Here is a 110,914-nt window from a genome sequence, read left to right on the forward strand (position 1 = left end):
TGGACCCGGTGGAGTTCGCCCTCGATGAGATTCCGCATCTCACCGTCACCCCACCCGACGCGCACCGGCTGCGCTGCGGCCAGAGCGTGATCCTGCGCGGGCGCGATGCGCCCATCGTCGAGGGGCATGCCGCCGTGTTCTGCCAGAGCGGCCTCATCGCCATCGGCGATGTGGAGGCGGGTGAAATCTACCCGCATCGGGTGTTCAACTGGGCGCGGCGTCCGCGCCCCCGGGCCCTCGACACCGAGCGCTGAGACCGCTCCCGCGCCGGGGCCAACATTCCGCTGGCCCCGAAAGGGAATTCGGCTATAGTCCCGGCGCGAAAGCGGCGCCCGATGCCATTCGGGCGCCGGTTTTCGCATTTGCATTCGACCGTGCTGGACGACATCCCGGCCCGGCCGACTGGCGCTCCTCCCCGCCCTGGCGGTGCGACGGCGCGCCTTTTCCACTCCGTTTGAAAGGACACTGCGATGTCGATCACGGCCGAGCGCAAGCAGGAGCTCATCAAGGATTTCGGGACCAAGGACGGCGACACCGGTTCGCCCGAGGTGCAGGTGGCGATCCTCACGACCCGCATCGTGAACCTCACCGAGCACTTCAAGTCCCACCACAAGGACAACCACTCGCGTCGCGGGCTTCTGAAGCTCGTCTCGCAGCGTCGTAGCCTTCTCGACTATCTGAAGAAGAAGGACGAGGGCCGCTACAAGTCCCTGATCGAACGTCTCGGCCTGCGCCGCTGATGTTACGCCGGATCCGCGCGGGTCTTCCGTTCGGGTCCGGTCCCCTCCCGCCGGTTTCGGCGGGCCCATGTGCGGCTGCGTCCGCAGATGGTCTTATGAACCCCCTGGCCCGGCCCTTTTCTGCGCCGGTGCCGCGCATGCCCCCGTGGCGTGCCATCGCAGCAGGCATGGGGCCGGCTGCGGGTCCGCGAAGCAAGGGACGAACCATGGCAGGATCGCCGGACGCAACCGTCGGAGCCCCTTCCCCGGAAGGTGCGCTTCGCGCGGCGCGTCCGGCCGTCTTGCTCATGGCTCGCCTCGTTCGCCAATAGAGAAAGACGACGCATGTTCGACATTCACAGCGAAACGCTGGATTGGGGCGGAACCACCCTCACCCTGGAGACGGGCAAGATGGCCCGCCAGGCCGATGGCTCGGTGCTCGCCACCTACGGCGACACCAAGGTGCTCGCCACCGTGGTTTCCGCCAAGGAGCCGAAGCCCGGCCAGGACTTCTTCCCCCTGACCGTGAACTACCAGGAAAAGTCCTACGCCGCCGGCCGCATTCCCGGTGGCTATTTCAAGCGTGAGGGCCGCCCCTCCGAGAAGGAGACCCTGGTCTCCCGCCTCATCGACCGGCCGATCCGCCCCCTGTTCCCCGATGGGTACAAGTGCGACACCCAGGTGATCATCACCGTGCTCGCCCACGACCTGGAGAACGACCCCGACGTGGTCTCCCTGGTGGCCGCCTCCGCCGCCCTCACCCTCTCCGGCATCCCCTTCATGGGCCCGGTGGGCGCCGCCCGCGTCGGCTTCATCGACAATGAATACGTGCTCAACCCCACCGTGGACGAAGTCAAGGAAAGCGACCTCGACCTGGTGGTGGCCGGCACCTCCGACGCCGTGCTGATGGTGGAATCGGAAGCGAAAGAGCTGCCCGAGGAGATCATGCTGGGCGCCGTGATGTTCGGCCACCGGCACTTCCAGCCGGTGATCGAGGCCATCATCAAGCTGGCCGAGAAGGCCGCCAAGGAGCCCCGCACCTTCCAGCCCGCCGACGTCTCCGCCGTCGAGGCCAAGGTGAAGGAAATCGCCGAGGCCGACCTGCGCGCCGCCTACAAGATCAAGCAGAAGCAGGCCCGCTATGAGGCGGTCGGCGCTGCCAAGTCCAAGGTGAAGAAGTATTACGAGGAGCTGGCGCTGGGCGGCACCGCGGTGCCCAACGGCCAGGTGGTGGCCGAGGTGATCAAACACCTCGAAGCCCAGATCGTGCGCTGGAACATCCTCGACGACGGCATCCGCATCGACGGCCGTGACGTGCGCACCGTGCGCCCCATCGTCTCGGAAGTCGGCATCCTGCCGCGCGCCCACGGCTCCGCTCTGTTCACCCGCGGCGAGACCCAGGCCCTGGTGGTCGCCACTTTGGGCACCGGCGAGGACGAGCAGTTCATCGACAGCCTGGAAGGCACCTACAAGGAGCACTTCCTGCTGCACTACAACTTCCCGCCCTTCTCCGTGGGCGAGACCGGCCGCATGGGCTCCCCCGGCCGCCGCGAGATCGGCCACGGCAAGCTCGCCTGGCGCGCCATCCACCCGATGCTGCCCGCCAAGCACGAGTTCCCCTACACCCTGCGCGTGGTCTCCGAGATCCTGGAGTCCAACGGCTCCTCCTCCATGGCCACCGTCTGCGGCTCCTCGCTGGCGCTGATGGATGCGGGCGTGCCGCTGCGGCGCCCGGTGGCGGGCATCGCCATGGGCCTCATCCTGGAAGGTGAGAAGTTCGCCGTGCTGTCCGACATCCTCGGCGACGAGGATCACCTCGGCGACATGGACTTCAAGGTGGCCGGCACCGAGCAGGGCGTGACCTCGCTCCAGATGGACATCAAGATCGCCGGCATCACCGAGGAGATCATGAAGGTCGCCCTGGCCCAGGCCAAGGACGGTCGCACCCACATCCTCGGTGAGATGTCCAAGGCCCTCACCAGCGCCCGCGCCGAGCTGGGCGAGCATGCCCCGCGCATCGAGGTCATGAAGATCCCGGTGGACAAGATCCGCGAAGTGATCGGCTCCGGCGGCAAGGTGATCCGCGAGATCGTCGAGAAGACCGGCGCCAAGGTCAATATCGAGGACGACGGCACCATCAAGATCGCCTCGTCTTCGGGCGACAGCATCAAGGCCGCCATCAACTGGATCAAGTCCATCGCTTCCGAGCCGGAAGTGGGCCAGATCTATGACGGCACTGTCGTGAAGGTGGTGGACTTCGGCGCCTTCGTGAACTTCTTCGGTTCCAAGGACGGCCTGGTGCATGTCTCCCAGATGGCCAAGGAGCGGGTGAACAAGCCCTCCGACGTCGTCAAGGAAGGCGACAAGGTCAAGGTCAAGCTCATGGGCTTCGACGAGCGCGGCAAGACCCGCCTGTCCATGAAGGTGGTGGACCAGGTGACCGGCGAGGACCTCGAGGCCAAGGAAAAGGCCGAGCGGGACGCCGCCAAGGCCGCCAAGGATGAGAACGGCGAGGCCGGTTCGGCGGAGTGATCCGCCGGCGCCTTGCGCTCCAGAACGCGAAAGGGCGGCCCTCAAGGCCGCCCTTTTTCTTTGCCCGAAGACCGCCGCGCGGTGCTCTAGGCCTCAGATCAGCGGCGCCGCGATGGGTCGCGGGAACCCTGCCTGCCAAGGCCGTCGTGCTTGTCCTTGCCGTCGCGCGCCGGCGGTCTTCCCCTCGGTCTTCTGCCCCTGCCTACCCAGCGCGCAAATCCCTTCTCCCGCTTGCGGAGGAGGGTGAGGGAGGGGGCAAACCGGCCAGGGTGTGCCCCCTCCCGGAAGTCCAACGCAGAGCGGCTTTCACAGCTGAGGCGCCGTCAGTTCGCGGACGCTTCCGTCTCGGCGGAGCCACAGTCGGGCCTGCGCCTTCCCCCCTCCCCGGCCCTCTCCCGCGAACGGGAGAGGGAGCACCGGGGCGCGAGCGGATAAGCGCCCCGTCTCAGTGAGCTCTGCTCCTCAGTGGAGCCCGCGCGGGACCGCCCGCCGCTCAGAACAGCTTCATGCCGGGGGGCAAAGCGAGGCCGCCGGTGAGGGCCTGCATCTTCTCCTGCATCACCCGCTCGGCCTTGCCGCGGGCATCGGCCAGGGCGGCGACAATGAGATCTTCTACGATCTCCGCCTCATCGGGCTTCAGCAGCGAGGGGTCGATATGGATGGCCTTGCACTCGCCCTTGGCGGTGACGCGCACGGTGACGAGGCCGCCGCCGGAGGCGCCATCCACCTCCACATTCTCCAGTTCCGCCTGCATCTGCTGCATGCGCTCCTGCAGCTCCTTGGCCTGCTTCATCATGCCCAACAGGTCGCGCATCGCCTCACTCTCCTTCACTCAATATTCGATCTCATCATCCGGCCCGGGGCCGGAATAGGCGTCGTCCTCGGCGGGAGGCAGCGCCTCGCTGGCCTCATCCTCGCGGGTGCGCACATCCACCACCTCGGCGCCGGGGAAGCGCGCCAGCACCGCCGCCACCAGGGGATGGGCCTTGATGCCCTCCTCCCGCTCGGCGCGGCGGGCGTCCTTCTCCTCGGCCAGCGTCGGGCCGCCCAGCTCCTGGGAGAGGGAGACCAGCCAGCGCCGGCCGGTCCATTCGGACAGCTTCTTGGCGATGTTCTGCACCACCGTGGCGCTGCCACCGGGGGCAAGGGCGAGCTCGATATGGCCGTCCTCGAACTTCACCGGCCGCACCTGGGTTTCCACCGCCAGCTTCAACAGCAGATCGCGCTTCTCACTGGCGAGGGCCGCCACATCGGCGAGGCTGGCGAGCTGTGGGCCCGCCTCCACCGCCGGCGCCCGGACGGGCGTCGGCGCCGGCTGCGGCGCGGCGGTCGCCGCCGCCAAAGCGAGCCGCGGGGCAGAAGCGGTCACGGGGGCGGGCATGCCAGCGGTGATGGGCGCGCCCATCGCCGCCGCCATGGCCATGGCACCGCCGGCCCCGCCGGAACCGCCGCCGGGGCCGGCGCCCGGGCTGGAAACCGGCTGGTCCTTCAGCCGGCGCAGCGCTTCATCGGGGGTGGGCAGATCGGCGGCATAGGCGAGGCGCACCAGCACCATTTCCGCCGCCTGGGCGGGCTTGGGGGCCTGCTGCACCTCGCTGATGCCCTTCTGCAGCATCTGCCAGGCGCGGGCCAGCACCCGCATGGACAAGCCGCGAGCCATCTCCACCCCGCGCACCCGCTCGGCCTCCACCAGCGCCGCGTCATTGGCGGTGTCGGGGACGATCTTCAGGCGGGTGACGAGATGGGTGAAATCGGCGAGATCGGTGAGGATCACCGCCGGATCGGCGCCGGAATCATATTGGTCGCGGAATTCGGCGAGGGCCTTTGGCATCTCGCCGCGCATCAGCGCCTCGAACAGATCGATGACGCGGCCCTTATCGGCAAGGCCGAGAAGGCGCCGCACCTCTTCCGCCGAAACTTGCCCGCCGCCATGGGCGATGGCCTGGTCCAGCAGCGAGAGGCTGTCGCGCACCGAGCCTTCCGCCGCCCGGGCGACGATGGAAAGAGCCTCCGGCTCGATGGCCACCCCCTCCTTGGCGCAGATGCCGGAGAGGTGGGCGGCGAGCACGCCGGCATCCACCCGCCGCAGGTCGAAGCGCTGGCAGCGGGAGAGCACGGTGACCGGCACCTTGCGGATCTCGGTGGTGGCGAAGATGAATTTCACATGTTCCGGCGGCTCCTCCAGCGTCTTCAACAGGCCGTTGAAGGCGGCGGTGGAGAGCATGTGCACTTCGTCGATGATGTAGACCTTGTAGCGGGCCATCACCGGGCGATAGCGGGCACTCTCGATGATCTCGCGGATGTCGTTGATGGAGGTGTTGGACGCGGCGTCCATCTCCATCACGTCCACATGGCGGGATTCGATGATGTCGCGGCAGTGCTTGCCCGGCACCGAAAGATCGAGGGTGGGCCCGCCGGGCGCGCCATCCATGGGTTCGTAATTGAGCGCCCGGGCGAGGATGCGGGCGGTGGTGGTCTTGCCCACGCCGCGCACGCCGGTGAGGATATAGGCCTGGGCGATGCGGCCGGAGGCGAACGCATTCTTCAGGGTACGGACCATGGCCTCCTGGCCGATCAGGTCCGTGAAATTCTGCGGCCGGTATTTGCGCGCCAGCACCCGATAGGCGCCGGGGCTGGCGGGGGCGGGAGCGGTCGTCACGGGAACCGGCGCAGGCGGCGTGCCGAGATCGAGGCCGGCGCCCAGATCGTCCTGGGCCTCGCCGTGCGCCTCATCGCTGCGCTGATCCTCGCTCATGACGCGGCCTTCGAGAAGAGAAAGACGGGGGACATGCCCCATACATAGCATCGCGGGCGCGCGCGTCGATGGCCCGCGCCCGGAAATGCACGGCCGCACCCCGCCTGTGGAAGGCGACTGCGGCCGCGCGTGACGATTCCTCCGCGCCTATTTCGGGGCGGGCACCTGCTGCGGCAGCGGCGGCTTGCCGGCCGGCGACGCACCCGCCTGGGGCTTGGCCGCGTCGGGCTTGGCGGCACCCGTTTTCGCGTCGGTGGGGACACGGATGCAGACGTAGCGGCGGTAGCCTTCGGCGAAGGCTTCCTTGTTCTTGGCGTCGAGGCGGGCGGGGATGTTCTTCGCAATGGCGGCCTTGCAGGCCTCCTCGGTAGGGTAGCTGGTCTCGCGGTTCACAGCCACTTCCGGCTTCACCAGCGCGCTCAGGACGAGGACGACGACAACCCACATGATGGCGCTCCTTCCAATGGGCGCCCCTCCCCTACCCCGCGATCCAAGCGGGATTGCGACAACGCGCACCCACCCATGCCCCATCCCCCGCAATTTCGGTGGGCCGCCGGGAGCATGGTTCCGCCTCTAGCCCCTCCCCCGTCGCCCGCATCAGCTTCCCCACACCGTCGCCCTCCGGCTTGACCGGAGGGCCCACCGCACCGCTAGGCGCCACTGGCGGAGGCAGACGCGCACCCGCCGGCGCCGCCCGGAAACCGGGCGCGCGAGGCAAGCGCGATGATGTGCGAGGGTGGGAGGCTGGACGAAGACCCGAGACCGGGCTCGTTGGGGCTGCTTCCTTCCGGACCTGACCCGGTTGGCGAGTGGCTCGTCCACCGCCAACCTCCCGAGCGCTATATGGCAGGGGTGCCGGCGCGATGCAAGGGGCGCACGCACAGGATCCCCCGGGCATCACGCGCCGCCGCAAAGGCTTGGCGCGCGCGCTTCAACAGCGCTTCTCCAGGCCGTCGCGGTTTCCGGCGCCGACGGCGGGCCTTGAAACCAGGCGGTGCGGTCCACCACAGGACAGAGGCGCCGCCGAGGGGAGTGGCTCGGCCCCTTGGGGTGCGATAGACATCGGCGGCCGGGCCGCCGCGGCCTCTGGCGGGGCGCGGGTGTCTTCAGGGAGAATGGAACCATGGCGCAGGGCGGGCAGGACAAGCCGAGGTCGGTCCTGGTGATCCTGGGGCGACGACTGGTACTAGGCATGGTGTTTCTTCTGCCCGCGGTGCTGGTGCTCATCGTGCTGGGACACGCCATCAAGCTGGTGGGGGCGCTCGCCAAGCCCGTCTCCCATCTGGTGCCGGTGGAAGATTATGTGGGGGTGAGCGGCGAGAGCCTCATCGGCCTTCTGCTCATTCTCCTCATCGCCTTCGGCGCGGGCTATGCCGCCAGCACGCGCCACGGCCGGCGAGTGACACGCTTCTGGGAGAATTCCCTGCTGGGCGGCGTGCCGCAATACCAGCTGGTGAAGAGCATGGCCGATGGCCTGACCCAGGTGGAAAGCATGGCCGGCGTCACCCCGGCCTTGATCAGCCGCGACGGCGCCTGGCAGCTCGGCTACCAGCTGGAGGAGATTCCCGACGGCTGGGCCGCCGTCTTCATCCCCCGCGCCCCAACCCCCATGTCCGGCGACCTCTTCTATGTCCCGAAAGACCGCGTGGTCCCCCTCAACATCCCCATGGCGCAGGCCATGATGGTGGTGAAGCGCATGGGATTGGGATCAGGGGACGCGCTGCGGAAGGCGGGGCTGGTGTTTCCTGAGGGGTGAACGTGCGATGCGGGGCGCCGGTCCAATTCTGCGCCTCCCATCCCAACCGCCGTCATGCTCCGGCTTGACCGGAGCATCCACCCCCTGGCGAAACGGCCGGCTCCCGGTGCACTGTGGACGCGACCACGGCGGAGCTTGTGCATGGAGCGGCGTTATTTCGTTTATCTCCTCGCCAGCAAGCCCCGCGACACACTCTATGTAGGCGTGACCAATGATCTGACGCGCCGCGTGTTCGAGCACCGGCTCGGCACCGGAACGGGCTTCACCAGCCGCTACCATGTCCACCGCCTCGTCTGGTTCGAGATCCACGACACGGCCCTCGCCGCCATCCAGCGGGAAAAGCGGCTGAAGGCGTGGCTGCGGCAGTGGAAGATCGATCTGGTGGAAAAGAGCAATCCCGAGTGGCGCGACCTCTTCGACGAGATCGCGCTCGGCTGAGGAATAGGCCCTCCGGTCAAGCCGGGGGGCGACGGTGGGGTGGCCGTCAACCAGGGCAACCTTCCGGCACCGGCGCCGAGCGCATTCCCGAAGATGCCCCCTTCAAAAACCACCGTCATGCTCCGGCTTGACCGGAGCATCCATGGCCGCACCCTTTGTCGGCACAAGCCGTGAGGTGGGCCCTCCGGTCAAGCCGGAGGGCGACGGCGCGGAGGAGGGCAGCCGCGGCAATATCCCGATGCCAGCGCAGCCCGTCCGTCGGCGCATAACGCGCTAACCCTCCGCCCAACCACCGTCATGCTCCGGCTTGACCGGAGCATCCATCGGCAGGGGCAGGCGCGTCGGTATGGAAGAGGGTTGTGAAGCGGGACGAAGACCCGAGGCACGGCGCGTTGAGGCTGCTTCCTTCTGGACCTGACCCCGTTGGCGAGTGGCTCGTCCACCGCCAACCTCCCACGCGCGATATGGCAAGGGGAGGGGTGGGATGCAAGGGGGTAAGGCGATCGCCAAATTCGCCCCATCCTTGGAAGAGGGAATCCTACTTCCACTTAGCGAGAAGTTTTCTTACTTGATCCGGCACTCCCCACGAATCGTATATCTGGCTATTTTTCTTTAATGCATCAGAAATAATTGCATTAAAAGAATCATCCCAAACCTCAAGCCTTTCGAGAAGAGCAATTCGCGTCTTAGCGTCCGAAAAACTTCCGCTGTTTGCGAACATATTCACCAAAATGTAGGCGATTTTGTCCTGCAGTTTTTTATGACGTAAAGCATGTTCAAATATTTCCTTCCCGATACTAGATTCTGCCTTTCCCTGCCCGTTGAAGGCCTGAAAGCGACTAACGAATCCATGAGGATCGGCGCCGCATTTGATAGAAAACACCGGAATACCGCGACCGAGCGCGTAGCCAATCTCCTGATCGCACCAAGAGCTATCCTTGAATCCGGGATGAATTAAGGCGATAAGTAAATCGCATGTAGATAGCGCCGCTTCAATTTCAATCTGCCATTCGAGAGTTGGATGTATATCGTTGTGCGCAACAAAACATCCCATTCCCCATCGACTGAGTGCATTTTTCAATTTTGACGCCTGCTCTCGATGGGCAGTCAAGTGCGATATAAAAACCTTTAATTTTCCATCTTCCCAGAAATGACTATTAAAATCCTCGTCCTTTTGTCCGTTTCCTTCCTTTGTTATAATTCCGAAATGTTCAGCAAGTTCAGATAGGTCAGAATCATTTGAATCTTCAATCATTTTGACGACATAAGCATCTTTTCCGCCATTCCATTGATCGCTAGTCGGCAGATAAAATTGCTTCAAAACCAAATCAATCTCAGTCCAAGTTTCGGGCTCGAGTCGTTTTGAAATATCCCTGATAAATTTTATTCTCTGAGATTTTGACAATTTCATCTTGTCGGCCCTCCCGCTTCGTCCGAAAAATTGGAATGGGGAAACGGGGTCACGCCATTCCCTTCGCTTCACCATTATCTAGCTCGAATCGCCGAAATCGTAATATCGACTACCATTCCCGATAACCCCCTTTCCACCGCCCCCCTCAAACCGCTCACCCCCCATCCACCCCGCCGCCGCACCATTCAGCCCAACCCCCTGAAATCCCTCACGCTCCCCCTCTGGCACACGCCTTGCTGAAACGGTTCCAATCCCCCGGCCTCGACGCCGGAGGGGAGGACAAGGTCAGCCAAGGGGGAACGCCTGATGGCCCTCGAGACGTTTTATGAAGTCATGCGGCGGCAGGGGATTACCCGCCGGTCGTTCCTGAAATATTGCTCGCTCACGGCGGCGGCGCTGGGCCTGGGGCCGGAGTTTGCGCCCAAGATCGCTCATGCCATGGAAACCAAGCCGCGCACCCCGGTGCTGTGGCTGCATGGGCTGGAATGCACCTGCTGCTCGGAGAGCTTCATCCGCTCGGCCCATCCGCTGGCCAAGGATGTGGTGCTCTCCATGATCTCCCTCGACTATGACGACACGCTGATGGCCTCCGCCGGCCACCAGGCGGAAGCGATCCTCGATGAGGTGATGACCAAGTATAAGGGCAATTACATCCTCGCGGTGGAAGGCAACCCGCCGCTGAACGAGGATGGCATGTATTGCATCATCGGCGGCAAGCCGTTCGTGGACCAGTTGAAGAAGGTGGCCACCGACGCCAAGGCCATCATCTCCTGGGGCTCGTGCGCCTCTTATGGCTGCGTGCAGGCGGCCCGGCCCAACCCCACCCGCGCCACGCCCGTGCATGAAGTGATCTTCGACAAGCCCATCATCAAGGTGCCGGGCTGCCCGCCCATCGCCGAGGTGATGACCGGCGTCATCACCTATATGCTCACCTTCGACCAGCTCCCCGCCCTTGATCGCCAGGGCCGGCCGCTGATGTTCTATTCCCAGCGGATCCACGACAAATGCTATCGGCGCCCCCATTTCGACGCCGGGCAATATGTGGAGAGCTTCGACGACGAAGGCGCGCGCAAGGGCTATTGCCTCTACAAGGTGGGCTGCAAGGGCCCCACCACCTACAACGCCTGCTCCACCGTGCGCTGGAACGATGGCGTCTCCTTCCCCATCCAGGCCGGCCACGGCTGCATCGGCTGCTCGGAAGACGGCTTCTGGGACAAGGGCTCGTGGTATGCGCGCCTGGCCGACCTGAAGGGCTCCGGCTTCGGCATCGAGAGCAATGCGGACAAGGTGGGCCTCGCGGCCGCCGCCGTGGTGGGCGGGGGCGTGGCGGTGCATGCCGCCATCAGCGCCCTGAAGCGCGCCCAGACCAAGCACGACGCAGGCAATGGCGCCGATAAGGGAGGCGACAAGTGACCATTCAGACGCCGAACGGCTTCACCCTCGACACGTCCGGCAAGCGCATCGTCGTCGATCCCGTCACCCGCATCGAAGGGCATATGCGCTGCGAGGTGAATGTCGATGATCAGAACATCATCCGCAACGCGGTTTCCACCGGCACCATGTGGCGCGGGCTGGAAGTCATCCTGAAAGGCCGCGACCCGCGCGATGCCTGGGCTTTCGTGGAGCGCATCTGCGGCGTGTGCACCGGCTGCCACGCCCTCACCTCCGTGCGGGCGGTGGAAGATGCGCTGAACATCACCATCCCCAACAACGCCTATCTCATCCGCGAGATCATGGCCAAGGTGCTGCAGTGGCACGACCACGTGGTGCACTTCTATCACCTGCACGCCCTCGACTGGGTGAACCCGGTAAACGCGCTGAAAGCCGACCCCAAGGCGACCAGCGTGCTGCAGCAGTCCATCTCGGCCCATTCCAAGTCCTCGCCGGGCTATTTCCGCGATGTGCAGAACCGGCTGAAGAAGTTCGTGGAATCGGGGCAGCTCGGCATCTTCAAGAACGGATACTGGGGCAACCCGGCCTATCTGCTGCCGCCGGAAGCGGATCTGCTGGCCGTCACCCATTATCTCGAGGCGCTCGATTTCCAGAAGGAAATCGTGAAGGTGCACACCATCTTTGGCGGCAAGAATCCGCACCCCAATTATCTGGTGGGTGGCGTGCCGTGCGCCATCAACATGAACGGGGATCTGGCCGCCGGCGCCCCGCTCAACATGGAGCGTTTGAACTTCGTGCAGCTGAAGCTGCAGGAAGCCTTTGAATTTTCCAAGAACGTCTATGTGCCGGATGTCATCGCCATCGCCTCTTTCTACAAGGGCTGGCTCTATGGCGGCGGCCTTTCCGGCCAGAACGTGATGGATTACGGCGACTATGCCGCCATCCAGGGCCAGAAGAAGACCGATCGCCTGCCCGGCGGCGTCATCCTCAACGGCAATTGGGAGGAAATCCATCCCATCGACCCGCGCGATCCCGAGCAGGTGCAGGAGTTCGTGGCCCACTCCTGGTACACCTATGGCGACAAGGACAAGAACAAGGGCCTGCACCCGTGGGACGGCATCACCGACCCGCAATATGTGCTCGGCCCCAATGCCAAGGGCACCCGCACCAATATCGAGGCGGTGGACGAGAACGCCAAATATTCCTGGATCAAGGCGCCGCGCTGGCGGGGCAATGCGGTGGAGGTGGGCCCACTGGCCCGCTACATCCTCGCTTATGCCCATGGCGTGCCGTTCGTGAAGGGGCAGGTGGACGAGGCGCTGGGCGCCTTCAACACCTTGGCCGGCACCCAGCTCACCGCCAAGCAGGCGCTGCCCACCACCATCGGCCGCACGCTGGCCCGGGCGCTGGAGGCGCATTATTGCGCCCATATGATGCTGGACGATTTCAACGCCCTCATCGCCAATATCAAGGCGGGCGATACCGCCACCGCCAATATGGAGAAGTGGGACCCCGCCACCTGGCCCAAGGAGGCCAAGGGGGTGGGCACGGTGGCGGCGCCGCGCGGCGGCCTCGGGCATTGGATCAAGATCAAGGACGGGCGGATCGAGAACTACCAGTGCGTGGTGCCCACCACCTGGAACGGCGGCCCGCGTGATCCCAAGGGCAATATCGGCGCGTTCGAGGCCTCCCTCATGAACACGCCCATGGCGCGCCCGGAAGAGCCGGTGGAGATTCTGCGGACCCTCCACTCCTTCGATCCCTGCCTCGCCTGTTCGACCCATGTGATGTCGGACGACGGCGAGGAGCTGGCCCGCGTCAGCGTGCGCTGAGGAGGTGAGCCATGACCGATGCATCGATCCCCGGCACCGCCCCCCCGGCGGACCGCGCCCCGGCCGCGACCACGGCCGCGGTGAAGGGTGGAAAGTCCCTGACCACCGTCTATGTCTATGAGGCGCCGGTGCGCCTGTGGCACTGGGTGAATGCCCTGTGCATCGTGGTGTTGTGCGTCACCGGCTATTTCATCGGTTCGCCCTTCCCCACTTTGTCGGGGGAGGCGAGCGCCCATTACCTCATGGGCACCATCCGCTTCATCCACTTCTCGGCGGGCTATATCCTCGCCGTGGCCTTCATCGGCCGGGTGGCGTGGGCGTTCGTGGGCAATACATATTCCCGCGAGCTGTTCACCCTGCCGCTCTGGAAGAAGAGCTTCTGGAAAGGCCTGTTCACCGAGATCCAGTGGTATGCCTTCCTGAAGCCCCGGCCACTGAAGTTCGTGGGCCACAATCCCCTGGCGCAGACCTTCCTGTTCCTGGTGATGGTGCTGGGGCTCATCTTCATGATCGTTACCGGCTTTGCCCTCTATTCGGAAGGCACCGGCCTCGGCTCCTGGCAGAACAACCTGTTCGGCTGGGTCATCCCGCTGCTCGGCGGCTCCATGCAGGTGCACACCCTGCATCACCTCGGCATGTGGGTGATCATCCTGTTCATTATCATCCACGTCTATTCGGTGATCCGCGAGGACATCATGAGCCGTCAGTCCATGGTCTCGGCCATCACCAACGGCTACCGCACCTTCCGCGACGACGATCCGGACTGAGGCGTCCGGCCTGCAACCTGAAAGGGCGCGGCCAAGGCCGCGCCCTTTTGCATTGCTGAACCGCGTGAGCGGAGCCGGTCCATGCCCGCTCCGGCAAAAATTGGATTTCAGATTTCCAAATTTGCAGAATATCGGACATTATCCTTCCATTTTAAGCTGCAGCCATGCCGGAAGGTATGCAATGCCGGCAAGACCGATCAAGGCGTTAGCAGGCCCCGGCCCACCCTGGCACGGTCTTTGAATTGGTCCACTTCCATTCAGGCGGCAGCAGACCGCCGTGGGAGGATCAGGCCGAACGGAGGCGTCGCATGGCCGACGAATGTATACCCGCGCGCATTTTGGTGCTCGGCATCGGCAACATCCTGTGGGCCGATGAAGGCTTCGGCGTGCGCGTGCTCGAGGCCCTCGACCGCGACCACGTCTTTCCCGATACCGTCACCCTGCTCGATGGCGGCACCCAGGGCCTTTATCTCCTGCCCTATCTGGAAGAGGCGGACGGCGTCGTCATCGTCGATGCGGTGGATTACGGCCTTCCCCCCGGCACCCTGCACATCCTGGCCGATGAGGCGGTGCCCGCCGTGCTCGCCACCCGCAAGGTGAGCCTGCACCAGACCGGCTTCCAGGAGATCCTCGGCCTTCTGGCGCTGCGCGGCCACACCCCCGGGCACATGGTGCTGGTGGGCGTGCAGCCGGAAATTCTCGACGATTACGGCGGCGGCCTCACCGCCACCGTCGCCGCCCAGGTGGCGCCGGCTGCGGCCAGGGTGCTGGAGGTGCTGGCCACCGATTTCGGCATCACCCCGCAGCCCCGCCCCCGGCGCGATGACGGCTTCATCGCCGCCCCCATCGCCCGCGATTCTTACGAAACCGGCCGGCCCAGCGCCGAGGAGGCCTGCCGCATCGGCGACCCCCGCATTCTCGCCCGCAGCTGAAAGCCTTCCCCCATGTGTCTCGGCCTGCCCATGCGCATCATCGCTTCCGACGGCGCCTTCGCCTCCTGCCTCGCCGAGGACCGCAGCGAGCGGGTGGACCTGTGCCTGGTGCCGGAGGCCCGGGTGGGCGACCACGTGCTGGTGTTCCAGGGCACCGCCCGCCGCTTGCTGGAGGCGGAGGAAGCCCGCCTCATCACCGAGGCGCTGGCGGGCGTCGCCGCCATCATGGCCGGCGAGGCCGATGCCGACCGGATCGACCGCGCCTTCGCCGATCTCGCCGATCGCGAGCCCGAGCTGCCGCCCCACCTCGCCGCCGCCTATGCCGCCGGCCGAAAGGAAGCCTGATGTCGCAGGACGCCCTCCACCCCTTGGTGCGCCGCCTCCTCACCGAGCGCGCCTATGCCTATGTCGAAGCCGCCGAGGATGCCGCCGCCCTCGATGCCCGCGACCATCTTCTGTTGCTGCCCGCCCATGGCAAGGCGCACCTGGAGAGCCCCGACATCGCCGTGGTGCTGCCCGAGCTGGTGAAGGCCCTGGGCGGCGAGGCGCAGATCGGCGGCGCGGTGGCCGGCCCCAAGGCGGAAGCCGCCTTCCGCGAGGCGCTCAACCTCGCCTTGCCGGCCATCGTGGTGCTGCGCGCCGGCGTGCCGTTGGGCGCCATCTCCCGCATGCGGGACTGGGATGAATATCTCGACCGCCTCGGCGCCCTGATGGACGCCCCCTCCACCGCCACCCACTGAGGCTTTCCCCATGGCTTCCAGCCCCTTCGCCACCCAAGCCCCCATGGGCTTTGGCCCCGGCAGCCAGCCCACCGCCGAGGAGGAAGGCCTCGCCTATCTGCCCATGCCCTCGGGCATGCGCATTTTCGAGGCCCACCTGCCGGAGGTGGAGGACAAGGCCCGCTTTGCCCCCGCCCTCGAGGTGGTGGCCGAGATCCTCGATGCCCTGAAGGCCTGGACGCCGGGGGGCAGCCTCACCATCCCGCTCAGCCATCTCGATGCCGACAATCTCGCTTTGGTGGACGAGACCCTGGGCGAGGGCGAAGTGGCGGTGAAGGTGGCCGGCGCCGATGGCCGGGCCATGGAGATCCAGGAAGCCACTTTTGCCGGCGTGTGGCGCCTGCGCGGCGCCGCCGGGGCCGACCGGGTGGAGGTGGGTGCCTTCCCGCGCGGCGCCATCCTGCGCGCCCACGACCCGAACTGGGCCATCGACACCGCCACCCTATCCGAGGGTGGGCCGGGCATCTTCAACGCCCCCACCCTGCTGGTGGAGATCGAGCACCGCACCCGCAGCCTCACGCCCGGGGCGCCGCCCCATGTCATCAACCTCTCCCTGCTGCCGCACACGCCGGAAGACCTCGCCATGCTGGATGCCCGGCTGGGCCAGGGCGCGACGGTGGTGCTCTCCCGCGGCTACGGCAATTGCCGCATCGATGCGGCGGCGCTGAAAGGCGTGTGGCGGGTGCGTTTCTACAATTCCACCGACATGCTCATTCTCGACACCATCGAACTGTGCGAGGTGCCGGAGGTGGCGTGCGCGGCGGCGGAGGACATCGCCGATTCCGCCGAGCGGCTCGCCGACGTGCTCGTGGCCATTTCGTGAGGCGGCCATGAACATCTCCGCCTTCCCCCATGGCCGGTTCGAGGGCTCCTACCTCGGCGATCGTGCCCGCCTCGCCCCCACCGCCCGGCTCGAATGCAAGGTGTGCTGGCACGTCTATGACCCGGCCGAGGGTTGCGACACCTGGCAGGTGCCCCCCGGCACCGCCTTCAATGATCTACCGGACGACTGGCGCTGCCCGGTGTGCGACGGCGCCCGCGACCAGTTCATGGTGCTCGATGGCGGCGTCGCCGGCGCCACCGCCGTGGTCGATGCCCCCTCCCCCGAGGACGCGGCGCTGGACGAAACCCTGCGCACCCTCCCCGGCAGGCTGGAAGCGGTGTTCCAGGAAATCAACGCCTCCCGCATGAAGGGGGTGCCCTTCGTCAACGGGGCGCTCTCGGTGAAGGCGGTGGGTTTCCGCATTCTCGAGGGGCGCGTGGTGGGCGTGCTGGTGACCCCGTGGTTCATGAACATCATCGCGCTGCCGAAGCCCGGCGAGGACTGGACGGGCCTGCCCACCGGCACCCGGGCGCTGATGGATTTTCCCTCCGGCACCTATGAATTCCTCTCCGCCGAACGGCCGGAGACGGGGCCCTACCGGGCCTGCTCGCTGTTCTCTCCCATGTTCGATTTCTCCTCCATGCTGCAGGCGGTGGAGACGGCGGACGCCATCATCCCCGCCTTGCTCGATCCCGCCAATCGCGAGGAGGGCAGCCGCGCCGGTGAGATCCGCCAGCGCGCCGAGGACGCGGCCGCCCGGCAGGCGGAAGAAGAAGCGGCGCAGCGCGCCGCCCTGGCGGCGGCAGAGGCGCCCGCACGCGAGACGCCCTCCGCCCTGTCGCGCCGCGCCCTCATCTTCGGCCCCGGCCTCGCGAGCCAGGATGCGCCCAAGGATGCGGCCAAGGATGCGGCCGGCCAGGAGGCCACGGCGCAGGAGGCCGGGCGCGAGACATCGGAACGCCAGCCCGGCGGGCACCCGGCCGCCGAACACCCGGTGGCGGCGGGTCAGGCCGCTGCGGACCCCATGGCGGCGGGCGGACCGGCGCGGACCGGCGCGACCAGCGACCGGATGGTGTCGGCGGATGACGCCCTTGCGGACGCAGGGACAGCCCGGCCATGACCGCCCCCCGCGCCAGCCTCCAGCGCCTCACCATCACCCGCGCGCCAAAGGGCGACGGCTGGCGGTTCGTGCGCGCCGAGGGGCCGGATCCGGCGCGGGTTCTGGAAGGGCGCGCGGTCGCGGAGGCCGCCCGCCTGGCGCCGCGCATCTTCAATCTGTGCGGCGCGGCCCACGGCTTCGCCGCCGCCCGGGCGCTGGGCCTGCTGGCGGAAGCCGATGCGGACGCCATGATGCGGGAGAGCCGGCGCGACCACGCCCTCGCCATTCTCCACACCTGGCCGAGCCTCTGCGGCGGCGCGCCGGACCGCGCCGCCCTCGCCACCCTCGCCCAGCCCGGTGGGGCAGCGACGGGTGGGGCACCTGCGGGTGGGGGACCTGCGCTAGCCGGTGCGCTTGTGGGCGAACGGCGCGCGACGGAGGATTTCACCGCCCAATCGGTCGCCGCGCTGAACCGCTGGCTGGCGGCGGGCCCCACCGCCACCGCCCGCATCCTCGCCCGCCTGCGCCGGCTCGATCCCGCCTGTGGCCGCGCCGGCCTGCCCGAGCTCGGCCGGGTGGATCTGGAGCGGGCATTGCTTGGCGACCTCCAGCCGCCGCCGCACGCACGCGGCGCAACGCCGCCGGAGCCGGCACCCTTCCCCCTGCGCGAAACCGGCGCCCTCGGCCGGGTGGGCGCCACGCCCCTCTTCGCTGAACTGCTGGCCGCCGAAGGGCCGAGCCTGTTCGTGCGCCTGCTGGCGCGGCTCGCCGATCTTCTCTCGCTGGGCGCGGTCATGCCGGGCATCAGCGATGCGCCCCTCGTGCCCTTCGGCGCGACACGGGCGGACCGGTCCGCCGGCCAGTCGACCCTTAGCCTCGGCCATGCGGAAGCCGCCCGAGGCCTGCTCGGGCATGGGGCGCAGGTGGTGGCGGGCCGGGTGGCGGACTATCGCATCCTCTCCCCCAGCACCTGGAACCTCGCCCCCGGCGGGCTCTTGGAGCAGGCCTTCGCGCGCCTTGCGCCGGGGCCGGACACCGCCTTCGTGGCGGGCTTCCTGATCAGCGCCATCAATCCGTGCGTGCCCGTCACCCTCGATTTGCAAGGAGCCCTCGCCGATGCATGAGATGGCCCTGTGCGAAAGCCTGCGCTCCGCCATGGAAGACGCGGCCCGCACCCAGAATTTCTCCAAGGTCACCCGGGTGCGCCTCGCCGTGGGCCGCTTCGCCGGGGTGGAGGTGGAGGCGCTGCGCTTCGGCTTCGACGTGGTGATGCAGGGTTCGCTCGCCGAAGGCGCCGAACTGGTGGTGCTGGACGAGCCCGGCACCGCCTGGTGCTTCGACTGCGGCGATACGGTGCCCCTGGCGCACCGGCTCGATCCCTGCCCCCGCTGCGGCGGCGAACGGCTGGTGCCCAATGGCGGCACCGAAATGACCATCAAAGACCTGGAGGTGATGTGATGTGCACGGTGTGCGGCTGCGCCGGTGACGGCGCCACCATTTCCGAGGCCCACGGTCACGACCACGGGCATGATCACGCCCATCATCATGACCATGACCATGGTCACGCGCACGCTCATGCACATGACCATGGCGGCGCCGTGCATACCCATGCGGACGGCACCACTCACAGCCATGCCCATTCGCAAGACGCCCACCCGAAAGACGCCCACCCGAAAGACACCGCGCCGCAAGACACCGCGCCACAGGAGCGCGCCGGCACCCTCGATTACGGCCAGGGCCCGGCCCGCGCCCATGCCCCGGGCCTCAGCCAGGCCCGCATGGTGGAGATCGAGACCAATATCCTCGCCAAGAACGACGGCTATGCCGGCACCAACCGCGCCCGGCTTGATGCCGCCGGCATCCTGGCGCTGAATCTCCTCTCCGGCCCCGGCGCCGGCAAGACCACGCTTCTGGTGGAAACCCTCAAAGCCCTGGCCGGCCGGCTGCCCGCCGCCGTCATCGAGGGCGACCAGCAGACCGACAATGACGCCGCCCGCATCCGCGCCGTGGGCGTGCCGGCGGTTCAGATCAACACCGGCAAGGGCTGCCACCTGGACGCCCACATGGTGGGCCACGCCCTCGAAAAGCTGCCCCTTCCGCAAGGCGGCGTGCTGTTCATCGAGAATGTGGGCAACCTCGTGTGCCCCGCCGCCTTCGATCTCGGCGAGAGCGCCCGAATCACCCTCATCTCGGTGGCGGAAGGCGACGACAAACCGCTGAAATATCCCGACATCTTCCAGGGCGCCGAGCTCGTGCTCATCACCAAGGCGGACCTCGCGCCTTATGTGGATGCGGACATGGCGGCGCTGGAGCGCAACATCGCCCGGGTGAACCCCAAGGCGGAGATCCTGCGCGTCTCCGCCCGCGGTGAGGTGGGCCTCGCCCGCTGGCTCGCCTGGCTGGAGCGACGGCGCGCCAGTCGGCTCGAGGCCCTCGCCATCGCCGCCGAGGCCAAGGCCCGCACCCTGCGCGCCGCCGCCGGCCTCCTCGCCGCGCGGGAGGCCCACTCATGACCCGCCGCCCCGCCCTTCTCGTGGTGGATGACGAGCCGCGCTCGGTGGAGGTGATCGCCCGCGTGCTCGACGAGGAATTCGACGTCTTCACCGCCGGCAGCGCCGACGAGGCCCGGCGCATCCTGGAGAACGAGTGGATCCAGGTGATCTTCTGCGACCAGCGCATGCCCGGCACCTCCGGCGTCGCGCTGCTCACCGAGGTGCGCGAGCGCTGGCCGGACATCCTGCGCATCATCGTCACCGGCTATAGCGAGCCCGAGGACATGATCGGCGCCATCAATGCCGCCGGCATCTACCAGTTCATCCCCAAGCCCTGGCATCCCGACCAGTTGCTGCTCGCCGCCCGCAACGCCGCCCATCTGTTCGATCTGCAACGCGAGCACGAGCGGCTGAGCCTCGAAATGAAGCTCACCGCCACCACCGCCGAGGCGCGCCTCGCCGCCCAGCGGGAACGGGTGGCGCAGATCTTCCATTTCGACACGCTGATCCGCGCCCCCGGCAGCCCGCTCTCCGACACCTGTACCCGCGGCGCCAAGGTCGCCACCTTCGACGTGCCGGTGCTGATCCATGGGGAGACCGGCACCGGCAAGGAACTCCTGGCCCGCGCCATCCATTATTCGAGCCTGCGCTCGGACCGCCCCTTCTTCGCCGTGAACTGCGGGGCCATCCCCGACGAGCTGCTGGAATCCGAATTGTTCGGCCACAAGAAAGGCTCGTTCACCGGCGCCCACGTCACCCGCATCGGCCTGCTCGATCAGGCGGATGGCGGCACCATTCTGTTGGACGAGATCGGCGACATCTCCCCCGCCTTCCAGGTGAAGCTGCTGCGCTTTTTGCAGGAAGGCGAGATCCGCCCGGTGGGCTCCAACGAGGCCAAGCGCGTCAATGTGCGGGTGCTCGCCGCCACCCATCGCGACCTCGTCGGCGAGGTGGCCAAGGGCCGCTTCCGCGAGGATCTCTATTACCGCCTCTCCGCCATGGTGCTGACCCTGCCGGCGCTGCGCGAGCGGCGCGCCGACATCCCGGTGCTGGCGCAGAGCATCCTCGATGCCCTCGCCGCCCAGCACGGCAAGCGCGCCAAGGGCTTCAGCGCCGAGGCGCTCGCCTGCATGCAGGCCTATGACTGGCCCGGCAACGTGCGCGAACTGCAGAACGAGATCACCCGCATGCTGGTGCTGGCCGAGCGCGAGACCCTGGGCGCCGACCTGCTCTCGCCCCATCTGGTACGGGCAGCGGCCATCACCACCGCCCGCGCCGAGCCGGAGGTGATCACCTTGGCCGAGTCCGGCCCGCTGAAAGACCGCATCGAGCGCATGGAAGCCTCCATCCTCACCGAAACCCTGGTGCGCTGCCGCTGGAACAAGAGCCGCGCGGCGGAGGAGCTGGGCCTGTCGCGGGTGGGGCTCCGGGCCAAACTCGACCGCTACGGCATCGCCCGCGACCGCACCTTCGCCCAGCCCCATTGAAGACGAACGGAGAACCGCCATGTGTCTCGGCATTCCTGGGCGCATCGTCGCCGTCGCCGATGAGGAGGCCATGCTGTGCGTGGTGGATGTCTCCGGCGTGCGCCGCACTGTGGACGTGGTGTGCGTGGCCGCACCCGGCGCGCCCCTCGCAGATCTCGTGGGGGCCTGGGTGCTGGTGCATGTGGGCTTCGCCATGAGCGTCATCGACGAGGAAGAAGCCGCCGCCACCCTCAAGGTGCTGACCGAGATCGGCGAGGCGGCGGCGGAAATGGAGGCGCTCACCGCCGGCGCTATCGCCCCCCTCGCCTCCCAGCCGGCCGGACAGGAGTGAGCCCATGCGCTTCGTCGATGAATTCCGCGATCCCGCTCTGGCCAGGGCGCTGGTGAAGGAGATCGAGGCCATCTCCGCCCGGCTGGAACGCGGCCGCGACAGGCCGTTCGCCATCATGGAAGTGTGCGGCGGGCACACCCACGCCATCTTCCGCTATGGCCTCGAAGGGCTTTTGCCGGATCTGGTGGAATTCGTGCATGGCCCCGGCTGCCCGGTGTGCGTGCTGCCCATGGGCCGGGTGGATGATTGCGTCGCCATCGCCGAGCGCGAAGAGGTGATCTTCGCCACCTTCGGCGATGCCATGCGGGTGCCGGGCTCGAAGAAGAGCCTGCTGCAGGCCAAGGCCGAGGGCGCCGACGTGCGCATGGTCTATTCGCCCCTCGACGCCCTCACTTTGGCCAAGCGCAACCCGGAGCGCGAGGTGGTGTTCTTCGGCCTTGGCTTCGAGACCACCATGCCCTCCACCGCGCTCACCGTGCTGCGCGCCGCGCGCGAGGGGGTGGAGAACTTCTCTTTGTTCTGCAACCACATCACCATCATCCCCACCCTGCGGGCGCTGCTGGAGCAGGAGGATTTCGGCATCGATGGCTTCATCGGCCCGGGCCATGTCTCCATGGTCATCGGCACCGAGCCGTACCACTTCATCGCCGACGAATTCAGGAAGCCCCTGGTGGTGGCGGGCTTCGAGCCCATCGACCTGTTGCAGTCGCTGCTCATGGTGCTGCGGCAGATCGAGGCGGGGGACGCCCGGATCGAGAACCAATATGCCCGGGTGGTGCCGCCCCATGGCAACCCCGCCGCCCTGAAGGCGGTGACGGAGGCCTATGAGCCGCGCCCCACCTTCGAGTGGCGCGGCCTCGGCTCCATCGCCGGCTCCGGGGTGCGGCTGCGCGAGGCCTTCGCCCGCTTCGATGCCGAACGCCGCTTCGCGGTGCCCGACGTGAAGGTGGCGGACCCCGCCCAATGCCGCTGCGGCGCCGTGCTCACCGGGGCGGAAAAGCCCTGGGCCTGCCCCGAATTCGGCAAAGGCTGCACGCCGGAAACGCCGCTCGGCGCGCTCATGGTGTCGTCGGAAGGATCGTGCGCCGCCTATTACCAATACGGCGGCCTGAGGGGAGAAGCCGCATGAACGCCCCCGCAACGCCCACCCGCCGCCGCGCGCTCACCCAGAGCACCATCACCCTCGCCCATGGGGGCGGCGGCAGCGCCATGCGCGACCTCATCGACGACGTGTTCCTCTCGACCTTCTCGGGCGCCGGCCACCCGGCTCCCGAGGACCAGGCGCGGTTCGATCTCGCCGCCCTCGCCGCCAAGGGCGACCGGCTCGCCTTCACCACCGACAGCTTCGTGGTGGACCCCCTGTTCTTCCCCGGCGGCGACATCGGCACCCTGGCCGTGTGCGGCACGGTGAACGACCTTGCCGTGGGCGGGGCGGTGCCGGTGGCGCTCTCCTGCGCCGTCATCATCGAGGAGGGGCTCAAGGTGGAGGAACTGCGCCGGGTGGTGGCCTCCATGGCCGAGACCGCCCGCGCCGCCGGCGTCGCCATCGCCACCGGCGACACCAAGGTGGTGGCCCGCGGCGCCTGCGACAAGCTGTTCATCACCACCACCGGCATCGGCGTGGTGCGCGCCGGGCTCGATGTGGGCATCACCAAGGCGCGCCCGGGCGATGTGGTGCTGGTGAACGGCCTGCTGGGCGACCACGGTGCCGCCATCCTCAACGCCCGGGGCGATCTGGCGCTGGAGACGGAAATCACCAGCGATTGCGCCCCCCTCCACGACCTCATCGCCACGTTGATCACCGCCACCCCGGGCATCCGCATGATGCGCGATGCCACCCGTGGCGGCGTCGCGGCGGTGGTGAACGAGCTGGCGGAAGCGAGCGCCGTGGGCGTGCGGCTGGACGAGCTCGCCTTGCCCATGCGGCCGGAGGTGCAGGGCTTCTGCGAGATCCTGGGGCTCGACCCGCTCTATCTCGCCAACGAAGGCAAGATCGTCGCGGTGGTGCCAGCGGACGAGGCGGAGGCGGCCCTCGCCGCTTTGCGCGCCCACCCCCTCGGGCGCGATGCGGCAGCCATCGGCACCATCACCAGCGGCCGGCCCGGCCGGGTGACCATGGCGACCCGCTTCGGCGGCGAACGCATCGTCGACATGCTGGTGGGCGACCAATTGCCCCGCATCTGCTGAGGGCCGCCCACGCACCTGCCGCAAGGTCGACCGGTCCCGCAGCGCACAACAAAAACCGCTTGTGAAGCGGCGGCCGGACTGCGTAGCATCCCCCGTCTTCACCCAGGGGCTTGGCTGGGCCAGCCTCTTAGCTCGATCGACATTCAAGCACGACGGGCCATCGTTGGGCGTTCCCTCTCCCGCTTGCGGGGGAGGATGAGGGAGGGGGCCAGGACGGCGTCCTGCATCGCAGAAACTGGCATTTGAAAACTTGGCATTTGAGAACTTGGCATTTGAAACTTTTTTCACTTTCGAGGCACGGCCCTTCGCCTCGCAATTCGGTTCACGTGACTGGCGATTGCCCCCTCCCCGGCCCTCCCCCGCAAGCGGGAGAGGGAGGGGCACCAAGAGGAACACGTTGCTGGTGGGAGGTGAACGGTGGCGGGGGAATGAGCCGCGCTACGTGCCGGCGGGTCTTCGCCGACCCTGCCGTGCTCACGCGGCCCATGCCTGAAGGTGAGGACGCGACGGGCCTGCGATCCCCGCTGATCCCGCGCAGGCCGGATGAAACAGAATGAGGGCCACGGCGTTCAGCCTCTGACATCAGCCCCGCTTTGCAGGAGAACCCTCGTGCTCGACACCCATGCCGAACGCGACCGCATCGAAGACGGCGTGCGCGCCGCTCTGCCACGCTGGGGGCTCGATCCCGATGCGGAGATGCGCCTCATCACCGTGTCCGACAACGCCACCTACAGGGTGCAGGACGGGCGCGACGGCGATGTGGTGCTGCGAGTGCACCGGTCCGGCGCCCGCTGCCGGGCCGAGATCAAGTCGGAACTGGCCTGGATCGAGGCGCTGCGCGCCGATGATGTCATCACCACGCCGCGCCCCATCCCCCTCGCCGAGGGCGGCTTCATCGCCGATGTGGCGGGGGTGGGCGCCAGCCACCATGTGGTGGCCTTCGAGTTCATGCCCGGCCGCGAGCCCTCGCCCGATGAGGATCTGGTGGCGTGGTTCCGCCACCTCGGCACCCTTCACGCCCGGCTGCATGCCCATGCCCGCCGCTGGAAGCGCCCCGAAGGCTTCGCCCGCAAGGTGTGGAATTTCGAGAGCACGCTGGGCGCCAAGCCGTTGTGGGGGGATTTCCGCAACGCCCTCGGTCTCGACGACCAGGGCCGGGTACTGCTGGAGCGCACCGCGCGGATGCTGAAGGACAAGCTGCGACCGCTGGAACAGCCGGACGGCTTCGGCCTGGTGCATGCCGACCTGCGGCTCGCCAATCTGCTGGTGGACGGCGACCGGCTCGCCCTCATCGATTTCGATGACTGCGGCTTCTCCTGGTTCCTCTATGATTTCGCCGCCGCCATCTCCTTCCTGGAGCACGAACCCTATGTGCCGGCCCTGAAGGCCGCCTGGATGGAGGGCTATCGCGCCGAGCGGCCGCTGCCGGGTGATGTCTCCGCCCAGCTCGACGTCTTCGTGATGCTGCGCCGCATCCTGCTCACCGCCTGGGCCGCCTCCCACGGCGAACGCCCCGCCGCCCAGGCCCTCGGCCCCGCCTTCACCGATGGCACGGTGGCCCTCGCCGAAGCCTTCCTCTCCCGCCACGGCTGAGGCGCCCCTCGGGCAGCGCTTCATCACCGGCAAACGCGGGGGCCGTTTCCCGTGGCCTCGCCCCGGCATCCACCGGCCCGCCGTGACAGCGCCGCAACCCTGGGCTAGAGCACTCGCCCGTTCATTGAATCGGGGGCATGCTCCAGCGCTGCGCAGGGGCGCCTTTTGCCCGCGAACCGGTCTCCGCTTCGCGCGACAGGGCGCCTGAGCCTCCAGTTGCTCCGGACCATCCCCCGAAACCCGCGTTAAGGATCCCCCATGGCCGCCACGCCGTCTGCCACCAAGGCTGCTGAAACCGAAGCCATCGCCCGCATCATCGCCGGCGAGATCAGCGCGCGGCCGGCCCAGGTGAGCGCGGCGGTGGGGCTGCTGGACGAAGGCGCCACGGTGCCCTTCATCGCCCGCTACCGAAAGGAAGTCACCGGCGGCCTCGACGACACCCAATTGCGCACCCTGGAAGAGCGCCTGTCCTATCTGCGCGAGCTGGAGGCCCGCCGCGCCACCGTGCTCGCCTCCATCGAGGGCCAGGGCAAGCTCACCGATGACCTGCGCGGCAAGCTCCTCTCCGTCACCACCAAGGCGGAGCTGGAAGACCTCTATCTGCCCTATAAGCCCAAGCGGCGCACCAAGGCGGAAATCGCCCGCGAAAAAGGCCTCGGCCCGCTGGCGGAAACCCTTTTGGCCGATCGCAGAAGCGTGCCGGCGGAGCTGGCCACCCGCTTCCTCAACGATCAGGTGGCGGACGTGAAGGCCGCCCTCGACGGCGCTCGCGACATCCTGGTGGAGACGTTCGCGGAAAATGCCGATCTGGTGGGCCGCCTGCGCACCTATATGAAGAGCCAGGCCGTGCTCAAGGCCAAGGTGGCCGAGGGCAAGGAGGAGGCCGGCGCCAAGTTCCGCGACTATTTCGACCATGCGGAAAAATGGGCCACCGCCCCCAGCCACCGGGTGCTGGCCATGCTGCGCGGCCGCAACGAGGATATGCTGACCCTCGACCTCGTCGTGGACGAGGACGCCACCGCCCCCATCAAGCCGGTGGAGCGGCTGGTGGCCGAGGCTTACGAGATCCCCCTCGCCAATGGCGGCCCCGCCGATGCCTTCCTCCTGGACGTGGCGCGCTGGGCCTGGCGGGTGAAGCTCTCGCTGCACCTCACCATCGACCTCATGGGCGAGCTGAGGGAGAAGGCGGAGGAAGAGGCCATCCACGTCTTCGCCCGCAATCTCAAGGACCTGCTGCTCGCCGCCCCGGCCGGCTCGCGGGCCACCATGGGCCTCGACCCCGGCATCCGCACCGGCGTGAAGGTGGCGGTGGTGGATGGCACCGGCAAGGTGCTCGCCACCTCCACCGTCTATCCGTTCCAGCCCCGCAACGATGTGCAGGGAGCCATGGCGGAGCTGGCCAGCCTCATCCGCCGCCATCGGGTGGAGCTGATCGCCATCGGCAACGGCACGGCGAGCCGCGAGACCGACAAGCTCGCCGCCGATCTCCTCTCCGCTTTGCCGCCGGATGCCGCCGGCAAGAAGCCCATCAAGGTGGTGGTGAGCGAGGCCGGCGCCTCGGTCTATTCCGCCTCCGCCACCGCCGCGGCCGAAATGCCCGATCTCGATGTGTCCCTGCGCGGCGCCGTCTCCATCGCCCGCCGGCTGCAGGACCCGCTGGCGGAGCTGGTGAAGATCGAGCCAAAGTCCATCGGCGTCGGCCAGTATCAGCACGATGTGGATCAGGCCCGCCTCGCCAAGGCCCTGGATGCGGTGGTGGAAGACGCGGTGAACGCCGTGGGCGTCGACCTCAACACCGCCTCCGCCTCGCTGCTCGCCCGGGTGTCGGGGCTCGGCACGTCGCTGGCGGAGGCCATCGTCGCCCACCGCGATACGGTGGGGGCGTTCAAGACCCGCAAGGAACTGCTGAAGGTCTCCCGGCTCGGCCCGCGCACCTTCGAGCTCGCCGCCGGCTTCCTGCGCATTCCCGATGGCACCGAGCCGTTGGACGCCTCGGCGGTGCATCCGGAAGCCTATGAGGTGGCGAAGAAGATCGTTGCCGCCTGCGGCCGCGACGTGCGCGCGCTGATGGGCGATACGGCGGCGCTGAAAGCCCTCGATCCGCGCACCTTCGTGGACGAGCGCTTCGGCCTGCCCACGGTGCGTGACATCCTCTCCGAATTGGAGAAGCCCGGCCGCGATCCGCGCCCCGCCTTCAAGACCGCCACCTTCGCCGAGGGGGTGCACGAGATGAGCGATCTCAAGCCCGGCATGGTGCTGGAAGGCACGGTGACCAATGTGGCCGCGTTCGGCGCCTTCGTCGACATCGGCGTGCACCAGGATGGGCTGGTTCACGTCTCCGCCCTGGCCGACCGGTTCGTGAAGGACCCCCATGAGGTGGTCAAGGCCGGTGATGTGGTGAAGGTGCGGGTGGTGGATGTGGATGTGAAGAGGAAGCGCATCGCCCTCTCCATGCGCAAGGACGATGCCGGCGGCCGGCCCGCAGGCGGCACCCCCGACCGCGCCAACGCCCCGCGCGACGGCAAGCGCGGCCCGCCCCCGCAGGGCAAGCGCGGCAACGACAAGCCAGACCAGGGCGCATTCGGCGCGGCCCTGGCCGAGGCGCTGCGGCGCAAGGGGGGCTGACCTGCAAGGGCGGCTGACCTGCAAGGGGGGTTGACCTGAGAGCCTGTTTGGGAAATCGGCGGACATGCTCTAGCTTGAAGCGAAACAGGCGCCAGCACGGGGAGGGACGGCAGCGGTGAGGAGGCGGCCTTCGCATCTGCGCGCCTTTGCTGCTCTCCTTGCAGCCTATGGCCTCGTGCTGCAGGCGCTGCTGCTGGGCCTGGTGCTCGGCGTCTCGGCGGCGACCGCATCCAGTTCTTCGCCCGGTTGGCTGGTGCTGTGCACCCCCTCGGGCACGACGCCGACCCCGGAAGGCGGCGGGCCGAAGACGGGCGCCCCCACCTGCTGCGTCGCCGGCGCCTGCGGCCTCGCCTTCGGCCTGCCTGGCGGCACCGCCAGCCCCCTCGACATTCCGCTGCGCTTCGCACAAGCCGCGGTTCTGCCGCCGGCGCGCGCGATCATCGCGCCGCAGCGGCGCGGACATCTGCCGCAAGCGCGCGCGCCCCCAGCCCCGACGCACGGCTGAACCTGTCCCTCATCTCGCCCGCAACCCGTCCACTCCGGCACCGCCGGGGCCGCGGCGCGGGCACATGCCATCCCGCGCGGCCCCGTGGCCGCTTCGCGTCACCTCCATTTTCGGACATCATTCCATGACCCATCTTCCCCGTTTCCGCTCCACCAGCCGCCGTTCGGCCCTGCGCACCCTGGCGGGGGCCGCGCTCGTCACCGGCCTCGCGGTGTTCTCCGTCGACGCCGGCATCGCCCATGAGTTCAAAATCGGCAGCATCGAGATCGTCCACCCCTGGGCCCGGGCGACCCCGGCCGGCGCCAAGGTGGGCGGCGGCTATGTGGTGCTGAAAAATGACGGCGCCGCCGATCGCCTGGTCTCCGCCACCGCCGAGGTGGCCGGCCGGGTGGAGATCCACGAAATGGCCATGAAGGACGGCGTCATGACCATGCGCCCCCTGGCCGACGGCCTGCCGGTGCCGGCCCATGGCGAGGTGGCCCTGAAGCCCGGCAGCTACCACATCATGTTCATGGATCTGAAGGCCCCCCTGAAGCAGGGCGAGAGCGTGAAGGGCAGCCTGACCTTCGAGAAGGCCGGCACCGTGGACGTGACCTTCAAGGTGGAAGGCATCGGCGCCAGCGCCCCCGATCACGGCAGCCACAGCGGCCACTGAGGGCCCACTGCAAAGCAAAAGGCCTCCGCGGCGACGCGGAGGCCTCAAGCACGAGCCTGGGCAGAGCTGGCGAACAGCACGAACTGGGACACACTATCGGCGAGCGCAAACGGCGACCGACGATCGCGCGCAGCGGGCACGCGCCCGGCGCGCCGGCCCGTCAGCGACTGGCCTTCACCTTGGCATAGCTGGGCACCAGACGGCGCAGCAGCACGCGGCGACCACGTGGCGGCTCGTCCTCGTCGCTCATCAGCATGACGGCGAAGCCCATCTGCACGCTGCCGAAGGTGATGCCGAGACCGAAGGTGAGCAGCACCACGGCCAGCAGGCCATCGGAGGAGGTGCGCACCAGCGTGCCGAGATTGGCCACGTCGAACGCCACCAGAGCGCCGACGAACACCGCCGCCAGCGATACGCCGATCACCGCGTGACCGACCAGGAACTTGACGAGAGCAGGCATCTGTCCTTCCCCTCTCCGCGGACCCGCGCAGGGCTGACCGTGCCATCTGAACCAATGGCACCGGAACCAACCCCATCCGGACCCGCCGCTGCACGCCGGGCACACGCCGGAGCACCGCTGCGATTAAGCTGTTATATTCTCACGGTTGCGCCCCTCTCGGCAAGGCCGCAGCCGGGCGGCAACGTCGCAGGGATCAACGCGGCGCGCGCGTCGCATTGATCCGCCGCAAGGCGCCTCGACCGGCACCGCGGAACCTTAAGAGCATGGCCGGACCGAACCGTCCGGACACATGACGCAGCAAGGAGGCAAGCCATGGGATCCTTCGCCAAGTCCAACCGTCTGGTGCTGGTGGCCGACGGCGCGAAGGCGCTGCTGTTCGCCGATACGGGCATCGCCCCCCAACCCAAGCTCACGGTGGTGGAAACCGTGACGGAGCCGCATCCCTCCACCACGGCCCAGGGCACGGAGCGGCCCGGTCGGGTGCACGAATCGGCCGGCGTCTCCCGCAGCGCCGTGGAGCAGCCCGACCTCCATGATGCCGCCGAGACCGCCTTTCTCACCCGGCTGGCGGCCCGCCTCGGCGCGCTGGTGGAAAGCGGCGAGGTGAAGCGCATCCTGCTGGTGGCGCCGCCGCGGGCGCTGGGAGTGCTGCGCGAGGCCCTGCCCGCCGCCGTGCGCCCACTGGTCAGCGGTGAGGTGGCCAAGGATCTGGTGAAAATGCCGGTGGACGAGATCGAGCGGCTGATCGCCACCTGAACCAACCAGACGAACCGCCGGATCAACGGAAACGGGAAACGCTCCGCCATGGCGCCCACCGGCCCCCAAGCTCCAGTGCCGCCCGCTCCAGAACCGCCCGCTCCAGAGCCGCCATGCCCCACCGCCCGGCGGGCCGGGCGGCTGGCCCTGTGCGCGGTTCTCGTCACTTTGGTGGCGATCAGCGGCGCCGTGGTCACCCGTCCGGCCATTCCCGGCTGGTATGCGGGGCTCGAGAAGCCGGCGTTCACACCGCCCAACTGGGCCTTCCCAGTGGCCTGGACCCTGCTCTACGCCGCCATGGCCCTCGCCCTGTGGCGGCTGTGGGAGCGCCCGCCCAGCCCGGCGCGACGGCGGGCCATCCTTCTGTTCATGGTGCAACTGGCGCTGAATGCCGCCTGGTCCCCGGTCTTCTTCGGCCTGCACGCGCTCCAGGCCGCTCTCGTGCTCATCGGACTGCTGGTGGTGGCCCTCGCCGCCACCGTGCGCGCGGCGCTGGCGGTGGATGGCCCGGCGGCGGCGCTGCTGCTGCCCTATCTGGCCTGGGTGTGCTACGCCGCAAGTCTCAATGCCATGATCGCGCATCTCAACTGACGCGGCGGGCGGCGGGGGAACGCCATGCTCCACTGGTCCATCACTCTGTTCATTCCGCTGGCCCTGGCCCTGGTGGCTGGCGTGCTGCTGCTGGGCCTGTTCAATTTCGCCGCCGGCGGCAGTCCGCAGCGCTCACAGCTGCTGATGCGGCTGCGCATCATTTTCCAGCTTCTGGCGGTGCTGCTGGTGGCCGCCACGGTGTTCGCCATGTACCGATAGGCCACGCGCGCCACCGCGAGCGATCATCCGGCACCACGCCCGCCCGAACGTCAGCGGCCGGAACGGCCCATGCCGGAGCCGATGCACCGGCGCCAGATGACGCCGGCAACCGGGTGCGCTATGCGAGCCCACCCGCGGCCGCCACCGCCCGCGCCGTGTCTCCCCAGCCTCGAGGCCCTGCCCATGGTCAAGCTCAACAAGATCTACACCCGCACCGGCGATGCCGGCACCACCGGCCTCGGCACCGGCGCGCGGGTGGCCAAATACGACCTGCGGGTGGCGGCCTATGGCGCGGTGGACGAGACCAACGCCGCCATTGGCATCGCCCGCCTGTACCTGGCCGGCGAGCCGGAATTGGCGACCATTCTCACCCGCGTGCAGAACGATCTGTTCGATCTCGGCGCCGACCTGTGCACCCCGGCCACCGCCGACGAGGCCCCGGGAGCGGCCCTGCGCATCGTGCCGGCGCAGGTGGATGGCCTGGAACGCGACATCGACACCCTAAACGCCGCCCTCACCCCCCTCACCTCTTTCGTGCTGCCGGCCGGCAGCCCGGCTGCGGCCCACCTGCATCTGGCCCGCACCATCTGCCGGCGGGCCGAGCGGGACATGGTGCAGCTCGCCCACAGCGCCCCCGACGCCGTCAGCGCGCCGGCGCTGCAATATGTGAACCGGCTGTCGGATCTGCTGTTCGTCGCCAGTCGCTACGCCAACGGGCGCGGCACCGCCGATGTGCTGTGGGTGCCCGGCGGCGGTCGCTGAGGCACCGCCCGTTCCGCTTCCCCTCCCTCCTTCCGCCGGGGACGACGCCATGTTTGTGCCCGTTGCCGACAGCAACCCGCTGGAGCACGTGCGCCGGCCGTACGTGACCTACGGGCTCATCGCCCTCAACCTGGCGGTGTTCGTGCTGCTGCAGCAGGGCTATGGCGGAGCCCCGGCGCAGGCGGGCATGCTGTCGTTCGGCGCCATTCCGGCGGTGCTCACCGGCGCCGCCGTGCTGCCCGAGGGCTATCTGCAGCTGCCGGCCGACCTTGCGCTGGTGAGCTACATGTTCCTGCACGCGGGATGGCTGCACCTTCTCGGCAATATGGCCTTCCTCTGGGTGTTCGCCGACAATGTGGAGGACGCCATGGGCCATGGGCGCTTCCTCCTCTTCTATCTGCTGTGCGGCATCGCCGCCGGCCTCGCCCATGTGGCGGCGCAACCGGATTCGGAAGCGCCCCTGGTGGGCGCCTCCGGCGCGGTGGCGGGGGTGATCGCCGCCTATGTGATCCTGCATCCCCACATTCGGCTGTGGGCGCTGGTGCTGGCCAAGATCCCCCTGCGGGTGCCGGCCTATGTGATGATCGGCGGATGGCTCGCCCTGCAGGTGTGGCAGATTCTGACCGCCAGCGATGGGGAGACCGCCTGGTGGGCGCATCTCGGCGGCTTTCTCGCCGGGGCGGTGCTGGTGGTGGTGATGCGGCGGAGCGGAGTGCCGCTGTTCGATCGCGATCCATCCGGTGGCGGGGGCGGCCGGTGACCATTCAAGCGCGAGCGTTGACACGATTTATGCCCCCTCCTACGTTGCCGGCCCTAAGGTTTGCTGCAATGCAGGGAAACCGAAGGAAGTGGAGGCCTCGGCGCCGTTCGCGCGCTGCCGGACCTTCTGATCGTCAGACGGGGAGCACGCCTTTATGAAGATCTTGGTGCCCGTGAAGCGGGTAGTGGATTACAACGTCAAAGTCCGGGTGAAGTCGGACGGCTCGGGTGTCGAGCTGGCCAATATCAAGATGTCCATGAACCCGTTCGATGAGATCGCGGTGGAAGAGGCTCTGCGCCTCAAGGAAGCCGGCAAGGCGACCGAGGTGGTGGCGGTGTCCATCGGCCCGGCCCAGGCTTCCGAAACCCTGCGCACGGCTCTGGCCATGGGCGCGGACCGCGGCATTCTGGTGAAGACCGATACGGCGGTGGAGCCGCTGGCGGTGGCCAAGATCCTGAAGGGCGTGGTGGGTGAGGAAGCCCCCGGCCTGGTGATCCTCGGCAAGCAGGCCATCGACGACGACTGCAACCAGACCGGCCAGATGCTGGCGGCGCTGCTGGGCTGGCCCCAGGGCACCTTCGCCTCGAAGGTCGCGGTGGAAGACGGCGGCTTCGCGGTGACCCGTGAGATCGACGGCGGCCTGCAGACCGTGACCCTCAAGGGCCCGGCGGTGGTGACCACCGACCTGCGCCTCAACGAGCCGCGCTATGCCTCGCTCCCCAACATCATGAAGGCCAAGAAGAAGCCGATCGCCGAAAAGACCCCCGCCGACTACGGCGTGGACGTGGCGCCGCGTCTTCAGGTGCTGAAGACCGCGGAGCCCGCCGGCCGCAAGGCGGGCGTGAAGGTCGGCTCGGTGGCCGAGCTGGTGGCCAAGCTCAAGGACGAGGCGGGGGTGATCTGATGGCGACTTTGCTTCTCGCCGAACACGACAATTCTTCTCTCAACGGCGTCACCGCCAAGGCCCTGACCGCCGCCGCCGCCCTCGGCGCCCCGGTGGACGTGCTGGTGGCCGGCAAGGATGCCAAGGCGGTGGCCGAGGCAGCCGCCAAGCTGTCCGGCGTCAACAAGGTGCTGCTGGCCGACGACCCGCTCTATGCGCATCGCCTGGCCGAGCCGCTGGCGGCGCTCATCGTGTCGCTGGCGCCGGGCTATGACGCCATCGTCGGCCCCTCCACCGCCATGGTGAAGAACGTTCTGCCCCGCGTCGCCGCTCTGCTCGACGTGATGCAGATCTCCGACATCATCAAGGTGGACGGCGCCGACACGTTCGAGCGTCCCATCTATGCCGGCAACGCCATCCAGACCGTGAAGTCCACCGACGCCAAGAAGGTGATCACGGTGCGGACCGCCTCGTTCGCCGCCACCGCCGAAGGCGGCGCGGCGCCCGTCGAGGCGGTGGCCGTGGCGGCCGATCCGGCCGTTTCCACCTTCGTGGAAGAGGCCATCGCCGCCTCGGACCGTCCCGAGCTCACCGCCGCCAAGATCATCGTGTCGGGTGGCCGTGCGGTCGGCTCGCGCGAGAAGTTCGCCGAGCTGATCGAGCCTCTGGCGGACGAGCTGGGTGCGGCCGTCGGCGCCTCCCGCGCCGCGGTGGATGCCGGCTACGCCCCCAACGACTGGCAGGTGGGCCAGACCGGCAAGGTGGTCGCCCCCGAGCTCTACGTGGCGCTCGGCATCTCCGGCGCCATCCAGCACCTGGCCGGCATGAAGGACTCCAAGGTCATCGTCGCCGTCAACAAGGATGAGGAAGCCCCCATCTTCCAGGTGGCCGACTATGGTCTCGTGGGTGACATCTTCACCGTGGTACCTGAGCTGAAGGCGGAAATCGCCAAGATCAAGGGCTGAGGACGCGCGGCCGCGAACCTTCGCGGCCGCCGTCCGCCGTCGACGCGCAGGACCGTGGGGATCTTCTATCCCGATGGTGACTTGCCGTAAGATCACCGGCACCGGGCCGTCGGCCCGGGCCAATCCCTATTCGGGCGCCGTCCCCCGGCCCCAAGGCAAAATGAGAGAATCATGCCGGTCGAGATCAAGAAGGTCGGGGTTATCGGCGCCGGCCAGATGGGCAACGGCATCGCCCACGTCTGCGCCCTGGCGGGCTATGACGTGTACCTCAACGATTTGGATCCCGAGCGGATCCGCGCCGGCATCGCCACCATCAACGGCAACATGGCCCGCCAGGTCTCCAAGGGCCATGTCACCGAGGAGGCCCGCCAGGCCGCCCTCGCCCGTATCCAGGTGGCCAACGCCACCGAGGATCTCGCCCCCTGCGACCTGGTGATCGAATCGGCCACCGAGCGGGAAGAGGTGAAGCGCAAGATCTTCATCGGCCTGTGCCCGGTGCTGCGGCCGGATGCGCTGCTGGCCTCCAACACCTCCTCCATCTCCATCACCCGCCTTGCCGCCGTCACCGACCGGCCGGAGCACTTCATCGGCGTTCACTTCATGAACCCGGTGCCGCTCATGGAGCTGGTGGAGCTGGTGCGCGGCATCGCCACCGACGACGCCACTTTCGACCTGGCCAAGACCTTCGTCTCCAGCCTGGGCAAGACCTATGCGGTGGCCGAGGACTTCCCGGCCTTCATCGTCAACCGCATCCTGCTGCCGATGATCAACGAGGCCATCTACACCCTGTACGAGGGTGTCGGCTCGGTGGACGCCATCGACAAGGCCATGCGGCTCGGCGCCAACCATCCCATGGGTCCGCTGCAGCTCGCCGACTTCATCGGCCTCGACACCTGCCTCGCCATCATGCAGGTGCTGCACGAGGGGCTGGCCGATTCCAAATATCGCCCCTGCCCGCTGCTGGTGAAATATGTGGAAGCCGGCTGGCTCGGCCGGAAGACCCATCGCGGCTTCTACGATTATCGCGGCGAAAAGCCGGTGCCCACCCGCTGATCGGGCGAGCGCACCGCGATACCATTTTAAGATCCTCCCTGCAAAAGCCCGGCTCAGCCGGGCTTTTGTTCGTCTGAAGGCGAGGATGGGGCCTTCGGCGGCCGCCTCGCTCGCCTCCACGGCCGAGGAGTCAGCCCTCGCAGAGCGCCTCCTCGGGCGCGCTGGCGGCGGTGGCCGGCAACTCCACCCGCTGCACCAGCCCCCCACCGGGGCGGTTCACCAGGGTCAGGCGCCCTCCATGGCGGCCGATGATCTCATTGGCGATGGCCAGCCCCAGCCCGGCCCCGGGGATCTTCGCCTGGCGCGCCGGATCGACCCGGAAAAAGGGCTCAAATACCTGTCCCATCAAGGCTTCAGGGATGCCCGGCCCATCGTCCTCGATGCTGAGAACCGCCCGCGCCTCCCCCTGCCCCCCGGCATCCCGCCACAACGCCACACGGGCGCCCCCACCATGGGTGGCGGCATTGACGATGAGGTTGCGCAGCGCCCGTTTCAGAGACAGGGGCCGAGCCAGGACGAGAACCGGCTCCGCCTTCAATAACAAGGCCTTGCGACCGCTTTCGACGGTTTCCGTCACCACCTCCGCCACCAGCCGGTCGAGCCAGACCGGCGCGCCGGGACCGGCCTCCACCTCCTCCCGCACCAGCCGGATGGCGCTGTCGGCGATGCGGTCGAGCTCGGCGAGATCGGACAACCACTGTCCCCGCTCCTCGTCATCGGCGATGAATTCCGCCCGCAAACGCATACGGGTCAAGGGAGTCCGCAGATCATGGGCGGCCCCGGCGACGATCCGCATCCGGCTGTCCATGGCCCCCTTGAGCCGGGCAGACAGGCGATTGATGGCGGCAGCCGCCGCCCGCACCTCAGCCGGCCCCTCCTCCGGCAACACCGGTGGCTCGCCATTGGGCCCGATCTGCGCCGCCGCTTCCTCGATCAGCGACAAGGGCTTCATCAACCGCCGCATCACCAGCAGCACCACCACGGTGATGCCCGCCACCATCAGCACCAGCCAGGTGGCGAGATTCAAGGTCCAGCTGGGATGCCCCCCGGGCCCCGGCGGCAACGGCAGGCCGAACAGGCGATCATTGGTGACCAGCCAGCGGCCGTCGGGCAACTGCAGCGCCGCCAGAGGCGGACCGCCATCGGCGGGCGCGACAACCCGCACCGCCCCTGTCTTTCCAAAGCGTTGCAACGCCCGCGCGAGATCCTGAGACGGGAAGTCCAGCACCCCCCCCGCCGGCGGCTCGGAGCTTAGGCCCACCCCGGTCCGCCCAATCCCGGGCAGCGCGTCCGGAGCTTTGGCGGCGAGGTCGGCGAGAAAGGCCAGCTGGCCTGCGGTCTCCTCCGCCATATTGGGCGGCGGGCCCGACGGCGCGGTGATGAAGAAGGAGGCGACGTTGGCAAACGCCACCACCAGCACCATGGCCACCACCATCAGCGCCGTCACTTGCGCGCGCAGGCTTTTCATCGGCAATGCCTTGATCGGCAGGGACTTCATGCGGTGGCATCCTCGATCTCGACCCGCACAGCCAGCTGGTAGCCGCCGTTGCGCAGGGTCTTGAGGATCTGATAGGCACCCTGGTCGCCGAGCTTACGGCGCAGCCGGCTGACCAGCACGTCCACCGAGCGGTCGAAGGGCCCGGCCTCGCGGCCCTTGGTGATATCCAGCAATTGCTCGCGCGAGAGGATACGCCCCGGCCGCTCCAGAAAGGCCATCAGAAGATCGAACTCGGCGCCGGTGAGCGCCACCTCCGTGCCGTCCTCGGCGGTGACCCGGCGCAGGTCCGGCTCGGCGCGGAAACCGGCGAAATGGAAGGCGCGCGGCGTCTCCGCCTGCGCCTCGCTGGGCGCGGTGCGCCGCAGCACGGCGCGGATGCGCGCCACCAGCTCGCGCGGGTTGAAGGGCTTGCCGAGATAATCGTCGGCGCCGATCTCCAACCCGATGATGCGGTCCACATCCTCCTTCAGCGCCGTCAGCAGAATCACCGGCACGTTGGAAGTGGCCCGCAGGTCGCGACACAGATCGAGACCGGACACGTCGGGAAGCATCAGATCGAGCACCACGAAGTCGATACGCTGGGTGGCCAGCTTCTCCCCCATCTCCTTGCCATCTCCGGCAGTGGAGACGCGGAATCCCTGGCCCACCAGATAGCGGCTCAGAAGCTTGCGGATCTCCTGGTCGTCATCGACGACGAGAATATGGGCGCCACTCTCCACGGGCTTTGGCCTCCTGTCCTTCATTGTCCTTATCCGTCTTTGCCCGTGTCCCCGCATGGCGGCGTGCAACGATCCGTTGCTCGGCCGCCGGATGCAACATTCAGATACATTTTGGCCCTCCGGGAATACGTTGGGAAACCTGCGGACCTTCACCAGCAACAGGAACGGGGCACTGTCCGGCCATCGCAAACGTCACGGAGGCGGTAAAGATGGTGCGCCAAAGTGTTCGGATTCTGCTGTTATCGAGCGTGGTGACGAGCGTCGCCCTGGTCGGCGTGGCGGCAGCCCAGAACAGCTCCGGCAAGACCCAGGATCGGTTGCCGCAGATCGCCAGCGAAAGCGTGATGGCCCGCACGCAGGTCGCCGCGCTGGATCGTCCGCCTGGACAGCCGCTCGCGGGTCCGCAGCTGGCTTCGGCTGGCCCCCACCCGCAGCCGCCCTTCGCGGCCGCTCCGGGCCCCGTCCGACCCGGCCAGCCCGGCGGGCGCCGCATGGGACCGCCAGGCCCGCCGCCGCCCGGCCCACTCGCTTTGGCAGGTCGTCTCGCCGCGGCCGAAACGGCCATCGGCATTCGCGTCGACCAGCTTGATGTCTGGCGGGACTTCACCGATGCCCTGCAGGCCACGGCCACGCCGCCCCGGCCGGCCCGCCGGCCCGCTCGTCCGGCTCGATCCGATACCGCCGATACCGCCGAGGCGGACGCTCCGGCGCCGTTCAGCGGCATCGAGGCGATGGCGAGCCGCCTGCAGGAGCGCGGCAAAGCCGGCGAGCAGCTGGCTAAGGCAACCGCCGCCCTCAAGGCCAAGCTGACCCCCGCCCAGCTCGAGCGGGTGGCCCAGCTGGGTCCAGCCCTCATGCCGCCGCGGCGCCCGGCGCCGCCCGCTCCGCTTGGCGGCCCCAACGGGCCGGATATGCCGGGACCCGGCATGGAGGGACCCGACATGACCGGGCCCGAGATGGATGGCCCCGGGCCCGACGGACTGGGCCAGCCCTGAGTTCGCCTCCGCCTGAGCACATCAGCCGGAGGCTTCGGAAAGGAAGGGATTCTCGCCGCCCTGATCGTCCCTTCCCCACAGCGGGTGCGTTTCGACGCACCCGCTGTTTCTTTATGGGGGTCATGACCCGAAGGTTCATGGCCGGCGCGGCCCACCCTCTTCGCGCTGCAAGAAGACGCGGCCGTCATACGGTTGTAGCATCATCTGCCTATACACCCTGAAAACGGTTTCAGGACATCGACCCGAGGGCACGACCCACGCGAAGCGATGTCCGCCCGTCGGCGCTGGCATGACGGTCACGGTTGAAACCGGAAACAGGGACTGGATGCGGAGAGTGCCGTGGCCCGGGTCGTCACCATACGCACTGTCGCCGAGCGGGCGGGCTGTTCCATCGCCACCGTCAGCCGCGTCATTAACGGCTCGGCCCGCACCAGCCCGGAGGTGGAAGCCCGGGTGCGCGCCGCGGTGCAGGAACTGGGCTTCCGCCCCAGCGAGATCGGCCGCTCGCTGAAGACCCTGCGCACCCGCACCCTGGGCGTGGTCATCCCCAGCCTCACCAACCCGGTGTTCGCCCTTTCGGTGTCGGGCATGGAGGATGGCGCGCGGCAGCGCCGGCATACCCTGCTGCTCACCACCACCGACTATGACCCCACCCGCGAGCCGGAGATGGTGGAAACCCTGGTGGCGCAGAATGTGGCCGGGCTGGTGCTGACGGTGACGAATGCCGACAGCAATCCCTCCCTCGACCTCTTGGAGGCGGAAGGCATCCCCTACGTGCTGGTCTATAACGAGCCCACCCGGCCGGACCGGGCTGCTGTGTGCGTGGACAACGCCGGCGCCACCCGCGCCCTCACGGAGGCGATGATTGCCGATGGCCATCGGCGCATCGTCTATCTCGGCGGGCGCTTCGCCAGCTCCGACCGGTCACGCCGGCGCTATCTGGGCTACGTCACCGCCATGGAACGGGCGGGGCTGCCGCCCGAGCCGGCGGTGGAGCTGGATTACCTCGGCGATGCCGAAGGCCACGCCCGTGCGCTCGCCGCCCTGTTCCGCGACCGGCACCACCCCACCGCCGCCTTGTGCTCCAACGATCTCCTGGCCATCTCGGTGGCCGGTGCCCTGCGCAAGCTCGGCCTGGAGGTGCCCGGCGACGTCTCGGTGGCAGGGTTCGACGGCATCAGCCTCGGCAGCCTGATCACCCCGGCGCTCGCCACCATCGCCACGCCCAACCGGCGCATGGGCGAGCGGGCCGTGGAAAAGCTCTTCGAGATGATCGAGCAGGGCGCGCCGCCCAGCATCGAGCACCTCGACTACACCATTCGCCCGGGAGGCACGCTCGCCTCTGCACCGGGCGGGACGGCGGAAGCCCGCGAGCAGCATCCGCCATGTGCCGCGTACCAGACCGTTCCTCCCTCATCATCACCGACCAGCGATTGAGGTTCACCATGCTTCGCCTGATCTCACGCGCGCTCCTGGCGGGCGCGCTCGGCTGCGGCCTCACGGCGCTTGCGGCGCCCGCCGCCTCGGCCGCCGATGCCATCTGCTACAATTGCCCGCCCGAATGGGCCAATTGGGGCGCCATGCTGAAGGCCATCAAGGCCGATACCGGCATCGACGTGCCGCAGGACAACAAGAATTCCGGCCAATCCCTCACCCAGATCCTGGCGGAAAAGGCGAGCCCGGTGGCCGATGTGGCCTATCTGGGCGTCACCTTCGGCATCAAGGCCAAGGATGCCGGCGTCACCCAGCCCTACAAGCCCAAGGGCTTCGAGGAGATCCCCGAAGGCCTCAAGGACAAGGATGGCAACTGGTTCACCATCCATTCCGGCACCCTCGGCTTCTTCGTGAACAAGGAGGCCCTCGGCGGCGCGCCGGTGCCGGCCTGCTGGGCCGACCTGCAGAAGCCCGAATACAAGGGCATGGTGGGCTATCTCGACCCCACCAGCGCTTTCGTGGGCTATGTGGGCGCCGTGGCGGTGAACAATGCAATGGGCGGCAGCCTCGACAATTTCAAGCCGGGCGTCGACTACTTCAAGAAGCTGCAGGCCAATGACCCCATCGTGCCTAAGCAAACCTCCTATGCCCGCGTCGTCTCCGGCGAAATCCCGATCCTCTTGGATTACGACTTCAATGCCTACCGGGCCAAATATAACGAGAAGGGCGACTTCGCCTTCGTCATCCCCTGCGAAGGCACGGTGGTGGTGCCCTATGTGATGAGCATGGTGAAGGGTGCCCCGCACCCGGAAGCCGCCAGGAAGATCCTCGACTATGTGCTCTCCGACAAGGGCCAGGCCATGTGGGCCCAGGCCTATCTGCGCCCTGCCCGGGCGGTGGAACTGCCCAAGGAGATCTCCGAGCGCTTCCTGCCGGCGGCCGATTACACCCGCGCCAAGCCGGTGGACTATGCCAAGATGGAAGCCGCCCAGAAGGGCTTTGCCGAAGCCTATCTGAACGAGGTGAAGTGAGCGCCTCGCGCGCCTCGCCACTCACGCCCCACCCCCTCAGGGTGGGGCTCCTCCCCCGCCCCCAGCCGTGAAGCCGCGCCCATGACCAGCGCCGACCGTCTCGCCCGCCTGTTCCTGCTGCCCTTGTTCCTGTTCGTGGCCGCCTTCTTCGTGCTGCCGCTGGTGCGGCTCGTCGCGGTGGCGGGTGGCGGACCCAACGGCGCCACGGAATATCTCGCCATCCTCACCAACCCGCGGCATCTGCAGACGCTGATCTCGACCCTGCTGCTGTCAGCGGCGGTCACCTTCGCCACCCTCGCCATCGGCACGGTGGTGGCCCTGTTCCTCGCCCGCAACAGCTTTCCCGGCCGGGCGCTGCTGGTGTCCCTGCTCACCTTGCCCCTCGCCTTCCCCGGCGTGGTGGTGGGCTTCATGATCATCCTCCTCGCCGGGCGCCAGGGACTGCTTGGCAACGCCACCCAGGCGCTGGGGCTGGGCAAGTGGGTGTTCGCTTATTCCATGGGCGGGCTGTTCGCGGGCTATGTCTATTTCTCGCTGCCGCGGGTTCTGGTGACCCTGATGGCGGCGGTGGACAAGCTGGACCCGAACCTGGAGGAGGCCGCCCGCTCGCTGGGCGCCAGCCGTTTGCACGTGATGCGGGACGTGACCCTGCCGGGCATCGCCCCGGCGCTGATCGCCTCCGGCGCCATCGCCTTCGCCACCGCGGTGGGGGCGTTCGGCACCGCCTTCACCCTCGCCACCCGCATCGATGTGCTGGCCATGACCATCTATACGGAGTTCACCCTCAACGCCAATTTCGCCACCGCCAGCGCCCTGTCCCTGGCGCTGGGGCTGATCACCTGGGGCGTGCTGGCGCTCACCCGCAGCCTCTCGGGCTCCGGCGTCGCGGCGGCGGGTTGAGGAGCGTTCCATGAGCCCACGTTCCATGAGCCCCCATCGCCTGACTTTCGCTTTGCAGCTCCTGGTGACCCTTGCGGTCGCCGCCTTCCTGCTGGTGCCCGCCGGCGCCTCCATCCTCGCCGGCTTCACCGCCAATTACTTCCGCGGCCCCAGCTCCGGCCTGACCCTCGACTGGGTGAAGGAGGTGCTGAAGCTCTATTCGGACACCATCGGCTTCTCCATCGCACTGGCCCTCGGCACCCTCGCCGTCACCCTGGTGCTGGGGGTGCCGGCGGCCTGGGCGTTGGTGCGCAAGCCGGGCCGCATGGCGCGGCTGGTGGAAGAGGTGGTGACGCTGCCGGTGGCCATTCCCGGCCTTGCCCTCGCCCTCGCCCTCATCATCGCCTATGGCGGCTTTCGCGAATTCCGCATGAGCCCCCTGTTTATCCTGGTGGGGCACGTGCTCTACACTTTGCCCTTCATGCTGCGCTCGGTGATGGCGGTGCTTGCCGCCGTGGATGTGCGCACCCTGGAGGAAGGGGCGGCCTCGCTCGGCGCCTCACCGCTGCAGCGGTTCTTCCATGTGGTGGTGCCCAACGCCAAGGGCGGCATCCTCGCCGGGGCGCTGATGGTGGTGACCCTCTCCATCGGTGAGTTCAACCTCACCTGGATGCTGCATACCCCCCTCACCAAGACCCTGCCGGTGGGCCTTGCCGACAGCTACGCCTCCATGCGGCTGGAGATCGCCAGCGCCTACACGCTGGTGTTCTTCGTGATGATCGTGCCGCTGCTGGTGGCGATCCAGATGTTCGGCCTCGAACGCCCCCTCAAGACCCGCGCCCAGCCCCCCACAAAGGCCGACAGGGGCCCGCCGCTGATCGCCGGAGAACAGCCATGACCTTAACCGCCACCGGCGCCGCCATCACCCTTTCCGGCTGCGGCAAGACCTTTGCCGACGGCACCCGGGCGCTGGAGCCCCTCGACCTCTCCATTCCGGCCGGGGAAACCCTGGTGCTGCTCGGCCCCTCGGGCTGCGGCAAGACCACGCTTTTGCGCATCATCGCCGGGCTGGAGAGCCCGGACGCCGGCGGCCACATCGCCTTCGACGGCGCGGACGTGACCACCCTGCCCATCGAGAAGCGCAACGTGGGCATGGTGTTCCAGTCCTATGCCCTGTTCCCCAACATGAGCGTCATCGACAATGTCGCCTATGGCCTTCGGGTACGCGGCGTCGCCAAGGCCGAGCGGCTGCGCCAGGCCCACGCGGTGCTGGAGATGATGCGCATCGACACCCTGGCGGAGCGGCGCATCACCCAGCTTTCCGGCGGCCAGCGCCAGCGGGTGGCGCTGGCCCGGGCGCTCGCCGTGCGGCCGCGGGTGATCCTGCTGGACGAGCCCCTCACCGCCCTCGACGCCGCCTTGCGCGAGCATCTGCGGGCCGAGATCGATTCCCTGCTGCGCCGGCTCGCCATCACCGCCATCTATGTCACCCATGACCAGGCCGAAGCGCTGGCGCTGGGCGACCGCATCGTCGTCATGCGCCAGGGCGCCATCGCACAGGTGGGCACGCCGCGCGAGGTCTATTTCCAGCCGCAGAACGATTTCGTCGCCACCTTCGTGGGCACCACCAATCGCCTCGCCGGAAGCCTCAAGGCCGGCCATTTCGCCAGCGCCGCCGGCAGCCTGCCGTTTGCGGGGGCGGACAAGGCGGAAGCCACCCTGCTGTTCCGCCCGGAGGCGGCCAGCCTGTGCGCGCCGGAAGAAACGGGGCTCGTCTTCCAGGTGGAACAGGTGCAGTTTCAGGGGGCGCGGCAGCGCGTGGTGCTGGCCGGGGCCGACGGGACGCGGGTGGTGGTGGAAGCCCCCGCCGAGCAGCTCGTCGCCGCCGGCGCGGCCATGGGGCTGCGGCTCGATCCGTCTCGCCTGTCCCTCGTGTGATGGTTGCCGACACCGCCCATGCTCATCGCCCAGCTCACCGACACCCACATCCGCCTGCCCGGAACCCTCGCCTATGACGTGGTGGACACCGCCGTCTTCCTCGAAGCGGCGGTCCGCCACATCCTGACACTGACGCCGCGCCCCGACGCGGTGATCGTCACCGGCGACCTCACGGATTTCGACAAGACCGAGGAATACGCCCGCTTCCAGCAGATCCTCGCGCCGCTGCCCATGCCGATCTTCCCGGTGCCCGGCAATCACGACAGCACGCAGGGCGTGCTGGCCGCGTTTCCGGAGGTGGCCCGCCGCGCCACGGCCGGCAAGGCGCACTATGTGGTGGATGAGTTTGCCCTGCGCCTGGTGATGCTGGATTCCAGCGTGCCGGGCCGGCCCTATGGGGAGATCGGCGCCACCGGCCTCGCCTTCCTTGAGGGCACCCTTGCGGCTGCGCCGGCGCGGCCCACCTTCATCTGCGCCCACCATCCGCCCTTCCTCACCGGCATCCGCCATATGGACGTGCAGAACCTGTTCGACGCGGCGGATCTGGCGGCGGTGATCCGCCGGCATCCCCAGGTGCTGGGCTATACCTGCGGCCACGTGCACCGCACGGTGACCACCACCTTCGCCGGCATCGCCGCCACCATCGCCCCGGCGCCGGCCCATTCGGTGAGCCTCGCCCTCGATCCGCAAGCCCCGCCCACCTTCCATATGGAGCCGCCGAGCCTCGCCCTGCATCGCTTCGCCGACGGGCAGTTGGTGACCCACCGCAGCTTCATCGGCGATTTCCCCGGGCCCTACCCCTTCTTCGGGCCCGACGGACGCATCATCGGCTCGGCGCGCTGACCTTCGGCCCGGACATCCGCGGCAGATAGCTGCCCCCCTCCCGCGCCAGGAAGGCCTGCAGGGCCTGGCCGGCGGGCAAGAGGCGCTTGCCCCGCGCCCGCACCACCAACCACTGGCGCATCACCGGCAGGCCGCGGACCTCGAGGATGGTGAGGCGGCCGTCCGCCACCTCCGCCGCCACCGTGTGGGCGGAGATGAAGGACAGGCCGAGCCCCGCCATCGCCGCCTGCTTGATGGTCTCGTTGGAGCCGATCTCCATGGCGATGGGGGGCGGCGGGGCGCCAGCTTCGGCGAACACTTTCTCCATCAGCATGCGCGTGCCCGATCCCTCCTCGCGCATCAGGAACGCCTCGCGCGCCAGATCGTGCGGGGTGAGGCGCCGCCGCCGGGCCAGCCGGTGCTCCGGCGGAGCGATGACCACATGGGGGTGATCGCCGATCACCTCCATCTCGGCATCAAGATCCAGCGGCGGGCGGCCCATCACCGCCAGATCCACATCGAGATTGGCGAGGCCGGCGATGATGTCCGCCCGATTGCCGATAACCAGTTTCAGCTCGATGGCTGGATGGCGCTTGCGAAAGGCGGCGAGCGCCATGGGCGCGAAATATTTGGCGGTGGAGACCACTCCCACCACCACCGCGCCGGCATCGGGGCTCTTCAGCGCGAGGATGGCCCGCTCCGCCTCGCCAAGCGCCTGGGAGACACGCTGCGCCGCAGCAATCAGCTCCCTTCCCGCGGCGGTCGGTCGCAGCGCGCCGGCCACCCGCTCGAACACGGGCATGCCCAGTTCTTCCTCCAGCGCCTTCATCTGAGCGGTCACCGCCGGCGGGCTCAAATTCAGCTCCTGCGCGGCTTTGGCATAGGAGCCGGAAGCCGCGGCCAGGGCCACCAGACGCAGCTGCTTCAAGCTCCAGTGCAGTGCCATATTCAGATTGCCTGAATTCGATATTCAGATCATTCAAATTTACCGAATGCGCGGCCCGATGCAACTTTCGTTCAACAAAAGAGGAGGTCGCCATGGGTGCCGACGCCGCCATCGGGCAGATCAAGGATGCGAAGAAAAGGTACGCCGCCGGCGTGCTGAAATATGCCCAGATGGGCTATTGGGATGGGGACTACCAGCCCAAGGACACCGATGTCCTGGCCCTGTTCCGCATCACCCCGCAGGAGGGTGTGGACCCGGTGGAGGCCGCCGCCGCGGTGGCCGGTGAAAGCTCCACCGCCACCTGGACCGTGGTGTGGACCGACCGCCTCACCGCCGCCGACGTCTACCGCGCCAAGGCCTACAAGGTGGAGCCGGTGCCGGGCCAGCCGGGGCAGTATTTCTGCTGGGTCGCCTATGATCTCGACCTGTTCGAGGAAGGCTCCATCGCCAACCTCACCGCCTCCATCATCGGCAACGTCTTCTCCTTCAAGCCACTGAAGGCGGCGCGGCTGGAGGACATGCGTCTTCCCGTCGCTTATGTGAAGACCTTCCGCGGCCCGCCCACCGGCATCGTGGTGGAACGTGAGCGCCTCGACAAGTTCGGGCGCCCTCTGCTGGGCGCCACCACCAAGCCGAAGTTGGGTCTTTCCGGTAAGAATTACGGCCGCGTGGTCTATGAAGCCCTGAAGGGCGGCCTCGATTTCGTGAAGGACGATGAAAACATCAACTCGCAGCCCTTCATGCACTGGCGCGACCGCTTCCTCTACTGCATGGAAGCGGTGAACAAAGCGCAGGCTGAGACCGGCGAGGTGAAGGGCCACTACCTCAACATCACCGCCGGCACCATGGAGGAGATGTACCGCCGCGCCGACTTCGCCAAGGAGCTCGGCTCCGTGGTGGTGATGGTGGATCTGATCGTCGGCTGGACCGCCATTCAGTCCATCTCCAACTGGTGCCGCGAGAACGACATGATCCTGCACATGCACCGGGCGGGACATGGCACCTACACGCGGCAGAAGAACCATGGCGTGTCGTTCCGCGTCATCGCCAAGTGGCTGCGCCTCGCCGGTGTCGATCACCTGCATGCGGGCACCGCCGTGGGCAAGCTGGAAGGCGACCCCATGACCGTGCAGGGCTATTACAACGTCTGCCGTGAGATGGTGACGCAGACCGACTACACCCGCGGCCTCTATTTCGATCAGGATTGGGCCGGCCTGCGCAAGGTGATGCCGGTGGCCTCCGGCGGCATCCATGCCGGCCAGATGCACCAGCTCATCGACCTGTTCGGGGAGGATGTGGTGTTGCAGTTCGGCGGCGGCACCATCGGCCATCCCGATGGCATCCAGGCCGGCGCCACCGCCAACCGGGTCGCCCTCGAAGCCATGATCCTCGCCCGCAACGAGGGGCGCGACATCCGGAACGAGGGGGCGGAAATCCTCATCACCGCCGCCAAGACCTGCGCGCCCCTCAAGGCCGCGCTCGATACCTGGGGCGAGGTGACCTTCAACTACGCCTCCACCGACACGTCTGATTTCGTGCCCACCGCGTCTGTCGCCTGAGGACACTGCCATGCGTATCACTCAAGGAACCTTTTCCTTCCTTCCCGACCTCACCGACACGCAGATCAAGGCTCAGGTCCAGTATTGCCTGGAACAGGGCTGGGCGGTCTCGGTGGAATACACGGACGATCCCCATCCCCGGAACAATTACTGGGAGATGTGGGGCCTGCCCATGTTCGATCTCAAGGATGCCGCCGGCGTGTTCGGCGAGATCAACGCCTGCCGCGCCACCTTCCCGAACCAATATGTGCGGGTGAATGCCTTCGACTCCACCCGCGGCTGGGAGACGGTGCGCCTGTCCTTCCTGGTGCAGCGGCCGGCCAAGGAAGACGGCTTCCGGCTCGATCGCACCGAAGGGCCCGGCCGCACCCAGCGCTATGCGATGCGCCATCGCGCCCAGTTCGAGGCGCGCTGACCGCGGCACGCACGGCCCCCGGCGCGACGACGGCCCCCGCCGGGGGCCCCTTTCAGGTTTCTTCCATCGTGTCACCAGCGCGGCTGTTCCCACCGCGCAACTTAGCCGAGGATCGAGCGATGCTTGACGCAACCCTCTCCGCACCGTCCGCCGCGTTGCCGGCGCGGGACGCCGACGGCAAGCTCGACCTCGGTGCTCTCTTCACCGAGAGCGAGGTTCCTGAATTCCTGGCCGATCTCGAAGCCGACCTGATCGGCCTGAAGCCGGTGAAGCGGCGCATTCGCGAGATCGCCGCCCACCTGGTCATCGGCCGCGCCCGCGAAAGCCTCGGCCTCAATGCCGGCGCCCCCACCCTGCACATGGCCTTCACCGGCAATCCCGGCACGGGCAAGACCACGGTGGCGCTCAAGATGGCGCAGATTCTCCACCGGCTGGGCTATGTGCGCCGGGGTCATCTTGTCTCGGTGACGCGGGACGACCTTGTGGGCCAGTATATCGGCCACACGGCACCCAAAACCAAAGAGATCTTGAAGAAAGCCATGGGCGGCGTCCTCTTCATCGACGAGGCTTACTACCTGTACCGCCCGGAGAACGAGCGGGACTACGGGCAGGAGGCGATCGAGATCCTGCTGCAGGTGATGGAGAACCAGCGCGACGATCTGGTGGTGATCCTGGCCGGCTACAAGGACCGCATGGACCGCTTCTTCGAGAGCAATCCCGGCTTCCGCTCCCGCATCGCCCACCACATCGACTTCCCCGATTATGAGGACGACGAACTGGTGGCCATCGCCAAGACCATGGCCGAGGCGGCCGACTACCGCTTCAACGCCGAGGCCGAGCAGGCGCTCGCCGATTATGTGACGGCGCGCCGGGCCCAACCCAATTTCGCCAACGCCCGCTCCATCCGCAACGCCTTCGATCGCATGCGCCTGCGCCAGTCGCTCCGGCTGTTCGACCAGGGCGGGCTCACCGACCGTGATGCGCTTGAAACCCTCACCGAAGGGGACGTGCGGGCGAGCCGGGTGTTTTCCGGCGGCATCGACGCTCCCCAGCCGGGACCGGCCGTTTGATTTTCTGGCGCCGCCCGACGGCGCATGGGGACAAGAACAGGTGAGACGGCCCGCAAACGGGCCGCAGGGCAAAGACCCTCAGGGAGATGAACGTCATGTTGGAGCCGATCCCGGAGCCGGCCGCCGCCGCTCTGATCACCGATCCCCACGCGCCGCCGGCCGCGTCCGGAGAAGCCGCCCGCCCGGCACCGCCCGTGGCACCGCTGGGCACGCCTCTGGCCGAAGTGCTCGACGCCTGGGCCGGCGCCGACACCCGCCGCCGAAGCGTGAGCGACACCCTGACCGCGCTGGCGGCTGGCGCCATCGCGCTGGCGGCACGGATCTCCGAGGGTCCTCTCGGCGGCGATTTCGGCGCCACTCTGTCCTCCGGCGAGGCCGGTGAGGGGCAGAAGGCCCTCGACGTCATCGCCAACGACCTCATCATTGCGGCGCTCGCGACCGCGCCGGTGGCGGCGGTGGCCTCCGAGGAAAACGAGGCGGCGGTGGAGCTCAACCCCGACGCGCCGCTTTTGGTCGCCATCGACCCCCTCGACGGCTCCTCCAACATCGATACCGACCTGTCGGTGGGCACCATCTTCGCCGTGCTACCCCGCCCCGAAGGCGCCACCGGCGCCGATGCCGCCGCCTTCTTCCAGAGCGGACGCGATCTACTGGCCGGCGGCTATGTGATCTACGGGCCGCACGTGGCGCTGCTGCTGAGCGTGGGCGCCGGCACCTGGCATTTCGCCCTCGACCGCGCCAGCACCTTCCGCCTCGCCGAAGCCAACGTGGCGGTGAAGGAGAGCACGGCGGAATTCGCCATCAACATGTCCAACTACCACCATTGGGACGATCCGGTCCGGGCCTATGTGGATGATTGCCTGGCCGGCCGGAAGGGCCCGCGCGAGCGCGATTTCAACATGCGCTGGGTGGCCTCCATGGTGGCCGACGCCCACCGCATCCTGCGGCGCGGCGGCATCTATCTCTACCCCGGCGATACCCGGAAGGGCTACGCCCAGGGCCGGCTCCGGCTGCTCTATGAGGCATTCCCCATCGCCTTCCTGATGGAGCAGGCGGGCGGTGCCGCCACCGACGGGCGCGGCGCCATTCTCGACCGCACCGCCAGCGCCCTGCACCAGCGGGTGCCCCTGGTGTTCGGCTCCCGCGAGGAGGTGGCCCGGGTGGGCCGCTACCACGACGAACCCGCCGGCCACGGCGCCCGCTCGCCGCTGTTCGCGCGGCGCGGCCTGTTCATCTGACCGGGCGGGAGCCATAAGATGTCGATCAAGCATCCCATCATCGTCGTCACCGGCTCGTCGGGGGCCGGCACCACCTCGGTCAAGCGCACCTTCGACCAGATCTTCCGCCGCGAGGGCGTGAAGGCGGCCTATGTGGAAGGCGATGCCTTTCACCGTTACGACCGCTTCGAAATGCGCGAGCTGATGGCGGCCGAGGCCACCAACGGCAACCGCCATTTCAGCCATTTCTCGCCTCAGACCAATCTTCTGGGCGAGCTGGAAACGCTCTTCCGCGACTACGGCACCAACGGCTCCGGCCGCTTCCGCCATTATGTGCACGATGCGGACGAAGCCCGCCTTTACGGCACCGAGCCGGGACGCTTCACACCTTGGGAGCCGGTGGAAGACGGCACCGATGTGCTGTTCTACGAGGGCCTGCACGGCGCCGCCGTCACCGACGAGGTGAATGTCGCCCGCCATGCGGACCTGAAGATAGGCGTGGTGCCGGTGATCAATCTCGAGTGGATCCAGAAGATCCACCGCGACAAGGCCACCCGCGGCTATTCCACGGAAGATGTCACCGACACCATCCTGCGCCGGATGCCCGATTACGTGCGCTACATCTGCCCGCAGTTCACGGAGACGGACATCAACTTCCAGCGGGTGCCCACGGTGGACACCTCGAACCCGTTCGTCGCCCGCTGGATCCCGACGCCCGATGAATCCATGGTGGTCATCCGCTTCCGCGATCCCCATGGCATCGACTTCCCCTACCTCCTGTCGATGATCCACAACTCCTTCATGTCGCGGGCGAATTCCATCGTCATCCCGGGCAATAAGCAGGATCTCGCGATGCAGCTCCTGCTCACCCCGCTGATCATGAAGCTGATGGACCGCAAGCGCCGAGCGGAGTGAGCCGCACCGACGCTGAACCCGAGCTCCTCCTCGCGCGGGAGGCTGCGGGGGAGGGCGGCATGTCCCCGATGCCCTGGGGACCCGTGGCGCCGCCCTCCCCCCTTTACCCGACGTGTCGGAACCTGAGGTCGAGAGGACCCATCATGAATGCCATTGCTGACGTCCTGACGCCTGCGGCCCCGCTGGACCGCACCCCGGGCAGCCTCGCCTGGCCGGTCACCGCCGCCCTGCGGGCCCTCGCCATGGATGGCGTGGAGCAGGCCAAGTCCGGCCATCCCGGCGCGCCGCTGGGCATGGCGGAGATCGCCACCGTGCTGTGGCGCGACCATCTGCGGCACAATCCCACGGATCCCGCCTGGCCCGACCGCGACCGCTTTGTGCTGTCCAATGGCCATGGCTCCATGCTGATCTATGCGCTGCTGCATCTCACCGGCTACGATCTGCCCATCGCCGAGCTGAAGCGCTTCCGCCAGCTCCATGCCCACACCCCGGGCCATCCCGAATACGGCATGACGCCGGGGGTGGAGACCACCACCGGCCCGCTCGGCCAGGGCCTCGCCAATGCGGTGGGCATGGCGCTGGCGGAGAAGACCCTGGCGGCCCAGTTCAACCGGCCAGGCCTCACCGTCGTCGATCACCGGACCTTCGTGTTTCTGGGCGACGGCTGCCTGATGGAAGGCATCAGCCACGAGGCCTGCTCGCTGGCCGGCCGGCTCGGCCTCGGCAAGCTGGTGGCCTTCTATGACGACAACGGCATCTCCATCGACGGCAAGGTGGAGGAGTGGTTTGCCGATGACACGCCGGCCCGTTTCGCCGCCTATGGCTGGCAAGTCATCCCCGCCGTGGACGGTCACGATCCGGCGGCCATCGCCACGGCGCTGGAGGCGGCGCTGGCGGAGACGGAGAAGCCCACCCTCATCTGCTGCAAGACGGTGATCGGCCGCGGCGCCCCCACCAAGCAGGGCCACCAGGACACCCACGGCGCGCCGCTCGGGGCGGAGGAGATCGCCCGCACCCGCGCCGCCATGGGCTGGGAGCATGCCCCGTTCGAGGTGCCGGCGGACATCTACGCGAAATGGGATGCCCGCAAGGCCGGCGCCGCCCGTCAGGCGGCCTGGGAGGCGCGCATGGCCGCCTACGCGCGCGCCTATCCCAATGAGGCCGCGGAATTCCGCCGCCGCCTCTCCGGCGCCCTGTCGGACGCCTTCGAGAGCACCTTCGCCGCCACCCTCGCCCGCGCGGTGGAGAAGAACGAGACAATCGCCACCCGCAAGGCCAGCCAGCAGGCTCTCGCCGCCCTGGCGCCAGCCCTGCCGGAGCTGCTGGGCGGGTCCGCCGACCTTGCCCATTCCAACCTCACCACCTTCCCCGGCGCGACGCCGGTGACCCGCAATCCTGCCGGCAACCAGGTGTTCTACGGGGTGCGCGAGTTCGGCATGTCGGCCATCGCCAACGGCATCGCGTTGCATGGCGGCTTCATCCCGTTCGTCGCCACCTTCCTGGTGTTTTCCGATTACGCCCGCAACGCCATGCGCATGAGCGCGCTCATGGGGCAAAGGGTGATCTACATTCTCACCCACGATTCCATCGGCCTGGGCGAGGACGGCCCCACCCACCAGCCGGTGGAGCATGTGGAGAGCCTGCGCCTCATCCCCAATCTCGATGTCTGGCGCCCGTGCGACGGGGTGGAGACCCTGTTCGCCTGGCGCGCTGCTCTCACCCGGCGCGATGGCCCCACCGCCCTCATCCTGTCGCGCCAGAACCTGCCCGGCTGGCCACGCACGGTGGAGCAGCTCGCCGCCGTTCCCGCCGGCGCCTATGTGCTGCGCGACAGCCCCACGGCGCCGCAGGCGGTGCTGGTGGCCACCGGTTCCGAGGTGAAGCTCGCGGTGGCGGCGGCCGAGGCGCTGGAGACCGAAGGCATCGGCACCCGGGTGGTGTCCATGCCCTGCCGCGAGCGGTTCGAGGCAGCCCCCCTCGCCAGCCGCGCGGCGCTGCTGCCAAAGGGCCTGCCGGTGATCGCGGTGGAAGCGGGGGTGACCCGCGGCTGGGCCGGGCTCGGCCTGGGCGGCGTCACCGCCATCGGCATCGACCGCTTTGGTGAATCGGCGCCGGAAAAGGATCTCTGGCCCCTGTTCGGCTTCACCGTGGAGCGGGTGAGCGACGCGGTCCGCGCCGCCCTCGCCTGACGCCCCACAGCCCCATCCCGCAACGCATCCAAGGAGAGGACAATGGCCCTCGTGTCCATGCGCCAGCTGCTCGACCACGCGGCGGAACAGGCCTATGGCCTGCCGGCGTTCAACGTGAACAACATGGAACAGGTGAAGGCGATCATGGAGGCGGCCCGCGCCACCGCCTCGCCGGTCATCCTCCAGGGCTCGGCCGGAGCGCGCAAATATGCCGGCGAGCCGTTCCTGCGCCATCTCATCGCCGCCGCGGTGGAGGCCTATCCGGAGATCCCGGTGGTGATGCACCAGGACCACGGCGCCTCCCCCGCCGTGTGCATGGCCGCCATCCGCTCCGGCTTCTCCTCGGTGATGATGGACGGCTCCCTGAAGGAGGACGGCAAGACCCCCGCCGATTACGATTACAACGTCGCCGTCACCGCCAAGGTGGTGGAGCTCGCCCATGCGGTGGGCGTGTCGGTGGAAGGCGAGCTCGGCTGCCTCGGCTCGCTGGAAACCGGCAAGGGCGAGGCCGAGGACGGGCACGGCGCCGAGGGCGCCCTCGATCACGACAAGCTGCTCACCGATCCGGACGAAGCCGCCGCCTTCGTGAAAGCGACCCAGTGCGACGCCCTGGCCATCGCCATCGGCACCTCACACGGCGCCTACAAATTCACCCGCAAGCCCACCGGCGACATCCTCGCCATCGACCGCATCAAGGCCATCCATGCCCGCATTCCCACCACCCATCTGGTGATGCACGGCTCCTCCTCGGTGCCCCAGGAACTGCTGGCGGAGATCCGCACCTATGGCGGCGACATGAAGGAGACCTATGGCGTGCCGGTGGAGGAGATCCAGGAAGGCATCCGCCACGGCGTGCGCAAGGTGAATATCGACACCGACATCCGCCTTGCCATGACCGCCGCCATGCGCCGCGTGGCCGCCACCAAGCGTTCCGAGTTCGATCCGCGCAAGTTCCTGGCCGCCGCCATGGACGAGGCGAAAGCGGTGTGCATCGCCCGCTTCGAGGCGTTCGGCTCGGCCGGCCAGGCGGAGAAGATCAAGCCCGTGGAGCTGGATGAGATGGCCCGCCGCTACGCCACCGGCGCCCTCACCCAGACCGTCCACACCACCCGCGCCGCAGCATAAGCGGAACGGATCGGGGCGCAGCGCCGTCTCTCGGTCCGCGCCGCCCCCAAAGCCGCCACATCCCCTCTCCCGCGTGCGGGGGAGGGACAGGGAGGGGGCAGGGACGCCGAGGACGACCGCCACGCCGGGAAGCCCAGCGCCCCTTCGGATGGCAGCGGGGCACCATAACCCGTGGCATTCCCCCTCCCCACCCCTCCCCCGCGTGCGGGGGAGGGGGCGGCGTCCAGCAAAAGGCGGTCGCGGCCCCCCTCCACCGCCGCCCCACATCACGCCCTCGGTGCGTGAATCTCAGGAGAGCGCCATGGCCCGTGCCCATCCCATCATCGCCCCGTCGATCCTCTCCGCCGATTTCGCCCGGCTCGGGGCCGAGGTGGAAGCGGTGCTGCACGCCGGGGCCGAGTGGATCCACTTCGACGTGATGGACAACCATTACGTCCCCAACCTCACCATCGGCCCGCTCGTGCTCCAGTCCCTGCGCAAGGCCACCGATGCCTTCATCGACGTGCATCTGATGGTGAAGCCGGTGGATGGAATGATCGAGGCGTTCGCCGCCGCCGGGGCCGACCTCATCTCCTTCCATCCGGAAGCGAGCGAACATGTGGACCGCTCGCTGCAGCTCATCCGCTCAAAGGGCGTGAAGGCCGGGCTGGTGCTGAACCCGGCGACGCCCCTCAATGTGCTCGACCACACGCTGGACGCCCTCGACCTGGTGCTGGTGATGTCGGTGAACCCCGGCTTCGGCGGCCAGGCCTTCATTCCCGGCGCCCTCGACAAGCTCGCCGCGCTCCGCGCGCGCATCGATGGGTCCGGACGCGACATCCGCCTGGAGATCGACGGCGGGGTGAAGGTGGACAATATCGGCGCCATATCCGCCGCCGGGGCCGATACCTTCGTGGCCGGAAGCGCCATTTTCGGCGCCGGCGACTACGCCGCCACCATCAGCGCCATGCAGCGGGAGATCCGCGCCGCCCTCGGGGCGGCCGCGGCGGCCTGAAGCCTACCGCCGATCCTGAAAGAAGGCGCGCAGCACCTCCGCCGCCTGCCGCTCGGCAATGCCGCCATAAACCTCGGGGGCGTGGTGGCAGGTGGGCTGGGAGAAGAAGCGCGGGCCGTGCTCCACCGCCCCACCCTTGGGATCGGCGGCGCCAAAATAGATGCGCCGCAGCCGCGCGAACGAGGCCGCCGCCGCGCACATGGCGCACGGCTCCAGCGTCACATAGAGATCGCAGCCGATCAGCCGCTCGGACTTGAGCCGGGCCGCCGCCGCGCGGATCACCAGCACCTCCGCATGGGCGGTGGGATCGTTGAGCTCGCGGGTGCGGTTGCCATCGCGCGCCACCACGTCGCTACCACGCACCAGCACCGCCCCCACCGGCACCTCGCCCCGCTCCGCCGCCGCCCGGGCCTCGTTGAGCGCCATCTGCATGAAGGTTCCGGACATGGGCGTTCCTGCGTTTGAGGGGCGGGAGATGGCGCCGGCTGCCGCCGTTCCGTTCAAGGAAACGCGAAAAAGCGCCGCCGCGCTCGCCGCGCCACATTTGGTGTGCTAGAGCCGAATCAACCGTCCCGTGCCGTCGCTGGCGTGGGACATCCATTCAGCCGATCAACATGAGAGCGACGGGTGTTCATTCGCCAGGGCTGGCGCGATCGAGCCCTGACGAACGGACACCTGTCGATTGCCTTCAATGCCGCGCATGTCACCGCCCCGCAAGGATAAGAACAACGTTCCGCGCCAGAAACGCGAGCTGCCCGCAGCCGTGAAGAAGGAAGCGGAGCGCGTCGCCAAGGTCATCGCCCGCGCCGGCCTTGCCTCGCGCCGGGAGATCGAGGCGTGGATCGCCGAGGGCCGGGTGGCGGTCAATGGCACCGTGCTCACCAGCCCTGCCATCACCGTCACCGCTGCCGATGCCATCACCGTGGATGGCGCGCCGCTGCCGGAGAAGGAGCGCACCCGCCTCTTCCTTTACCACAAGCCCCGGGGTGTGGTGACCACCAACCGCGATCCGGAAGGCCGCACCACCCTGTTCGAGATCCTGCCCGGGGGCCTGCCGCGCCTCGTCAGCGTGGGCCGGCTCGATCTCAATTCGGAAGGCCTGCTGCTGCTCACCAATGATGGCGGCCTCGCCCGCGCGCTGGAGCTGCCGGAAACTGGCTGGCTGCGGCGCTACCGAGTGCGCGCCAATGGCGAGATCGACCAGGCCCGGCTCGATAGCCTGCTGAAGGGCATCACCGTGGATGGCGTGGAGTATGGCCCCATCGAGGCCGAGCTCGATCGCGTCCAGGGGGCCAATGCCTGGATCACCGTCTCCCTGCGCGAGGGCAAGAACCGTGAGGTGCGCAATGTGCTCGGCGCCCTCGGCCTCAAGGTGAACCGGCTGATCCGCATCTCCTACGGCCCCTTCCAGCTGGGCGAGATCCCCGAAGGGGAGATCGAGGAGGTCCGCACCCGCGTGCTGAAGGATCAGATCGGCGCCGAGCTGACCGCCGTGGCCGGTGCGGATTTCGAAGGGCCCATCCTGGAGCACGAGATCGAGCCGGCGCCGCCGCGCCCGGCCGCGCCGGCCGCCCGCCGCGGCAAGGCGGAGAACGATGCGCCGGCCCAGGACGAGTTCCGCCCGGCCGGCCCCCGCGTGCGCCGGCGCATCGCCGAGGTGGGCGCGCTGGAGACCCGGGGCACCGTGGCCGACAAGAGGGGCCGCGCGGTGAAGGTGGAACGCCTCGTCACCAAGCCCCGCGACGACGCCGAACGCCCCGCCCGCGGCAGCCGGGGCACGGGGCGCGATCAGGAACGGGATTTTGGACGCGGCCCGCGCCGCTTCGCGGACGATGACCGCCGCCCGCAGCGCGGCTTCCGCCCGCGCGATGGCGAGGAAGAGGGACGCGGTCCGCGGCGGGGTCGCCCCGGTGAGGATCGGCCCCGGGGCCCGCGCACCGAAGGCGGTCCCCGCCGCTTCGAGCGCAATGACGATCGCCCCCAGCGCAGCTTCCGCCCGCGTGAAGGGGAAGAAGAATTCCGTGGTCCCGGCCGTGGTCGCCCCGGTACTGACCGGCCCCGTGGACCGCGCACCGAAGGCGGCCCCCGCCGCTTCGAGCGCAATGACGATCGGCCGCAGCGCAGCTTCCGCCCGCGTGAGGGCGAAGAGGAGGCCCGCGGCCGTGGCCGCCCCGGTGGTGACAAGCCCCGGGGCCCGCGCAATGAAGGCGGCCCGCGCCGCTTCGAGCGCAATGACGATCGCCCGCAGCGCAGCTTCCGCCCGCGTGAGAGCGAAGAGGAGGCCCGCGGCCGTGGCCGCCCTGGTGGTGGCCGTCCCGGTGCTGATCGGCCTCGGGGGCCGCGTCCGGACGGTGGCGCCGGTGACCGAGCGCAGCGTGGCGAGGGGCCGGGCCGCGAGCGCAGCGGCGGCTTCAAGGGCGCCCGGCCTGCCGGCAAAGGTGGGTTCAAGGGCGGATTCAAGGGTGGCTTCGGCGGCAAGCCGGGCGGACGCCCAACGGGCAAAGGCGGCGGCAAACCGGGTGGCCGCCCTTCCGCCCCGCGCGGCAAGCGCTGAGAGCGGGATTGAGCGGGGATCCTGAGCCATGCGGATCGTCGGCGGCCGGTTCAAGGGCCGCACCCTGAAAGGCCCCTCCTCCAGCGCCACCCGGCCCACCTCGGACCGGCTGCGGGAGAGCCTGTTCAACGTGCTCGCCCATGCCTATGGCGATCCGTGCGACGGTGCGCGGGTGCTGGACCTCTTTTCCGGCACCGGCGCGCTGGCGATCGAGGCCCTCTCCCGCGGCGCCCGCTTCGCCCTCATGGTGGAGGAAGCGACCGGCGCGCGCGGCGTGATCCGTGAAAACGTGGAAGCGCTGGGCCTGACCGGCGTAACCCGCATTTTCCGCCGCGACGCCACCCGGCTGGGGGAGATGGGGCCTGGCGAGGCCTATGGCCTCGTGTTCTGCGACCCGCCCTATGGCAAGGGCCTCGCCGAAGCAGCCCTGGCGAGCGCACAGGCGAGCGGCTGGCTCGCCCCGGAGGCATTGATCGTGGTGGAAGAGCGCACCGGCGCCTTCACCTGCCCCGAAGGCTTCCGGGAACTGGAGCGCCGGCCCTATGATGAGAGCGAGCTGATCGTTCTGGAATACGCCGCGTAGGATGTTTTTCCGAGCGAAGCGGACACCGGCTCACTCGGAAGGGCGGCAACTCAGGCCTTCGGCTTGCCGCGCGTGCCCACGCCCAGCAGGCCGGCGGCCTCGAAATCATATGCCCCCTGATCCAGGAACCGCTCCAGAACGGCGCGATAGGGCGTGATGTCGATCTTCTTGTCCCGCAGCCAATCGGCGTTGAAATAGGTGGCGGCATAGCGCTCGCCGCTGTCGCAGATGAGGGTGACGAGGGAGCCCGAGCGCCCCTCCGACCGCATGGTGGCCGCCAGGGCGCACAAGGCATAGAAATTGGTGCCGGTGGAGCCGCCCACCCGGCAAGAGAGCCGCTCCGACAGCACATGCATGGCGGCGAGGGAGGCCGCATCCGGCACCTTCACCATGCAGTCCACCACCGCCGGCCGGAACGACGGTTCCACCCGCGGCCGGCCGATGCCCTCGATGCGGGAGCCGGTGGCCGAGGTCACGCTGCGGTCGCCGCTCACATAGGCGTCGTAGAACACGGAATTCTCCACGTCCGGCACGCACAGCCGGGTGGGAAAGCCGCGGTAGCGGATGTAACGGCCGATGGTGGCGGCAGTGCCGCCGGTGCCGGCGCTCATCACCACCCAGCTCGGCACCGGGTGGGGCTCGGCATGCATCTGCCGGAAGATGCTCTCGGCGATATTGTTGTTGCCGCGCCAGTCGGTGGCCCGTTCCGCATAGGTGAACTGGTCGAGATAGTGGCCGTCATAAAGATGGGCGAGACGCTGGGCCTCATCATAGATGCGCGCGCCGTCATCCACGAAATGGCAGGTGCCGCCCAGGCGCTCGATCTCGCTCAGCTTGGTGCGGCTCGTGCCCTTGGGCACCACGGCGGTGAACGGCAGGCCCAGCAGGCGGGCGAAATAGGCTTCGCTGACTGCGGTGGAGCCCGACGACGCCTCGATCAGGTGGGTGCCCTCGCGGATCTCGCCATTGCAGATGCCGTAAAGGATCAGCGAGCGGGCCAGGCGATGCTTGAGGCTGCCGGTGGGGTGAGTCGATTCGTTCTTGAGATAGATGTCGAGCCCCGTGAGGCCGGGAAACAACGGCTTCATCAGGTGGGTATCGGCGGAGCGGGCCGCATCGGCCTCAAGCGCGGCCACCGCGCGGCGGGTCCATTCGCGCCCCGCGCCGTCCAGTACCGCCGCCAGATCCCGCCGCAGGGCCGGCACCGCAGCCTGCTCCGGGCTCGAAACAGGGTCCGCGCCACACGCTTCGCGCGCCACCGCGCCGAGCGGGCGATCAGCGGGGTCGGACAGGTCGTGGAGGTCGAGAGCAGACATGATGAGTCCAGGCGTCGAGCGGAGAAGATCGACACACTACAGGCCCGCTAAATTAAAATGTCAACAAATGCTTTGTGAAATATACAGATAGCGATAAGCGGGCGGGCCTACACCCCCACATCGACCACCTGTCCGCTCACCCCCAGCGGCACGTCCTGGATGGCCGAGCTGGAAAGAATGGCATCCAGCACCATCTGCTTGGAGGAGATCACCTCCTGCGCCGCCAGCCGCTCGGCCTCCTCGGCGTCATTGGCCACCAGCGCCTCCACCAGGGCCTTGTGCTCATGCTGCATTTCGGTGGTGCGGTTGCGCAGGCCGAGCCCCATGAACAGGATGCGGGTCATCTCATCAAGGATCTGCGACAAGGTGCCGGTCAGCTTCTGGTTGCCCGCGCTTTCGGCAATGAACACGTGGAAGGCCCGGTTCGCCTCCAGATATTCGAGCCGGCTCTGGGCGTTGCGGTGATTGTAGTCGCGATTGCACACCGAGTTGAGAAAGGCGAGCTTGGCCGGATCGATCTTGCCCGCCGCCTTGCGCGCCACATAGGGCTCCAGCAGCGCCCGCATCTCGAAGATGTCGAGCACGCTCTTGAGGGTCACGGGGATCACCAGATACCCCTTGCGCGGCAGCGCCTTGACCAGCCCATCCTGCTCCAGGCGGGAGAGGGCGATGCGCACCGGACCGAGGCCGAAGCCGAAATGCTCGGCCAGATGGGCGGCGGAGACCTCGCTGCCGGGCGCCAAGGTGCAACGCATGATGTCCTGCCGGATCGCGGCATAGGCTCGGCCCGTGATCTGCGCGTCGTCCGCCATTGAGTGCCTCAGTTGCCAATATCTGACATGTCAATAGACCGTTTCATGATAGCCTACGCCGCAGCCAGCGCAAACACCCTGGCCCGTGCCGACCGGAGAGACGCCCCCAGCGATCCCACCCGGCGCGATCGACCGGCGTAATTCAACCATAGCGCGCCGCGCCGCCCTACATTGATTTTCGCCGGCGGGAGAGGCAGCGTCGGGCCGGCAGCGGCCCGGGAGCGCCCTATGAATCAACGACAGATCAACGCCTTCCGCCTGGTGATGCGGCATGGCTCCATCACCGCGGCAGCGCGGGCGCTCAATGTGTCGCAGCCCGCCGTGAGCCGGCTCATCGCCGATCTCGAATATGCCATCGGCTTCCCCCTGCTGCGGCGCCAGGGCGGTCGCGCGGAGCCGACGGCGGAGGCCTTCGAGTTCATCACCGAGGTCGAGCGCATGTTCTACGGCCTCGAGCGGCTTGAGGTGGTGGCTCACGAGATCCGTGACCTGCGCCGCGCCACCCTGCACATCGCCACCCTGCCCATGGTGGGGTTCGAGATCGTGCCCGCCACCCTGATGCGGTTCGTTGACGCCCATGCCGGAGTCAAGGTGACCCACGACATCTTCGAATCCGCCCGCATTCTCGATCTGCTCGCCTCGCGCCAGATCGATCTCGGCATCGCCCAGACCGAGGCCGACCATCCCGATCTCGAACTGCTCTCCGCCTACCGCACCGATTGCGTGTGTGTGATGCGGCCCGATCACCCATTGGCTGACCAGGCCTGCATCGTCCCGCGCGACCTGCACGATCAGCCGTTCGTGGCGCTGGCATCCCACACGGTGGTGGCCGGTTATGTGCGCCAATGCCTCGCCGAGGCCCGCGTCGCACCGCGCATCTTTGCCGAAACGCAGCCCTCTTATTCCGCCTGCAGTCTCGCGGCGCTCGGCGTCGGCATCGCCATCGTCGATCCCATCACCCCGCACGTGTTCGGCGACCGCCTGCGGGTGATCCCCTTCCGGCCGCTGCTGCCGTTCTGCTTCCAGGTGCTGAAGCCGGCCGGGCCGCCGCTCTCACGCGCCGCCGCGCAGTTTCTCGCCCACCTGCGCACCATCATCGCCGAGCTGCCGGATTTCGGCCGCAGCGTGCATAAGATTTCCGAATGATCGGATGCCGTATTTGTATTTGAATTTATGCTGGGCATACGGATCGATAGACGGACAATAAAAAAACCCAGACCCACCGAAGGGGATCCTCGATGCTGATCGGACGCCGTCTCTTCCTCGCCGCGGGTGCTGCCTCCCTGGCCGCCAGCCTCAAAATCACCCCCGCGCGCGCCGCCGACTTCACGCTGCGGCTGCACACCCTCGTCAAGTCACCCCATCCCTACAACGACATGGCGCAGCGCCTGAAAAGCGAGATCGAGGAGAAGAGCGGCGGCCGCATCGCCGTGCGCATCTTCGATTCCGGACAGCTCGGCCAGGATCCGGCGGTCATCGGCGAGATGGGCATCGGCACCATCGACATGATGATCTCGACCGTCTCCAACGGCGTGCAGCAGATCCCCGAGTTCGGCATCTTCACCATGCCCTACCTGCTGCCGGGCCTGAACGGACTGCTGGAGAAGATCGGCCCCGGCACCCCGGTGCAGGCCTATTTCGAGAACGTGTTCGTCAAGCGCGGCCTGGGCATCCGCCTGCTGGCCCTGGGCGGCTCGGGCACCCGGAACCTCGCCACCGCCAAGGTTCCGGTCAACAGCCCGGCTGATCTGGCCGGCCTCAAGATGCGGACTCCGCCCTCCCCCATGGATAGCGAGACCTGGGCGGCCCTCGGCATGCTGCCGGTCACCGTCGCCTGGGGCGAGCTTTATGCCGCCATGCAGACCGGCCTCGCCCAGGCCATGGAGAGCTCGCTGCCCGGCTACACCGGCTCCAAACTGTTCGAGGTGGCGCCCCACCTCGCGCTTACCGAGCATACGGTGCAGGTCAACCACACCTCCATCGCCGATCGCAGCTGGAAGAAGCTGCCGAAGGATCTGCAGGAAGTGGTGAACGCCGCCGCCATCAACGCCAATGCCTATGGCCTGGAGCAGGCCAAGATGTATGACGACAGCCTGGTGAAGAAGCTGGCGGCCGAGCACGGGGTTCAGGTGACCCGCCCGGACAAGGCGGCCTTCATCGAGAAGCTGGCCCCCATCCAGCCGCAGCTGGCCCAGCGCCTGAACCTCGAAGCCGAGTTCAAGCTGCTCAAGAACTGATCGGCACCGTCGCCGCCCATAAGGAAACTGCCATGCTCAGCCGTTTCTGCGACGGTGTGGTGCGGCTGGTGGAGGCGGCGATGGCCGCCGCCTTCGCCGTGCTCATCGCCACGGTCGCGCTCCAGGTGCTCGCGCGCAATCTGCTCCACGAACCCATGATCTGGACCGGCGACCTGGCCCAGCTCCTCTTCACCTGGCTCATCTTCATCGGTGCCGCCGTGGGCCTGCGCAAGGGCGCCCACTATACGGTCGACCTGCTGCCGCAGCACCATGCCTGGCTCAACCAGGCGCTGGACTGGATCAGCATCGGCGCCGGGCTGATCATCGTCTATCTGCTGGTCATTCAGGGCTGGACCCTGGCCATGCTGCGCTCCACCGGCAGCATCCAATCCCTCAACCTCTCCCACTTCTGGACCTTCATCCCCATGCCGATCTCCGGCGTGCTCATGCTGCTGTTCCTGGTGGAGATGATGGCGAGCCGCAAGGCGCTCGGAGGCGCGCGATGAACTCCCTCGTCCTGCTGCTGCTGTCCTTCTTCGTGCTCATCGCGCTGCGGGTGAACATCGGCTTTTCGCTGATCATCTCGTCCGTCATCGTGCTGCTGAAGGAAGATCTGCCGCTGACCTCCGTGGTCAACCAGATGTATGCGGGCATCGACAGCTTCACGCTGCTCGCCGTACCGTTCTTCATGCTGCTCGGCCGCATCCTCAATGCCGGCTCCATCACCACCCGCCTGCTGGAGGTGGCCGATGCCACGGTGGGCCATGTGCGCGGCGGCCTCGGCCATGTGAACGTGTTCGTCTCCATGGTGTTCGCCAGCCTGTCCGGCTCAGCGGCGGCGGATACGGCCAGCGTCGGCTCGATCCTGATCCCGGCCATGAAGAAGGCCGGCTATGATCCCGCCTTCGCGGTGGCCCTCACCGCCGCCTCGTCCACCCTGGGCGTGATCATCCCGCCGTCCATCATCCTCATCGTCTACGGGGCGTTCGGCAACGTCTCCATCGGCGCCCTGTTCCTGGGCGGCGTGGTGCCCGGCATCCTCATCGGCCTGTTCATGATGGCCTATACCTATGTCCTGGCGGTGCGGCACAATTATCCAGCCAACCCGTTCCCGGGCCTCAAGATGCTGGGACGCGTGGGCGTGCGCGGGTTCGCCCCGCTGATGATCCCGGTGATCGTGCTGGGCGGCATCGTCGGCGGCTATTTCACGCCCACCGAGGGGGCCATCGGCGCGGTGCTGTGGGCCCTGTTCCTGTCGCTCGTCATCTATCGCGACATTCCGCTGCGCACCGTGCCGAAGCTGTTCGCCGATGGCGTGATCGATTTCGCCATCCCCATGTTCACCGTGGCGGGTGCCGGCATCTTCGGCTGGCTCATCGCTTATCTGGGCGCGGCGCAGCTGGTGGTCGACTTCATCCTCGGCGTCACCTCCAACGGCTTCATGATCATGATCCTGCTGATCGTGTTCCTGCTGCTGGTGGGCATGGTGCTGAACCCGATCTCGGCAACCCTCATCTTCCTGCCCATCATCCAGGCCCTGGGCAACACCGCCGGCATGAACCCGGTCCATATGGGGGTGCTCAGCACCATCATCCTGTCCGTGGGTCTCATCACCCCGCCCTACGGCATCTGCCTGCTCATCGCCTCGCAGATCGGCGGGGTCTCGCTGGGCCGGGCCATGTGGGCGGCCGCGCCCATCTGCGCCCTCACCGTGCTGGTGGCGATCCTGTCGATCCTGTTCCCGGACATCGTGCTGGGACTGCCCAAGCTGGCGGCGCCGGAACTGTTCTGACCCCGCCCCATCCATCCCCGCCCCTAGGGAGACACACATGGCTCACACCAAGCCCACCGGTTCCTTCGTTGCCCTCGTCACCCCGATGAATGCCGATGGCAGCATCGACTTCGAAGGCTTCCAGACCCTGCTTGACTGGCATGCCGAGAACGGCACCAGCGCCGTGCTCATCATGGGCTCCACCGGCGAGGTGTCCATGCTCTCCGCCGAGGAACGCAAGGCGATCATCTCCAAGACCGCCAAGATGCGCCACGGCAACATCCAGATGTATTACGGCGTCACCGGCAACAATACCGCCACCACCATCGACTATGCCCGCTACGTGAAAGCGGAAGGGGGCGACGGCGCCATTGTTGCGGCCCCGGCCTACATCTGCGCCGACAACGCGGCCATCACCGACTATGCCTTTGAAGTGCTCGACAGCACCGATCTGGCCATGGGCTTCTACAACAACCCGCCGCGGGTGAAGACCGACCTGCACTGGACCGAGCTGCTCAAGCTCGCCGAGCATCCGAACATGGTGGTGCTGAAGGAATCCACCACCCGGGTCGGCCAGGTGGCGCAGGTCTGCGCCGCCAAGCCCGACATGTCCATCATGTGCTGCTGCTCGCCGAACCTCGGCCTCGTCATCCCCACCATGGCGTTGGGCGGCCACGGCACCGCCAACATGACCGGCAACATCATCCCCCGCGAGATGGCGGTGATCTCGACCCCCTGGACCAGCGGCGAGGATGCCTTCGCCTGCCGCGCCGCCTATCTCGAAAACCTCGCCATGCTTCACTTCTCCTACATGGCGGTCAACCCGGTCACCATGAAGACGCTGATGAACGTGGTGGGCCTGCCGTCCGGCCCCCTGCGCAAGCCCCTGCAGCCGGCCAGCGGTGCCATCCTCCAGGCCGGCCTCGACGCCTTCGCCCGGCTCGGCCTCGCCGAGAAGTACGGCCTGCGCATCAATACCGCGATGCTCGACGCCGCCTGAGCGCGCCGGCGGTCCGCGCCGGACCGCTGCCGAGCCACCACCACGAGGGAGAGTGAGCCATGGACATGGGCCTGCAGGGCCGGACGGCCCTTCTCACCGGCGCCAGCCGGGGCATGGGCCGGGCCTGCGCCGAAGCATTGGCGCGCGAAGGCGTGGACCTCACCCTTGTGGCCCGGGGCAGCGGCCCGCTGGAGGAGACGGCGGCGGCCATCCGCGCCGTCAGCGGCGTGCGGGTGACCACGGTGGCCGCCGACATCTCCACCGAGGCGGGCCGGGCGGCGGCGCTGGCCGCCTGCCCCGCTCCCGACATCCTGCTCGCCAACGCCGGCGGCATGAAGCCGGGCGACTTCCGCCAGTGGAGCCGCGAGGACTGGATCGCCGCGGTGGACCTGATGATGCTGCCTCCCATCCTGCTCACCCGCGCGGTCGTGGACGGCATGATGGCCCGTGGCTTCGGCCGCATCGTCGCCATCGCCGCCCGGACCGTGAAATGCCCGCAGCCGGAGCTGGGCCTGTCCAATGGTGCCCGCTCGGGCCTCGTCGGCTTCCTCGCCGGCCTCGGCCGCCAGACCGTGCGGCACAATGTGACCATCAACACGCTGCTGCCGGGCATCATCGCCAGCGAGGCGCAGCGCGAGCATGTGGACGTGCTCGCCCAGCACGATCCCCAGCGGTTCAAGGAGATCTGGGCGGCACGGGCGGCGGAGAATCCCGCCGGCCGCTATGGTCGCCCCGAGGAAATCGGCGCCGCCTTCTGCTTCCTGTGCAGCGCCCATGCCGGCTTCATCACCGGCCAATCATTGATGATCGACGGCGGCTCCTACCCCGGCACGTTCTGAGGCGGAGGACGGGCCCATGCATGTGGTGGTGATCGGCGCCGGCGTGGTGGGCGTCACGAGCGCCTGGTACCTCAACAAGGATGGCCACCAGGTCACGGTACTGGAGGCCCGCGAGGGGCCCGGCCTGGAGACCAGCTATGGCAATGCCGGTGGGGTCTGCCCCGGCTTCGCCGGCCCCTGGGCCGCGCCCGGAATGCCACTGAAGGTGCTGAAGTGGCTGGCGAGCCCCAATCCGCCGTTGAAGTGGCGGCCCCGGGCCGACCTGGACCAATGGCGCTGGCTCGCCGCCTTCCTGGCCAATTGCACGGCCCCGCGCTTTGCCCGCAACAAGGCGCGCATGCAGCGCATGGCCCATTTCAGCAAGGCCGAGCTGGTGGCGCTGCGGGCGGAAACCGGCATCCGCTACGACCACGCCAGCGGCGGCGTACTACAGATCTTCTGCACCCCCGAGGAGATGGAAGGCGGCGTCCGCTCGGCAAAGGTCCTGCGCGAGCTCGGCGTCGCCCACCGGCTGCTGGCCCCGGCGGACGCGCTGACCATCGAGCCGGGGCTTGCCGCCTCCGGAGTGGCGTTGAGCGGCGCGCTCCAGCTGCCCACCGACGAGGTGGGGGACTGCCACCTGTTCTGCCAGGAACTGACGCGGCTCGCGCAAGAGCGGGGCTGCGACTTCCGCTTTGGCACATCGGTAGAACGCATCCTCGTCGCCGGCGGCCGCGCCGCCGGGGTGGCGACCGCGACCGGACCCATCGCCGCCGATGCGGTGGTCGTCGCCACCGGACCGTTCGCGCCCGCGTTGCTGCGACCTTTGGGAATCCGCGTGCCGATCTATCCGGTGAAGGGCTATTCGCTCACCGTGCCCATCGCCGACCTGGAGGCCGCGCCGCGCTTCTCGGTGATGGACGAGCATTCCAAGGTGATGATCTCCCGTCTCGGCGGGCGCCTGCGCGCGGCGGGGGTGGCGGAGCTGGCGGGCTTCGACCGGCGGATGCCGCCGGCGGTTCTGGACGGGCTGCGCGCCCGCGTGGCGGCGCTGTTTCCCGGCGCCGCCGACTATGGGCAGGCCCGCTTCTGGCACGGCTTCCGGCCGATGATGCCGGACGGCCCCTCGCGGGTGGGGGCCACGCGCTTCGACAATCTGTTCCTCAATGTGGGGCACGGCTCCAACGGCTGGACCCAGGCCTGCGGCACCGGCCGGGTGCTCGCCGACCTGGTGGCTGGCCGCGCGCCGTCGGTGCCGGCGGCCTGAGCCGTCAGCCCCGCGAGCGCATCCACACCAGCACCACGGCGACGATCACCAGCGCCCCCAGGGCGCCCAGCGACAGCAACAGCGCCGACTGGTCCAGGAACGCCACCACCGGCACCGCCAGCCCCATCACCACCCCGTTGAGGCCCATGCGCCAGGAGGCGGCATGGACACCGGCGACGAAAGTGCCCAGCGCCAGCAGCAGCAGCACGATGAGGCTGGTGGAATCCGCATTCGCCACCGCCTGCACGCTGGGCAGGAACACCAGGTTCATGGCGCCGAGGAAGGCCCCCCAGTGCAGCACCTGGGTCCACACCAGACGCCAGCGCCCCCCCCGCTCGGAGGTATGGCGCCAGCCCTCGAAGATGCTCGCTGCACAGCTGAACACCGCGATGGCTTCCCAGAAATACACGATGGGCGTGCGCGTGACCGTGGTGTAGGCCGCCCCGCACAGGGTCAGCACCAGGATCACCAGATAGGGGGCTTCGTGCAGCCAGAAATGGCGCTGCGGAGGTGGGGCCGACGGGCCGCCGATGCCTTCGATACCCCCGAGCACGTCACCGCTGTTCACCATGATCTCCCCCCGTTTCCGCCGCATCTTTCCCCGTCGCGGCGCCGCGATTGCGTCATTCAGGCCGGCGAATGGTCTCGTCCCAGCCGCCGATCTGCTCCGATCCATCGGCCGCCTTGCCGCGCGCCGCCGGCGGCCGCTGCCCCGACAGGCGCAGGGTCCGATCGAGCAGCACCTCGTAGATCGGCTTGCCGCCCAGCCATTCGGCGATGATGTTGGCGAACACGCAGGTCAGGATGGCCGGCACCAGCAGGGTGTAGGCCCCCGTGAGCTCCAGCACCAGCACCACCCCCACCAGCGGCGCCCGCACGGTGGATGAGAACAGGCCGCCCATGGCGGCCACGGCGAGCGCCGCTGCCACCCCGGCGGGCACCCCCGGCAGCAGGGTCTCCAGCGCCGTGCCATAGAGCATGCCGGTCGCCGTGGCGAGCGCGAGGATGGGCGCAAAGATGCCGCCCGGCGCGCCGGTGGAATAGCTGGCCATGGTCATCACGAAGCGGATCACCACCAACCCGGCCAGCACCAGCAGCGGCAGGCGGTTCTCGATCAGCGTTACCGCCAGCATCTCGCCCCCCTGGGTGGCCTCGGGCTGCACGGTGGCGAGAATGCCCACCGCGAAGCCCACCAGCGCCGGCACGACATAGAAAGACGAGCCCTTGCCGATGCTCAGCCCCACGTCCATGGACCAGACCAGGCTGCGATTGAACAGCACGCCGACGAAGCCGAGCACGATGCCAAGCACCGCGAACGCCGGCAGATAGAGCAGCGGCGTCTCCGGCACGGTGACTTCCATGAACGGGCGGGTGCCAGTGATCAGCGAGGTGACCACCCCGCTCGCCACCGCGGCGAGAATGACGGCGGAATAAGTCTTGAAGCCGTAGGGAAACTGGCGCCGGGTTTCCTCGATGACGAACAGGATCGCGGCCAGCGGCGCATTGAAGGCGGCGGCGAGGCCGGCGGCGGCGCCGGAGGCGAGCAGGCCGCGCGCATCCCGTGTTTCGAGCGCGAACCAGCCGGACGCGGCGCGCGCGATGGAGGCGCCCATATGGATGGTCGGCCCCTCGCGCCCCACCACCAGCCCGGAGCCCAGGGACATGAGGCCACCCACGAACTTGACCGGCAGCACCCGGGCCCAGCGCACCTCGCGCAGCCCCTCCATGGCGCCTTCCACCTCCTGCACGCCGGAACCTCCGGCTTCGGGCGCGAAGGTGCGCACCATCCAGGTGGCGACCAGCACGAGAACCGCGGCGAACAGGCCGCAGATCAGCAGGAACCCATATTCCGGCAGATCCGGCCACCACTCCGCCGCCATGCGCCGCAGCACCTGCGGCCACTGCAGCATGGCGTTGACGCCCAGGTGGAAGGCTGTGCCCACCAGACCGGTGATGCCGCCGACGATGATCGCAAAGACATAGTAGGAAATGTCGCGTGTCCGGCGCGTGCCGGCTTCACCAGCCATACTCAATGCAGGTCCCCTGCCGCGGCGGCCGCGGCGTTGCCGTCCTCACGTGATCTAACGACTCACATCCCGCCATCGCAAGCGCGCAAACGCCATAGTGGCAATGCTTCCACCTGTGATGACGCCGGCCTCCGCCCGACGGTGGCGCGCGCCGCCCCCGACCGCAACCCTGTCGGCAGGCGTCCCGAAGAGACCAATCGACGGTCGAGTGCCGCCCCGGTGTGGGGACCTGCGACTTCCCCTCCCTTGATCAACGGGCGCGAAGATGAAACGATACCAAAGAACGTGAGTTTGATTGCCGGCGTCGAGAGTTAGAGCATCGCAGCGGGTCGACTGCGGCGCGTCTCCTGCGCGCCGGCCAGCCCGCCGGTTGCGACGGACCGGACCCGGCGGGGCCACGGCGATCTGGACCCCATTCCGCCCGGCCCTGCGGCCAGACGGGCGGAGGCCGTGGCAGGCCACGCGGACCGCCGAAGGGCACCGCAGCGCGTGGCACGGAGCGGGCAAGGACAGGTTTTCAGCATCGGCAGGGCCTTGCGGGGCCGACAGCCATCGGGGGTGGGGCATGGAACTGGACCCGATCTTACTTTCGCGTCTCCAGTTTGCGTTCACGGTTTCCTTTCACATCATCTTTCCCTCCTTCACCATTGGCCTCGCGGCCTGGATCACCACCCTCGAAGGCATCTGGCTGGCCACCGGCAATGACCGGTTCCACCTCATCGCCCGCTTCTGGACCAAGGTGTTCGCCGTCTCCTTCGCCATGGGCGTGGTGTCGGGCATCGTCATGTCCTACGAGTTCGGCACCAATTGGAGCCGCTATTCGGAAGTGGTGGGCAATGTGGTGGCGCCCCTCATCGGCTATGAGGTGCTTACCGCCTTCTTCCTGGAAGCCACCTTCCTCGGCCTGATGCTGTTCGGCTGGAACAAGGTGCCGCCATGGCTGCACTTCCTCGCCTGCCTGGCGGTGGCGGTGGGCACCACCTTGTCGGCCTTCTGGATTCTCTCCGCCAACAGCTGGATGCAGATGCCCGCCGGGCATGAGGTGCGCAACGGCATCGCCTTCCCGGTGGATTGGCTGAAGATCATCTTCAACCCCACCTTCCCCACACGGCTCGGCCATATGGTGGTGGCCGCCTACATCACCACTGCCTTCGTGGTGTTCGCGGTGGGCGCCCGCTGGCTGCTGCAGGACAAGGTGGTGGTGGAGGCCCGGATCATGATCCGCATGGGCCTCGGCCTGCTCATCGTGCTGGTGCCGCTGCAGGGCTTCCTGGGCGATGCCTCCGGCCTCAACACGCTGGAGCACCAGCCGGTGAAGGTGGCGGCCATGGAAGCTCATTGGGGCGGCCCCGACGACACCAAGGGGCCGATCCCCTGGGTGGTGTTCGCCTGGCCCAACGAGGCGCAGGAGCGCAACGACTTCCAGATCGCCATCCCCTATGTGGGCAGCCTTATCCTCACCCACACCCTCGACGGCACCATCAAGGGCCTGAAGGAATTCCCGCCCCAGGACCGGCCGCCGGTGGCCATTCCCTTCTTCACCTTCCGCATCATGATCGCCATGTGGGGCATCATGATGCTGACCATCCTCACCGGCGCCGTGCTGTGGCTGCGCGGCCGGCTGTTCCAGCGCGGGCTGTTCCTGCGCATCGCCAGCTATCTGTGGCCGCTGGGCTTCATCGCCGTGCTGGCCGGCTGGTACACCACCGAAGTGGGCCGCCAGCCCTGGGTCGCCACCGGCCTCCTGCGCACCGAGGACGCCATGTCGCCGGTGACCGGCCATGCGGTGCTCACCAGCCTGCTGCTGTTCATCCTGGTCTACGGCATCGTCTTCACCGCAGGCGGCTACTACATCAGCCGCCTGCTGAAGATCGGGCCGGTGACGGAGGGTGACGGCAGCGACGACGCCACCGCCCTGCGGCCGCTTTCGGCCGCCCAGGATGCCGGCCGCAAGGCCATTCAGGCAGGGGAGTGAGCACCGTGGACAGCCTCTGGTTCACTTACTATCTGCCCCTGATCTGGGCGCTCCTCATCGGCACGGCCATCGTGCTCTATGTCCTGCTCGACGGTTTCGACCTCGGCATGGGCATCCTGTTCCCCCACACCAAGGACGAGGGGGAGCGGGACCAGATGATGAACTCGGTGGCCCCCTTCTGGGATGGCAACGAGACTTGGCTCATCCTCGGCGGCGGCGGCCTGTGGGTGGCCTTCCCCAAGGCCTATGCGGTGATCATGCCCGGCGTCTATCTGCCGATCATCTTCATGCTGCTGTCGCTGGTGTTCCGCGGCGTCGCCTTCGAGTTCCGCTTCGTCTCCAAGCCCGATCACCGCAAGTGGGACGTGGCGTTTGCCGCCGGCTCCACCCTCGCCGCCTTCTTCCAGGGGGTGGTGCTGGGCGCCGTCGTCTACCAGTTGCCGGTGGAGAACGGCGCCTTCGCCGGCGGGCCGCTGGCGTGGCTCCATCCCTTCTCCATCATGTGCGGCATCGGCATGGTGGCCGGCTATGCGCTGCTCGGCTGTGGCTGGCTGATGATGCGCACCGAGGGGCCGCTCGCCCGGAAGGCCCACGGCTGGGCGCTACCATTGCTCGGCGTGCTGCTGGCCTTCATCGCCGCCGTGTCCATCTGGACGCCGCTGGTGATCCCGCGCATCGCCGATCGCTGGTTCAGCCTGCCCCAATTCTATTACCTGCTGGCGGTGCCGGTGCTCACCGCTCTGGTCGCCTTCTCCGCCTATCGCGGCATCCGGGCGGAGCGGGGAGCGCAGACCTTCTTCTCCACCGTGGGGCTGTTCCTTCTGTGCTTCCTCGGCCTTGCGGTCTCCGTCTTCCCCTATCTGGTGCCGGCCTCGGTCACCATCTGGGAAGCGGCGGCGGCTCCGGAAAGCCAGCTGTTCGTGCTGCTGGGCACCATTCCCCTGCTGCCCATCATTCTCATCTACACCGGCTTCATCTACTGGACCTTCCGCGGCCGGCTGAAGCCGGGCGAGGGCTATCACTGACGCCACGCCGCAAAAGGCCCGCCCCGGTGGCGGGCCTTTCCATATCTGCACCATCCCATATCTGCCCCCATCCCGCTGCGGTTGCCGCCCCCGGCATCCTGTTCGATATTTGTTCCGATCGGGGCGATTCGCCCCGCTGCGGGATGCGAGCAGGGGACGACGCGGGTGACGGGGCATCTGGACACGCTGAACGACGACCAGCGCCGCGCCGCCGCCCATGGCGCGGGCGGTTCCGGCACCGTCGGCGGGCCGCTGCTCATCATCGCCGGTGCCGGATCGGGCAAGACCAACACCCTCGCCCATCGCGTCGCCCACCTCATCCTCAACGGCGCCGATCCCGGCCGCATGCTGCTGATGACCTTCTCCCGCCGCGCCGCGGAGGAACTGACGCGCCGGGTGGAGCGCATCTGCGCCCGGGTGCTCGGCACCCCGGGCAATGCCATGGGCGACGCCCTCGCCTGGACCGGCACCTTCCACGCCATCGGCGCCCGGCTGCTGCGCGACTATGCGGGCGAGCTCGGCATCACCCCGGACTTCACCATCCACGACCGGGAGGATTCGGCGGACCTGATGAACCTGGTCCGCCACGAGCTGGGCTTCTCCAAGACCGAGGCGCGGTTTCCCGCCAAGAGCACCTGCCTTGCCATTTATTCCCGCACCCTCAATGCCCAGGCCCCCATCGAAGAGGTGCTGCGCGCGAATTTTCCCTGGTGCGCCGGCTGGGCGGACGAGCTGAAGCGGCTGTTCGGCGCCTATGTGGAGGCCAAGCAGCGCCAGAACGTGCTCGATTACGACGATTTGCTGCTCTACTGGGCCGAGGCGGTCCGTGAGCCGAGCCTCGCCGCCCATATGGGCGCGCGCTTCGACCATGTGATGGTGGACGAATATCAGGACACCAATCGTCTCCAGGCCTCCATCCTGCTGGCGCTGAAGCCCTCCGGGCACGGCCTCACCGTGGTGGGGGACGATGCCCAGTCCATCTACGCCTTCCGCGCCGCGACCGTGCGCAACATCCTGGATTTTCCCGCCCAGTTCAGCCCACCGGCCGAGGTGGTGACCCTGGAGCGCAACTATCGCTCCACCCAGCCCATCCTCGCCGCCGCCAACGGGGTAATCGCCGAGGCCTCCGAGCGTTTCACCAAAAACCTCTGGTCGGACCGCCCCTCGCCGCGGCGCCCCCGCCTCGTCACCGTGCGCGACGAGGCCGATCAGGCCCGCTTCGTGGCGGATGCGGTGCTGGCCGGGCGGGAAGGCGGCATTCCCTTGAAGCAGCAGGCGGTGCTGTTCCGTGCCGCCCACCATTCCGGCACCCTGGAAGTGGAGCTGACCCGGCGCAACATCCCGTTCGTGAAGTTCGGCGGGCTGAAGTTCCTGGACAGCGCCCATGTGAAAGACCTTCTGGCGGTGCTGCGGTTTGCCCAGAACCCGCGCGACAAGGTGGCCGGCTTCCGGCTGCTGCAGCTGCTGCCGGGCATCGGTGCCGCCACTGCCGCCCGGGTGCTGGACGCCATGGCCGCGAGCCCCACGCCCCTCGCCACCTTGGCGGAGCTGCCGGCGCCGCCCCGCTCCGGAGCCGACTGGGCCGCCTTCGTCATCCTCATGCAGGGGCTGGGGGCGGCCGATCCCCACTGGCCGGCGGAGCTCGGCCGGGTGCGGCGCTGGTATGAGCCCCATCTGGAGCGCATCCATGAGGATGCGGACATGCGCCGCGCCGATCTGTTACAGCTGGAGGCCATCGCCGCCGGCTATCCCGGCCGCGCCCGCTTCCTCTCCGAATTGAGCCTCGATCCGCCCGACGCCACCTCCGGCGAAGCCGGAGTGCCCTTGAAGGACGAGGATTACCTCATCTTGTCCACCATCCATTCCGCCAAGGGGCAGGAATGGAAATCCGTATTCGTCCTCAATGTGGTGGATGGCTGCATGCCGTCCGATCTCGGCACTGGCACCAGCGCGGAGATCGAGGAGGAGCGCCGCCTGCTCTATGTGGCCATGACAAGGGCCAAGGACAGTCTGGACCTGATGGTGCCGCAGCGCTTCTTCGTGCATGGCCAGCACGCGCGCGGCGACCGCCACGTCTATGCCAGCCGCACCCGCTTCATTCCCCCCGCCCTCCTCAACCTGTTCGAGGCGGAAAGCTGGCCCAAGGCGGGGGCGACCGGCCCCGGCGCGCCCCTGGGCCCCGCCATGGTGGACGTGCGCGCCCGCCTCAAGGGCATGTGGGGCTAGGAAGCAAGACGCGGCCCCGTCAGCCACGGCATGTTCAGCCGCGGCCGATGAAGGGCATCTTGGTGGCCATCACCGTCATGAATTGCACATTGGCGTCCAGCGGCAGGCTGGCCATGTAGAGCACCGCGCTCGCCACATGGGCCACGTCCATCACCGGTTCCACCTTGGTGGAGCCGTCGGCCTGGAGAATGCCGGCCTTCATGCGCGCCGCCATGTCGGTGTCCGCATTGCCGATGTCGATCTGCCCGCAGGCGATGTCATAGGCGCGGCCATCGAGCGAAGTGGCCTTGGTGAGGCCGGTAATGGCGTGCTTGGTGGCGGTGTAGGGGGCCGAAAAGGGCCGTGGTGCGGTGGCGGAGATGGATCCGTTGTTGATGATCCGCCCGCCCCGCGGGGTTTGCGCCTTCATCAACCGGAACGCCTCCTGAGTGCACAGGAACGGGCCGGTGAGGTTGGTGTCCACCACGCTCTTCCACGCGCCGAAGCACAGTTCATCGAGGGGCACCGCCGGCGCGCCTGTGCCCGCATTGTTGAACAGCAGGTCGAGCCGGCCGAACTTGTCGCGCACGGCCTCAAACAGCGCCTTCACCTGCTCGGGCTGGGTGACATCGGTGGGCACCACCAGGGTGTGATCGGAATTCATAGCGGCGGCGGTCTCGCTCAACGCCTCAGCCCGTCGTCCGGCGATGGCCACGCCATAGCCGGCCCCCGCCAGCGCCACGGCGACCGCCTGGCCGATGCCCGACCCCGCGCCGGTGACGACGGCAATCTGTCTTCTGGTCATCGCGGCTCCTCCCCCACTATTGACCGCCACGAACCCGTCGTTGCAGGCCCGTCATCGCCAGTGGCGATAACGCCATGGCGCGACCACGGCGGGGAGAAGTCAAGCCCACGGTCACCCGGCCGGTGGGGCTCAATTGGTGGCAGGCGCCGCCAGGGCTTCGGCATCAATGAAATGGCCGGCGCGATCCCGCTTGGCCGTGAGGTAGCCCACATTCTGCGCGGTCGGGCGCCCGAACACCCGCTCATCGGCCACCACATCGAGCCCTGCGTCACGCAGGGCTTCGATCTTCCGTGGATTATTGGTGATCAGCCGCACCCCCCGCACCCCGAGCTGGCGCAGCATCTCGGCGGCGAAATCGAAGCGCCGCTGGTCGAGGCCGAAGCCGAGCGCCGCGTCGGCGTCGAAAGTGTCGTAGCCCTGGGCCTGCAGATGGTAGGCCCGCATCTTGTTGGCAATGCCGTTGCCCCGCCCTTCCTGGTCCAGATAGAGCAGGATGCCCCCGGCTCCTTCCGCCATGGCGCGCACCGTGTCGCGCAGCTGATCGCCGCAATCGCACTTCAGCGAGCCGAACAGATCGCCGGTGAGGCAGGCGGAATGGAGCCGCACCGGCACCGGCGCGGACAGGTCCGGCCGGCCAACGATGATGGCCACCTGGTCGCGTAGCCCCTCGCCACCGCGAAACACCACGAATTGCGTGTCGGTGGCCCCTTCCAGCGGCACCTGGGCGCGGCCGACGATCTTCAGGCTGGCCACCTGGGCCGCCCGATAGCTGGCGATCGCCTCCCGCGACACCCGCAGCAGGCCCGGCGCGGCGGCCGGATCAATGTCCACCACCACCGCCGCCGGCAACACCAGAGCCAGCCCGAGCAGGTCGAGCGCGGAGCCGTCCAGCCCATTTGCCGGCGCAACGGCGGCGCCGCCCGGCAGCCGCGATTGCACATCCAGCGCCAGCCGGGCCACCGCGCCGGCATCCACCCCGGCCAGCGCCACCGCGCCGGGGCGCGAGGCGGGATGGCCGAGCTTGTCCAGCCGGGGCGCCGGCAGCACCAGCCGCGCGCTGCGGCCCACGCGGGCGAGGGCTTCGGCCAAGCGGGCATCAAGCGCCTCGGCGCCAATCACCACCACCGCGGCCTGCGGCTCCGTCAGGCACACGGGCCGGCCGGCACGCAGCTCGGCGATCGCCCGTTCGACGGCGACATCCCCTCCCAGCAGGCCGAATTCAGCACCCACAGACACCATGATGCTCTCTGATCCCTCCACGGCCACCCGGCGCGGGAGCTAAAACCTTGTTCGCCATAGACATGGCAACGGCCGCGCGCCGACACAAGAGCGCCTGGCGCGCCGCCGATGCGCCGGCTGTGCAGGCCTTCCATATGCCGGCCTTCACACAGCCCAGATCCATCGCCCTTGCAAGCCGCTTTACATGCCAGGATGGAGGCATTCCCGCATCATCGGGGAACCGGCGTCCTTCCCCTCCGTTGACACGCCGGCAAACCACTCCTACCACTTGTAGGCCGGCCGGTTTGCAAAACAGAGCGGACCCATCTCGAGAAGGTCCGCTCAAAGGGGATCAAATCGCATGGCCCTACGCGTGTCGGGAAAGAACATCGACGTTGGCGACGCCCTCCGGGCTCGGCTCACGGATCGGGTCTCCGAAGTTCTCGCCAAATACTTCGACGGCGGATGGTCCGGACATGTCACCGTGTCCCGGGAAGGTTCCGGCTATCGGTCGGATTGCATGCTGCATCTTGATACGGGTGTGAATCTGCAGGCGCAGGGATCGGCGCAGGACGCCAATGCCTGCGCGGATTCCGCCATCGACAAGATCGAGCGGCGGCTGCGCCGCTACAAGCAGCGGCAGAAGACGCGCCACGCAACCACAGCGACGGATGAAAGCTTCGCCGCGCAGAGCTATATTCTCAGCGGCCTCCCCGAATCGGAGACCGAGGCGGAGTTTGACGGCTGGAGTCCGACTGTCGTGGCAGAGCAGATGACTCGTCTGCGCTCCATGTCGGTGGCGGATGCGGTGGTTGAGCTCGACATCACCGGCGCGCCGGTGGTGGTGTTCCGCCATGGCGGCCATGGGCGCGTCAGTGTGGTATACCGCCGGCCGGATGGCCATGTCGGGTGGATCGACCCGGCCGCCGAGGAAGTCCATTGACCCTCGACCCCGCTTGAGATTAGCGTCCGCGTTTTCTCAAGCCAGGGCCGTACGCCGCAGGGACCCGATCTATGCCCCTTGCCGACCTTCTCGCCCCGAATGCGGTGTTCCCCATGCTGCGGGCGAGCAGCAAGAAGCAGGTTCTTCAGGAACTGGCGCAGCAGGCTGGCCTGCTGGTGGATCGTGATCCGCGGGAAATCTTCGAGACGCTCCTGCAACGGGAGCGTCTCGGCTCGACCGGTGTCGGCAACGGCATCGCCATTCCCCACGGCAAGCTCGACAATCTGAACAAACTGTTCGGCCTGTTTGCCCGCCTCGAAAAACCCATCGATTTCGAATCGCTGGATGGCGAGCCGGTGGATCTGGTGTTTCTGCTGCTGGCCCCCGAAGCCGCCGGCGCCGATCATCTCAAGGCGCTGGCCCGGGTGGCGCGGATGCTGCGCGATCCGGATATTGTGGAAAAGCTGCGCGCCACGCGCGACAGCAGCATGATGTATGCGGTGCTCACCGCCACATCCGCCTCCAACGCCGCCTGACCGCTTTGCGAAGCCCAACCAGAACAGCCCTCCGGCGACCAGTCGGGTCGCGGCAGGGCTGCTGCTGTTGGTCCGATGCTGCAGGAACGCCTGTCGGCAAAAACGCCTGCCGGTAGGAACGCCTGGCTGCCCTGACAAGCAGGCACAGGAGCGGTGAGGCTCGGCGCTGAAGGCTCTGACCGCAAACGGCGCCATACCGCCCGCAGCTCGCTTGTCGCAAGGCCCGCTTGTCGCAAGGCCCGCTTGTCGCAAGGCCCGCTTGTCGCAAGGCCCGCTTGTCGCAAGGCCCGCCTGTCGCAAGGCCCGCTTGTCTCAAGCCCTGGCGCTGCGCGCCGTCCGCGCGGGGCTCTGCGCCCCGTCGCGGTGCCGTTCACGGCGTCAGTGGACGCTCACCGGAACGAGCTCATGTTCCATGGCATTGGCCAGCGCCGCCTCGCGGCTGTCGGTCAGCATGATGGGCGTGCCGTCGGCCGCATGCAGCGTGAACAGCGTCATGCCCGGCGCCAGCTCCGGCGCCTGTGGAAACAGCGCCCGAACTTGCTCGGACTGAATGCTCCGCACATAGGCGATCTCACCACCCCCCAGACCTGCCAGGGCTTCAGGGGTCATGCCCTCCAGGTTCGACGCTGCCGCGGCGCACCCGTGTCCCGAAAATCCAGTCATTTTTATGCTCCTCACTCCGGCATGCCGATCGCCCGCCCCATTCAAGGCCGCGAGACGATATCGATCCGCTTGGCCTCCCGGACCGGCTCGGGGCGGACGAGATCCACCGCCAGCAGGCCGTTGCGCAGCTCTGCGCCGAGAACATTCATGCCCTCGGCAAGGACGAAGGTGCGCTGGAACTGCCGCGCCGCGATGCCCCGATGCAGGAAGGTGCGGTTGAGCCCCTCCTCCATCTGACGCCCACGGATCGTCAGCTCCCGCTCCTCCAGGGTGATTTCCAGCTGTTCCGCACTGAAGCCCGCCACCGCCAGCGTGATCCGCAGGCGCAGCGGCGCTCCCGCGCCCGCTTCGATCCTCTCCACATTGTAGGGAGGATATCCGTCGGCGCTCTTGGCCACCCGGTCGAGCACCCGCTCGACCTCGTCGAACCCCAGGAGAAAGGGACTCGACAACGAAGAAACTCGCGACATGCCTCAAGTCCTCATCAAGCGACTTGGTCAAACGACTTGGCTTTGCCGGGCGCGCACCTATCCGGCCGCGCCCATCGAGGCCCTCGCGGCACCTCGACATGATCCATATGGGGTGACCCCCACCCTCCCGCAAGGCACACGTATGCCCCCCGGGGAATGCTACCTAATTACCAACGGGTGGACATTTCGCACTTGCAATGAAAGGCTAGGGGCACGCCGCGTTGCCCTTGCGACGCTTCTCCGTGCTGCTCCGCAACACGCCAGATCACGTCGGGAACCCCCACCGATGGCGCTGCGCCCCCCTTTCAGAACGTCCTCGATTCTCGCGACCCTCCTGGTCGCCGTCGCCCTGTTCAGCCTGTTCGCCGTGCCCGCCCGGGCCCAGCCCCTGGAGCTGCCACGGGCGAGAGCCGCAACCCCGGAGGCCTCCATCCAGGATCCCTCCGCCGCGGCGCCCCCTGCCGCACCGGCGCAAACGCCGCCCCCGCTCTCCGACAGCCTGCGCAAGGACATCAAGGGGCTGCTGAGCACCCTCAAGGATGACGAGAGCCGCGCGGATCTCATCACGAACCTCCAGACCCTGCTGCGGGTCGCCGACCCTCTCGCCCATCAGGGCGCGCGCAACGACTGGCTCACCGGCGCCACCCGCGGCCTGGGGCAGTTCTCCAGCTCGGTGCTGGCGCTCGTCATCGAGATCCGCAATCTCCCGCAGCTGCTGGTGCAGGTGTTTGCCAACCTGTCCGATCCGCGCGTGATCGAGAACATCAGCTGGGCCACCGGCATGGTGGCGGCGGTGCTGGCTGCGGCGCTGGCGGTGGAATGGCTGGTGAAGTGGCTGTTGCGCCGCCCACGCCGGGCGGTGGAGGCCCAGAACAGCGCCAGCCTCGTCGCCCGGCTCGCCTGGCTGTGCCTGCGCACGCTGCTCGATGTGCTGCCCATCGCCGCGTTCGCGGCCACCGCCTTCGGGGTGCTGGCCTTCGCCGACCTCACCTTCGCCGTGCGCCTGGCGGTGGTGACGGTGATCAACGCCAACGTGCTGGCGCGCAGCGTGCTGGCGGCGGCGCGGGCCGTGCTCACCCCGTCCCTGCCGCGCCTGCGGCTGGTGCCACTGGGGGATGAGGGGGCCGCCTACTGCTTCCTCTGGGTCCGGCGGTTCACCTACACGGCGGTGTACGGCTATTTCCTGCTGCGCGCCGCCTGGATCCTCGGCCTGTCGTCGGCCGCCCATGGCATGCTGCTGGATCTGCTGGCCTTCATCATCGCCAGCATGGCGGTGGTGCTGATTCTGCAGATCCGCCGCCCGGTGGCCCGCCAGCTGCGCAAGGTATCGGCGGCGGGCGGCCAGATGACCCTGCTGCGCAACCAGATCGCCGAATTCTGGCACCTGTTCGCCATCGCTTATGTAGTTGCGGTGTTCATGGTCTGGGCCCTCGGCATCGAAGGGGGCACCGCCTTCATCGCCCAGGCCAGCATCCTGTCCCTCATCACCATCCTGGCGGCGCGGGCGCTGATGCTCGTCCTGATGCGGGTAGGCAAGGCGGTGTTCCGGCTGAATGACACGGTGCGGGAGGAGTTTCCCCAGCTCGAGGCACGGGCCAATCGCTATCTGCCGATCCTGCGGCACGGGGTGGGGCTGCTGATCACCGCCGTCACCACCCTGATCCTGCTGGAGATCTGGGGCGCCGAGCCGTTCGACTGGCTGGCCACCGACCATGGCGAAGACCTGCTGGGCCGCGCCATCGCCATCTGCATCGTGGTGGCCGGCGGGTTTGCCGCCTGGGAGGTGGGCATCGCCTTCGCCGACCGGCTCTATGAACGCAACCCCGCCTCCAATCGGGTGAAGACCCTGCTACCGTTCCTGCAGAACGGCTTCCGCATTGTCCTCGTCACCATCGCCGGGCTCATCGTGCTGTCCGAGCTCGGCGTCAACATCGGCCCGCTGCTGGCCGGCGCCGGCGTGCTGGGCCTCGCCATCGGCTTCGGCGCGCAGACCATGGTGAAGGACGTCATCACCGGCATTTTCATCCTCATGGAGGATACGTTGTCGGTGGGCGACGTGGTGGAGCTCGGTGCCCACGCGGGGCTGGTGGAGAAGATCACCGTCCGCACGGTGCATCTGCGCGACTTCGACGGCAACGTGCACTCCCTGCCGTTCGGCGAGGTGCAGATCATCAAGAACATGTCGAAGCAGTTCGCCTATGCGGTGGTCGACGTTTCCGTCTCCTACCGTGAGAATATCGACGAGGCGCTGGCGGTGATGGCGGAAGTGGCCGAGGAGATGGCCTCCACCGGCCCACTGGCCGAAACCATCATCGGCCCCTTCGAGCTGATGGGGGTGGAGGGACTGCAGGATTCCGCCGTCTGGCTGCGCGGCCGCTTCAAGACCCGGCCGCTGGGACAATGGAACGTCAAACGGGAGTTCTACCGACGCATCAAGGCGGCCTTTGACGCCCGCGACATCCGCATCCCGTTCCCCCATCAGACCATCTATTTCGGCGTCGACAAGAAGGGCGAGGCCCCGCCGGTGCATGTGGTGATGGAAACCGGCGCCCGCCGCGCCGCGCCCAAGGGCTCCCGGGCGCCCGTCCCTCCCGTCGTCCAGACCCCGGGCCCGCTGGTGGAGGAGCATCCCGGCGCGCGGGAGCGGACCGACGAGGATCTGGAAGAGGCGATGCCTGCCGGCGGCGATCCCACCGCCGGCAGGGTGTCGTGACCGACGCCGCGGCGCGGCGCCCTCAGGCCGCCCGGCGCGGCCCCACCGGCCGGCGCGGGGCGAAGCTGTCGGCGTCGGCGGCCTCCCATTCGGCCGCATAAGGCGTGGCATCCGCCTCCGCCAGGAGGCTGCCCGCCGTCAGGAACGGGTAGATGCGATCCAGGGGCTTCACCTCGATGGGGCTCACGCGATGCCACAGATGGTGCGGCAGCAGCTCGCTGGGATGGGACAGGCCCGCCGCCGCAACCAGCTCGGCCAGCGCGTCCACCGTGTGGCGGTGATAATTGGTGACCCGTTGCGCCTTCTCGGCCACCACCAGCCCGCGCTGCAGGTGCGGATCGGTGGTGGTGACTCCGGTGGGGCACTGGCCGGTGTGGCAGCGCATGGACATCACGCAGCCCAGCGAGAACATGAAAGCCCGCGCCGCGTTGCACCAATCGGCGCCGATCCCCATGTTGGCGACCATGGAAAAGCCCGATGTGACCTTGCCGGAGGCGGCGAGGCGCACCTCGGGGCGCAGGCCTGTGCCCACCAGCGCGTTGCGCACCACGATCAGCCCCTCGCGCAGGGGCATGCCCACGTGATCGGCCAGTTCGTGCGGCGCCGCACCGGTGCCGCCCTCGGACCCGTCCACCACGATGAAATCCGGCCGGATGCCGCTCTTCAGCATGGCCTTGGTCATGGCGAACACCTCGGTGGGGTGACCGACGCAGAGCTTGAGGCCCACCGGCTTGCCGCCCGACAGCTCGCGCAGGCGGGCGACGAACTCCATCATCTCCACCGGCGTCGAGAAGGCGGAATGGCGGGCCGGCGAAATGCAGTCCTCGCCCACAGGAATGCCCCGCGCCTCGGCGATCTCCGGCGTCACCTTGGCCGCCAGCAGCATGCCGCCATGGCCTGGCTTGGCGCCCTGCGAGAGCTTGATCTCGATCATCTTCACCTGGTCGTCCGCCGCCCGCTCCGCGAACCGCTCGGGCGAGAAGGTGCCATCGGGATTGCGACAGCCGAAATAGCCCGACCCCAGCTCCCACACGATGTCGCCGCCATGGATGCGGTGATACCGGGAGATGCTGCCTTCGCCGGTGTCGTGGTAGAAGCCCCCCTCCCGGGCGCCGAGGTTCAGCGCCTCGATAGCGTTGCCCCCCAGCGAGCCGAAGCTCATGGCCGAGATGTTGAGCACCGAGGCCGAATAGGGCTTGGCGCAGTCCGCCCCGCCCACACTCACCCGGAACGGCTCCTTGGCCACCGGCATGGGCGCCAGCGAATGGGTCATCCATTCATATTCGGTGGCGTAGGTGTCGAGCTCGGTGCCGAACGGCTGGCGATCCTCCTCATTTTTGGCACGGGCATAGACCAGGGAGCGATCGTCGCGATTGAACGGCCGCTCGGACAGGTCGTCCTCCATGAGATACTGGCGCAGATAGGGCCGCAGCGCCTCGAACAACCAGCGCATGGAGCCGATGACGGGGTAGTTGCGCAGCAGGGAATGCTCCGGCTGGGTGATGTCGAACACCCCGAGCAGCACCAGCGGAAACAGCACGCAGAAGACGATGAGCCACGCCTGATGCAGCGAGAACGACAGGATGAGGCTGATCAACGCCCCAAGGCTCACGGCGATGAAAATACTGTAGCGGGCCAGCAGCGTCTTGGTGCTCGGCGTCATCCAAGCCATTGCGCTCGATCGCGGCCCGTGGGCTCCCGTCATGGTGGCGTTCCTCCGGTTTCCAGCCTGCTACGCTAGAGCAGAATCGACGGCCGCTGAATCGCCAAATGGACAGAACACGCGCGCCGCGGCCCCGTCTTGTGCCGAAATGAACGACATTTCCATGATGGAGGGGCGCGGCCCGGCGGCCGGCTGAAAGAAATTGGGGCGCTCACCGCAGACCGGCGAGCGCCCCCATCGAAGCCGGTGACGCTGACACCTGACGACCGGCCTCGCCCTGTATCAGCAAATGGCCTGCCAATTCGGCAAAAACAAGATGTAGGCCGCAGACCCCATCCAGCCTACAAAATATGGCCAAGCTTGCGTGACGGCTTCGCAGAATGCAAATCGTGCTCGCATTTTGCAAAATGCCAAGGGTGGTCTCTTGCAGTTTGCGAGAGCCCGGAAGGCGGGCGGACGACTGGGGTGGACTAGTCCTGCGAGAGCGCCCTGGCGGCGCCCCGCGCCTCCTCGGCGAGCCAGACGTCCAGGAACCCGTCGAGCCAGCGGCAGACAGCGGAATCATAGCGCTGCCAACCGTCCAGATGGGCCTGCCCCGGCTGCGCGCCGCGCTTCGACAGGCTCTGGGCGCCGCGCACGGTCCACAGGCACATCATCTCCCGCGTCACCTCCGGGTGGAACTGCAGGGCGAAAGCGTTGGCGCCATAGCGGAACGCCTGGTTGGGGAAAACCTCGCCCGTGGCCAGGAGATCGGCGCCGGGCGGCAGCTCGAACCCCTCGGAATGCCAATGATAGACGTGGCTGGGCCAGGGCAGCAGTGCCTCACCGGCGTCGGTGGCCGCCAGCGGATAATAGCCGATTTCGCACGTGCCTTCGTGGTGCGGCAGCACCCGCGCGCCCAGCGCCTTGGCCATCATCTGGCCGCCGAGGCAGATGCCGAGCAGCGGCATGCGCGCCGCCAGCGCCTTGGCCATGAAATCGATCTCGGCACGGATGAAGGGCAGGTCGTCATTGGCGCTCATGGGGCCACCGAACACCACGGCGCCGGCGTAATCCTCCAGCGAGCCCGGCAAAGGCTCGCCCAGCGCCGGGCGCCGCACATCGAGGTGATAGCCGCGCTTCTGCAGCCGCTCGCCGATGCGCCCGGGAGAGGAATGGGCCTGATGCACGATGATGAGGATGTCGGTGGCCGGCCCGCCCGCCGCCGGCTGGGCGGCATCGGCGCTGCATGGTAACGGCTGGCGTGAGCCTGCAGGCGTCCGCAGCGTCACCGCCTCCGGCTCAAGCGCGGTCGGTGTGGTCGGGTGCTGTGTCTGGGGCCTGATCCTGTCGTTCACCGCTCGTTTCCGTCTCCTCGCGAATCTCGCGCCGGATCTCCACCCGCTCGCGCGCGCTGACATTGAGCAATTCCGCTGCGCGCCAGACGAGGTTGTCCTCGAACTCGCTCAAGGTGCCATCCGCGAAGGCCACCTCGAACATCATCTCGATGATGCGGCGCCGGCCCTCCTCGTCCAACGCCCGATTCAACACGCTGGTGAAGGCATAAAGATCGACGGCTTCGGCATCCTTGGCAATGGCCAATTCAACCAGAGCATCGCTCTCCGCACCTTCGAGCGCGAACCGCCGCTCCAGAATCTGGCGCAGCATGGCCCGCTCGGCGTCGGTCACCACACCGTCGATGGAGACGACGTGAACCAGGAGTGCGGCGGCGGCGAGGCGATAATCGTCCGGGCTGAACGCATCGGTGTCACGACGTCCGCCGGTGATGTCGGTGATGAAGTCCGAGAGGGTGCGGAACATGCGTCGGGCATCCTGCTGCGTGGGCGCGCGATGGGTGCGCACGGTGGGGGACCGCTCGGGCGGATGGCGGTGGCCAAGGCACACCGCGACCCGGGTGAACATGGACCTGTACGGCCGGATCGCGCGTGAACCGCCACCCGGCGAGGCTCTGACCCCACCGCCATTGCCATGATGCCAGCGCCGGGGCAAGGCCCGCAAGCTGCACCGCGCGGGTGCTTCCCCCCATCGCCCGTTATGCCATGATGCCGCCGCGCCCATCGGCTCCGATACGGGTCAAAGACGCCGCGCCAGGGTCGCGGTTCAGGAAGGAACGTCCAGTGGTCGAACAGCCGAGCGCGCGCGGAACCATCCTGCTGGTGGAGGACGAGCCATTCGTCGCGCTCGTGGCCCAGCAGGTGCTCGAGGACCACGGGTTCATGGTGGTGGTGGCCGGCCATGGCGCCGCCGCCATCGATCACGCGCGCGACGCCTTCCAGTCCGGTGGCGATGGGGCGCTGCTGCTGGCCCTGGTGGATATCGGCCTGCCCGACATCGGCGGCGACGAGGTGGTGCGCACCTTGCGCGGGCTGGCGCCCACCCTGCCCATCATCATCGCCACCGGCTATGCCATCGAGGAGATTGCCGCGGAATTTGACGGCGTTGCGCGCCTGGTGATGATCCGCAAGCCCTATGACGTGGCCACCCTGCGGGGGGCGCTGCGCGCGGTGGGGGTGGCGATCCCGGAAGAGCCCGACGCCGGCGCCTAGCGCCAGCGTCGGAACCGATCACCGCCGCAGCAGCAGCTGCCCCAGCAGCAGACCGACGCCAGCGGCCACGGCGCAGGCGACGAAAGGCTGCTCGCGGATGGCCTCGCGCACCGACACCGAGTGCCCCTCGGCCCACTCGCTCGCCGCCGCGGCCTGAACCTGCGCCTCGCCGGCAAGGCCCTCGACCTTGCTCTGGGCGGTCTTGCCGAGGCTGTCGATGAGGCGCGCGAAATCGGCGCGCAGTTGATCGAGATCCTGACGCACGTCTCCCAGACTCGGTTCGCTCTTCTCGGCCATCATGGTCTCCATTCATCTCGTGTCGGTTCCCGCCACACCCGCACGGGCGAGGCGGCGGATGATGCCGACCGCCGCACCTTGCCCGCCTCCAAGCCTTTGGACAATGCGATGGCGCAAGGGACAGGTGCGGCAGCGGACAGGCGCGGCAGCGGACAGGCGCGGCAGCCGGCGCACGTGCCCCGCGGATCAGGCGATCCGCTCGGACGCGGCGCCCACGCTGCGGGCCTCGTGGAAAAACAGCGCCTGGGCGATGGTCGCCTTCACCGTTTCCGACAGGAACGGCTTGGTGATCAAATAAGTGGGCTCCGGCCGCTCGCCGGTGAGCAGGCGGTCGGGAAAGGCGGTGATGAAGATTACCGGCACCGCGAAGCGCTCGAGGATGTCGGTGACCGCATCCACCCCCGACGATCCGTCGGCCAGCTGGATATCCGCCAGCACCAGACCGAAATTGCCGCTCTGCGCCAGCTCGACCGCCTTGGCATGGGTGGGCGCCACGCCGATCACCTCGTGCCCCAGCTCCTCGACCATGGTGCGCAGGTCGAGGGCGATCACCCACTCGTCCTCGATGATCAGCACCCGGGTGGCGATCTGCCGGTCGATGTCCCGCTGGGCGGCCACCACCTGCGCCTCCACCTCCTCGATGGTCACGCCGAGAATGCTGGCGGCCTCGGCATAAGAAAAGCTCTCCATGGCGGTGAGCAGGAAGGCGACCCGCGACGAAAGATCCATGGCCTGCAGTCGCAAGTCGGCCTGCAGGGCGCCCGCCTCGGGAAGGCCGGGCCGGCGTTTCCACACGTGGTGGAAGGCCCGGTAGAGCGCCACCCGGGGCGATACCCCGGTGTCGAGCGACACCTTTCCATCCAGCACCGCTTCCAGCGTCTCCTTCACCAGATCGTCGCCCGCCTGCTGGGAACCGAGCAGGGCTCGGGCATAGCGCCGCAGCGCCGGCAGTTGCTTGACGATCGAGGTTTGCGGCATGCGCGACTCTCCTGAAGGATGGCACTCGCTCATAATGGCACGGACCAAGGACGGCACCGGAACGAACGCCTCGATGGTTTCCAACGCCGTCACCTGCCGATTGTTCCGGGTGCGGCGCGTGCGGAACCCGATGACGCACCGGGACATTCTACAGCGGTGGCTCGTGCGGGACGAGATGTGGCGTGCTTCATTCCGGGGTCGACCGGGCGCAGAACGAGGGTGATGGCGTTCATGGATTGGGTAAAGGCGCAAGCCGTCCGCACACGCCACCGCGAACGCTCGGCCCTGTTCGCCGCCGCGGCCAGCCGTCCGCGCACCCTGCTCGACAGCGTGCGCCGGCGGCTGATTCTCATGGTGCTGCTGGCGCTCGCCCCCATCGCGGCGCTGAATTTCATCCAGGGCGTCATGCAGCTCAACGCCGCCGAGGAAGAGGCCCGCCAGCGGCTGCTGCAGCACGCCACCGCCGCCGCCGCGGACCAGGAGGCGGTGATCGCCTCGGCAGAAAACGTGCTGCAGGCACTGAAGAACGTCGCCGATGTGGTGACCGGTGCGCCCTCCTGCCCGGCGATTCTGCACGGCGCCGTGCTGAGCCTGCCCTTCGCCAGCAACATCAGCGTCATCGACACCACCGGCAAGGTGACCTGCGCGGCCCTGCCCTTGGAGCAGACCGACGTGAGCGATGCCCCCTGGTGGCGCGCCGCCGCCGACGCGCGGATGTTCCGGCTGTCCGGCCGCATCGCCAGCCCCACCGCCCACGACGGCATCCTCATGGCCCTGTTGCCCCTGACCGGTGCCGACGGGCAGGTGGACGGCACCATCGCCATGGGCATCGACATCGCCTGGCTCGACAATCTGATGAAACGCGAGGCGCCGCCGGCGCGCAGCATGGTCGCGCTGTTCTCTCCCCATGGTGAGGAGCTGGTCTCCAACGCCCGGACCGCCAGCGCCGCGTTGTTCGCCGGGCAGGACATGACGCGCACCGGCCGGAGCCTGCGGGAGGCCCGGGACAGTGACGGGCGTAGCTGGACCTTCGCCACGGCCCCCTTGAGCCGGCAGGGCCTGACCATCGCCTTCGCCCTGCCCACCGAAAGCCTGTTCCGCTGGACCGTGCTGACGGTGGCCGCCAGCTTCGCCCTGCCCGCGCTCATCGTCGTCGCCAGCCTTGTAGGGTTGTGGCTGGCGGTGGATCGCATCGTGCTGCGCTGGGTGCTCTATCTGCGGCGCGTCACGGCGGTCTACGCCCAGGGCCATTACGCCTTCCGCCCCACCCGGATCAACGATGCGCCCAGCGAGTTCCGCGCCCTTGGCCACGCGGTGGAGAACATGGCCTTCGCCGTGCGCGAGCGCGATGCGCGGCTGCGCGAGAGCCTGGCGGAGAAGACGGCGCTGGTGCGCGAGATCCACCACCGCATCAAGAACAGCCTGCAGATCGTGGTGAGCCTCATCAGCCTCTACGGCTCGGCGATCCCGCGGGGTGCCGATCGGCGGCGGTTCGAGCAGTTGCGCACCCGCGTCAACACCCTCGCTCTGGTGCATCGCATCCTCTACGAGGCGACGGAAGGCTCGCAGGTGCGGCTGCGTGAGCTCATGGGCGAGTTGGCCGGCCTGCTGGAAAGCGCCGCCGAGGGCCCGCTGCGCATCTCGGTCGAGGCCGAGGACGCGCCGCTTCCCACCGACATGGCGGTGCCCCTGGCGCTGATGCTGGTGGAGATCGTCCTGCGCTTCGCCATGGCCGATGGTGATGACACCAGGGACCGCGCCGCTCTCGCCCTCACCCTGTCCGGCAGCGTCGCCGACAACCGGCTTCAGGTGGCGGTGGAAGCGCCGGTGGACGGCCCCCCGCCCGCCGCCACTGGCGCTGATCTCGCCTATGGTTTCGCCGCCCAGCTCGGCGGCACCCTCGAACAGAGGACGAGCGGTCCGCGCGTCACCGTCTGCGGCACCTTTCCCTGTCGCGATGGCAGCCGCTAACGCCGCGCGGCGACGCCCTCGCACCCGCGCATGACCATGGGTGGAACTTTTCCGCTCCGGTGACGTTTGTGCTTCCAGAGGCCCCATGCGGCGCCCCTACCGTTTCCGCAGCGCGGCGGCAGGGCAGCCGAGCAGGAGCAGCAGAATGGAAAAGATGCCCTCCAAGAGTCCCAGCAAGACCCCCGCACCGCGTGGCTTCGCCGCCATGGATGCGGAAAAGCAACGGGCCATCGCCCGCAAGGGCGGAGAGAGCGTGCCTGCCGAGAAGCGCAGCTTCTCCCAGAACCGGGCCCTCGCCGCCGCGGCGGGTCGCAAGGGTGGTCAGAGTGTCTCCGACGACCAGCGCAGCTTCTCGCGGGACCGCTCCCTTGCCTCCCTGGCGGGACAGAAGGGGGGCCAGAAGAGCCCTCCCAAGATGTAGCCCCCCCCCCCCCCGCAGCGTCACCGGCGCCCCTGCCCCGGCGCCATGCAAGAGGAGAGCAGACGAGGACAGCATGCGAGGAGAGCGTGCCTGCCCCTCGGATCCCTTTGAGAACGGAGGCCAGCCCTTGCCGCAATCTCAACCCGTATCCGCCGCCCTACGATGGTCCTTGAACACCCGTGCTCCCCGGCTTCCCCAGCCCCTTGCCCAGCCCCTTGACCGGCCCCCTGCCCGCCCCCCGGAGGCTTCGCCCTGGGGCGCGGCGGTGGCGGCCCGCCCCGACGCCGATGGCGCCGTCCAAGGCCGGGGCCGAGATAAGGACCAGGATCGGCCCCCGAAACGACTCCAAGAGAGCGACCGCATCGGCGACGCGGTGCCGACACACCGGCCGGGGTCATCACGCCCGGCGCGCGCCCAATCGGGGCCCTTGACCGCCGATCGCGAAGGCACTTCAGTCGATGCGCAGCAGCCCGGCCGCCCACGGTCCGTCAAGCAAGAGGCTTCCGAAGGGACTTCCAAAGGGGCTTCCATGGACGTGAACGATCACGCACACCCAGCGGATGCGCCCAAGTCCGGCGCGCAGGATCTGCGCGACCAGGTGCTGGAGCTGTTGCCGGCGCTCCGCGCATTTGCCCGCTCGCTGACGCGCAATCGCGCCGAGGCCGACGACCTGGTGCAGGAGACGCTGCTCAAAGCCCTCTCGAACATCGAGAAATTCGATCCCGGCACGAACCTTCGGGCGTGGCTGTTCACCATTCTGCGCAACAGCTACTACACGGACATGCGCAAAAAGCGCCGGGAGAACGACGGCCTGTCGGCTCTCGCCCAGCAGGACCACACCATGGGCCCCGGCCAAGACTGGTCGGTCACCCTTTCCACCCTCAAGGAAGCCCTGGCTCAGCTGCCCGACGATCAGCGCGAGGCGCTGGTTCTGGTGGGGGCCGCCGGCCTGTCCTATGAAGAAGCTGCCGATGTGTGCGGCTGCGCTCTCGGCACCATCAAGAGCCGCGTGAACCGGGCCCGCGCCAAGCTGCTGAGCCTGATGGGCGCGCAGGACACCGCCGAGGTGGTGGAAGGTGACCCGGTGGCCCTCTCCGCCGCCCACCACGTGCCGAAATCTGACAGCTGAAACCGCACGCCGGGCTCCGGCCCGCGCCGGCGGGACGACGCGCGGCGCGCCCCACGGAGGTGGACCGGTCTCAGTCGGGCGCCCAGCCGGGTGGCGCCAGCTCGAAGCCGGAGAAGTCAAAGGCCGGGGCCACCGTGCAGCCCACCAGGGTCCAGGCGCCCTGGCTCGCCGCCGCCTGCCACACGCTGGCGGGGACGATGCCCTGGGGCCGCTCGCCACGGTCCAACGCCGGTCCCAACCGCAGATCGCGCCGGCCCGCCGCATCCGCCAGCGACAAGGTGAGGGGCGCGCCGGCATGCCAATGCCAGACCTCCACCGCATCCACCCGATGCCAGTGGGAGACCTCCCCGGCCGCCAGCAGAAAATAGATGGCGGTGGAGGCGCCGCGGCCGCCATCGGCCGCCACATCGCGGAAAGTCTCGCGGAAATGCCCGCCCTCGGGATGGGGTTGCAGCTCCAGCAGGCGGACCACATCGGCGGCGCTCAGGCCACCGTCCAGAGGCATCATGGCTCAGCCCTTGAAAATGTTAGCGATTGAAAACGTTAGCCCTTGAAGGTGTTTTTGCGGGCCCGCAAAGCGGCGAACACGTCCGCCGGATCGGCTCCGGCGAGCCCGAGATGGGCGGCGAGCGCGGGATCATCGGCGCGCAGGAAGGGGTTTGCGGCCCGCTCATCCGCCATCAGCGAGGGAATGGTGGGCTCGCCCCTGGCCCGCGCCGCCTCGGCGCGGGCGAACATGGTCTTCAGCTCGGCATTGTCGGGGTCCACGGAGAGGGCGAAGCGGGCATTGCTGAGCGTGTATTCGTGGCCGCTATAGACCATGAGATCCCCCGGCAGCCCCTTGAGGCGCTGCAGGGAGTGCCACAGCACCGCCGGTTCGCACTCGAACGGCCGCCCGCACCCCAGGGTGAACAGGGTGTCGCCGGCGAACAAGGCGTGTTCGTCCTCGAACAGATAGACCACATGGCCGGCGGTGTGGCCCGGGGTTTCCAGAACCCGGCCCACCAGCGTGCCCACCGCCACCGGATCACCGTCCACCACCGCCACGTCGAGGCCGGGGATGTCGCTCGCCTCGGCGCGCGGCCCCACCACCGTGGCGCCATAGCGCTGCTTCAAAGCGGGAATGCCCTGCACATGATCCGCGTGATGATGGGTCACCAGCACGTGGGTGAGGGCCCAGCCCGCAGCCTCCAGCGCGGCCATGATGGGCTCGGCCTCGGGCGCATCGACCACCGCCGTGGCTTCGGTGGCGGGGTCGTGCAGCAGCACGGCATAATTGTCGCTAAGGCAAGGAACGAGGCGAATCTCGGCCGGCACGAACACACTCCCCGGGCGGCGCATGGCGCCCCCACGCCAGGCGACAGATCTCTGGCGACCTGGCGGTCATGATCGTCTATTCACGCGCAAAGGAAAAGGCCACCCAACCACCGCGCCGCGATTGCGTCGCCCGGGCGCAGGACGCAACATGATCGGGCGGGATCCGGCGCACGCGCGCCCGGCAGCGGAGGACTGAGGTGCAGGGGAGCGGCATGTATCTCGACGTCGTGGACCTGCGCAACTTCTATGCCCAGCCGGTCGGCATCATGACACGACGCCTGCTCGGCCGCGCGATCCGCGCCCGGTTCGCCAATGTCACCAACCTCGCCGTGCTCGGCCTCGGCTATGCCACGCCGTATCTCGGCGTGTTCCGCGAGGAGGCCGAGCGCTGCATCGCGGTGATGCCCGCCGCCCAGGGCGTGGTGCGCTGGCCCTCCAGCGGGCCGACGCTGGCGACGCTCGCCGACGAGACCATGCTGCCCCTGCCCACCGCCAGCATCGACCGGGTGGTGGCGGTGCATGCCCTCGAAATGACCGATAATGCCGCCGAGATGCTGCGCGAGGTGTGGCGCGTGCTGGCCCCTGGCGGCCGCCTGCTGGCGGTGGTGCCCAATCGGCGCGGGGTGTGGGCGCGGCTCGACACCACCCCGTTCGGCAATGGCCGCCCGTTCTCCCGCGGCCAGGTGGTGAACCTGCTGCGCGAGGCCCTGTTCACCCCGGTGGGCTGGGGCGAGGCGCTCTATGCCCCGCCGAGCGCCTGGTTCCTGCGCACGGCGGTGGCCTTCGAGCGGGTCGGCGCGCGGCTCTCCCTGCCCTTTTCCGGGGTGCTGGTGGTGGAGGCGACCAAGCAGCTTTATCGCCCGGTGGCGGTGCGCCGCTCGCGTCTGGTTCCGGTGCTCGAACCGGCCCTGGAACCGGTGCTCGGCGGCGTCCCGGCGGGATAGGGCAGCCGACGCGCGGCGGGACCCTGCCTAGAATTTGTAGCCGATCGAAAGCATGCCCGAGGGCTGCGTCCGGCTTTGGACGATGGGGCTGTCGCCAGCATCCCCGACGAGCGTGCCAAGGCCGGCCTGCCCCCGGATCAGCCAATGATCGCTCATCATGTAGGTGACGGACGCGGACACGTCGATCCGCTTGATGCCGGCGCCGAGATCGTAGACCGGCAGATGCGACCGCAGCGACTGGATCGGGGTGACGCCGAAATACGCGGACATATATGTCTCGTCCGCCCAGGTGGCCGAAGCCCCGAGGGTGAAGAAAAAGCGGCCCCAGTTCCATGATCCTTCGGCACCCAAGCGGGCCTGGAGGCCATCGCTGCCGCCGAAGGTCCGGTCGACGGCGGCATACACCTCCACCGGACCGGTCAGATAGGCCACACGCGCACCGACCACAGCCCCGGCGTCAATATCGCCCAACCCGCGCAGATGATCCGAATCGTCCTGCTGGCGGCCGGGATCGTAGCCCAGCCGCGCCGCCACCTTGAAATTCGGGAGACCATCGAGGGGCCGCACACCCAGGGCCACGCCCCGTGGATCGAGCATCATCCAGTCGGTCACCGCCGCCGAGACGAAAGGAATGGGCGAAACCTCGTATTCGTCGGACCCCTCAAACTTCGGGGCGACCATGGCACCGCCACCCAGCACGACCTTCCAGTTGGCGAGCTTCTCGCTGACCCAGGTGAACTGGTCGACGGATGGCGCGGGCTCCAAACCGGTGGGTGTGGTGGCGGCGGGTGCCGGGAGATCGGCTGCGGAAGCCGATGGCATCATCAACATCAGCGCTCCGATCGGCGCCAGTCCGACAGGCTTGAAGGAACGGGACGGCTTGGCACGGGGGAACACGCGATGGGGATCGGGCATGGGGCTCTTGCTCGGTGGACATCGGAACGGGATTGCCCGGTTTAGGCAGAGCCCCGCCGCGACCACGACGTCCGCTTCGCAATTGCGCCAAACTATTCGGCAATCTACCCACACCCCGATGGTCAAGGTCCTCGCGATGCGTGAATTCGCCAATCTGCACACGAATCCATGGCGGCGGCACAGGCTGGCCGAGGTCTCCCTCGCCTTCGCCCTGAGCCCCGCCTTTGCCTGGATCGGACCGTTCGACGTCACCGAACAGGTCTTTCTTGCCCGCGTGGGCTATTGGACCGGAATGCTCGCCAGCTGGTTCCTCATGCTGGCCCTCGTGGAGCGGATCGCCGACCTCCGCGGCGTCGGCCGGTCCCTGGCTCCCGCGCCACGCTGGCTGGCCCTGGTGGGTGTCGCGGCGGTGCCCATGATGCTGATCGTCGGGCCGGCGACCCATGTGCTCACCGGATGGTGGCCGCACCCCCACAAGATCCTGGCGCTCTACTTTCAGATCGTGCTGATCGGCGCCGGGGCGTCGATGATCGCGCGGGCGGCTTTCGGCCTCAGTTTCGCGGCAACGCCCATGGGAGAACCGCGGCAAGCGCAACACGAGCTGCGACAAAGCCCGGAACTGCGGCAAAGACCAAAGCCGCGGCCGCCATCCCCCTCCACGGCGCCACCACCGCCGGACACTGAACGCCCCATGCCCGGCGATGCGGAGCCGTCGCCCCTCGCCAGCGCCCTTCTTGCCCGCCTGCCTCCGGCGACGCGGGGCCCCATGGTCGCCGTGGAGATGGAGGATCACTATGCCCGGATCCATACGGACCGGGGATCCGCCCTGGTCCTGCTTCGCCTCACCGACGCCATTGCGGAATGCGCCCCGACGCCGGGGCGACAGATTCATCGGTCCTGGTGGGTGGCCGATGCGGCCATCCTCGGCCTGGAGCGCACGGGCCGTGCCGCGCGCGTCCGCCTCACCAATGGGCTGAGCGCCCCGGTGTCACAGCGGTATCTGCGGGACGTGGAACTGTTCCTCGCGGAACGCGACGCGGCGCCCCTCTGAGGCCCGGCGCCGTCAGCCGCGCCCCTTGCGTGACAGCAGGAACACCGCCTGTTCCCCCAAAAGGTTCCACACCCACCAGGGCATGTTCACGCGGACCCGGTGACCGGCGGAATCGAGCGCCACGGCCTTTTCCATCTTGGCGTCCAGCGCATCCACTAGCCCGACGAAGTCGCGGATGGTGCAGAAATGGATATTCGGCGTCTCATACCAGGGCAGCGGCAGGTTCTCCGTCACCGGCATGCGGCCGTTGACCAGGAGGTCGAGCCGCGAGCGCCAATGGCCGAAATTGGGGAAGGAGACCACCGCGCGCCGGCCGATCCGCAGCATCTGCTCCAGCACCCAGCGCGGACGGCGGGTGGCCTGCAGGGTCTGGGACAGGATCACATAATCGAAGGCATCGTCGGGGTAATAGGCGAGGTCCACATCGGCATCGCCCTGGATGATGGCGAGGCCCCGGGCCACCCCGGCATTGACCCCCTCGCGGGACAATTCGATGCCCCGGGCATCGCAGCCCCGGGTGGTGGCCAGCAGCTCCAGCAGGCCGCCGTCGCCGGAGCCCACATCCAGCACCCGCGAGCCGGGGGCGACCATCTCCGCCACCACCACCAGGTCGACACGCCCGCCCTGCTGGCGCACGGCGCCTTCATCCAGCGTCGGCTGCGCCATGGCTCAGCGCTCCCGGGCCGGCGGCAGGCCCAGGGCCCGCGCCGCGCTGTCGATGAAGCCATGGGCGATGGCGAACAATTCCGGTTCCTCCAGCAGGAAGGCGTCGTGGCCCTTGTCGCTCTCGATCTCGGCGAACGAGACGTTGGCGCCCGAGGCATTGAGGGCATGGACGATGGCGCGGGAATCCTCGGTGGGAAACAGCCAGTCGGAGGTGAAGGAGGCGAGGCAGAAGCGGGTCTTGGTGCCGCGGAAGGCGTTGGCCAGCACCCCGTCGTAATCCGCCGCGAGGTCGAAATAATCCATGGCGCGGGTGACGTAGAGATAGGAATTGGCATCGAAGCGCTGCACGAACGCCTCGCCCTGGTGGCGCAGATAGCTTTCCACCTGGAAATCCGCATCGAAGCCGAAGGTGGGCATGGCGCGGTTCTGCAGCCGCCGGCCGAACTTGCGATGCAGCGCCTGGTCCGACATGTAGGTGATGTGCGCCGCCATGCGCGCCACCGCGAGGCCGCGATGGGGCGTCACCCCTTCCGCCAGATAGCGCCCGCCGCGCCAGTCGGGATCCGCCATCACCGCCTGCCGCCCCACCTCGTGGAAGGCGATGTTCTGCGCCGAATGGCGGGCCGCGGTGGCGAGCGCCAATGCCGAGAACACCCGCTCGGGATAGCTCGCCGCCCATTGCAGCACCTGCATGCCGCCCATGGAACCGCCGGCCACGCACAGCAGTCGCTCGATGCCCAGATGGTCGAGCAGCATCGCCTGCGCGTTGACCATGTCGCGGATGGTCACCAGCGGCATGTCGAGCCCATAGGGCGCGCCGGTGGCCGGATTGCGCGACGACGGCCCGGTGCTGCCCATGCAGCCGCCCAGCACGTTGGCGCAGATGACATAGAAGCGCTCGGTGTCGATGGGGCGGCCCGGCCCCACCATGGTCTCCCACCAGCCGGGCTTGCCGGTGACCGGATTGAGATTGGCGGCGTGCTGATCGCCGGTCAGCGCATGGCAGATGAGAATGGCGTTGGAGCGCGCCGCATTGGGCTCGCCGTAGGTCTGGTAGGCGATCTGCTGGGCCTCCAGCGCCACCCCGGCGTCCAGGCGCAGCGGCCAGGTGGCATCGAAGCGCACCACCGGAGAATGGGGATCGTCCGCCTCGCGGCGGGCCCGGGCATCCAGGCTGCTGTCATCGAGACGTGACGAGGGGAGATCTTGGGAAGCGGCGGCGGCTGCGCCGTCGGGGGGCGTCGGGGTGCTCATGGGCCCATGCAAGGGGCCACCGGCGGCCCCTGTCAAGCATCGGGCCGTCCCTTGGAAATCCTCCCATTCGACACCTTCGTAAAAATGTAAGCCGGCGCGTGGATAACAGCGTCACGTTCGGTGCGGATCACACGCGGCACTGGCGCCGGCACCGGGTCGGCGCGATGCTGCCCGCGACAGAACGAAGAGGGCGCAAGCCGCTGGGGGAAACATGAAGGACCCGTTCGCGAAGACCATCGGCTATCGCCTCAACCACACCGCCCGCCTGCAGCGGGCGCTGTCGGCGCGCCTGCTCACCGATCTCGGCCTGTTCCCGGGCCAGGAAGCGGTGCTCAAGCTGCTGGCGGAGCTGGATGGACGCACCATGGGCGATCTGGCAGGCGCCCTGCGCGTGCGCCCGCCCACCGCATCGAAGACCATCGCCCGCCTCACCACCCAGGGCCTCGTGGAACGCCGCACCACCGATGGCGACGGCCGCCTCGTGCGGGTGTTCCTCACCGACCTCGGTCGCGAGCGGTCCGGCGCCATCGACGGGGTGTGGGAGACCCTGGAGGGCGAGATGGTCGCCGGGCTCGACGGCAAGGAGCGCAAGCGCCTGCGCAAGCTGCTGCGCAAGGTGGAGAAGAACCTGGCCCAGCGGCTCGGCACCGATGGCGGCCTCGATGACGAGGCCGACGCGGCCGATGAGGACGAGGAGGCCTGAGCCCTCCTGTTCCCCACGGCGCGAAGCGGATCTCCCCGGCACCGTGGCACCGGCCGGCCCTTCCCGGACCCGCGCGGCCCGGCTAGCCTGAGGCGCGCAACATGCGACGAGCCGCGACAAGCGGACCACGGCGCGACGCGGAGGCTGCCTCCGCGCCGACGGGAGGATCCATGCCACACGCCAGTAAGCCCAACGCCATCAATCTCATCGGCCGCACCGCCGTCGTCACCGGCGGCGCCCAGGGCATCGGCCGCGCCGTGGTCGCCCGGTTCCTGGACTCGGGAGCCCGCGTCGCCCTTCTCGACCAGGATCTGGAGCGGGCCGAGGCCACCGCCGCCGCCCTCGGCCGGGACCGGGTGAGCGCCATCGGCGTGGACGTGACCCGCCGCGCGGACGTGGAACGGGCCATGGAGCAGGCGCATGCGGCGCTGGGGCGGATCGACATCCTGGTCAACAATGCCGGCATCTCGGGGCCCAACCATCCCACCTGGGAATATCCCGAGGACGCCTGGCACCAGGTGATGGCGGTCAATCTCGACGGTCCCTTCTTCTGCTGCCGGGCGGTGGTGCCGGTGATGATCGCCCAGGGCTATGGGCGCATCGTCAATGTGGCCTCCATCGCCGGCAAGGAAGGCAATCCCAACGCCGCCGCCTATTCCGCCTCCAAGGCCGGGGTGATCGCGCTCACCAAGTCCCTGGGCAAGGAACTGGCCATCCACGACATCTGCGTGAACTGCGTGACCCCCGCCGCCGCCCATACCGCGCTGTTCGACCAGATGAGCGAGGCGCAGATCGCTTATATGCTCGCCAAGATCCCGCGCGGGCGATTCGTGACGGTGGAGGAGATCGCCGCCACCATCGCCTTTGCCGCATCGTCGGACTGCTCCTTCACCACTGGCGCCGTGTTCGACATCTCCGGCGGCCGCGCCACCTATTGACCGAGGCCACCATGGGCGCGCCCGCGGATCCGCTTGCCGCAGTCTCTCCGCCTGCGGATCCCCATGCCGCCGCGCGCCCAGCCGGCAAGGGCCTGCCGGCCTCGGGCGGCTCGACGCTGCTCGGCATCGCCTTCATGTGCGTGGCGGTGCTGAGCTTCGCGGTCACCGACGCCACCGCCAAATGGCTCGGCCAGCAGATGCCTGTCATCATGGTCATCTGGGCCCGCTATGTGGTGCATTTCGCGGTGTCGCTGGTGGTGTTCAATCCCTGGACCGTGCCGGGGCTGCTGCGCACGGCGCGGCCGGGGCTGCAGCTGGTCCGCTCGGGCCTGCTGTTCGCCATCACCGCCCTGAACTTCTCCGCGCTGCACTTCCTGCAGCTGGATCAGACCGTCTCCATCATGTTCTCCGCGCCGTTCTTCGTCGCCCTGTTCGCCGGGCCCATGCTGGGCGAATGGGTGGGGGTGCGACGCTGGATCGCCATCATGGTGGGCTTCTGCGGCATCCTGCTGGTGGTCCGCCCCGGGGTTGGGGGCATTCACCCGGCGGCGCTGCTGAGCCTGGCGGCGGCCGCCGCTTATGCCCTCTATTCCATCACCACCCGCATGCTCGCCGCCTGCGATCGCAGCGAAACCACCCTGTTCTATTCCTCGCTGGTGGGCTCGCTCGCCGCCAGCCTGCCGCTGCCCTTCGTGTGGGAAACGCCGCGCTCGGCCCTCGACATCGGCTTGATGCTGGAACTGGGCATCATCGCGGGAGCGGGCCACTTCTTCCTCATCCTCGCCCACGCCCGCGCCCCGGCGGCGCTCCTCGCGCCGTTCATCTACACCCAGATCATCGGCATGATCGCGCTCGGCTGGCTGGTGTTCGACCAGTCCCCCACCGCCTGGACCCTCGCCGGCGCGGCCATCGTCATCGCCTCCGGCATCGACCTGCTGCTGCGCGAACGGCGCGGGCGGGCGCCGCGCACCCTGGAGGCGCAGGCGCCGGACTGAGGCGCCATCCTCGCTTTGGTCAAAATGGCCATTATGCTCGCCGCCATCCGCTCACGGCTCCCGTGTCAAAGGCCCGCTGCCTGCCATGCCCTCCGCAACGCCCACCGCAACGCCCCCCGCCCCCCGCCTGCTCGTTGTCGAAGGCAACACCGCTGAGGCGCGCGCCCGGCAGATCCATTTCGGCGGCCAGGCGGCGGGCGAGGGCTATGCCCAGCTGCTGCGCGAGCTGGCGCCCGGCGCCACCGTGGACATCTGCTATCCCGCCGACCCCGGCGCCAACTTGCCCGACAGCGGCGGGCTCGACGGCTATGACGGCATCGCCATCACCGGCTCGTCGCTGAACATCTACCAGGGCGGGCCGGCGATCGCGCCGCAGATCGCCCTGATCCAGGCGGCCTTTGCCACCGGCGTGCCGGTGTTCGGCAGCTGCTGGGGCCTGCAATTGCTGGCGGTCGCCGCCGGCGGTAGCGTGCGGCCCAGCCCACGCGGGCGCGAGGTGGGGTTCGGCCGCCGCATCCGCCAGACCGTCGCCGGCCATGACCTGTTCGCCGACAAGCCCGGCGTGTTCGAGGCCATGACCGTGCATCTCGACGAGGTGGAGGCCCTGCCGCAGGGGGCGCGGCTGCTCGCCACCAACGATCATTCGACCGTGCAGGCGGCGGAGATCCGCGCCGGCCGCTCCATCTGCTGGGGGGTGCAGTACCACCCGGAATATCCGTTCCGGGAGATGGCTGCCATCTTCCGCCGGCTGCAGCCGTCGCTGGTGGCCGAAGGCTTCTTTCAGGACGAGGAGGAGGAAGCCGCCTTCATCGCCGATCTCGAGCATTTCGAGCGTGATCCCGGCAACAAGGCGCTGGCCTGGCGCTGCGGCATCGATGATGCGGTGATCGCCAAGCCCGTGCGCACCCTGGAGATCCGCAATTGGGTGGATCGCCTGGTGCGGCCCACCCGCTCGGCCCGCGGCCGCGCCTGAGATGGCCTCCCCGGCGCCGCAGCACGTCAGACGTGCTGGCCGCCGTTGATGTGGATCTCCGCGCCATTGAGATAGGACGCGGTGTCGGTGCACAGCACGAAGATGATCTTGGCCACCTCATCGGGGGTGCCCAGCCGCTGCATGGGAATCTGCGCCACGATCTTCTCGGTGCCCGGCGAGAGGATGGCCGTGTCGATCTCCCCGGGGGCGATGGCGTTCACCCGGATGCCCCTGCGGCCGAAATCGGAAGCCATCTCGCGCGTCAGCGCCGCCAGCGCCCCCTTGGAGGTGGCATAGGCGGCGCCGGCGAAGGGATGCACCCGCGAACCGGCGATGGAGGTGACGTTGACCACGCTGCCCTGCGCCCGCTCCAGCTCGCCGGCGAGGCCCCGCGCCAGGATGATGGGCGCGAAGAAGTTCACCTGGAACACATCCACCCAGGTCTCAAGATCCGTGTCGAGGGTGCCGAGCCGGGCGCCGCCCTCCCCCTTGGGGGAGATGGCGGCATTGTTGACGAGGGCATGCAGCTTGCCCTCGGGCAGGCGCCGCTTCACCTCGGCCACGGCGGCCAGGGTGCTGGCCGGGCTCGACAGGTCCACCTGCAGATGATCCTCGGGGCCGGCGCCCCACGGGCACTTTTCCGGAAAGGCGTGCCGCGAGCAGGTGATGACACGCCAGCCGGCGGCCGAAAAGCGCTTCACCGTGGCATGGCCGATGCCCCGCGAGGCCCCGGTGAGCAGCATGATGGGGCGGGCGGCGTCGGCCGCCTCCGAGGTCGCGGTCTGGCTCGTCATGGTCGCGTCGCTCACGGCCTGTCTCCCGGGCCCGGCCCGGCGCTGCCGGGGCGGGTCGCCACACGTTCAGTTCTTGCGCCGCAACGCCTTCAGCAGGGTGTTGAAGAGGCTGAAGGCCACCGCCGGCACGGCGGTGTCGAGCGGGTTACGCACGAACGCCGTCAGCCGCTGCACGCTGGTCCCCGCCGCCTGCAGATCGGCGCTGACGGCGGTCATGGCGGCGGCATGCACTTCCGTTGCGAGATCCAATTCGCGCCCGGGCCGCACCCGCGCGCCGGCGAAGACCAGCAGCGCCGCCAGAACCAGCGCCACGCCACCGGTGATGGTGGCCGCCAGGATGGCGCCATAGAGCGTCTCCAGGGCCAGAAAGCCCGCGATACCCAGCATCACCAGGCCGAAGCCCCCGATCAAGGCGGCGATGCCGAAGAAGGTGGATTTGGCCGCCGCCTTGCGCAGATGGATCTCGGCGATGATGAGATCGGCCCGCAGCAGCACCCGCAGATTGCGGACCAGCGTGTCCATGTCGTTCATTTCTTGCCACCCCGGAGCAATAGTCCCCCCACCACGGCCCCCGCCAGCAGCGACAGCCCTGCCGCCGTCAGCGGGCGGGCGCGCACCAGCGCCCGCAGCTGGCGCTCCGCATCCTCGACGCCGCACCCGCGGAACGGACAGCCGCCCGACGGCGCCGCGCCAACAGGCGCCGCGCCCGCACCGGCGGGCGGTGACGCGGCAGGTGCGGCGGGCGCAGCGGCGAGATCGGCCTTCAGCCCGGCGAGCTTGCGGGCGGTGGATCGGGCGCGGGTCATCTCCTTCGCCTCCTGGGCATGACGCGGTGTGGTCTCGTCCAACAAGGCGCGGGTCTGCCGCGCCGTGTCAAGCCGCCGGGCTCAACTCACAGGCGCGACGGTCCGCCAAACGGCGGACAAAGCGGGACGAACCGGAAGGGACTGCTATAAGCGACCAACGGGAGGATCTCATGGCGCGCCGCATCGATTATTTTTTCTCCACCATCAGCCCCTGGAGCTTCATCGGCCATGACCTGTTCATGGCGGTGGCCGCCCGCAACGGGGCGCAGGTGGCGTTCCATCCGGTATCCCTCGGCCCCATCTTCGCCGAAACCGGGGGCCTGCCGCTGCCCCAGCGCCCGCCGCAGCGCCAGCGCTACCGCCTGCTGGAGCTGCAGCGCTGGCGGGTGAAGCGGGGCATTGATTTCCATATCCATCCGGCCCACTGGCCGTTCGACTGCGCGCTGGCCGACCGCACCATCATCGCCGCCCTGCAGGCGGGCCACCCGGTGGAGCGGCTGCTGCCGGCGCTGTTCAGCGGTGTCTGGCAGCGCCAGCTCGATCTCGCCGACCCGGCGGTGGTGACCGCCCTCGCCGACGCGGCAGGCCTGCCGGGGGCCGCGCTGGTGGCCGCCGCCGGTGGCGAGGCCGCCGGGGCCGCCTATCTCGACAATCGGGCCAAGGCGCTGGCCGCCGACGTCTTCGGCGCCCCCGCTTATGTGCTGGAGGGAGAAGTGTTCTGGGGGCAGGACCGCATCGAGCTGCTCGATGATGCGCTGACCTCCGGCCGCGCGCCGTTCGGCACCGATCCCGCCTAGCGCCCCGCTTCGGCCCCGATCGCAACGGAAAGTGGCGGCGAACGGGCCATCGCCCGCCGCTGAAAAGGAGACCTCATGGCTGCATGTCGCGCGACGGCGCACGCCAGGATCGCCGGTTTGATCCTCACCACGGCGCTGGCCACCCCCCTCCTCATCCCCACCGGCGCGGCGCTGGCGCAGCCGGCGCCAGCAGCGGGCGCGCCGGACCCGTTGCCGCCGCCGCCCGGGCCGCGCTTCGCCTTCGCCCCGGTGGAAGGCGGCGCGCTCAAGCTCGACACCGAGACCGGCAAGGTCTCCCTGTGCGCCAAGGGTCCGCAGGGCTTCGCCTGCACCGCCGTGCCCGACAGCCGCGATGCCTATGAGGCGGAGATCGGCCGGCTCCAGGGGGAAATCGCGGCGCTGAAGCGCGGTGGCGCCACCAGCCCCGAGACCAAGCCGGCCCCCGACACCTCCGATCTCGATGCCGCGCTCGATTATGCCGACCAGTGGTTCCGCTGGCTGAAACAGAAGGTCGATGAACTGCGCGCGCCGGACCAGAGCGAGCGGCTGTAGAGCATTTTCAAGCGAAGGGGAGACCGGTTCGCGGGCAGAAAATGCGACGGCTCGAGACACCCGGCCTCAGAAATCGCTGAGGAAGGCGTCCACCCGTTTCAGCGCCTGGTCGGAAAGGGTGCCGGGGAAGGCCAGGAACACGTGGCAGCCGCCGGGATAGACCTCGAGCTCAGTCCCGTTGCCGGCGGCGAGCCAGGCGTTGGCCATGAACAAAGTGTCGTCCACCAGCGGATCGCGTGAGCCGACGATGAACAGGGCCTTGGGCAGCCCCTTCAGATTGGCCAGAAGCGGCGAGACATCGGGGTCCTCGGCGCGGCCTTCGAGCCGGAGATAATTCTCCACGAAATGCTCGATGTCGGCGCGGTTCAGCACCAGGGGCAGATCGCCCCAATTGCGCACCGAAGGGGTGAGGCGCAGGTCGAAGCAGCCGGCGGTGAGGTTCACGGCGGAAAACGGCGTCAGGTCGTGCCGGTCGCGCAGGCGCACCAGGGTGGTGACCGCCAGCGTCGCCCCACCCGATTCGCCGCCGATGGCGAAGCGGGTGGTGCCGAACCGGTTCTGGCCTTCCTTCACCAGCCACAGGGCCGCCGCCTCGCAGTCGTCGGGACCGGCCGGATAGGGCTCCTCCGGCGCCAGGCGATAATCCACCGACACCACCGCGAGGCCGCAGTTGGAGGCGATGCGATCGGTCAGGTTCTCATTCTCCCGGGCCGAGCCCAGGGTCCAGCCGCCGCCATGGATGTGAAGATAGACGCCCCTGGGAGCGCCATCGGGCATCAGGATGCGCAAGGAAATGGGGCCCCGCGGGCCGGGGATGCTTTCCACATGGGCGCGCCGGCTCTCCGGCGGCAGGGGAAAGGTGCCCTTGCCGGCGAGGCGCGCGGCGCGGATATGCGGCAGCGGGATGGACCAGCGATCCGGCACCGCCAGCATGGCCTTGACGATGGCGTCATTCACCATGCGCGTATCGACGGCGACGGCGGCATCACTGAACACCGCAGAATCGAGAACCAGCTTCGACATGTCCATTCAGTCCCGGGCGCTGACATTTTGGTCCGCCGTCGACGCGGCGGTGCGCGGGCAAGGTTGCAGGCGGCGGCGCGGGAGGCAATACACGGGGCGCGAACCGGACCGCGCATAAGCGCGCAGTGAGGACCATGACCATGGCGCGTCTCCAGCGTTCCCCCGCGCACCGCGCGCCCCTGGACACCCACGCCGAATGCCGGCTGGAGGTGACCACCGCCGGCCAGGGCTTCACCGACATCACCCGCGAGGCCGCCGCGTTCCTGGCCGAGATCGGCGCCCGCGACGGCGTGCTGGTGGCGTTCTGCCGCCACACCTCCGCTTCCCTCACCCTGCAGGAAAACGCCGATCCGGACGTGCAGCGCGACCTGCTCACCGCCCTCGACCGGCTGGCCCCCCAGCATGCCGGCTGGGTGCACGACAGCGAGGGGCCGGACGACATGCCCGCCCATGTGCGCACCCTGCTCAGCGGGGTCAGCCTGGCCATCCCGGTCAGCGCCGGCCGGCTGGCGCTCGGCACCTGGCAGGGCCTCTATCTCATCGAACATCGGCTCGCCGCGCACCGACGAGAAGTGGTATTGGCGTTTACCGGTCATACAGGGCGTTGAATCACGTGACTTGTCACAGCTTCGCCATCGAATGATGATTGGAGCGAAAATTCGTTGCGCGCGGGCGGCGCGCCGCGAAAGAGTGTGTCGGGACCAAGACAAAACACGGATGCTGTCGGGGGGAGGGTCCATTGGGAGAAGCCGCGAGTGGCGCATTAGGTGCGGCATCAGGCGGGGCCTTGCGCCTCGTCATCGCCGATGACCATCCCCTGTTCCGCGGCGCCCTGCGCGAGGCCGTGCTCAGCCATCACGCCGGCGCCACCATCGAGGAAGTCGGCACCTTCGACGATCTGACGGCGCTGCTGGAACGGGATTCCGATTTCGATCTGGTGCTGCTGGACCTCACCATGCCCGGCGCACGGGGCTTTTCCGGCCTGATCTATCTGCGCGCCCAATATGCGGCGCTGCCGGTGGTGGTGGTCTCCGGCAATGAGGAGCCGGCGGTGATCCGCCGGGGCCTGGACCTCGGCGCCTCCGGCTTCATCCCCAAGACCATGGACGTGCGCCAGATGCGCGACGCCATCGCCGAGGTGCTGGGCGGCGAGGTGTTCATCCCCCCGGATATCACCCTCAATGGCGGCAGCGACGGCGAGACCGATGCCATCATCGCCCGCCTCGCCACCCTCACGCCGCAGCAGGTGCGGGTGCTGATGATGCTGGCCGAGGGCCGCCTCAACAAGCAGATCGCCTATGAGCTCTCGGTGTCGGAAGCCACCGTGAAGGCCCATGTCTCCGCCATCCTGCAGAAGCTGGGGGTGGAAAGCCGCACCCAGGCGGTGATCGCCGTTTCCAAGGTGGAGACCGGCCTGTGGACCCCGCCCCAGGCCTGACGCGCTGAAATCCACCCGTCCGTACCGGCCGGCCGACCCGTGCTTTCCCGCCGGGGGAACCCTGCGCCGTGGCCGCGCGCCGCGGATGCGGTTTCTTAACGGGCGACGGTGTCCACTGCCCGCGGCGGCGCCTTGGTCGGCGCCGTGAGGCAAGCCCAAGGCGCGCCGATGGCATCTGGCCGAGTGGCTCCAGCGGTGGACTTTTCATGAGCGACGACAGCGCAACCGCCCCCTCCCCCGCGCCCCGGCGCTCCGCCTGGGAGGCGCTCACCGTCTACCTGCACCCGAGCGTGCTGGTGGTGATCCTGCTCGGCTTCTCCTCCGGCCTGCCGCTCGCCCTCACCGGCACCACCTTGTCGGTGTGGATGACGGAAAGCGGGGTGAGCCTTGGCAGCATCGGCCTGTTCTCTTTGGTGGGGCTGCCCTACACCCTGAAATTCATTTGGGCGCCGCTGGTGGATGCCCTCGACGTCCCGGTGCTCTCGCGCCTGCTCGGCCGGCGACGGGGCTGGCTGCTGGCCACCCAGATCGTGCTGATGGGCGCCATCGTCTTCCTCGGCGCCCAGGATCCGGTCGCCTCGCCGTTCATGGTGGCCCTTGGGGCGCTGCTGGTGGCCACCGTTTCCGCCACCCAGGACATTGTCGTGGACGCCTTCCGCGTGGAGCGCCTCGACACCAGCGAGCAGGCCGCCGGCATGGCCGGCTATGTGGCCGCCTATCGCATCGGCATGCTGGTGTCGGGCGCCGGCGTCATCGCTTTGGTGGCGGCGCTGGAAGCCTTCGGCTCGGTCCGCGCCGACGTGTGGTTCTGGGGCTATGTGGCCGCCGCCGCCTGCCTGGCGGTGGGCATGCTCGCCACCTTCATGGCCCGCGAGCCCACCGCCCCGGTGCGCGAGGAAGGGGTGAGCGCCGTCGCCCGGGTGGTGGATACGGCCGTGGGCGCCTTCAGCGAGTTCCTCGCCCGCCGCCAGGCGTGGGCCATCCTGCTGTTCGTGCTGCTCTACAAATTCTGCGATGCGTTCGCCGGCGTGCTCACGGCGCCGTTCGTCATCTCCATCGGCTTCGACAAGGCCACCTATGCGGCCATCGTGAAGGGCGTCGGATTGGCCGCGGCGCTGCTGGGCGGGTTTGCCGGCGGGTTCGTGGCGCGGGCGCTGCCGCTGGCCACCTGCCTGTGGATCGGCGGCGTACTGCAGATCGCCTCCAACCTCGCCTTCACCGCCCAGGCAGTGATCGGTGTCAGCGTGCCTGCTCTCACCTTCACCATCGTGGTGGAGAATTTCACCGGTGCCATCGGCACGGTGATCTTCGTGGCCTATCTCTCGGCCCTGTGCGGCGCCCGCGCCCACACCGCCACCCAATATGCCCTGCTCACCGCGCTCACCGCCGTGGGCCGCACCTTCCTCGCCTCCGGCGGCGGCTTCATCGCCGAGGCCACCGGATGGCCGGTGTTCTTCATCATCACCGCCGTGGCCGGCCTGCCGGGCCTGGCGCTGCTCGCCTATCTCCAGGCCAGGGGCCACTTCCGCAGCCTCGCGCACGAGAACCAGGATTGAGACCGATTAAGCGAATTTCATATGTGAAATAAAATCAAATAGCAGATAAAAATCGGAAAGAGTTCACAGCACCAATTCCGCATGCTATCTCCGAGATCACGTGGAATACGTCATTTGACGTATTTTTATTGTGCTATTGGAGATCCAGATGATCCATCGCCGGGCCTTCCTCGCCACGGCCCTCGCTGGGGCCCTGGCCGGGGTGTTCTCGGGCGCATTTGCCGCCCCCAGCTTCGCGCAGACCGCCGCGCCGGGCCCCGACAGCCTACTCAATGTTTCCTACGACATCGCCCGCGAGCTGTTCGCCGCTGAGAACGCGCTGTTCGTTCCCGCCTGGAAAGAGAAGACCGGCCAGCAGCTCACCATCAACCAGAGCCACGCCGGCTCCTCCCGCCAGGCCCGCGCCATTCTGGAGGGGCTGGAGGCGGATGTGGTGACCTTCAACCAGGTGACCGACGTGGACGTGCTGGCCAAGGCCGGCTTCGTCGCCAAGGACTGGCAGAAGAAGTTCCCCAACAACGCCTCGCCTTATTATTCCTTCCCCTCGTTCCTGGTGCGCGCCGGCAACCCCAAGGGCATCAAGGACTGGTCGGATCTGGTGCGCGATGACGTGAAGGTCATCTTCCCCAACCCCAAGACCTCGGGCAACGCCCGCTACACCTATCTCGCCGCCTATGCCTATGCGCTGGAGAAGTTCAACGGCGACACCGCCAAGGCCGACGCCTTCGTGAAGAAGCTGCTCTCCAACGTGCCGGTGTTCGACACCGGCGGCCGCGGCGCCACCACCACCTTCGTGGAGCGCGAGACGGGCGATGTGCTGGTGACCTTCGAGGCCGAGACCCACGCCATCCAGAACCTCTATCCCGACCGCAAGCTGCAGCCGATCACCCCCTCTGTGAGCCTGCTCGCCGAATTCCCGGTGGCGGTGGTGGACAAGGTGGTGGACAAGCGCGGCTCGCGCCCCGCCGCCACCGCCTATCTCGAGTTCCTCTATTCCCCCGCCGGCCAGGAGGTTGCCGCCAAGGCTTTCCACCGGGTGGTGAACCCCGAGGTCGCCGCCCAGTACAAGGAGCAGTTCCCCCCGGTCCGCCTAGTCAAGGTGGAGGAGGTGTTCGGCGGCTGGGACAAGGCCCAGGCCGACCACTTCGCCTCCGGCGGCAAGCTGGAGCAGGTCTTCATCGGCCGCTGAGCGAGCGCGGCCTGACGGCAACCCGCCACCGGATGTCGGACTTCCTCCGAAGCCCGACATCCCCTCACCCGACCACGGCGTGGCACACCCGGGTAAGGCCTTGCCAGCCTTGGTGGATCTCAGTTTTCGGCCAGCGCGGCACGATCTTTGAATGGTTCCAGCCTCAGGACTCCCGAAGTCCCGGACCCTCGAAGTGAAGAGCCGCCATGTCCGACGTCGCCGAAAGCGCTGAAGCCGAGATCCCGGAATTTTCCCTGGAGATCCCCCAGGTCTACACCCACCACGTGTTCTGCTGCTTCACCCAGCGGCCGCCCCAGCATCCGCGCGGCTCATGCGGCGCCAATGGCGCCCAGCCCCTGTGGGAACGGCTCGCCAAGAAGCTGGAGGCCTCCGGCCGCCGCGATATCGCCATGACCTCTTCCGGCTGCCTGAGCTTCTGCTCGGCCGGCCCCATCATGGTCGTCTACCCCCAAGGCATCTGGTACACGCCCAAGACTCCCGAGGACATCGACGAGATCGTCACCTCCCACCTTTTGGGCGGCAAGCCGGTGGAACGCCTCATCATCGTGCCCCGCATCTGAGTCCCCACAAAAAAGCCCCTCTCCGCGGCGCGGAGAGGGGCTTTCTGTTCTGAACCCTCGCCGATCAGGCGCGGGCGGCATCTAGCTCGGCGACGATGGCTTCGCCCATGGCCTTGGTGCTGATCACCTCGGCGCCCTCGGTGCGGATGTCGGCGGTGCGCTTGCCGGCATCCAGCACACCGGCGATGGCCTGCTCGATACGGTCCGCCACATCGCCCTGGTTGAACGAGTAGCGCAGCGCCATGGCCAGCGAGCCGATCATGGCGATGGGGTTGGCGATGCCCTTGCCGGCGATATCGGGGGCCGAGCCGTGCACCGGCTCATACATGGCCGCGCGCTTGCCCGTGTTGGGGTCCACCGCGCCCAGCGAGGCCGAGGGCAGCATGCCCAGCGAGCCGGTGAGCATGGCGGCGATGTCGGACAGCACGTCGCCGAACAGATTGTCGGTGACGATCACGTCGAACTGCTTGGGCCAGCGCACCAGCTGCATGGCGAGCGAATCAGCGAGATTGTGCTCCAGCACCACGTCCTTGTAGTCGGCGTCGTGCACCTGGGTGACCACTTCCTTCCACAACACGCCGGAGCGCATCACATTGTGCTTCTCGGAGGAGGTCACCTTGTTGCGGCGGGTGCGGGCCAGTTCGAACGCGACGCGGGCGATGCGGTCGATCTCATAGGTGTCGTACACCTGGGTATCGATGGCGCGCTTCTGGCCGTTGCCGAGGTCGATGATGGTCTTGGGCTCGCCGAAATAGACGCCGCCGGTGAGCTCACGCACGATCAGGATGTCGAGGCCTTCCACCGCCTCCCGCTTCAGGGAGGAGGCATCGGCCAGCGCCGGATAGCAGATGGCGGGGCGCAGATTCGCGAACAGCTCCAGGTCCTTGCGCAGGCGCAGCAGGCCGGCCTCGGGGCGCGCCTCATAGGGCACGTCCGCCCACTTGGGGCCGCCCACGGCGGCGAGCAGCACCGCGTCCGCATCCTTGGCGCGCGCCATGGCGGCATCGGAGATGGCGACGCCATGCGCGTCATAGGCGCTACCGCCCACCAGATCCTCCTCGATGGCGAAAGAGGCGAGGCCTTCCTGTTCCAGCCAGGCGATGACGCGCTTCACCTCGGCCATCACTTCGGGGCCGATGCCGTCGCCGGCGAGGAGCAGGAGCTTGTGGGTGGC

At 68.3% G+C, this 110,914-nt stretch carries 110 protein-coding genes, 2 other RNA genes and 1 pseudogene (2 of these 113 running past the window's edge); 79 read left to right on the plus strand and 34 right to left on the minus strand.

From position 1 onward, the window contains the following. From truB to pnp, 3 genes are all read left to right on the plus strand, one after another. Positions 1–254, plus strand: the 3' portion of a protein-coding gene (gene truB, locus ACU4E7_RS03035; RefSeq protein ID WP_447020605.1) for a tRNA pseudouridine(55) synthase TruB. The gene continues 829 nt to the left of window position 1, outside the view; only the last 254 of its 1,083 coding nucleotides appear in the window; its start codon lies beyond the left edge, outside the window; the stop codon is at positions 252–254. A 216-nt stretch (positions 255–470) separates the two neighbouring features. Further along, on the plus strand, positions 471–740 hold the full coding sequence (gene rpsO, locus ACU4E7_RS03040) for a 30S ribosomal protein S15 (RefSeq protein ID WP_238120522.1): 270 nt from the start codon (positions 471–473) through the stop codon (positions 738–740). Positions 741–1,064: 324 nt separating this feature from the next. Then, positions 1,065–3,251 (plus strand): polyribonucleotide nucleotidyltransferase, encoded by a 2,187-nt coding sequence (gene pnp / locus ACU4E7_RS03045; RefSeq protein WP_447020606.1) that lies wholly within the window; start codon positions 1,065–1,067, stop codon positions 3,249–3,251. 493 nt (positions 3,252–3,744) lie between these two features. Here the strand turns inward: pnp and ACU4E7_RS03050 are convergent, their stop codons facing one another. The 4 genes from ACU4E7_RS03050 to ffs (ACU4E7_RS03065) all read right to left on the minus strand — a co-directional run bounded on the left by ACU4E7_RS03050 (position 3,745) and on the right by ffs (ACU4E7_RS03065) (position 6,840). After that, positions 3,745–4,065 (minus strand): YbaB/EbfC family nucleoid-associated protein, encoded by a 321-nt coding sequence (locus ACU4E7_RS03050; protein ID WP_238120518.1) that lies wholly within the window; start codon positions 4,063–4,065, stop codon positions 3,745–3,747. Between the two features lie 18 nt (positions 4,066–4,083). After that, the gene (locus ACU4E7_RS03055) at positions 4,084–6,006 is read right to left on the minus strand and encodes a DNA polymerase III subunit gamma/tau (protein ID WP_447020607.1); all 1,923 of its coding nucleotides are present in this window, start codon (positions 6,004–6,006) and stop codon (positions 4,084–4,086) included. Positions 6,007–6,153: 147 nt separating this feature from the next. Further along, entirely contained in the window at positions 6,154–6,453 is a 300-nt protein-coding gene (locus ACU4E7_RS03060; RefSeq protein WP_238120516.1) for a hypothetical protein, read from the minus strand. A 288-nt stretch (positions 6,454–6,741) separates the two neighbouring features. Beyond that, positions 6,742–6,840: signal recognition particle sRNA small type (gene ffs, locus ACU4E7_RS03065), an RNA gene on the minus strand. A gap of 289 nt (positions 6,841–7,129) precedes the next feature. Here ffs (ACU4E7_RS03065) and ACU4E7_RS03070 point away from each other — a divergent pair. After that, a complete protein-coding gene (locus ACU4E7_RS03070) occupies positions 7,130–7,762 on the plus strand; it encodes a hypothetical protein (RefSeq protein ID WP_238120515.1) in 633 nt (210 codons plus the stop codon). Positions 7,763–7,903: 141 nt separating this feature from the next. Next, positions 7,904–8,200, plus strand: a complete 297-nt coding sequence (locus ACU4E7_RS03075) for a GIY-YIG nuclease family protein (RefSeq protein WP_238120514.1) — start codon at positions 7,904–7,906, stop codon at positions 8,198–8,200. A gap of 356 nt (positions 8,201–8,556) precedes the next feature. On the opposite strand, the gene ffs (ACU4E7_RS03080) is transcribed toward ACU4E7_RS03075, so the two are convergent. Further along, positions 8,557–8,655, minus strand: an RNA gene (ffs, locus tag ACU4E7_RS03080) — signal recognition particle sRNA small type. A gap of 83 nt (positions 8,656–8,738) precedes the next feature. Further along, on the minus strand, positions 8,739–9,611 hold the full coding sequence (locus tag ACU4E7_RS03085; protein ID WP_238120513.1) for a toll/interleukin-1 receptor domain-containing protein: 873 nt from the start codon (positions 9,609–9,611) through the stop codon (positions 8,739–8,741). 303 nt (positions 9,612–9,914) lie between these two features. Between ACU4E7_RS03085 and ACU4E7_RS03090 the strand changes: the two genes are divergently transcribed. The 19 genes from ACU4E7_RS03090 (at position 9,915) to ACU4E7_RS03180 (ending at position 29,110) form a co-directional block, all read left to right on the plus strand. Then, a complete protein-coding gene (locus ACU4E7_RS03090; RefSeq protein WP_447021580.1) occupies positions 9,915–11,024 on the plus strand; it encodes a hydrogenase small subunit in 1,110 nt (369 codons plus the stop codon). Beyond that, entirely contained in the window at positions 11,021–12,835 is a 1,815-nt protein-coding gene (locus ACU4E7_RS03095) for a nickel-dependent hydrogenase large subunit (RefSeq protein ID WP_447020608.1), read from the plus strand. Before ACU4E7_RS03090 ends, ACU4E7_RS03095 begins: the two co-directional genes overlap by 4 nt. A gap of 11 nt (positions 12,836–12,846) precedes the next feature. Further along, the gene (gene cybH / locus ACU4E7_RS03100; protein ID WP_447020609.1) at positions 12,847–13,602 is read left to right on the plus strand and encodes a Ni/Fe-hydrogenase, b-type cytochrome subunit; all 756 of its coding nucleotides are present in this window, start codon (positions 12,847–12,849) and stop codon (positions 13,600–13,602) included. 308 nt (positions 13,603–13,910) lie between these two features. After that, complete coding sequence (locus ACU4E7_RS03105; protein ID WP_447020610.1) at positions 13,911–14,534, plus strand: HyaD/HybD family hydrogenase maturation endopeptidase; 624 nt, start codon at positions 13,911–13,913, stop codon at positions 14,532–14,534. Positions 14,535–14,546: 12 nt separating this feature from the next. Next, complete coding sequence (locus ACU4E7_RS03110; RefSeq protein WP_238120508.1) at positions 14,547–14,879, plus strand: HypC/HybG/HupF family hydrogenase formation chaperone; 333 nt, start codon at positions 14,547–14,549, stop codon at positions 14,877–14,879. Continuing rightward, positions 14,879–15,274 carry a hydrogenase gene (locus ACU4E7_RS03115; RefSeq protein WP_238120507.1) on the plus strand — a complete coding sequence of 132 codons (396 nt, stop codon included), beginning with the start codon at positions 14,879–14,881 and terminating at the stop codon, positions 15,272–15,274. The genes ACU4E7_RS03110 and ACU4E7_RS03115 overlap by 1 nt, the downstream gene beginning before the upstream one ends. 10 nt (positions 15,275–15,284) lie before the next feature. Further along, positions 15,285–16,136: a hydrogenase expression/formation protein gene (locus ACU4E7_RS03120; protein ID WP_447020611.1), complete on the plus strand. Its 852-nt coding sequence runs from the start codon at positions 15,285–15,287 to the stop codon at positions 16,134–16,136. Positions 16,137–16,143: 7 nt separating this feature from the next. Beyond that, positions 16,144–17,256, plus strand: a complete 1,113-nt coding sequence (hybE, locus tag ACU4E7_RS03125; protein ID WP_447020612.1) for a [NiFe]-hydrogenase assembly chaperone HybE — start codon at positions 16,144–16,146, stop codon at positions 17,254–17,256. Continuing rightward, the gene (locus ACU4E7_RS03130) at positions 17,253–18,359 is read left to right on the plus strand and encodes a nickel-dependent hydrogenase large subunit (protein ID WP_447020613.1); all 1,107 of its coding nucleotides are present in this window, start codon (positions 17,253–17,255) and stop codon (positions 18,357–18,359) included. The genes hybE and ACU4E7_RS03130 overlap by 4 nt, the downstream gene beginning before the upstream one ends. Further along, a complete protein-coding gene (gene hypA / locus ACU4E7_RS03135; RefSeq protein WP_447020614.1) occupies positions 18,352–18,693 on the plus strand; it encodes a hydrogenase maturation nickel metallochaperone HypA in 342 nt (113 codons plus the stop codon). The genes ACU4E7_RS03130 and hypA overlap by 8 nt, the downstream gene beginning before the upstream one ends. After that, positions 18,693–19,748: a hydrogenase nickel incorporation protein HypB gene (gene hypB, locus ACU4E7_RS03140; protein ID WP_447020615.1), complete on the plus strand. Its 1,056-nt coding sequence runs from the start codon at positions 18,693–18,695 to the stop codon at positions 19,746–19,748. The genes hypA and hypB overlap by 1 nt, the downstream gene beginning before the upstream one ends. Further along, entirely contained in the window at positions 19,745–21,214 is a 1,470-nt protein-coding gene (locus tag ACU4E7_RS03145) for a sigma-54-dependent transcriptional regulator (RefSeq protein ID WP_447020616.1), read from the plus strand. Before hypB ends, ACU4E7_RS03145 begins: the two co-directional genes overlap by 4 nt. Positions 21,215–21,233: 19 nt before the next feature. Further along, positions 21,234–21,545, plus strand: a complete 312-nt coding sequence (locus ACU4E7_RS03150) for a HypC/HybG/HupF family hydrogenase formation chaperone (RefSeq protein WP_238120501.1) — start codon at positions 21,234–21,236, stop codon at positions 21,543–21,545. A gap of 4 nt (positions 21,546–21,549) precedes the next feature. Beyond that, entirely contained in the window at positions 21,550–22,674 is a 1,125-nt protein-coding gene (gene hypD / locus ACU4E7_RS03155; RefSeq protein WP_447020617.1) for a hydrogenase formation protein HypD, read from the plus strand. Then, positions 22,671–23,732 (plus strand): hydrogenase expression/formation protein HypE, encoded by a 1,062-nt coding sequence (gene hypE, locus ACU4E7_RS03160; RefSeq protein ID WP_447020618.1) that lies wholly within the window; start codon positions 22,671–22,673, stop codon positions 23,730–23,732. The genes hypD and hypE overlap by 4 nt, the downstream gene beginning before the upstream one ends. 609 nt (positions 23,733–24,341) lie before the next feature. Next, positions 24,342–25,325: a phosphotransferase enzyme family protein gene (locus tag ACU4E7_RS03165; RefSeq protein ID WP_447020619.1), complete on the plus strand. Its 984-nt coding sequence runs from the start codon at positions 24,342–24,344 to the stop codon at positions 25,323–25,325. A gap of 258 nt (positions 25,326–25,583) precedes the next feature. Continuing rightward, positions 25,584–27,950 (plus strand): Tex family protein, encoded by a 2,367-nt coding sequence (locus ACU4E7_RS03170; protein WP_447020620.1) that lies wholly within the window; start codon positions 25,584–25,586, stop codon positions 27,948–27,950. A 115-nt stretch (positions 27,951–28,065) separates the two neighbouring features. Continuing rightward, positions 28,066–28,455 (plus strand): DUF2946 family protein, encoded by a 390-nt coding sequence (locus ACU4E7_RS03175; RefSeq protein ID WP_447020621.1) that lies wholly within the window; start codon positions 28,066–28,068, stop codon positions 28,453–28,455. Between the two features lie 124 nt (positions 28,456–28,579). Continuing rightward, positions 28,580–29,110: a copper chaperone PCu(A)C gene (locus ACU4E7_RS03180; RefSeq protein WP_447020622.1), complete on the plus strand. Its 531-nt coding sequence runs from the start codon at positions 28,580–28,582 to the stop codon at positions 29,108–29,110. A 160-nt stretch (positions 29,111–29,270) separates the two neighbouring features. Here the strand turns inward: ACU4E7_RS03180 and ACU4E7_RS03185 are convergent, their stop codons facing one another. Next, a complete protein-coding gene (locus ACU4E7_RS03185) occupies positions 29,271–29,570 on the minus strand; it encodes a hypothetical protein (protein ID WP_238120494.1) in 300 nt (99 codons plus the stop codon). Positions 29,571–29,882: 312 nt separating this feature from the next. On the opposite strand from ACU4E7_RS03185, the gene ACU4E7_RS03190 reads away from it, so the two are divergent. The 8 genes from ACU4E7_RS03190 to ACU4E7_RS03225 all read left to right on the plus strand — a co-directional run bounded on the left by ACU4E7_RS03190 (position 29,883) and on the right by ACU4E7_RS03225 (position 35,559). Beyond that, positions 29,883–30,326, plus strand: coding sequence for a host attachment protein (locus tag ACU4E7_RS03190; protein WP_238120493.1), 444 nt, complete (start codon positions 29,883–29,885; stop codon positions 30,324–30,326). Positions 30,327–30,374: 48 nt separating this feature from the next. After that, positions 30,375–30,917: a TspO/MBR family protein gene (locus ACU4E7_RS03195; protein WP_447020623.1), complete on the plus strand. Its 543-nt coding sequence runs from the start codon at positions 30,375–30,377 to the stop codon at positions 30,915–30,917. A 24-nt stretch (positions 30,918–30,941) separates the two neighbouring features. Next, the gene (locus tag ACU4E7_RS03200; RefSeq protein WP_238120491.1) at positions 30,942–31,136 is read left to right on the plus strand and encodes a twin transmembrane helix small protein; all 195 of its coding nucleotides are present in this window, start codon (positions 30,942–30,944) and stop codon (positions 31,134–31,136) included. 183 nt (positions 31,137–31,319) lie between these two features. Further along, positions 31,320–31,898, plus strand: a complete 579-nt coding sequence (locus tag ACU4E7_RS03205; RefSeq protein WP_447020624.1) for a cob(I)yrinic acid a,c-diamide adenosyltransferase — start codon at positions 31,320–31,322, stop codon at positions 31,896–31,898. 49 nt (positions 31,899–31,947) lie between these two features. Continuing rightward, positions 31,948–32,658, plus strand: coding sequence for a rhomboid family intramembrane serine protease (locus ACU4E7_RS03210; RefSeq protein ID WP_447020625.1), 711 nt, complete (start codon positions 31,948–31,950; stop codon positions 32,656–32,658). A 154-nt stretch (positions 32,659–32,812) separates the two neighbouring features. Continuing rightward, positions 32,813–33,562 (plus strand): electron transfer flavoprotein subunit beta/FixA family protein, encoded by a 750-nt coding sequence (locus tag ACU4E7_RS03215; RefSeq protein WP_238120488.1) that lies wholly within the window; start codon positions 32,813–32,815, stop codon positions 33,560–33,562. Further along, complete coding sequence (locus ACU4E7_RS03220; RefSeq protein WP_447020626.1) at positions 33,562–34,506, plus strand: electron transfer flavoprotein subunit alpha/FixB family protein; 945 nt, start codon at positions 33,562–33,564, stop codon at positions 34,504–34,506. The genes ACU4E7_RS03215 and ACU4E7_RS03220 overlap by 1 nt, the downstream gene beginning before the upstream one ends. A 171-nt stretch (positions 34,507–34,677) precedes the next feature. Beyond that, positions 34,678–35,559 carry a 3-hydroxybutyryl-CoA dehydrogenase gene (locus tag ACU4E7_RS03225; RefSeq protein WP_238120486.1) on the plus strand — a complete coding sequence of 294 codons (882 nt, stop codon included), beginning with the start codon at positions 34,678–34,680 and terminating at the stop codon, positions 35,557–35,559. 130 nt (positions 35,560–35,689) lie between these two features. On the opposite strand, the gene ACU4E7_RS03230 is transcribed toward ACU4E7_RS03225, so the two are convergent. Together ACU4E7_RS03230 and ACU4E7_RS03235 are read right to left on the minus strand one after the other, a co-directional pair. Further along, the gene (locus tag ACU4E7_RS03230; RefSeq protein WP_447020627.1) at positions 35,690–37,057 is read right to left on the minus strand and encodes an ATP-binding protein; all 1,368 of its coding nucleotides are present in this window, start codon (positions 37,055–37,057) and stop codon (positions 35,690–35,692) included. After that, positions 37,054–37,776 (minus strand): response regulator, encoded by a 723-nt coding sequence (locus ACU4E7_RS03235; RefSeq protein WP_238120484.1) that lies wholly within the window; start codon positions 37,774–37,776, stop codon positions 37,054–37,056. The genes ACU4E7_RS03230 and ACU4E7_RS03235 overlap by 4 nt, the downstream gene beginning before the upstream one ends. 209 nt (positions 37,777–37,985) lie before the next feature. Between ACU4E7_RS03235 and ACU4E7_RS03240 the strand changes: the two genes are divergently transcribed. The 7 genes from ACU4E7_RS03240 to ACU4E7_RS03270 all read left to right on the plus strand — a co-directional run bounded on the left by ACU4E7_RS03240 (position 37,986) and on the right by ACU4E7_RS03270 (position 44,896). Then, complete coding sequence (locus tag ACU4E7_RS03240) at positions 37,986–38,771, plus strand: Spy/CpxP family protein refolding chaperone (RefSeq protein ID WP_447020628.1); 786 nt, start codon at positions 37,986–37,988, stop codon at positions 38,769–38,771. Positions 38,772–39,110: 339 nt separating this feature from the next. Next, positions 39,111–40,208, plus strand: a complete 1,098-nt coding sequence (locus ACU4E7_RS03245) for a LacI family DNA-binding transcriptional regulator (protein ID WP_447020629.1) — start codon at positions 39,111–39,113, stop codon at positions 40,206–40,208. A gap of 8 nt (positions 40,209–40,216) precedes the next feature. After that, positions 40,217–41,236, plus strand: coding sequence for an ABC transporter substrate-binding protein (locus ACU4E7_RS03250; protein ID WP_447020630.1), 1,020 nt, complete (start codon positions 40,217–40,219; stop codon positions 41,234–41,236). 81 nt (positions 41,237–41,317) lie between these two features. Next, positions 41,318–42,136 (plus strand): ABC transporter permease, encoded by an 819-nt coding sequence (locus ACU4E7_RS03255; protein ID WP_447020631.1) that lies wholly within the window; start codon positions 41,318–41,320, stop codon positions 42,134–42,136. 10 nt (positions 42,137–42,146) lie between these two features. Continuing rightward, positions 42,147–43,013 (plus strand): ABC transporter permease, encoded by an 867-nt coding sequence (locus tag ACU4E7_RS03260; protein ID WP_447020632.1) that lies wholly within the window; start codon positions 42,147–42,149, stop codon positions 43,011–43,013. Then, positions 43,010–44,053, plus strand: coding sequence for an ABC transporter ATP-binding protein (locus tag ACU4E7_RS03265; RefSeq protein ID WP_447020633.1), 1,044 nt, complete (start codon positions 43,010–43,012; stop codon positions 44,051–44,053). Before ACU4E7_RS03260 ends, ACU4E7_RS03265 begins: the two co-directional genes overlap by 4 nt. An 18-nt stretch (positions 44,054–44,071) precedes the next feature. Continuing rightward, on the plus strand, positions 44,072–44,896 hold the full coding sequence (locus ACU4E7_RS03270; RefSeq protein WP_447020634.1) for a phosphodiesterase: 825 nt from the start codon (positions 44,072–44,074) through the stop codon (positions 44,894–44,896). Here ACU4E7_RS03270 and ACU4E7_RS03275 read toward each other — a convergent pair. Continuing rightward, positions 44,877–45,821, minus strand: coding sequence for a LysR family transcriptional regulator (locus ACU4E7_RS03275; RefSeq protein WP_447020635.1), 945 nt, complete (start codon positions 45,819–45,821; stop codon positions 44,877–44,879). The genes ACU4E7_RS03270 and ACU4E7_RS03275 overlap by 20 nt on opposite strands. A gap of 92 nt (positions 45,822–45,913) precedes the next feature. Here ACU4E7_RS03275 and ACU4E7_RS03280 point away from each other — a divergent pair, with 92 nt between their 5' ends. The 8 genes from ACU4E7_RS03280 (at position 45,914) to rpe (ending at position 55,305) form a co-directional block, all read left to right on the plus strand. Continuing rightward, a complete protein-coding gene (locus ACU4E7_RS03280; protein WP_238125011.1) occupies positions 45,914–47,380 on the plus strand; it encodes a form I ribulose bisphosphate carboxylase large subunit in 1,467 nt (488 codons plus the stop codon). A 10-nt stretch (positions 47,381–47,390) separates the two neighbouring features. Continuing rightward, complete coding sequence (locus ACU4E7_RS03285) at positions 47,391–47,795, plus strand: ribulose bisphosphate carboxylase small subunit (protein WP_238120474.1); 405 nt, start codon at positions 47,391–47,393, stop codon at positions 47,793–47,795. A gap of 119 nt (positions 47,796–47,914) precedes the next feature. Then, on the plus strand, positions 47,915–48,865 hold the full coding sequence (gene cbbX / locus ACU4E7_RS03290; RefSeq protein ID WP_447020636.1) for a CbbX protein: 951 nt from the start codon (positions 47,915–47,917) through the stop codon (positions 48,863–48,865). A gap of 95 nt (positions 48,866–48,960) precedes the next feature. Beyond that, positions 48,961–50,103: a class 1 fructose-bisphosphatase gene (locus ACU4E7_RS03295; protein WP_447020637.1), complete on the plus strand. Its 1,143-nt coding sequence runs from the start codon at positions 48,961–48,963 to the stop codon at positions 50,101–50,103. 18 nt (positions 50,104–50,121) lie between these two features. After that, entirely contained in the window at positions 50,122–50,997 is an 876-nt protein-coding gene (locus ACU4E7_RS03300; RefSeq protein WP_447020638.1) for a phosphoribulokinase, read from the plus strand. 143 nt (positions 50,998–51,140) lie between these two features. After that, positions 51,141–53,186: a transketolase gene (tkt, locus tag ACU4E7_RS03305; RefSeq protein WP_273546095.1), complete on the plus strand. Its 2,046-nt coding sequence runs from the start codon at positions 51,141–51,143 to the stop codon at positions 53,184–53,186. Between the two features lie 42 nt (positions 53,187–53,228). Then, positions 53,229–54,311, plus strand: a complete 1,083-nt coding sequence (fba, locus tag ACU4E7_RS03310; RefSeq protein WP_238120470.1) for a class II fructose-bisphosphate aldolase — start codon at positions 53,229–53,231, stop codon at positions 54,309–54,311. Between the two features lie 301 nt (positions 54,312–54,612). Beyond that, positions 54,613–55,305: a ribulose-phosphate 3-epimerase gene (rpe, locus tag ACU4E7_RS03315; RefSeq protein WP_447020639.1), complete on the plus strand. Its 693-nt coding sequence runs from the start codon at positions 54,613–54,615 to the stop codon at positions 55,303–55,305. 3 nt (positions 55,306–55,308) lie between these two features. Here rpe and ACU4E7_RS03320 read toward each other — a convergent pair whose 3' ends face one another. Further along, positions 55,309–55,752, minus strand: a complete 444-nt coding sequence (locus tag ACU4E7_RS03320; protein WP_238120468.1) for a nucleoside deaminase — start codon at positions 55,750–55,752, stop codon at positions 55,309–55,311. Positions 55,753–56,005: 253 nt separating this feature from the next. On the opposite strand from ACU4E7_RS03320, the gene ACU4E7_RS03325 reads away from it, so the two are divergent. Then, positions 56,006–57,859: a pseudouridine synthase gene (locus ACU4E7_RS03325; protein ID WP_447020640.1), complete on the plus strand. Its 1,854-nt coding sequence runs from the start codon at positions 56,006–56,008 to the stop codon at positions 57,857–57,859. A gap of 28 nt (positions 57,860–57,887) precedes the next feature. After that, positions 57,888–58,442: a 16S rRNA (guanine(966)-N(2))-methyltransferase RsmD gene (gene rsmD / locus ACU4E7_RS03330; RefSeq protein ID WP_447020641.1), complete on the plus strand. Its 555-nt coding sequence runs from the start codon at positions 57,888–57,890 to the stop codon at positions 58,440–58,442. A gap of 50 nt (positions 58,443–58,492) precedes the next feature. Here rsmD and ACU4E7_RS03335 read toward each other — a convergent pair whose 3' ends face one another. Continuing rightward, positions 58,493–59,758 (minus strand): PLP-dependent cysteine synthase family protein, encoded by a 1,266-nt coding sequence (locus ACU4E7_RS03335; protein WP_238120465.1) that lies wholly within the window; start codon positions 59,756–59,758, stop codon positions 58,493–58,495. Between the two features lie 107 nt (positions 59,759–59,865). After that, positions 59,866–60,570: a GntR family transcriptional regulator gene (locus ACU4E7_RS03340; protein ID WP_238120464.1), complete on the minus strand. Its 705-nt coding sequence runs from the start codon at positions 60,568–60,570 to the stop codon at positions 59,866–59,868. A 228-nt stretch (positions 60,571–60,798) separates the two neighbouring features. Here ACU4E7_RS03340 and ACU4E7_RS03345 point away from each other — a divergent pair, with 228 nt between their 5' ends. The 7 genes and pseudogenes from ACU4E7_RS03345 to ACU4E7_RS03375 form a co-directional block, all read left to right on the plus strand. Further along, positions 60,799–61,716, plus strand: coding sequence for a LysR substrate-binding domain-containing protein (locus ACU4E7_RS03345; protein ID WP_447020642.1), 918 nt, complete (start codon positions 60,799–60,801; stop codon positions 61,714–61,716). Positions 61,717–61,808: 92 nt separating this feature from the next. Beyond that, positions 61,809–62,807 (plus strand): TRAP transporter substrate-binding protein, encoded by a 999-nt coding sequence (locus tag ACU4E7_RS03350; protein ID WP_447020643.1) that lies wholly within the window; start codon positions 61,809–61,811, stop codon positions 62,805–62,807. A 32-nt stretch (positions 62,808–62,839) separates the two neighbouring features. Continuing rightward, positions 62,840–63,313 (plus strand): TRAP transporter small permease, encoded by a 474-nt coding sequence (locus ACU4E7_RS03355; RefSeq protein ID WP_447020644.1) that lies wholly within the window; start codon positions 62,840–62,842, stop codon positions 63,311–63,313. Continuing rightward, positions 63,310–64,599 carry a TRAP transporter large permease gene (locus tag ACU4E7_RS03360; RefSeq protein WP_238120460.1) on the plus strand — a complete coding sequence of 430 codons (1,290 nt, stop codon included), beginning with the start codon at positions 63,310–63,312 and terminating at the stop codon, positions 64,597–64,599. Before ACU4E7_RS03355 ends, ACU4E7_RS03360 begins: the two co-directional genes overlap by 4 nt. A 37-nt stretch (positions 64,600–64,636) precedes the next feature. Beyond that, a complete protein-coding gene (locus ACU4E7_RS03365) occupies positions 64,637–65,578 on the plus strand; it encodes a dihydrodipicolinate synthase family protein (RefSeq protein ID WP_447020645.1) in 942 nt (313 codons plus the stop codon). Positions 65,579–65,637: 59 nt separating this feature from the next. Further along, positions 65,638–66,417, plus strand: a complete 780-nt coding sequence (locus tag ACU4E7_RS03370) for an SDR family oxidoreductase (protein ID WP_238120458.1) — start codon at positions 65,638–65,640, stop codon at positions 66,415–66,417. Positions 66,418–66,427: 10 nt separating this feature from the next. After that, positions 66,428–67,663, plus strand: a pseudogene (locus ACU4E7_RS03375) (D-amino acid dehydrogenase); the annotation flags it as partial. Positions 67,664–67,667: 4 nt separating this feature from the next. Here the strand turns inward: ACU4E7_RS03375 and ACU4E7_RS03380 are convergent. Both ACU4E7_RS03380 and clcA read right to left on the minus strand, forming a co-directional pair. Next, positions 67,668–68,234 (minus strand): hypothetical protein, encoded by a 567-nt coding sequence (locus ACU4E7_RS03380; RefSeq protein ID WP_238120456.1) that lies wholly within the window; start codon positions 68,232–68,234, stop codon positions 67,668–67,670. Positions 68,235–68,286: 52 nt separating this feature from the next. Next, the gene (gene clcA / locus ACU4E7_RS03385; protein WP_238120455.1) at positions 68,287–69,690 is read right to left on the minus strand and encodes a H(+)/Cl(-) exchange transporter ClcA; all 1,404 of its coding nucleotides are present in this window, start codon (positions 69,688–69,690) and stop codon (positions 68,287–68,289) included. A 565-nt stretch (positions 69,691–70,255) separates the two neighbouring features. On the opposite strand from clcA, the gene ACU4E7_RS03390 reads away from it, so the two are divergent. The 3 genes from ACU4E7_RS03390 to ACU4E7_RS03400 all read left to right on the plus strand — a co-directional run bounded on the left by ACU4E7_RS03390 (position 70,256) and on the right by ACU4E7_RS03400 (position 74,916). Then, positions 70,256–71,665, plus strand: a complete 1,410-nt coding sequence (locus tag ACU4E7_RS03390; protein WP_447020646.1) for a cytochrome ubiquinol oxidase subunit I — start codon at positions 70,256–70,258, stop codon at positions 71,663–71,665. A gap of 5 nt (positions 71,666–71,670) precedes the next feature. Further along, entirely contained in the window at positions 71,671–72,690 is a 1,020-nt protein-coding gene (gene cydB / locus ACU4E7_RS03395) for a cytochrome d ubiquinol oxidase subunit II (protein ID WP_447020647.1), read from the plus strand. 165 nt (positions 72,691–72,855) lie between these two features. Next, positions 72,856–74,916, plus strand: coding sequence for an ATP-dependent helicase (locus ACU4E7_RS03400; protein ID WP_447020648.1), 2,061 nt, complete (start codon positions 72,856–72,858; stop codon positions 74,914–74,916). A gap of 34 nt (positions 74,917–74,950) precedes the next feature. On the opposite strand, the gene ACU4E7_RS03405 is transcribed toward ACU4E7_RS03400, so the two are convergent. Together ACU4E7_RS03405 and ribA are read right to left on the minus strand one after the other, a co-directional pair. Beyond that, positions 74,951–75,700 (minus strand): SDR family oxidoreductase, encoded by a 750-nt coding sequence (locus ACU4E7_RS03405; protein ID WP_447020649.1) that lies wholly within the window; start codon positions 75,698–75,700, stop codon positions 74,951–74,953. Between the two features lie 129 nt (positions 75,701–75,829). After that, a complete protein-coding gene (gene ribA / locus ACU4E7_RS03410) occupies positions 75,830–76,939 on the minus strand; it encodes a GTP cyclohydrolase II RibA (protein WP_447020650.1) in 1,110 nt (369 codons plus the stop codon). Positions 76,940–77,279: 340 nt separating this feature from the next. Between ribA and hpf the strand changes: the two genes are divergently transcribed. Together hpf and ptsN are read left to right on the plus strand one after the other, a co-directional pair. Beyond that, positions 77,280–77,861 carry a ribosome hibernation-promoting factor, HPF/YfiA family gene (gene hpf, locus ACU4E7_RS03415; protein ID WP_238120449.1) on the plus strand — a complete coding sequence of 194 codons (582 nt, stop codon included), beginning with the start codon at positions 77,280–77,282 and terminating at the stop codon, positions 77,859–77,861. A gap of 71 nt (positions 77,862–77,932) precedes the next feature. Further along, positions 77,933–78,397, plus strand: a complete 465-nt coding sequence (ptsN, locus tag ACU4E7_RS03420; protein ID WP_447020651.1) for a PTS IIA-like nitrogen regulatory protein PtsN — start codon at positions 77,933–77,935, stop codon at positions 78,395–78,397. A gap of 378 nt (positions 78,398–78,775) precedes the next feature. On the opposite strand, the gene ACU4E7_RS03425 is transcribed toward ptsN, so the two are convergent. Both ACU4E7_RS03425 and ACU4E7_RS03430 read right to left on the minus strand, forming a co-directional pair. Next, a complete protein-coding gene (locus tag ACU4E7_RS03425; RefSeq protein WP_238125012.1) occupies positions 78,776–79,006 on the minus strand; it encodes a BQ00720 family protein in 231 nt (76 codons plus the stop codon). A 95-nt stretch (positions 79,007–79,101) separates the two neighbouring features. Then, on the minus strand, positions 79,102–79,530 hold the full coding sequence (locus ACU4E7_RS03430; protein WP_238120446.1) for an Hsp20 family protein: 429 nt from the start codon (positions 79,528–79,530) through the stop codon (positions 79,102–79,104). 286 nt (positions 79,531–79,816) lie between these two features. Between ACU4E7_RS03430 and ACU4E7_RS03435 the strand changes: the two genes are divergently transcribed. Next, positions 79,817–82,243, plus strand: a complete 2,427-nt coding sequence (locus ACU4E7_RS03435) for a mechanosensitive ion channel family protein (protein ID WP_447020652.1) — start codon at positions 79,817–79,819, stop codon at positions 82,241–82,243. A 22-nt stretch (positions 82,244–82,265) separates the two neighbouring features. Here ACU4E7_RS03435 and ACU4E7_RS03440 read toward each other — a convergent pair whose 3' ends face one another. The 3 genes from ACU4E7_RS03440 to ACU4E7_RS03450 all read right to left on the minus strand — a co-directional run bounded on the left by ACU4E7_RS03440 (position 82,266) and on the right by ACU4E7_RS03450 (position 85,706). Next, on the minus strand, positions 82,266–83,906 hold the full coding sequence (locus ACU4E7_RS03440) for an FMN-binding glutamate synthase family protein (RefSeq protein ID WP_238120444.1): 1,641 nt from the start codon (positions 83,904–83,906) through the stop codon (positions 82,266–82,268). Between the two features lie 470 nt (positions 83,907–84,376). After that, positions 84,377–85,171 carry a glutamine amidotransferase gene (locus ACU4E7_RS03445; protein WP_273546113.1) on the minus strand — a complete coding sequence of 265 codons (795 nt, stop codon included), beginning with the start codon at positions 85,169–85,171 and terminating at the stop codon, positions 84,377–84,379. Positions 85,172–85,187: 16 nt separating this feature from the next. Next, entirely contained in the window at positions 85,188–85,706 is a 519-nt protein-coding gene (locus ACU4E7_RS03450) for a tellurite resistance TerB family protein (protein ID WP_238120443.1), read from the minus strand. A 317-nt stretch (positions 85,707–86,023) separates the two neighbouring features. Here ACU4E7_RS03450 and ACU4E7_RS03455 point away from each other — a divergent pair, with 317 nt between their 5' ends. Next, the gene (locus tag ACU4E7_RS03455) at positions 86,024–86,452 is read left to right on the plus strand and encodes a response regulator (RefSeq protein WP_447020653.1); all 429 of its coding nucleotides are present in this window, start codon (positions 86,024–86,026) and stop codon (positions 86,450–86,452) included. Positions 86,453–86,470: 18 nt separating this feature from the next. On the opposite strand, the gene ACU4E7_RS03460 is transcribed toward ACU4E7_RS03455, so the two are convergent. After that, a complete protein-coding gene (locus ACU4E7_RS03460; protein ID WP_238120441.1) occupies positions 86,471–86,761 on the minus strand; it encodes a glycine zipper domain-containing protein in 291 nt (96 codons plus the stop codon). A 174-nt stretch (positions 86,762–86,935) separates the two neighbouring features. Next, complete coding sequence (locus ACU4E7_RS03465) at positions 86,936–87,727, minus strand: response regulator (protein WP_447020654.1); 792 nt, start codon at positions 87,725–87,727, stop codon at positions 86,936–86,938. 222 nt (positions 87,728–87,949) lie between these two features. Here ACU4E7_RS03465 and ACU4E7_RS03470 point away from each other — a divergent pair, with 222 nt between their 5' ends. The 3 genes from ACU4E7_RS03470 to ACU4E7_RS03480 all read left to right on the plus strand — a co-directional run bounded on the left by ACU4E7_RS03470 (position 87,950) and on the right by ACU4E7_RS03480 (position 91,248). Further along, positions 87,950–89,698, plus strand: coding sequence for a sensor histidine kinase (locus ACU4E7_RS03470; protein ID WP_447020655.1), 1,749 nt, complete (start codon positions 87,950–87,952; stop codon positions 89,696–89,698). 145 nt (positions 89,699–89,843) lie between these two features. Continuing rightward, a complete protein-coding gene (locus ACU4E7_RS03475) occupies positions 89,844–90,119 on the plus strand; it encodes a KGG domain-containing protein (protein ID WP_443266296.1) in 276 nt (91 codons plus the stop codon). A 529-nt stretch (positions 90,120–90,648) separates the two neighbouring features. Beyond that, on the plus strand, positions 90,649–91,248 hold the full coding sequence (locus ACU4E7_RS03480) for a sigma-70 family RNA polymerase sigma factor (protein WP_238120438.1): 600 nt from the start codon (positions 90,649–90,651) through the stop codon (positions 91,246–91,248). 70 nt (positions 91,249–91,318) lie between these two features. Here ACU4E7_RS03480 and ACU4E7_RS03485 read toward each other — a convergent pair whose 3' ends face one another. Both ACU4E7_RS03485 and gloB read right to left on the minus strand, forming a co-directional pair. Beyond that, on the minus strand, positions 91,319–91,756 hold the full coding sequence (locus ACU4E7_RS03485) for a cupin domain-containing protein (RefSeq protein WP_447020656.1): 438 nt from the start codon (positions 91,754–91,756) through the stop codon (positions 91,319–91,321). Positions 91,757–91,791: 35 nt separating this feature from the next. Further along, complete coding sequence (gene gloB, locus ACU4E7_RS03490) at positions 91,792–92,565, minus strand: hydroxyacylglutathione hydrolase (protein WP_447020657.1); 774 nt, start codon at positions 92,563–92,565, stop codon at positions 91,792–91,794. Positions 92,566–92,777: 212 nt separating this feature from the next. Here gloB and ACU4E7_RS03495 point away from each other — a divergent pair, with 212 nt between their 5' ends. Further along, a complete protein-coding gene (locus ACU4E7_RS03495) occupies positions 92,778–93,509 on the plus strand; it encodes a class I SAM-dependent methyltransferase (RefSeq protein WP_447020658.1) in 732 nt (243 codons plus the stop codon). Positions 93,510–93,536: 27 nt separating this feature from the next. On the opposite strand, the gene ACU4E7_RS03500 is transcribed toward ACU4E7_RS03495, so the two are convergent. Continuing rightward, positions 93,537–94,424 (minus strand): MipA/OmpV family protein, encoded by an 888-nt coding sequence (locus ACU4E7_RS03500; protein ID WP_238120434.1) that lies wholly within the window; start codon positions 94,422–94,424, stop codon positions 93,537–93,539. Here ACU4E7_RS03500 and ACU4E7_RS03505 point away from each other — a divergent pair. Then, on the plus strand, positions 94,423–95,475 hold the full coding sequence (locus ACU4E7_RS03505) for a LytTR family DNA-binding domain-containing protein (protein WP_447020659.1): 1,053 nt from the start codon (positions 94,423–94,425) through the stop codon (positions 95,473–95,475). The two genes, ACU4E7_RS03500 and ACU4E7_RS03505, sit on opposite strands and share 2 nt — an antisense overlap. Before the next feature lie 12 nt (positions 95,476–95,487). On the opposite strand, the gene metW is transcribed toward ACU4E7_RS03505, so the two are convergent. Both metW and metX read right to left on the minus strand, forming a co-directional pair. Further along, positions 95,488–96,141 carry a methionine biosynthesis protein MetW gene (metW, locus tag ACU4E7_RS03510; protein ID WP_238120432.1) on the minus strand — a complete coding sequence of 218 codons (654 nt, stop codon included), beginning with the start codon at positions 96,139–96,141 and terminating at the stop codon, positions 95,488–95,490. Between the two features lie 3 nt (positions 96,142–96,144). Then, positions 96,145–97,395: a homoserine O-acetyltransferase MetX gene (gene metX, locus ACU4E7_RS03515; protein WP_447020660.1), complete on the minus strand. Its 1,251-nt coding sequence runs from the start codon at positions 97,393–97,395 to the stop codon at positions 96,145–96,147. A 211-nt stretch (positions 97,396–97,606) separates the two neighbouring features. Between metX and ACU4E7_RS03520 the strand changes: the two genes are divergently transcribed. The 4 genes from ACU4E7_RS03520 to ACU4E7_RS03535 all read left to right on the plus strand — a co-directional run bounded on the left by ACU4E7_RS03520 (position 97,607) and on the right by ACU4E7_RS03535 (position 101,004). Further along, positions 97,607–98,098 carry a MarR family winged helix-turn-helix transcriptional regulator gene (locus ACU4E7_RS03520; RefSeq protein ID WP_447020661.1) on the plus strand — a complete coding sequence of 164 codons (492 nt, stop codon included), beginning with the start codon at positions 97,607–97,609 and terminating at the stop codon, positions 98,096–98,098. 170 nt (positions 98,099–98,268) lie between these two features. Continuing rightward, the gene (locus tag ACU4E7_RS03525) at positions 98,269–99,036 is read left to right on the plus strand and encodes an SDR family NAD(P)-dependent oxidoreductase (RefSeq protein WP_447020662.1); all 768 of its coding nucleotides are present in this window, start codon (positions 98,269–98,271) and stop codon (positions 99,034–99,036) included. Positions 99,037–99,047: 11 nt separating this feature from the next. After that, positions 99,048–100,031: a DMT family transporter gene (locus ACU4E7_RS03530; RefSeq protein WP_447020663.1), complete on the plus strand. Its 984-nt coding sequence runs from the start codon at positions 99,048–99,050 to the stop codon at positions 100,029–100,031. An 85-nt stretch (positions 100,032–100,116) separates the two neighbouring features. Continuing rightward, positions 100,117–101,004, plus strand: coding sequence for a type 1 glutamine amidotransferase (locus ACU4E7_RS03535; protein ID WP_447020664.1), 888 nt, complete (start codon positions 100,117–100,119; stop codon positions 101,002–101,004). Between the two features lie 26 nt (positions 101,005–101,030). Here ACU4E7_RS03535 and ACU4E7_RS03540 read toward each other — a convergent pair whose 3' ends face one another. The 3 genes from ACU4E7_RS03540 to ACU4E7_RS03550 all read right to left on the minus strand — a co-directional run bounded on the left by ACU4E7_RS03540 (position 101,031) and on the right by ACU4E7_RS03550 (position 102,604). Continuing rightward, entirely contained in the window at positions 101,031–101,747 is a 717-nt protein-coding gene (locus ACU4E7_RS03540) for an SDR family NAD(P)-dependent oxidoreductase (RefSeq protein WP_238120887.1), read from the minus strand. A gap of 117 nt (positions 101,748–101,864) precedes the next feature. Then, positions 101,865–102,320, minus strand: a complete 456-nt coding sequence (locus ACU4E7_RS03545; protein ID WP_447020665.1) for a phage holin family protein — start codon at positions 102,318–102,320, stop codon at positions 101,865–101,867. A 5-nt stretch (positions 102,321–102,325) separates the two neighbouring features. After that, positions 102,326–102,604, minus strand: a complete 279-nt coding sequence (locus tag ACU4E7_RS03550) for a hypothetical protein (RefSeq protein ID WP_238120425.1) — start codon at positions 102,602–102,604, stop codon at positions 102,326–102,328. A 170-nt stretch (positions 102,605–102,774) separates the two neighbouring features. Between ACU4E7_RS03550 and ACU4E7_RS03555 the strand changes: the two genes are divergently transcribed. Continuing rightward, positions 102,775–103,401, plus strand: coding sequence for a DsbA family protein (locus ACU4E7_RS03555; RefSeq protein WP_447020666.1), 627 nt, complete (start codon positions 102,775–102,777; stop codon positions 103,399–103,401). 75 nt (positions 103,402–103,476) lie between these two features. Then, positions 103,477–103,953: a hypothetical protein gene (locus ACU4E7_RS03560; RefSeq protein ID WP_447020667.1), complete on the plus strand. Its 477-nt coding sequence runs from the start codon at positions 103,477–103,479 to the stop codon at positions 103,951–103,953. A gap of 66 nt (positions 103,954–104,019) precedes the next feature. On the opposite strand, the gene ACU4E7_RS03565 is transcribed toward ACU4E7_RS03560, so the two are convergent. Beyond that, positions 104,020–104,976 carry an alpha/beta hydrolase gene (locus ACU4E7_RS03565; protein ID WP_447020668.1) on the minus strand — a complete coding sequence of 319 codons (957 nt, stop codon included), beginning with the start codon at positions 104,974–104,976 and terminating at the stop codon, positions 104,020–104,022. A 140-nt stretch (positions 104,977–105,116) separates the two neighbouring features. On the opposite strand from ACU4E7_RS03565, the gene ACU4E7_RS03570 reads away from it, so the two are divergent. From ACU4E7_RS03570 to ACU4E7_RS03590, 5 genes are all read left to right on the plus strand, one after another. Beyond that, positions 105,117–105,584, plus strand: coding sequence for a secondary thiamine-phosphate synthase enzyme YjbQ (locus ACU4E7_RS03570; RefSeq protein WP_443266308.1), 468 nt, complete (start codon positions 105,117–105,119; stop codon positions 105,582–105,584). A gap of 179 nt (positions 105,585–105,763) precedes the next feature. After that, entirely contained in the window at positions 105,764–106,414 is a 651-nt protein-coding gene (locus ACU4E7_RS03575; protein ID WP_447020669.1) for a response regulator, read from the plus strand. A 206-nt stretch (positions 106,415–106,620) separates the two neighbouring features. After that, complete coding sequence (locus ACU4E7_RS03580) at positions 106,621–107,970, plus strand: AmpG family muropeptide MFS transporter (protein WP_238120419.1); 1,350 nt, start codon at positions 106,621–106,623, stop codon at positions 107,968–107,970. Positions 107,971–108,118: 148 nt separating this feature from the next. Beyond that, entirely contained in the window at positions 108,119–109,159 is a 1,041-nt protein-coding gene (locus ACU4E7_RS03585) for a sulfate ABC transporter substrate-binding protein (protein ID WP_447020670.1), read from the plus strand. Positions 109,160–109,365: 206 nt separating this feature from the next. Then, positions 109,366–109,740: a (2Fe-2S) ferredoxin domain-containing protein gene (locus ACU4E7_RS03590; RefSeq protein ID WP_238120417.1), complete on the plus strand. Its 375-nt coding sequence runs from the start codon at positions 109,366–109,368 to the stop codon at positions 109,738–109,740. A gap of 64 nt (positions 109,741–109,804) precedes the next feature. Here the strand turns inward: ACU4E7_RS03590 and leuB are convergent, their stop codons facing one another. Beyond that, positions 109,805–110,914 carry the 3' portion of a 3-isopropylmalate dehydrogenase gene (gene leuB, locus ACU4E7_RS03595; RefSeq protein WP_447020671.1) on the minus strand. It continues 3 nt past the right edge of the window, so only the last 1,110 of its 1,113 coding nucleotides appear in the window; the start codon falls outside the window, past its right edge; its stop codon occupies positions 109,805–109,807.

Source organism: Xanthobacter sp. ZOL 2024, assembly GCF_052932325.1.

Excerpts from the sequence above, each read along its gene's own strand:
- rpsO (WP_238120522.1), top strand. The coding sequence starts at position 471 with ATGTCGATCACGGCCGAGCGCAAGCAGGAGCTCATCAAGGATTTCGGG.
- pnp (WP_447020606.1), top strand. The coding sequence starts at position 1,065 with ATGTTCGACATTCACAGCGAAACGCTGGATTGGGGCGGAACCACCCTC.
- ACU4E7_RS03050 (WP_238120518.1), bottom strand. The coding sequence starts at position 4,065 with ATGCGCGACCTGTTGGGCATGATGAAGCAGGCCAAGGAGCTGCAGGAG.
- ACU4E7_RS03055 (WP_447020607.1), bottom strand. The coding sequence starts at position 6,006 with ATGAGCGAGGATCAGCGCAGCGATGAGGCGCACGGCGAGGCCCAGGAC.
- ACU4E7_RS03060 (WP_238120516.1), bottom strand. The coding sequence starts at position 6,453 with ATGTGGGTTGTCGTCGTCCTCGTCCTGAGCGCGCTGGTGAAGCCGGAA.
- ACU4E7_RS03070 (WP_238120515.1), top strand. The coding sequence starts at position 7,130 with ATGGCGCAGGGCGGGCAGGACAAGCCGAGGTCGGTCCTGGTGATCCTG.
- ACU4E7_RS03075 (WP_238120514.1), top strand. The coding sequence starts at position 7,904 with ATGGAGCGGCGTTATTTCGTTTATCTCCTCGCCAGCAAGCCCCGCGAC.
- ACU4E7_RS03085 (WP_238120513.1), bottom strand. The coding sequence starts at position 9,611 with ATGAAATTGTCAAAATCTCAGAGAATAAAATTTATCAGGGATATTTCA.
- cybH (WP_447020609.1), top strand. The coding sequence starts at position 12,847 with ATGACCGATGCATCGATCCCCGGCACCGCCCCCCCGGCGGACCGCGCC.
- ACU4E7_RS03105 (WP_447020610.1), top strand. The coding sequence starts at position 13,911 with ATGGCCGACGAATGTATACCCGCGCGCATTTTGGTGCTCGGCATCGGC.
- ACU4E7_RS03110 (WP_238120508.1), top strand. The coding sequence starts at position 14,547 with ATGTGTCTCGGCCTGCCCATGCGCATCATCGCTTCCGACGGCGCCTTC.
- ACU4E7_RS03115 (WP_238120507.1), top strand. The coding sequence starts at position 14,879 with ATGTCGCAGGACGCCCTCCACCCCTTGGTGCGCCGCCTCCTCACCGAG.
- ACU4E7_RS03120 (WP_447020611.1), top strand. The coding sequence starts at position 15,285 with ATGGCTTCCAGCCCCTTCGCCACCCAAGCCCCCATGGGCTTTGGCCCC.
- hybE (WP_447020612.1), top strand. The coding sequence starts at position 16,144 with ATGAACATCTCCGCCTTCCCCCATGGCCGGTTCGAGGGCTCCTACCTC.
- ACU4E7_RS03130 (WP_447020613.1), top strand. The coding sequence starts at position 17,253 with ATGACCGCCCCCCGCGCCAGCCTCCAGCGCCTCACCATCACCCGCGCG.
- hypA (WP_447020614.1), top strand. The coding sequence starts at position 18,352 with ATGCATGAGATGGCCCTGTGCGAAAGCCTGCGCTCCGCCATGGAAGAC.
- hypB (WP_447020615.1), top strand. The coding sequence starts at position 18,693 with ATGTGCACGGTGTGCGGCTGCGCCGGTGACGGCGCCACCATTTCCGAG.
- ACU4E7_RS03145 (WP_447020616.1), top strand. The coding sequence starts at position 19,745 with ATGACCCGCCGCCCCGCCCTTCTCGTGGTGGATGACGAGCCGCGCTCG.
- ACU4E7_RS03150 (WP_238120501.1), top strand. The coding sequence starts at position 21,234 with ATGTGTCTCGGCATTCCTGGGCGCATCGTCGCCGTCGCCGATGAGGAG.
- hypD (WP_447020617.1), top strand. The coding sequence starts at position 21,550 with ATGCGCTTCGTCGATGAATTCCGCGATCCCGCTCTGGCCAGGGCGCTG.
- hypE (WP_447020618.1), top strand. The coding sequence starts at position 22,671 with ATGAACGCCCCCGCAACGCCCACCCGCCGCCGCGCGCTCACCCAGAGC.
- ACU4E7_RS03170 (WP_447020620.1), top strand. The coding sequence starts at position 25,584 with ATGGCCGCCACGCCGTCTGCCACCAAGGCTGCTGAAACCGAAGCCATC.
- ACU4E7_RS03180 (WP_447020622.1), top strand. The coding sequence starts at position 28,580 with ATGACCCATCTTCCCCGTTTCCGCTCCACCAGCCGCCGTTCGGCCCTG.
- ACU4E7_RS03185 (WP_238120494.1), bottom strand. The coding sequence starts at position 29,570 with ATGCCTGCTCTCGTCAAGTTCCTGGTCGGTCACGCGGTGATCGGCGTA.
- ACU4E7_RS03190 (WP_238120493.1), top strand. The coding sequence starts at position 29,883 with ATGGGATCCTTCGCCAAGTCCAACCGTCTGGTGCTGGTGGCCGACGGC.
- ACU4E7_RS03195 (WP_447020623.1), top strand. The coding sequence starts at position 30,375 with ATGGCGCCCACCGGCCCCCAAGCTCCAGTGCCGCCCGCTCCAGAACCG.
- ACU4E7_RS03200 (WP_238120491.1), top strand. The coding sequence starts at position 30,942 with ATGCTCCACTGGTCCATCACTCTGTTCATTCCGCTGGCCCTGGCCCTG.
- ACU4E7_RS03205 (WP_447020624.1), top strand. The coding sequence starts at position 31,320 with ATGGTCAAGCTCAACAAGATCTACACCCGCACCGGCGATGCCGGCACC.
- ACU4E7_RS03210 (WP_447020625.1), top strand. The coding sequence starts at position 31,948 with ATGTTTGTGCCCGTTGCCGACAGCAACCCGCTGGAGCACGTGCGCCGG.
- ACU4E7_RS03215 (WP_238120488.1), top strand. The coding sequence starts at position 32,813 with ATGAAGATCTTGGTGCCCGTGAAGCGGGTAGTGGATTACAACGTCAAA.
- ACU4E7_RS03220 (WP_447020626.1), top strand. The coding sequence starts at position 33,562 with ATGGCGACTTTGCTTCTCGCCGAACACGACAATTCTTCTCTCAACGGC.
- ACU4E7_RS03225 (WP_238120486.1), top strand. The coding sequence starts at position 34,678 with ATGCCGGTCGAGATCAAGAAGGTCGGGGTTATCGGCGCCGGCCAGATG.
- ACU4E7_RS03230 (WP_447020627.1), bottom strand. The coding sequence starts at position 37,057 with ATGAAGTCCCTGCCGATCAAGGCATTGCCGATGAAAAGCCTGCGCGCG.
- ACU4E7_RS03240 (WP_447020628.1), top strand. The coding sequence starts at position 37,986 with ATGGTGCGCCAAAGTGTTCGGATTCTGCTGTTATCGAGCGTGGTGACG.
- ACU4E7_RS03250 (WP_447020630.1), top strand. The coding sequence starts at position 40,217 with ATGCTTCGCCTGATCTCACGCGCGCTCCTGGCGGGCGCGCTCGGCTGC.
- ACU4E7_RS03255 (WP_447020631.1), top strand. The coding sequence starts at position 41,318 with ATGACCAGCGCCGACCGTCTCGCCCGCCTGTTCCTGCTGCCCTTGTTC.
- ACU4E7_RS03260 (WP_447020632.1), top strand. The coding sequence starts at position 42,147 with ATGAGCCCACGTTCCATGAGCCCCCATCGCCTGACTTTCGCTTTGCAG.
- ACU4E7_RS03265 (WP_447020633.1), top strand. The coding sequence starts at position 43,010 with ATGACCTTAACCGCCACCGGCGCCGCCATCACCCTTTCCGGCTGCGGC.
- ACU4E7_RS03270 (WP_447020634.1), top strand. The coding sequence starts at position 44,072 with ATGCTCATCGCCCAGCTCACCGACACCCACATCCGCCTGCCCGGAACC.
- ACU4E7_RS03275 (WP_447020635.1), bottom strand. The coding sequence starts at position 45,821 with ATGGCACTGCACTGGAGCTTGAAGCAGCTGCGTCTGGTGGCCCTGGCC.
- ACU4E7_RS03280 (WP_238125011.1), top strand. The coding sequence starts at position 45,914 with ATGGGTGCCGACGCCGCCATCGGGCAGATCAAGGATGCGAAGAAAAGG.
- ACU4E7_RS03285 (WP_238120474.1), top strand. The coding sequence starts at position 47,391 with ATGCGTATCACTCAAGGAACCTTTTCCTTCCTTCCCGACCTCACCGAC.
- cbbX (WP_447020636.1), top strand. The coding sequence starts at position 47,915 with ATGCTTGACGCAACCCTCTCCGCACCGTCCGCCGCGTTGCCGGCGCGG.
- ACU4E7_RS03295 (WP_447020637.1), top strand. The coding sequence starts at position 48,961 with ATGTTGGAGCCGATCCCGGAGCCGGCCGCCGCCGCTCTGATCACCGAT.
- ACU4E7_RS03300 (WP_447020638.1), top strand. The coding sequence starts at position 50,122 with ATGTCGATCAAGCATCCCATCATCGTCGTCACCGGCTCGTCGGGGGCC.
- tkt (WP_273546095.1), top strand. The coding sequence starts at position 51,141 with ATGAATGCCATTGCTGACGTCCTGACGCCTGCGGCCCCGCTGGACCGC.
- fba (WP_238120470.1), top strand. The coding sequence starts at position 53,229 with ATGGCCCTCGTGTCCATGCGCCAGCTGCTCGACCACGCGGCGGAACAG.
- rpe (WP_447020639.1), top strand. The coding sequence starts at position 54,613 with ATGGCCCGTGCCCATCCCATCATCGCCCCGTCGATCCTCTCCGCCGAT.
- ACU4E7_RS03320 (WP_238120468.1), bottom strand. The coding sequence starts at position 55,752 with ATGTCCGGAACCTTCATGCAGATGGCGCTCAACGAGGCCCGGGCGGCG.
- ACU4E7_RS03325 (WP_447020640.1), top strand. The coding sequence starts at position 56,006 with ATGTCACCGCCCCGCAAGGATAAGAACAACGTTCCGCGCCAGAAACGC.
- rsmD (WP_447020641.1), top strand. The coding sequence starts at position 57,888 with ATGCGGATCGTCGGCGGCCGGTTCAAGGGCCGCACCCTGAAAGGCCCC.
- ACU4E7_RS03335 (WP_238120465.1), bottom strand. The coding sequence starts at position 59,758 with ATGTCTGCTCTCGACCTCCACGACCTGTCCGACCCCGCTGATCGCCCG.
- ACU4E7_RS03340 (WP_238120464.1), bottom strand. The coding sequence starts at position 60,570 with ATGGCGGACGACGCGCAGATCACGGGCCGAGCCTATGCCGCGATCCGG.
- ACU4E7_RS03345 (WP_447020642.1), top strand. The coding sequence starts at position 60,799 with ATGAATCAACGACAGATCAACGCCTTCCGCCTGGTGATGCGGCATGGC.
- ACU4E7_RS03350 (WP_447020643.1), top strand. The coding sequence starts at position 61,809 with ATGCTGATCGGACGCCGTCTCTTCCTCGCCGCGGGTGCTGCCTCCCTG.
- ACU4E7_RS03355 (WP_447020644.1), top strand. The coding sequence starts at position 62,840 with ATGCTCAGCCGTTTCTGCGACGGTGTGGTGCGGCTGGTGGAGGCGGCG.
- ACU4E7_RS03360 (WP_238120460.1), top strand. The coding sequence starts at position 63,310 with ATGAACTCCCTCGTCCTGCTGCTGCTGTCCTTCTTCGTGCTCATCGCG.
- ACU4E7_RS03365 (WP_447020645.1), top strand. The coding sequence starts at position 64,637 with ATGGCTCACACCAAGCCCACCGGTTCCTTCGTTGCCCTCGTCACCCCG.
- ACU4E7_RS03370 (WP_238120458.1), top strand. The coding sequence starts at position 65,638 with ATGGACATGGGCCTGCAGGGCCGGACGGCCCTTCTCACCGGCGCCAGC.
- ACU4E7_RS03380 (WP_238120456.1), bottom strand. The coding sequence starts at position 68,234 with ATGGTGAACAGCGGTGACGTGCTCGGGGGTATCGAAGGCATCGGCGGC.
- clcA (WP_238120455.1), bottom strand. The coding sequence starts at position 69,690 with ATGGCTGGTGAAGCCGGCACGCGCCGGACACGCGACATTTCCTACTAT.
- ACU4E7_RS03390 (WP_447020646.1), top strand. The coding sequence starts at position 70,256 with ATGGAACTGGACCCGATCTTACTTTCGCGTCTCCAGTTTGCGTTCACG.
- ACU4E7_RS03405 (WP_447020649.1), bottom strand. The coding sequence starts at position 75,700 with ATGACCAGAAGACAGATTGCCGTCGTCACCGGCGCGGGGTCGGGCATC.
- ribA (WP_447020650.1), bottom strand. The coding sequence starts at position 76,939 with ATGGTGTCTGTGGGTGCTGAATTCGGCCTGCTGGGAGGGGATGTCGCC.
- hpf (WP_238120449.1), top strand. The coding sequence starts at position 77,280 with ATGGCCCTACGCGTGTCGGGAAAGAACATCGACGTTGGCGACGCCCTC.
- ptsN (WP_447020651.1), top strand. The coding sequence starts at position 77,933 with ATGCCCCTTGCCGACCTTCTCGCCCCGAATGCGGTGTTCCCCATGCTG.
- ACU4E7_RS03425 (WP_238125012.1), bottom strand. The coding sequence starts at position 79,006 with ATGACCCCTGAAGCCCTGGCAGGTCTGGGGGGTGGTGAGATCGCCTAT.
- ACU4E7_RS03430 (WP_238120446.1), bottom strand. The coding sequence starts at position 79,530 with ATGTCGCGAGTTTCTTCGTTGTCGAGTCCCTTTCTCCTGGGGTTCGAC.
- ACU4E7_RS03435 (WP_447020652.1), top strand. The coding sequence starts at position 79,817 with ATGGCGCTGCGCCCCCCTTTCAGAACGTCCTCGATTCTCGCGACCCTC.
- ACU4E7_RS03440 (WP_238120444.1), bottom strand. The coding sequence starts at position 83,906 with ATGACGCCGAGCACCAAGACGCTGCTGGCCCGCTACAGTATTTTCATC.
- ACU4E7_RS03450 (WP_238120443.1), bottom strand. The coding sequence starts at position 85,706 with ATGTTCCGCACCCTCTCGGACTTCATCACCGACATCACCGGCGGACGT.
- ACU4E7_RS03460 (WP_238120441.1), bottom strand. The coding sequence starts at position 86,761 with ATGGAGACCATGATGGCCGAGAAGAGCGAACCGAGTCTGGGAGACGTG.
- ACU4E7_RS03465 (WP_447020654.1), bottom strand. The coding sequence starts at position 87,727 with ATGCCGCAAACCTCGATCGTCAAGCAACTGCCGGCGCTGCGGCGCTAT.
- ACU4E7_RS03470 (WP_447020655.1), top strand. The coding sequence starts at position 87,950 with ATGGCGTTCATGGATTGGGTAAAGGCGCAAGCCGTCCGCACACGCCAC.
- ACU4E7_RS03475 (WP_443266296.1), top strand. The coding sequence starts at position 89,844 with ATGGAAAAGATGCCCTCCAAGAGTCCCAGCAAGACCCCCGCACCGCGT.
- ACU4E7_RS03480 (WP_238120438.1), top strand. The coding sequence starts at position 90,649 with ATGGACGTGAACGATCACGCACACCCAGCGGATGCGCCCAAGTCCGGC.
- ACU4E7_RS03485 (WP_447020656.1), bottom strand. The coding sequence starts at position 91,756 with ATGATGCCTCTGGACGGTGGCCTGAGCGCCGCCGATGTGGTCCGCCTG.
- ACU4E7_RS03495 (WP_447020658.1), top strand. The coding sequence starts at position 92,778 with ATGTATCTCGACGTCGTGGACCTGCGCAACTTCTATGCCCAGCCGGTC.
- ACU4E7_RS03505 (WP_447020659.1), top strand. The coding sequence starts at position 94,423 with ATGGGGCTCTTGCTCGGTGGACATCGGAACGGGATTGCCCGGTTTAGG.
- ACU4E7_RS03500 (WP_238120434.1), bottom strand. The coding sequence starts at position 94,424 with ATGCCCGATCCCCATCGCGTGTTCCCCCGTGCCAAGCCGTCCCGTTCC.
- metW (WP_238120432.1), bottom strand. The coding sequence starts at position 96,141 with ATGGCGCAGCCGACGCTGGATGAAGGCGCCGTGCGCCAGCAGGGCGGG.
- metX (WP_447020660.1), bottom strand. The coding sequence starts at position 97,395 with ATGAGCACCCCGACGCCCCCCGACGGCGCAGCCGCCGCCGCTTCCCAA.
- ACU4E7_RS03520 (WP_447020661.1), top strand. The coding sequence starts at position 97,607 with ATGAAGGACCCGTTCGCGAAGACCATCGGCTATCGCCTCAACCACACC.
- ACU4E7_RS03525 (WP_447020662.1), top strand. The coding sequence starts at position 98,269 with ATGCCACACGCCAGTAAGCCCAACGCCATCAATCTCATCGGCCGCACC.
- ACU4E7_RS03530 (WP_447020663.1), top strand. The coding sequence starts at position 99,048 with ATGGGCGCGCCCGCGGATCCGCTTGCCGCAGTCTCTCCGCCTGCGGAT.
- ACU4E7_RS03535 (WP_447020664.1), top strand. The coding sequence starts at position 100,117 with ATGCCCTCCGCAACGCCCACCGCAACGCCCCCCGCCCCCCGCCTGCTC.
- ACU4E7_RS03540 (WP_238120887.1), bottom strand. The coding sequence starts at position 101,747 with ATGCTGCTCACCGGGGCCTCGCGGGGCATCGGCCATGCCACGGTGAAG.
- ACU4E7_RS03545 (WP_447020665.1), bottom strand. The coding sequence starts at position 102,320 with ATGGACACGCTGGTCCGCAATCTGCGGGTGCTGCTGCGGGCCGATCTC.
- ACU4E7_RS03550 (WP_238120425.1), bottom strand. The coding sequence starts at position 102,604 with ATGACCCGCGCCCGATCCACCGCCCGCAAGCTCGCCGGGCTGAAGGCC.
- ACU4E7_RS03555 (WP_447020666.1), top strand. The coding sequence starts at position 102,775 with ATGGCGCGCCGCATCGATTATTTTTTCTCCACCATCAGCCCCTGGAGC.
- ACU4E7_RS03560 (WP_447020667.1), top strand. The coding sequence starts at position 103,477 with ATGGCTGCATGTCGCGCGACGGCGCACGCCAGGATCGCCGGTTTGATC.
- ACU4E7_RS03565 (WP_447020668.1), bottom strand. The coding sequence starts at position 104,976 with ATGTCGAAGCTGGTTCTCGATTCTGCGGTGTTCAGTGATGCCGCCGTC.
- ACU4E7_RS03570 (WP_443266308.1), top strand. The coding sequence starts at position 105,117 with ATGGCGCGTCTCCAGCGTTCCCCCGCGCACCGCGCGCCCCTGGACACC.
- ACU4E7_RS03580 (WP_238120419.1), top strand. The coding sequence starts at position 106,621 with ATGAGCGACGACAGCGCAACCGCCCCCTCCCCCGCGCCCCGGCGCTCC.
- ACU4E7_RS03585 (WP_447020670.1), top strand. The coding sequence starts at position 108,119 with ATGATCCATCGCCGGGCCTTCCTCGCCACGGCCCTCGCTGGGGCCCTG.
- ACU4E7_RS03590 (WP_238120417.1), top strand. The coding sequence starts at position 109,366 with ATGTCCGACGTCGCCGAAAGCGCTGAAGCCGAGATCCCGGAATTTTCC.